The sequence below is a fragment of the Bradyrhizobium sp. P3_C3 genome, assembly GCF_056402655.1.
The window spans coordinates 57,672-169,948 of record NZ_JBFUGY010000014.1; the positions used below are offsets into that span (position 1 = coordinate 57,672).

Sequence of the window (112,277 nt, forward strand, 5' to 3'; positions counted from 1 at the left end):
CGCCATTGCTGGCGCGCTTTGCCCGAAACCACCCGGAGATCCGGGTCGAGATCGAGACCGGCCTGACCGCGACGATGCCGGCCCGGCTCGGCGAGGCCTATGACCTCGTCATCGCCATGCATCCGGAAGGACGCGGCGATGGCGAGCTGCTGCGGCGCGAGCAGGCGGTCTGGGCTGCGGCCAGGACGTATCGGGCCGAAGCACAGGACACGCTGCCCGTCGCGCTCTTCCCGCCGGGCTGCCTGTTCCGGCAATGGGCCGCGGAGGCCCTCGATGCCGCCGGCCGGCCCTGGCGCCTGGCCTTCGTCAGTCGCACCCTTGCGGCGGTGGAAGCGATCGCGGCGGAGGGCCTTGCGATCACGGTTGTGAAGGCCGGCACCCTGCCGCCTCGCCTGCGCGCCCTGTCGAACGGCCTGCCGCCGCTGCCCGCCGCGGACATCCGCCTTCACCGCGCGCGCAACCTGTCGCAGCCGGCGGCGCTGCTGGCGGATCATTTACGGCTTGGGATTTCGGAACCCGCGTCCCATATCCTGACCTGACGCGTTGCCCCATCACCGGATCGGCCGGGTTGGCTGCAAGGCCACGAGGCACAAACGGGACGGACGAGCCGTGAACATTTCCCTCTATGAGCTTTCTGTATGGGTGCTACCGCTGCTGCTCGCGATCACCTTCCACGAGGCCGCGCACGCTTTCGTCGCGTACCGTCTCGGTGACAACACGGCCTGGCAGCTCGGCCGCGTCAGCTTCAACCCGATCAAGCATATCGACCCGTTCGGCACCCTGATCCTGCCGGCGATGCTGCTGTTCGCGCACTCGCCGTTCCTGTTCGGCTATGCCAAGCCGGTTCCCGTCAATTTCCGCAAGCTCAACCATCCCAGGCTCGACATGGTCTGGGTGGCCCTTGCCGGGCCCGCCACCAACATCCTGCTGGCGCTCGCGGCGGCTCTTGCCCTCCATGCCGTGCCCTTTGCACCGGCAGGCTCGGCCCAGTGGATTTTCGACAACCTCAAGAACGCGCTGGTCATCAACGCGGTGCTGGCGGTGTTCAACATGATGCCGATCCCGCCGCTCGACGGCGGGCGCGTCGCGGTCGGGCTGTTGCCTCGGGCCCTCGCCATGCCGCTGGCCCGGCTCGAGCCATTCGGGATGCTGATCCTGATTGGTCTTCTGATCCTGCTGCCGCTCGCGGGCTCCCAGTTCGGTCTAAATCTTGATGTTATTTCAGGAATACTGCGAACGTTGACCGGTTATGTGATTCAGGCTGTTCTCTTCCTGACCGGCAACGCGTAGTTCAACAGAACACCCGAACATAAGCCGAAGGGCTCGAGGCCGACTTGGTCAAAGCTGCCGATATGCTGATCGCGCGACGCGCGGACACCCGCGCCCGCGCCGATTTTGCCACCTGGAAGATGATGGCCAAGCTCAACGGGGCCTCCGCGCTGCCTGCCGAGGCGCAGGAGTTCCTGGCCAGCTACAAGAACCTGCTGGCGCGGATGAGCGAGGGCGAGGCCACCGAGGCCACGATCGGCGCGATCTACAAGGCCTACTATGCCGAGATGGGCGGCGCGGGAACTCCGCCCGACGTCCGCACCCGTCCGCCCGAGCCGGCGGCGGACAATGTTACCGCTTTCCGCCGACCTCCCCCGAAACCGACGAAGACGGCCTCCTTCACGGCGGCGTTTAGCGGAGCCCAGAAACGGCCGCTCCCGGTGGCGCTGATCTTCGTCTGCCTGGTCGTGGTCTATGTCGGGATCCGGCTCTACTGGCGCTGAGCCGATTTCTTCTTTTTCTTCTCGTCCGGCGGCGTGAAGATGATGTCGACGGTCCGCTCGAACCGGTCTTCGGTCAGTCCGGCCGGGGGCTGCGGGATGGGATCGGACTTGCGGACAATCGAGAGCGCGGCCGCATCGTAGGCCACATCCCCCGATGACTCCACGACGTCGACGGACAGCACATTGCCCCTGCGGTTGATCGCGAAGCTGACCTTCACCTTCTGATTATTGGGCTGCTTGCCCTCCGGGTTGACCTTGTGGGCCGTGAGGTGCGCGCTGATCTTGCGATTCCAGTCGGTCGTAATCCTGAGGATGTCCTTGCCGAGGCCAAGCACCGGCGCCAGGGCCTTCTCGGCCTCGCGCGCGTCCTCGTCGAGTGTCTGCCGCGCCGTTGCAACCGACTGCGGCGAAGCCTCGGCAGCGGGTGTCTCGACCGCCGCGATCTTGGGATCCTCGTCCTGCGGCTTCTTCGAGATGTTTTCGGTGACGACCCGATCGGGATCGTCGACCTGTTGCGACTGGTCCTTTGGAAGCTCGGTTTCCTTGGTCTCGGCCTTTTGCTCGGGAAGCGCCTGCTGCTCCTGCATCGCTTCGCTGTCCGGTCCCGGCGGAAGGTCGGTCTCGGGCGCCTTGGGCGAGGCCATCTCGACGGCGAACTCCGCGCCGGACGCGCCCAGGCCATCGTCGTCGTCATCGGTCCGCAGATGGGCCAGGGCGAGCGCGGCACCGCCCAGATGGAGCGCGAGCGCCGCCACCGCTGCCAAAATCCAGAGCTTCCGGGATGGTCTGGCTTCGTCCGACATCGTGCGCCTCTAAGGCTGACCGGCGCCTGCCGCGGGCGCTCCGGGAGCGCCTTCCAGCGCGACCAGCTTCACCCGGGAATAGCCACCTGAGCGCAAGAGCTCCATGACGCTCATCAATTCGCCATACGGCACCGAACGATCGGCGCGCAGGAAGACATACTTGTCCTTGCTCATGTCGGACAGGCCGTCGAGGGTCCCGATCAACTCGGCGCGGTGGACCGGGTTTTCGCCGATCGCAAGCGTCAGGTCGGGCTTGATGCTGAGATAGGTCGGCTTGTCCGGCTTCTTCTGCGGGGTCGCGCTCGAGGTCGGCAGATCGATCGGCAGGTCGACCGTGGAGAGCGGAGCTGCGACCATGAAGATGATCAGCAGCACCAGGATGACGTCGATGAACGGCGTGACGTTGATGTCATGCGTCTCGCCGAAATCGTCGTCGTCATCATTGTCTGCGAGCGAAACGCCCATGGTTCACTCCGCCGCGCGCGAATGCGCGCTGCCGTGGCTGCGGTCGAGATCGCGCGAGAGCAGCCGCGCCGCCGCGCCCGAGGCACGGCTGACGAGCTCGAGATAGCTTTTCGTCATGCGCGAGAAGTGGTTGTAGATGATGACGGCGGGAATGGCGGCGACGAGGCCGATCGCCGTGGCGAGCAGCGCCTCGGCGATGCCGGGCGCGACGACGGCGAGGTTCGTGGTCTGCGACTTCGAGATGCCGATGAAGCTGTTCATGATGCCCCAGACCGTGCCGAACAGGCCGACGAAGGGCGACGTGGAGCCGATGGTCGCGAGCACACCCATGCCGACGCGGATGCGCCGCGCCTCCGCGCGCACGATTTCGGAAAAGCTCGAGGCTGCGCGCTCCTTGATGCCGGCATCGCTGGACAGGCCGGCCGACATCCGCGCCTCACGCAGCGCCGCCGCCAGGAAGGACGGCAGAATGCCCTGCTTGGCGCCGAGCGCCATTTGCGCTTCCGCGAGCGAGCGCGCCTCCGAGATCTTCTTCAGTGCCGAACGAAGCTTGCCGGACGCGACCGACAGCTCGATCGACTTGGCGATCAGGACGGTCCAGGTCATCAGCGATGCGAAGGCAAGCCCGATCATCACCGCCTTCACGATGACGTCCGCCGACATGAACATCACCCAGGGGGACAGCTCCTTCATGGCCGGCGCGATAGCGGCCGCGTCGGGCTTCGCCGCGGGCGCCGCCACCGCCGGAACGGCAGCTGGAGCCGGGCTGGCCGCGGCCGGCTGAGCCGTCGCCTGTGCCAGTGCCGCCGGCTGGGTCTGTGTCTGGGCAGAAACAGGGGATACGAGCCAGGCGGCCGCCAGCATCAAGGCGGCGGCAAGGCTTGCTTGGAAGGACATGATCTTCATACTTCGGCCCAGTAGCGAATGAGGTTGTGATAGATACCCGTCAATTTGACCGTTTCGGGATCGTCACGCCCGAGCCGTTCCACCAGCGCCTGAATCGCGGTGTCGAGGTCAAAGATCATGCTCCGGGCTTGATCGTCCCGTATCATGCTCTGAAGCCAGAAGAAAGACGCAACCCGCGTCCCCCTCGTCACCGGCGTGACGAGATGGAGGCTGGTCGAGGGATAGAGCACGCAGTCCCCGGCTTGCAACTTCACTTCGTGCGAACCGTAGGTGTCCTCGATCACAAGTTCGCCACCGTCATACTCTTCCGGCTCGGCCAGGAACAGCGTGACAGACAGGTCTGTGCGGATGCGAAGGCCGGTCAGGCGGTCGCCGCGGATCGCATTGTCGACATGCAGCCCGAAATGATGGCCGCTGTTCGCCGCATAGCGGTTGAACAGCGGCGGGAAGATCTGCAGTGGGATCGCCGCTGCCAGGAAACGCGGGTTCGACGTCAACGCCGAGATGATGCGGTTGCCGAGCTTGCGCGCGACCTCGCTGTCAGGCGGCAACTGCTCATTGCGCTTGACCATTGCTGACTGCGCGCCCGCGGTGGAACGGCCGTCTTCCCATTCGCTGGCGTCCATGATGCGGCGGAATTCCGCCACATCATCCTTGCTCAGGACGCCGTCTATGCATGTCAGCATGGCACCTCGTCGTTACTCCATCAGTAGCGCGCCGAGATCACCAGATAGGCGGCGCGTCCCGGTGCTTCCAGCACGAAGGGCGCGGCGCTCTGGTACAGCGCGTCATAGTAGCGTTTGTCGAAGATGTTGTTCACGAACAGCTTCAACTGCCAGTTCTTGTTGATCTTGGCTTCCGCGAACACATCGAAGCGCCAGTAGCTCGGAAGCGACGTGCCTGCGTTGGCCGCAAGCAACGAGCCACCGTAGATCTTCGAGCGGTAGACGGCCTGCCCGCCCAGTTCCCAGATATCGTTGAACTGGTACTTCGACAGCATGCTGAACGACTGATGGGCAACGTTGGCCAGAGGAAGCCCGACATTGGTGGTGTAGAGAAGCGGCGCGGGCATGTTCGCGGGCTTCACGTTGGACGCCGTAACCTCCGACTGCATCAGGACGAGGCCGCCGAACACACTCCATTTGTCGGTGATCTTGCCGCTCACGCCGAGATCGATGCCGCGAATACGATAAGCGGAACCTGCGGTGATACACGATATGTTGCCGGTCGTGCCGGCGGGATAGACGCATCCCAACGCGGACGCCGTGGCCACACTATTGACGTTCTGTGCCTCGCGCGCATTGTCCTTGGTGGTCTGAAACAGCGCAGCCGTCAGGAGCAGGTGGCGGTCGAACAGCTCCCACTTGGTGCCGAGTTCGATGGCCGTGTTCTTCTCCGGCCCGAAGATCTGATTGTTGCCGCCGGCCAGAGCGGGATTGACGCCGCCATACGCGGTGCTGGTGCCGTCGAACTCGGCGCCCACCGGGTTCGCTGAGGTCGCGTAGGCCACGTACACGCTGCCGTTTGGCGCCGGCTTCAAGGTCAAACCGAGATTGAAGTTGGGAATCAGGAAGTTTGCCGATTGCTGCTTGAGAGCGTTGCCCGCCCCGTATGCAGACGTATCGAGGTTGTAGTTGTCGTAGCGGAAGCCGCCATTGAGGATCAGGAGGTCACGATAGTTCGCACTGTCCATGACGTAGCCGCTGACAGTGTCGATGCCGATCTTGGCCGGCAGACCGGCCAGTGCGAGCGCCTTCCCGGGCAAGAACGTGTCCTGAGGGAAGAAGACGCTGACACCTGTCGGCGAGCCGCCTGGAGTGATCGGAACTCCGTTCCCTTCCGAGGTGAGCCCGAGATACTTGTCGATCGACGACCGCTCGCGATCGACTTCGATCCCGGCCAGCGCGGTGTGCTTGAAGCCGGCCCAGTCCTGGAACTTGTAGGTCGCTTCCGTCTGGTTGGCGAGCACGTCAGTGATCTGGAGACGGCTCTGCGGATTCATCGTGAGCGTCGAATTCGAAAGCGGGTTGGCGATCACCGGCTGCTCAGGCAGCGTTCCGACATAGTTCTGGGTCGAACGAGATACGCGGAACTTGTTGCTGACCATCAAGTCGGGCGTGATCTGCACTTCCGCGTTCAACGAACCGATGTCCTGGCCGGTCCGGTAGAAGTCGCGGTTGATCTGGCCATACCAGTTGTTGCGGTTGGAGCCGAAGTCCGGGAACGGCCCACCGGCGGTCGTCGCCGTGCTCGGCCGGTAGTAGGGCACGCCGAAGTCCGGCACGCCGGTCAACTCGGTGTGGATGTAACCCCCGGTCACCTTGATCGTGTCGGTCGGCTTCCAGGTCGTGGCGACGAACGCGCCGTTGCGATTATCCTTGACGAAATCGCGACCGGCGACATCGGCGTCCTGGAACAGACCGCCGGCACGAACGGCCAGCGTCGGGTTGATCACCTGGTTGACGTCGAGCACCACACGCTTGGTCTGGTCGGTGCCAAACGTCGTGTCCATGTTGTAGAAACTGTTCTGCGTCGTCGCCTGCTTGGTGACGATGTTGATCGCACCACCGGCGACACCGCGGCCCGCGAAAGTTGAGCCCGGACCACGCAGAATTTCGACCTGCTCGGTGAAGAAGTTTTCACGGACGCTGACGCCCGCGTCGCGCACGCCGTCGATGAAGATGTCGTTGCGGGCATCGAAGCCGCGAATGAAGAAGCGGTCACCGAAGGCATTGCCGCCCTCACCCGTTCCGAGCGTCACGCCTGCCGTGCTCAGGATCGCCTGCTTCAGCGTCGTGGCGTTCTTGTCCGCGAGCACATCCTTTGTAAGCACGGTGATCGATTTTGGCGTGTTGAGGATTGGCTCAGGGAATTTACCTGACGCTTGCACTCGGGTGGCCATATAAGGCGCGGCGGGATTTGCGTACGGATCACGATCGGCAGGACCAGGGCTCGGATTGGCGACAGGCGCTTGTGCGGCCTGCTGCCGCTGCGCCGCGCGCCGCAGCGCGTTGCGCGCGCGAATCTGATCGGCGGTGGGCTTCGAAGCGGTCGGACGCGGACGCTGCTGAGGCGCATCGACGTTCACGGGGGGCAGATTGGTCTGCTGCGCCTGTGCGCCGGTCGAGACCGTCGCGACCGCGATCAGACTGGCGACCGTGGACACAGTCTTGCCGGTCGCAGTGTCGAAATTGTTGCCGAAGGATTTCCGATCCGCAACCGAACGCAACGATCGCGGTGTCTTCATCATGCCCATCACACGCCCCACAGTGCTTATGCTTCCATTGGTCGCGTTGCGACAACGCGACGCATTGGTGCTATCGGGCGTGTTCATGGGGGTCAACGCGATCTCGGCCACACTCCGTTTGAATCCGACCATTTCAAAGCAATTCTAAACTCGGTTGAGTACGCCGCAGTTTTAAACGGTTCTAAACTTGAACCATTCTAATCTGGACATTGATCGCTGCGATCTCGTCGTGCCGCATCAACCTTCGAACTGATGCGCTTCATCGATGCAGAGACGCGAACGATGGGGCGGTGCTATCGGTCGGAGAAAAGCAGGTCAATGCGATTGATCTGCCAGCACATTTGGATTCATCCAGATCGGACTCGGTGCAGATTTCAATCTGGAAACATGGACGCATGCGAGAGCTGCGCAGGCGCGAGCAGCGGCGCCGCTCTCAATCGCTGCTCGGCGGCTTCATCAGCGAGAACAATTCGTCGACGGTTTTCTGCGCGACGGCGCGCACGCGATCGGAGTTGTCCATGCCGGCGATGTTGACGCCGCTAACGACGGCTTTGATCTCGTCGCGGAAGTCGGTCAGAAATCGCAAGGGATCGCGCTGCTCGTTGGCGACGCGCGCGATCAGTCCCGTGATCAGAATCTGGCACGCGATCAGCTTGCCGTTCAGTTCGTCCATCCTGCGCTCCCGTTGTGGCGGGGCCGATATGACCGATGCCGGATTTCCTGACAACCGAAACGCCGTGCAGGCGAATTAGAACCGTTCTCACGGGAGTTGTTTCCGGCTCACTTCGCAGCGCTGCCGGGGCGCCCTTGCGGACAGCTCTGCAGGCCGCCCACACCGGTTCCGGGCATTGCCCAAGATTTGCGCGCGGATCGTTCGCGCCGGGAAAATGCAGCACTGCACACCGTAGTGTCACGGAGCTGCCTAGACAGTGCAAAGCTTTCCAATTGTTTAGGATTCCGAACCGATAGTGCTGTTTACACTGGAACTTGGCGTGTATTATACAAGCGCGCTGGAACCCTATGATTGCTCCACAATTCGTAGTTTTGGGCGTAAGAGCCAACGAGCCGACATGAAAAAAACACGGCCGATCCTCTGGATTCTGATCATCGCGGCCGTGGCCTCCGCGGGTTACTATGGCTGGCAGAAATTCGGCTCGCCCGAGGCCGGAAAAACCCAGACGGCTCAGAAGGGTCCGGCGCGTCCCCCCGCCATCCCAGTCAGCGTTTCGCCGGTCCAGAAGGCCGACTTTCCGGTTTACCTGACCGGCCTCGGCACGGTTCAGGGCTTCAACACCGTACAGGTCCGGAGCCGGGTTGACGGCCAGATCGACAAGATCGCCTTCAGCGAAGGCCAGATGGTCAAGCAGGACGAGCTTCTGGTCTCTATCGATCCCCGGCCCTATCAAGCCACGCTCGACCAGGCCAAGGCCAAGAAGGCGCAGGACGAGGCGAATCTCGCCAACGCCAACCTCGAGCTCCAGCGCGCCATGAAGCTTGGCGAGTTCGCAACCGCGCAGCGGGTCGACACCCAGCGTTCCACCGTCGCGCAGCTGACCGCCCAGATCGCCGCCGACGAAGCCGCCATCTCCAACGCGCAGACCCAGCTCGACTACACCCAGATCAAGGCGCCGTTCACCGGCGTGGCCGGGCTGCGCCTGGTCGACGTCGGCAACATCGTCAACGCCTCCACGCAGACGGGAATCGTAACGATCTCGCAGGTCGAGCCGATCTCGGTGATCTTCACCGCGCCGGAAGATCAGCTGCCCTATATCAGCGAAGGCCAGAAGGCCGGTGCGCTCAAGGTGATCGCGTTCACCACCGACGGGAAAAAGACGCTGGCCGAGGGCAAGCTCGCGGTCATCAACAACCAGGTCGACACGACCAGCGGGACTATTCGGCTCAAGGCGGTGTTCGACAACAAGGAACACACGCTTTGGCCGGGCCAGTCGGTTTCGACGCGCCTTCTGGTACGCACCCTGAAGGACGCGACCGTGGTTCCGGATGACGCGGTTCAGCATTCGACCAACGGCCTCTACGCCTATACCGTCAATCAGGACAACAAGGCGGAAGTGCACAAGATCAAGGTCAGCTACGCCATCGACGGCCGTTCGGTCGTCGACGAAGGCTTGAGCCCGGGTCAACAGGTGATCACCGGCGGCCAGTTCAAGGTCCAGCCCGGAAGCCTCGTCTCGACGGCCGTAGCAAGCTCGGATCCGAGCCAGAACAAGGTACGACAGGAATGACCGAGGGCGGGATTTCGGCACCTTTCATCCGTTATCCCATCGGCACCTCGCTGCTGATGGCCGGCATCCTCTTCGTCGGTCTCGTCGCCTATCCGCTGCTGCCGGTCGCGCCGCTGCCGCAGGTGGACTTCCCGACCATCCAGATCACGGCCAATTTGCCGGGCGGCAGCCCCGAGACGATGGCCTCGTCGGTGGCCCAGCCGCTCGAGCGGCAATTCGCCCAGATCCCCGGCATCGCCCAGATGACCTCGACGAGTTATCTCGGCACCGCCTCGATCACCATCCAGTTCGACCTCAACCGCAGCATCGACGGCGCCGCCAACGACGTGCAGGGCGCCATCAACGCCGCAAGCGGCCAGCTGCCGAAGAATCTGCCCTCGCCGCCGACCTACCGCAAGGTCAACCCGGCCGACGCGCCGATCCTGCTGCTCTCGGCGACATCCGATACACTGCCGCTGACCACCGTCAGCGATGCCGTCGACGCCCAGCTTGCCCAGCAGATCAGCCAGCTCTCGGGCGTCGCGCAGGTCTTCATCGGCGGCCAGCAGAAGCCCTCCATCCGCATTCAGATCGACCCGGCGAAACTCGTCGCCAAGGGCCTGTCGCTGGAGGACGTGCGCAGCCAGATCGCGATCACCACGGTCGACAGCCCCAAGGGCAATATCGACGGGCCGAAGCGCGCCTACACGATCTACGCCAACGACCAGCTCACCCAGTCCAAGGACTGGAACGACGTCGTCATCGCCTATCGCAATGGCGGTCCGCTTCGAATCCGCGACATCGGACAGGCGGTGAGCGGCGCCGAGGACGCCAAGCAGGCAGCCTGGGCCAACGGCAAGCGTGGCGTGTTCCTGGTGGTGTTCAAGCAGCCGGGCGCCAACGTCATCGAGACCGTCGACCGGATCAAGGCCACCCTGCCCMGCCTCGTCGCGGCGATTCCGCCCGCGATCAAGATCGAGTTGATCAGCGACCGCACCACGACCATCCGCGCCGCGGTCGAGGACGTCCAGTTCACGCTGCTGCTAACCATTGCCCTCGTGGTCATGGTCATCTTCGTCTTCCTGCGCAGCTTCTGGGCGACGGTCATTCCCACCATCACGGTTCCGCTGGCGCTACTGGGCGCGTGCGCCCTGATGTGGGTGGTTGGCTATTCGCTCGACAATCTGTCGCTGATGGCGCTCACCATCGCGGTCGGATTCGTCGTCGACGACGCCATCGTGATGCTCGAGAACATCACGCGCTACATCGAGGAAGGCGAATCGCCGATGGCGGCCGCCTTCAAGGGCTCCAAGGAAATCGGCTTCACCATCGTCTCGATCAGCATCTCGCTGGTCGCGGTGCTGATCCCGCTGCTGCTGATGGGCGGCATCATAGGACGCCTGTTCCGCGAGTTCGCCGTCGTGCTGGCGATGACCATCTTCGTCTCGATGTTCGTGTCGCTGACGCTGACGCCGATGATGGCCTCGCGCTTCCTGCGCGCCCATGGCGAGGTGACCCACGGCAAGTTCTACCAGTGGAGCGAACGCGCCTTCGACGGCATGCTGCGCGGCTACGAGTACGTTCTCGATCATGCCCTGGCCTGGCGGCGCACCACGCTCCTGATCTTCTTCGCCACCCTCGGCCTGTCGATCTACCTGTTCATCCTGATCCCGAAGGGCTTCTTCCCGCAGCAGGACGTCGGCCTGATCACCGCGACCTCGGAAGCGTCCCAGGACATCTCCTTCGCCGAGATGCAGCGCCGCCAGGTCGAGCTCGGCAAGATCGTGATGGACGATCCCGACGTCGCCACGATCGCGATGAACATCGGCGGCAGCGGCCGCGCCGGCAACAACGGCAATTTGTTCATCACGCTGAAGCCGCGTAACGAGCGCAACGCGTCGGCCCAGGAGATCATTGCCCGGCTGCGCCCCAAGCTCGAGAAGGTGTCGGGCGCCCGCCTCTACATGCAGGCGGCCCAGGACGTCCGGCTCGGCGGCCGGCCGACGCGCACGCAGTTTGAATTCACGCTGCAGGATGCCGATCTCACCGAGCTCAACGACTGGGCGCCGAAAATCCTCGCCAAGATGCAGACGCTGCCGCAACTGCGCGACGTCGCGACCGACCAGCAGACGCAGGGCACGACGGTCCAGCTCAAGATCAACCGCGACACCGCATCGCGCTACGGCATCCAGCCGCAGCTGATCGACGACACGCTGTACGACGCCTTCGGACAGCGGCAGGTCACGCAGTATTTCACCCAGCTCAACACCTACAAGGTGATCCTCGAGATCCTGCCGGAGATGCAGGGCAGTCTCGACAGCCTGAACAAGCTCTATCTGAAATCGCCGCTGACCGGCGACCAGGTGCCGCTGTCGACCTTTGCGACCTGGACCACCGATCCGGTCCGCCCGCTCTCGATCAGCCACCAGGGCCAATTCCCGGCGATCACGATCAGCTTCAACCTCGCCCAGGGCGTCGCGCTCGGCCAGGCCACCGAGGCCGTGCAGAAGGCGATGGCCGATCTCGGCGCACCACCGACCCTGAATTCGAGCTTCCAGGGCACCGCGCAGGCGTTCCAGCAGTCGCTCGGCACCGTGCCGCTGCTGATCCTCGCAGCCCTCGTCGTGGTCTATCTGATCCTCGGCATCCTGTACGAGAGCTACATCCATCCGATCACGATTCTGTCGACCCTGCCCTCGGCCGGCGTCGGCGCGCTCCTGATCCTGATGGCGGCCGGCTTCGACTTCAGCCTCATTGCATTGATCGGAATCATCCTCCTGATCGGCATCGTGAAGAAGAACGGCATCATGATGGTCGACTTCGCCATCGCGGCCGAGCGCGACGAACACAAGACGCCGGAGGAATCGATCCGTCAGGCCGCGCTGCTGCGCTTCCGGCCGATCATGATGACGACGATGGCCGCCCTGCTCGGCGGCGTGCCGCTGATGCTCGGCCACGGCACCGGCGCCGAGATCCGCCAGCCGCTCGGCTACGCCATGGTCGGCGGCCTGATCGTCAGCCAGGCGCTGACGCTGTTCACCACCCCGGTGGTCTATCTCTATCTCGACGAGCTCAACAACTGGTTCTCGGGCTGGGGCCGTTCGGGTGACGGCAAAGGTCACGAGGCGCCCGAGCACAGCACCGTCAAGCAGGCCGCCGAGTAAGCTTGCACCGCGGCTTCCGCGACGCTACAGCGAGGCCCTCGGTTCACGCCAACGCGGTTTCGCCATGTCCATGCAATCCAGACTTGTCGCCCTCGCCGCCGCCCTTCTGCTCTCGACAGGCGGCGCGTATGCCCAGCAGAGCGCCAAAAAGAACGCCGCTTCCCCTGCACCGGCCGCACAGCCCGCGCCAGCTCCGACCCAGCCGCCGGCTGACGGTGCGCAGCAAGCCGGATGGGTCGTGCGCTGCACCAGCGTCAGCCGCGATGCGCCGCTCGAATGCGCGATGGAGCAGAACGCGGTGCTGACCAAGACTGGCCAGACCATCGTCCTGATCAACATCCGCATCGCGCCCGACACCCGCACGCCGGTGGCGCTGCTGCAATTGCCGCTCGGCCTCAACCTGCCCGTCGGGGCCAAGCTCCAGGTCGACGAGGGCAAGACATTCGACCTCCAGATCCAGACCTGCGAGAACCGCGGCTGCTACGCCTCGACGCCGATCGCGGCGGACCTGCTCGCCGCCTTACGGTCGGGGAAGCAGCTGAAGGTCTCCTTCCAGAACATGGCCAAGGAGGCGATCGCGATCCCGATGCCGCTGGGCGATTTCACGGCGGCCTACGACAAGATCAAGTAAGGCCCACACTGTCATCGCCCGCCTTGTGCGCAATTGCGCACTGGGGCGGGCGATCCAGTACTCCGAGACGGTTATGGCTCAATCGATAGGCCGCGGCGTACTGGATGCCCCGCCTGCGCGGGGCATGACACCGGTTCTCGCCGCCCAACCTCCCGTCCCTACTGCCGCGCCATCTGCGCGTTGCCGACGGCATCGCCGTCGAGCTTCTGATCGTCGTGCATGGTGACGGTGACGCGCAGCAGCCGCCCCTCGAACTCGAACGGCGCCTCGTAATGCGACACGGGGCTGCCACGGTCGCGGCCGATGTCGAGGCCGGACCACGAGATCAGCGTGTGGAAGCCGAGCTGGGTCTGGAGCGACCCCGCCGGCTCGCCGTCGATCAGCAGCGTGTATTCGGTGACGCCGGTGCGCGAACCCTTGGCCGGCGGCTCCTTGCGCACGAGCCGCTCGACATGCACGCCGAGCCGCCGCGTGCCTGACGGCACCTTGCGGTCCGAGCGCACGATCTGGTGGCTGCCGCCGATGTTGAGGTCGTGCACGAGATGGCCATCCCTGACGTAGAGGCTGTAGCCCGACGTCGCGTCGCCATGCGAGATCAGCACGCCGTTTGCACCTGCCTCGTCGATCTCGACATGCGCCTCGATCGTGTAGCTGCGGCTGCGCACGTCCGGCGCGACATCGGTCGGCACGTGCCCCATGCCGGCGTGGAAGACGAAATGGTGGCGCGCACCATGGAAGCGCGCGGCGTTCTCGGCGAAGCGCGGCCCGAAGCGGTCGTCGAGCGGCAGCACCTTGTGCTTCTCGGCCTCCGCCCACCACGTCGCGATCATTGCTGCCAGACGCTCCGGCTCCTTTGCGGCGAGATCGTCGGTCTCGGAGAAATCCTCGTCGAGATGAAACAGCTCCCATTTGTCGTTCTCGAACGGCGTGCCCGAGGGATGGAAAGCGACCGCCTTCCAGCCGCCCTGCCAGAGGCCGCGATGGCCGAACATCTCGAAATATTGCGGTGAGCTTTTTGCGGACGCGGACGCATCCGTGATCGAGCGCGCAAAGCTCTCGCCTTCCAGCGGCATCTGCGGGCAGCCCGCGATTTCGTTCGGCGCCTCGATGCCGATCAGCTCGAGCAGCGTCGGCGTGAGGTCGCAGGCGTGGACGAACTGGTGCCGCAGCTCGCCTTTGCCCGCGATCGTCTTCGGCCAGTTGATGACGAAGGGATCGCGGATGCCGCCGCCATGGGTGTTCTGCTTGTAGCGCCGCAGCGGCGTGTTCGACGCCATTGCCCAGCCATGCGGGAAATTGCTGTGGGTGTCGGGCCCGCCGATATCGTCGAGACGCGCGAGCTTCTCCGCGATCGGCTCCGGCTTGAAGTTGAACGGCCCCATCGCATTGACGAAGCCGAGCGGCCCGCCCTCCTGGCTCGCGCCGTTGTCGGACATCACGATGATCACGGTGTTGTCGCGAATGCCGGCCGTTTCCAGGAACGAGACAAGCCGTGCAAGATGCCGATCGGAATGATCGAGCATGCCGGCGAAAGCCGCCTGCAGGCGGGTGAAGACGCGGCGCTCATCCGCCGAGTGCTCCTCCCACGGCTTCACGCCATCGTTGCGCGCCGGCATCCGGGTTCCCTCAGGCACCAGCCCCATCGCCTTCTGGCGTGCCAGACGCCGTTCGCGCTCGACGTCCCAACCGTGCGCGAATTCGGCGTCGTAGCTCCTGATGATATCGCCCGGCGCCTGATGCGGCGCGTGGCAGGCGCCAAGCGCGACCCAGGTCAGCCAGGGAACGTCAGGACGGTCGGCGACATGGTCGCCGATGAAGCGGATCGACTGGTCGATCAGATCCTCGGTCAGATGATAGCCGTCCGCATACGTGCCCGGTGGATCGATATGCGTGTTGTCGGAGACGAGCTCCGGCGCGTACTGGTCGGTCTCGGCGTCGAGGAAGCCGTAGAAGCGGTCGAAGCCACGGCCGAGCGGCCAGCCGTCGAACGGGCCGGTGGCGCCGCTTTCGGGCAGCGGCGTGACGTGCCATTTGCCGACCATGTAGTTGCAATAGCCATGTAGGCGCAGCATCTCGGCCAGAGTCCCCGCCTCACGCGCGATCTTGCCGCGGTCGCCGGGATAACCGGAATCGAAATTGGCAAGGCAGCCGACGCCGACCGAGTGATGATTGCGTCCTGTCAGCAGCGCGGCGCGCGTCGTCGAGCACATCGCCGTGGTATGAAAGCCGGAGTAGCGCAGCCCCTCCGCGGCGAGCCGGTCGATGGTCGGCGTCTTGATTGTCGAGCCATAGCAGCCGAAATCGGAGAAGCCGACGTCGTCGAACAGTACAACCAGGATGTTCGGCGCGCCCTCAGGCGGCCTTGGCGCCTCCGGCCACCAGGGTCTCGACTCCGCGACTGTCTTTCCGACGGTGCCGCGGAACGGCGTGCCGCTGTTTGCGCTCATCTGCTCCTCCCGATGTTGCCCGGCGGCTGCGGTTGACCCGCAGCTCGGCCACGTCTAAATTATAATCCGAACTATGGTTATGATCTTTGCTGGATGCAAGCGCGGATGCGGCCAAGCTCGGACGAACCCGATTTCGACCTGCCCGGCGTTGCCCCGTCGCGGCAGAAGCGCAGCCGCGAGACGACGCTGGCGCTGCTGCGCGCCGGCGCCGACATGCTGCGCACGCGCAGCCTGGCCGAGCTGTCGATCGAGGCGCTCTGCACCGAGGTCGGCGCCACCGTCGGCGCCTTCTACAGCCGCTTCGAGAGCAAGGAGGCCTATTTCAACGCACTGATGGCGCTGGCTGCGCGCGACGGCGAACAGCGGCTGGGCGAAATGAGACGCCCATCGCCGGATGCGGACCTCGACAAGCTCTGCCACATCATCGTCAGCGGGATCATCGCCTGGATGCGCAACCACGAGGGCGTGCTGCGCGCCGCGCTTCAGCACGACGACACGCGCCCGGACAAATGGACGCCGTTCAAGGCCCTCGCGAAGGCAACGACGGAACGCGCGACCCCTCTCCTGCTCCCGGCCATGGGCAAGGGGCGTAAGGCCGCCAAGACCCGCACGATCGCCTTCGGCTTTCAGGTCATACTGGGCTCGCTGGTGAACGCGATCCTCAACGATCCCGGGCCGCTGTCACTTCGGTCGAAGGAGATGGAGACGCGGCTGGCCGATTGCCTGTTGCTGTTGCTTCAGGCGGAGATCAATCAGTCGACGCCGAGATAGGCCTTCTGCACCTGCGGATCCTCCGCGAGCGCCGCAGCCCTGCCGGACAGCACGCTCTTGCCGACCTGGAGCACGGTCGCGAAGTCCGAGACTTCCAGAGCGAGCTCGATCGACTGCTCGGCGAGCAGGATGGTCAGGCCCTCGCGATGCAGGCGGCCGAAAGTTTCGTACATGGACTCGACCACCGCCGGCGCGAGGCCGAGCGACGGTTCGTCCAGCATCAGCAGCTTCGGGTCGCTCATCAGCGCGCGGCCGACCGCGAGCATCTGCCGCTCGCCGCCGGACATGGTGCCGGCGCGCTGGTTGCGGCGCTCCTTCAGGCGCGGGAAGATCTCGTAGACGCGCTCAAGCAAATTGGCCTGGCGCGACTTGTCGTGCAGCGGCGTCGCGCCGAGCATGAGGTTGTTCTCGACGCTCTGCTGCACGAACAGCCGCCAGCCTTCCGGCGACAGCGCAAGCCCCTTGCGCACGATCGCAAAGGCCTTCTGGCCGGCGATGTCCTCGCCGCGAAAGCTGATCGATCCGGAATGCACGGGAATGAGACCCGCGATTGCGTTCAGCGTCGTGGTCTTGCCGCCTCCATTGGAGCCGAGCAGCGCGACGACGCTGCCCTCCGGCACCTCCAGCGAGACATCGGAGACGCCGATGAGGTCGCCATAGCGCACCTCGAGGTGCTCGATCCGCAGAAGCGCGCCGCTCATAGGTCCCGCCCGCCCATCAGCTCGACCGGCGTATGGCCGGCCGCGGCCTTGGCCGCGCGTTTGCCGAGATAGGCTTCGATCACCGCCGGGTTCGAAGTGACCTCGCGGGGCGAGCCGCGGGCGATCTCCTTGCCCTGGTGAAACACCATCACGCGGCTCGCGAGCGACATGATCACTTCCATGATGTGCTCGACGATGACAAGCGTGATGCCGGAACGGTGGATGTCGCGGGCGAGATCGATGGCGAGCCTCACCTCGTGGGCGTTGAGCCCCGCCATGGCCTCGTCGAGCAGCAGCACCTTCGGCTCGGTCGCCAATGCGCGGGCGATCTCCAGCCGCTTGCGGCCGGGCGTGCCGAGCGAGCGCGCCGGCGCGTCCGCAAGCCTGCTCATGCCGACGCGCTCCAGCACCGCGCGCGCCCTGGTCTCGGCCTCGTGGCGATGCGAGGTGCGCAGGAAGGCGCCGATCATGACGTTCTCGAGCACCGTCATGCCTTCAAAGGTCTGCGGCACCTGGAAGGTGCGGGCAAGCCCGAGCCCGGCGCGCTGTTCCGGCGCGAAGTCGGTGATGTCGGTCCCCTCGAACAGCACGCGGCCCGAGGTGGTCTTGAGATCGCCGGTGAGGCAATTGAAGAAGGTGGACTTGCCGGCGCCGTTCGGGCCGATCAGGCCGAGAATATCGCCCTGCTCCAGCGTGACGGACGCATCGTCCACCGCCTTGAAGCTGCCGAACGCCTTTGTGATCCCGCGCGCCTCAAGGAGCATGGCCGGCTCCCTTATCTGCGCCGGGCTTGCGTCGTCCCATGAACAGGCTGAGCAGGCCGCCGGGCTGGAAGCGCGCGACCAGCACGATGATCGCGCCATACAGGACGAAGGTGAGGCCGGCCCCCTTGCCGCCAAGCCAGCTGTTGGAGATCTCCTCCAGCGGCACGAGGATCGCGGCTCCCACCAGCGGACCGAACAGCAACCCCGCGCCGCCCAGCGCCGCCATGATCAGGATCTTGACCGAGATCAGGATGCCGAGCCCGGACTCGGGATCGACGAAGCCGAACATCATCGCATAGAGTGCGCCGGCAACGCTCGTCAGCGCCGCGCTCAGCATGTAGGCGTAGAGCTTGGTTCGGCTCGCAGGTGCGCCGAGCGAGCGCGCAGCGCGCTCGGAATCCTTGATCGCGCGCAGATAGAATCCCATGCGGCTGTTGGTCATCCACCAGGTGACGAGCAACGTGATCACGAGGACGACCAGGAAGAGGTAGTAGTACGGCAACGACGACAGGAACGAGAGATCGAAGATGTTGCGCGGGACCGTTGGACCGGACAGACCCACGGCCGCACCGAGCCAGTCGGTGTTGGTGACGATCAGCCGCATGGTCTCGGCGACCGCAATGGTCGCCATGCTGAAATAGTGACCCGACAGCCGCAGCGTCGGCACGCCGATGATCGCGGCAAGCCCCACCGCCAGCACGATGCCGCCGGGGATGCCGAACAGTGGCGACAGCCCGAACTTGGCGTAAGACCCCATCGCGGCATAGGCGCCGCAGCCGAAGAACACGACATGGCCGACCGAGACCTGGCCGGCATAGCCGCCGACGATGTTCCAGGCCGACGCGGCGATGGCATAGAGCAGCACCAGTGCGCCCAGGCGCTGCTGGAACGGCGAGGACAGCAGCAACGGATAGGCAATCGCCAGTGCTGCGACGATCGAGAGCCAGATCAAGCGCCGCATTGCAGCTTTCTCATCAGAGCTTGCCCATCAGGCCTTGCGGCCGGAACCAGAGGAAGAACAGGAACAGGACATAGACGACGATGTCCTTGTAGACCGCACCGATCAGATAGCCGGAGAGCGACTCGATCACGCCGATCAACAGGCCCGCGACGAGCGCGCCAGGCACGCTGCCGAAACCGCCGAGGGACACCGTGACGAAGGCGACGATACCGAGCGTCTCGCCGACCGTCGGCACGATATAGAAGAAGTTCGCGATCAGCGCGCCGGCAAGGCCGGTGGCGCCGGCCGCGATGGCCCAGGCGATCGCCTGCATGGTATCGGGCCTGATGCCCATGAGCTGGGCCGCGGTCTGATCCTCCGCCACCGCCAGCATTTTTGAACCAAGCGATGTGCGCGTCAGGAGCAGGTGGAGACCCAATGTCACCAGCAGCGCGACGACACCGGCAAGCAGCCGCGAGGCTTCGATGCGCAGGCCCGCAAACGCATAGGTGCCGCCGACGATATTCGACGGCATCGACAGGAAGTTGGCGCCGAACCACCAGAACACGGAATAGCGCAGCAGCAGCGCGAGCCCGAACGTGCCGAGGATCTGCGCCAGCATCGGCCCCTTCATGATGTCGCGGATCAGGGCGAAATAGACGACGACGCCGACGGTCGCGAGCACCAGTGTCGCCAGCGGCGCGCCGAGGATGGGCCCTCCCCCCATCAGCGTGTAGACGACATAGGCGACGTACATGCCAAGCATGACGAAGTCGCCATGCGCGAAATTGACGATGTTCATCATGCCCCACACCAGCGTGAGGCCCGAGGAAAACAGGGCGTAGACGGCGCCAAGCAGAAGCCCGCCGACAATCACCTGCACGAGTACAAAGGACATGAGCTGCGTTGCTCTGATCAAAACATTCTGGGAAAGGCGGGACGCGCGGTCCCGCCTTCAGGCAATCTTACCAGCCCCTGTAGGGCAGTACCGGCGCCTTCTCGGCATTGGCCTTCGGCCATACCGCGACGTAGTTCTCGCCATCCTGGAGCTGGATGATGGCGCCGGACGCGAGGACATTCTGGCCCTTGTCGTCGAACTTCACGCCCTTGTAGCCGATCATGAGTTGCTCGGGCTTCAGGTCCGTCGCCTTCAGCGCGGCCTGGATCTTTGCAGGCTCGGTCGAGCCGGCGCGGTCGATGGCATCGGCCAGCACGAAGAAGCCCTGCATCTGCCGGGCGACCGTGTCGTCCATCTCCTCGCCGCTCTTCTTCTTGTACATGTCGGCGATGATCGCCGACGCCGAGCCCGGCGGTCCCACGACCCAGGACGAGCGGTTGAACACGCCTTGCGAGCTCTTGCCGACCGCCTTGGTGAAGGATGGATCGGAGTAGCCGGCATCGTCGGCCAGCAGCACGGCCGGCTTGTAGTCGAGCGACTGCATGGTCTTGGCGAACAGGATCGCATCCGACGTGTAGCTGATCATGATGACGACGTCGGGCTTCTTGTCCTTGAGCTGGAGCACCTGGCCCTGCAAGTCGGTCGCATTGACGGGATAGGCGACGTCGAACGCGATCGGCTGGCCTTTTTCCTTGAAGGCGCCGGCGATCGTGTTGGCGACCGAGGTGCCGTATTCGGTGTTGTCATGGACCACCGCGACGCTGTCGGTCTTGGCGCCCTGCGCCTTGATGTCAGCGAGGAAGTCGACATAGATCTTGGCGAAATCGGTCGCGATCGGCGTGGTGCGGAAGAACCATTTGAAGCCGCGCTCGGTGAGATTGGCGGCGACCGATTCCGAGTTCAGGAAGGGAACGCCGTATTTCTCGGCGATCGCGCTCGAAGTCAGCGTGACGCCGGACTGGTAGGAGCCGAACACGGCCGCCACCTTCTCTTCCGTGATCAGGCGGAGCGCCTGATTCTGGCCCGTCGCCGGGTTGCCCTGGTTGTCGGCGAACACGGCCTCGATCTTGGCGCCGCCGAGGCCGGCAAGGCCGGCGTTCTTCGCCAGCGGCAGATTGCCAAGCTCAGGATGGGCGTTGTTGATGATGTCCATGGCGACTTCGAGCGCCGCCTTGGCGTGCGCACCGATCGAGGCGGTGCCGCCGGACATCGGCATGATGACGCCGATCTTGATGACCTTGTCCTGGGCCTGCGCGCTGGAGCCGAGCACAAGGAACATCACGGCTGCGCAAAACAGCCTGGTGACGTGCTTGAAATTCATCAAATCAGACCTCCCAAAGGGTTTCCCCGACCAAGCTATTTTGGAAGCTGCAGGCTAAGCGCCCGCTTCCGTTTGTTTATGCCTGGTGGATCTAGGATGGCATGCCAGCCGGACACCGGCAAGGTGAAACGGACTTGCAGCAATGCTGCATGGGAGGCAGCGAACGCGGTAACCCGAACGGCGGACGTCATTGCCATCTGCAGGGGTGGGTTAACACTGCGACTGCGCCAAGCGCGGTCCGCTGGCGTAACCCGGCCCCGTGTGTTTCCGCGAACGCAGAGGCGGTGGGTGACGCTGCCGCCAACCCACCCTGCGAAACGCCGTCAGCCGACGACGTCGCTCGCCCGCAGCAACGTCGTGAAGCCACCATAGATCATGCGCTTGCCGTCGAAGGGCATGTCGGCGCCCTTGAGCCGCTCGTCGGCCATCACCTTCTTGTTGACGGCATCGCGGGTCTCCCGGTCACGGTAGACGATCCAGGAGAACACCACGACCTCATCCTCCTTCGCGATCACTGCGCGCGGAAACGAGGTCAACTCGCCATAGGGCACGTCGTCGCCGATGCACTCGACGTAATCGAGAGCGCCGTGCTCCATCCACACCGCGCAGGCCTTTCGCGCCAGCGCCTTGTAAGCCTCGATCTTGTCCTTCGGCACGGCCAGCACGAAACCATCGACATAGGGCATCACGGATCTCCTTGGGTTGCCTGCCCCAAGGACGAAGCGGCGCTCGGCGATCCGACACGTCATCGCACTTGCAAGGTGAGGCAAACTGTCGCGAGGATTTCGTGCGCTACTTCACACTTGAAGCTCGCGGCGCCGTGACATCATCCCGGACGTTTGCGCTCACACATCGGCTACTTCAGATTGCCGCCGAGCAGAAGGCAGCTTTCATGAGCACCCGCCTGTCATTGCTTTGCGTCCACGGCGTCGGTCACGCGGAGATCGACGCCGAGTTTCGAAAGTCCTGGTCCGAGGCGATCATACGCGCCGTCCAGTCCGTCGATCAGAGCCTCAACCCGGCCATCGACTTCCTCTCGTATGACGACCTGTTCGACAAGAGCCCGCCCAACCTCGTCACCTACGGCATCGCGCTGGCGAAACTGCTGGCGAGCGCGACCGTCCACGGGATCGGTGATCTGCTCGCGGGCACACGCAGCCTCGATGATGTACCAACCCTGATCAGATGGACCGCGGGCATGGTCGCCCAGTGGTCGGTGGATGAGCAGTTGCAGGCCGCGCTGCGCGGCGCGGTCCTCGACAAGCTGAAGAGCGGCAACTACGACGTTGTCCTGGCTCACAGCCTCGGCTCGCTGATCTGCTACGACACGTTCGTGCGCAACCCCGCTGCGATCAGGGACAAGGTCTTCGTCACGTTCGGCTCGCAGATCGGCAATCCCGCGGTGCGCGACATCTTTGCAGGCCGCATTCAGGACCTTCCCTGCCGGAAATGGTACCATCTGTTCAACCGGGAAGATCGCGTTCTCACCTATCCGCTCGAGATCGCCGCAGACAATTTTCAGCAGGTGCTGACACCGTTCGATGTCCCCAACGATCTCCTGAATCACAACGCGACATGGTACCTGTCGCGCCCCGAGACCGTCGCCACCGTCTGGCACGACGTGGTCCCGGTCCCGGCGTCACGCTCCATCGTCAGCGCCGCGCGGGGAATTGCCCGCATCGACACGCGGCCGACCCGCCGCGCCCTGCTGATCGGCATCAACGACTATCCCAAACCCGCGGACAGGCTCGAAGGATGCGTCAACGACGTATTCCTCATGAGCTCGGTGCTACAGGAAAGCGCCTTCAAGCCGGACGAAATACGCGTCGTGCTCAATGAGCGGGCGACGGCGCAGGGCATCATGGAAAGGCTTCACTGGCTGCTCGATGGCGTCCGCGACGGCGACGAGCGCATGCTGTTCTACTCGGGCCATGGCGCCCAGATTCCCAGGTACAGCCCGAGCGGCGCACCGGATAGCGTCGATGAGTGCCTGGTTCCCTATGATTTCGACTGGACGCCCGAGCACGCGATTCTCGACCGCCAGTTCAGCCAGCTCTACTCACAGCTTCCATACGATTGCTATTTCGTCGCCATGCTCGACTGCTGCCATTCCGGCGGCATGACACGTGACGGCGGTCCACGCATCCGCGGCCTGACGCCGCCCGACGATATCCGCCACCGGGCGCTGCGATGGGAGGCACGCGAAGGCATGTGGGTGCCGCGTGAGTTCCCTCCCCTGAACGAGAGTCTGAGCAAGAGCAAGAACGGCGCCGACTATCTCGGCGACAACGGCGCCACGCAACGGCTCGGGCGCAGCATGGCGCTCCGCACCCAGCCCGACAAGGAATACAACAGGACGCGGGCCGAGCTCGGGCATCACGGTCCTTATCTGCCGATCCTCCTCGAGGCCTGCCAGGAGCAGGAGCTGTCCTATGAATATCGTGACGGCGTCACGTCGTATGGCGCCTACACGTTCTGCATGGCGAAGGTGCTGCGCGAACAACGAGACCGCGGCGCCAATCCGTCGTTCCAGGAGCTGAGCGAGCTCGTCACGGCCAAACTCCGTCGCCTCAAATACAACCAGACGCCCAATCTCGTCGGCGCCAAGACGCGCGTCAGTGCGAAAATTCCATGGGGCGCGGCAGATGCAGGTCGCGGCCAGCGGCGGACGCCGAAGAAGCGTGCCGCCAAGACAGGCCGGAAGAAGCGCCGCTGATCATTTGGCCTTGCATCGCCGCGCGGCACATCGCGGACGCGATGAGGCCGCACCGACGAAAGGAGAGGCCTGCCGACGGCACGTCAGGCTCACGACGCGGGCCCGATTCAGAGCAGGTTATGATCTGGGTAAATCGCCCGGAACTGGCTGGGGAACCTGGATTCGAACCAAGACAAACAGAGTCAGAGACGGACAGCACCATGATGCGAGCTCCCAATTTTGCTGTCATCGGGCTTTCCGGTTGATCTCGGGCGCGCAGCAGCTACCTGCGAGGATATGGTGGTAGTTCAGCTTAAACGACCTTAAACGTGCTGCGTCGATCGCGGGCTCTGATCTCGCGAGCCTTTCGGAACATCTCCGCAACTAAGTCATAGGCATGCTTTCCGTAACTGCCGGCCGCCGCGACGATGACGTCGCCGCAGACCAGGGCATGGTTCGGCGTGCACCAAGGGCTACCGGCGCTGGTGCCGGAATTGGCGTCACTGCAACCGGTCGCCGCCATGAAGTAGGTGTGCAGCGGCGTAAAGGTCGTCGAGACGGTGACCGTGTATGGCGTTGTGACGGCTAGGGAAATCGCCCCCCAGGCAGCCGAAATAATATAATGGCTGCGGCCATTAAATGTGATAATCTCGGGACCATTTTAATAGTCAGGAAATTTAAATATGACAGCCGCCCGAGATTTCCCGCGTACTGCGGCAATCGCCAAACACGTCCTGCCATCTCTGTCCTCAGTTTTCTGCTCGGTGCGCGCCCAACGGGCGTCATCTCTTGTGGAAACCGCAGGCGCCATCCTTCAAGGCAAGGGCGCCGGATCGGGATGGGACATGCGCGCCGAGGTGAGATCTCACCGGCGATTTCTGTTTGCCGGCGCAACGGTGTTCGACGTCGGCGCCAATCTCGGCGAATGGTCCTTCACGGTGTCCAGGTATCTGGACGGCAGGGCCAAGATATTCATGTTCGAACCGCAGCCGGCGTGCCGGTTGCGCCTGGAGCCCATGATCGAAATGGGCGCCGTGCTGACGCAGGCGGCGGTCGGTGAGACCGACGGCGAAGCCATACTGTTCACACCTGATCCCAATGGCACCGGCGGCAATGCCTCGCTGCATAGGCGCCGCGACACCTATTTCAGCCAAGGTAAGTTCGCGACCATGAAGGTCAACGTCGTCACCATCGACCGCTTCATGGAGATGCAATGTCTCACCAAGATCGATTTTTTGAAGATGGATATCGAAGGCAACGAGCTCGCGGCCTTGCGAGGCGCCAAAAAGGCGATGCAGCAGAAAGCCATCCGCGCGCTGTCCTTTGAATTCGGTTCCGCCAACATCAACAGCCGAACGTATTTTCACGACTTCTGGGATCTTCTCACCGGCTACGGCTACAAAATCTATCGTGTGTTGCCGAGCGGCAAGCTGCTCCAGATTGAGCACTACCAAGAGGACCTGGAGTATTTCCAGGGCGCCACCAACTATGTCGCCGAGAGCGTGATCGAATAAGACCCCGCCGGGATGTCTTTCGCCGCAACGAGATTGCACGGCACCATGCCGCCGTTGGTGACGGCGAACTTGGCGGCGTCGGTCCCGCCGATGACCACGGGGATTGTCTGTGCCCCGGTAACGGTGATGGCGCCGATGACGCCACCCTTGTTCTGAGCCCCAAGGTTGGACAGCGACGTCTTTGACAACAGCACCGCCGTCACACCGGCTTGAGGCAGCGAATCCGAGTTGACCCACAGCGTCGAGGTGCCGCCGCCGCCAGGCGTGACGAAGCCGCCAGTTGAGTGCAGCATCTGCCTGTTGTGATCGGTGACGGTGACGCGCGCTGAAGTTCAACCAGGCGCAAAAGCCAGCGCCGAGCGCTAAAATCATCCCGATGACGAACCACAGAATGGCTGACAGATAGGGAGGCACTCCTGTGGCAGAAGCCCTATGAAGGTTTCGAAAGACGGAACGACAACTGAACGGAAGGGGGATCCAATCGTCGAAGGTGACAGCCTCCTTGTCCAAGGCGGAATGACCATCGTTGCCCCCGCCTGGCGGATTACGGATCTGCTCGATTCCGAATCGTTCGAGATTGTCCGGAGAGATCGTGAAACTCGGGCCTAGGACCTTATAATGTCGCGTCTCTTGTCGCGCCGAGCCGCCTTAAGTGCACTTGAGCCTTTGAATTTGCACACGATTTTGGCGCGACAGGCGCGACAAGAAAGCCGCCCAAAATCGACCAGCAGAATCACAATTAACTCAGCAATTTCAACGATTTAAGGGATGGCTGGGGAACCTGGATTCGAACCAAGACAAACAGAGTCAGAGTCTGTTGTGCTACCGTTACACCATTCCCCACCGGAATAGTCGAACAAATTCAATAGCTTACTGACTTGTTCGACTGCGGCCGGAAGCGCGTTTGGCGCAAATCACGGCTCAGGCGTGGCAGCGTTCTACCCGCTCGGCCTTGGGCTGGCAAGCGCTGCGGTGCACGGGCCTGTGAACCGGCGGCGCGACTGCGCCAGTGACCAAGACCCGCCGGCGCAGTCATCGCCTGATTCAGTTCGCTGATGCCCGCGGCCGAAAATCCCCCGTCTGCTGCTTCATCCGCTCCCCGCTAGTTCGAGCCGCAGACTCGAACCACGATCTCGGCCTTGCCATTCGCGATCATCACCTGGCCGTATTCGTCCTGCGGCGGGCTTTCCTCGTAGCGGAGCGGGATCGTGGTAATCGCTTCCTGCGCTTCGCCGCCGGGCTGCTGCGTCTTAACGTCGAGGATCAGGATCTTCGGATTGATCCCCTGCGGCGAGCGCCTGGTCAGCCGGGCCTGCCAGCCATCGGTCGGTACCCTCACGTCGCCGACCATGACCAGCCTGGGCGGCGCGCCCGGCGCTCGGTCGATCCAGGCCTTGAAGGTGTTTCTCAGCAGGACAGTCATGACACGTCTCTCCTTTGCCAAGCTGCGAATTGTCCGCCCCTCGTCCCGACGCGCGGCGCCGGCCTTTCGCCTGTGAAATCGGCGCAACCGGACGGACCGACATCAGGCCCCAACAAACCACCCGATCACCGGCTCCTCCTCCGCCAGGCCTTCAAGTCCCGGCTGCCGCCTTGGCGCGGATCGCGTTAGCGACGGCCGGAGCCTCACCGCCAAGCGCCTTCACGGCCGGCAAGTTTTCCGGCCCGCCGACGGCTTTGGAGGCTTCCGCAACCTTGTTGATGTCGGGGACGCTCTTCTTCACGAACGCGTCGATGAAGTCGGCGCCGGCGTACCCGGCCGCCAGGACGCTCAGGAGAAATAGCCGGCCGATTTCCTTCGGCTCGACCATAAGCCCCGCGGAGATCCCCGCCACGCAGCCGATCACTATCGATACCAGAAACGCCGACCCGTCGAACACGTCCTTGAAGCCCGCGCTCAGGCCTCGCGCCTGATCGTGCACCTTCTTCGCCCCGCCGATGGCGCGAACGCATTGGCCGACCATCCCCAGCAAGCCACAGAGCAGCAAGTAGTAGATCCATTCGGCGCTCGTCGCGAGTATCATGCTCCTCTCCCGCGGTTGTCTCTTGCGACTGTGCACGGGCCGATCGGTTTCCGGCCGACCGTGCTTTGGCGGCGGAGGAAGGATAGGCTTGCAAGGCGAAGCTGATCGTGAAAGGCGCGTGAATTCGGCGGTCGAGAGGCGTCTCAACGGGTCAAGCGGATCTGTGCTTCTCCCCCGAGCGCCGATGCAGCCGCTCTCCCCGCCCGCGAACGACGATTCACGTTCAAATCACGTTGCCAAACTAGGATCACCGTCGACTTTGGGACGTCTACGATCGGCCGGCGCGGTCCACCGATACAGAGCCGGCCGAGACCGCTCCGTTCGCCGCCAGTTTCGACGACCTGAAGGAAGCCGATCTGACCTTTTTTCGAACGGCCGGCAATGCCGCCGGCGGAAAGCCAAGGGAGACCGCAATGAAATTCGAGATGTTCGACGTCGAAAACTATGACAAGTGGGGCGACCTCGTGAAAAAATGGGCTCGCGATCGATCGTCGCGCCCGACCACCGTCGCCGAATTCCAGGACCAGCTCCTGAAGGCCGACGTCATGGCGAAATATCCCCAGAAATTCACCGAGCTTGTCTTCATCGAGACGTCCTACGATGACGGCAAGCTGCTGATCAAGCTGCCGCCGGCCGAGCTACTCAATGAGGCCGAAAAGGAGGTGCAAGGCACCTCCCCTTACCCAATGCCGCCGTTCTACGCGAGCGACATGAACGACAGCAGCCTGAAGAACGATACCCCCAGCAGCAGGCTGCAGTTCCATTCGAAGCGTGTCGGCGAGTACACGATCAAGTTCTGCGGATGAGCAGGCACCCGCTCACCATGCGTGATGCCTGAAGCCAACGACCGGGACGCCTGCGCCGCCTATGCCATCGCGCAGGCGCTCCCAATCCTCGCGACGGGCAATTGGATGCGCATGGAGCAGCCAGAGCGCGATCTCCTGGTCGGCGGGCGGCTTGCCGAACCATATCGCGCGGATTCCATCGAGGAATTTCCTCGCCTCGAGGCGCGCCTCTTCCGTCCTGCCGAAATGAAACAGTGCGGCCGCCTTCCAGCCCGGGAGCGTCTTCGCCACGTTGTTGGCGCGATCGATCCCCTCGATCGCCTCCAGGTAATTGCCTCGCATGAACTGAAGAACGGCGCGATAGGGCCAGTGCAGTGGCGGCGGCGACCAGAACACCTTGAGAGCTTCTGCCACGAGTTCGTTGCCGCGCTCGAAATTGCCGCAAAACCCCTGGCAGGACGCTGCCGACAGCAAGGTCCAGGGATCGTTGCCGTTGAGCTCGCATGCCAGATCGATGTGGGCACTGGCTTCCGAATATTGCATCAGCATCGCCTGCGACCAGCCGAGGCAGAGCTGGGCCCTGGAATCGACGGGGTCGAGCTGCACCGCCGTTCTCGCAAGCTCGAGCGTGGACCTCGCCTTCGTCAAATCGCGGAACAGGCCCGGAAAGACGAGATGCTCGGTATTGTTCATTTGAACCAGCGCGCTGTAGCTCGGCGAGAAGTTCGGAGCGACGGCGATCGCCTCGGTCAGGAGCGCGGTCGAAGCGCGCCAATGTTCAGCGCTGAAGCTTCCGAAGCTTGCCTGTGCGCGAAGCCAGCGGTCGTAGATGTCCAGGGACACGTCCGGCGCGACAGCCACGCGCGTCAGCCGCTCGGTCGACAGATAGACGTTCACAGAGAGCGCCGTACGTTGCACGATCCTTTGTTGCACCTGGAACCAGTTCTCGAGCTTCAACTCGAACGTGTCGCTCCAGATATAGACGCCGGTGTTCGTCTCTCGCAGCGTCAGCACCATGCTGATCGTGTCACCCGCCTGATAGGCGGTCGCCGCCACGCTGTAGCGGGACGCTGCCGCACGCTCTCCCGGCGCCACGGGTTGTTGCGCAGTGCCGTCTCCGACATACCACTCGCGGAATTTGGTCAGGCAGGCGATGAGGTGATGTCGAAAGCCCGTCACGAGGTGGACGCGATCCGCGCTTACGCCATTCATGCTGAACGGATCGACCAGGATCGCGATCTTGGCCGTCGCCCGGGACGAGGCCGGCGATTGTCTCGGCGCTTCATCGGCAGCCGGAACCTGCGCGCCGTTGCGCTGCGTCTGATCGCCCGCAACGGATGCGGCCTCACCCTCGAATTGGCCGTTCTTGATGTCGGCGATCAATTGCTGGGTCTTGGTCGAAGGCTCCATCCCGTATTCATCGTCGAGAATGTTCCACAAGGTCTTGTAAGCACGGAGCGCGCCGGACAGGTCGCCTTCTTCCGCGCGCGTTTGCATCGCGTAGCGGCACGCCTCCTCGTGGGTCGGGTCGAGACTCAGGATGGCCTCGGCCAGCGCGCGCCGGTTCGCCACGGCAAGTCCGACGTTCCTGAGGCCGGCCTCGAGTGCACGCGAGATGCGATCATGGAAGGTCTGCCGCTTGGCGAGAAGCCAGACGCGGAACGACGGGTCGATATCGTCGAGGCCCGCGAGAAGAGTTTCCATGACACCTGGCGCGCTCATCAGCAGCGGATGCGCCTGTTGCGCTTCGGCCTCTCGCAAGGTGTCCAGGAGATCGACGCGCAGCCGATCGCGGTCCATTTCGACGAGCATTTTCTCGATCTGAAACCCGTCATATCCGGCCTCCAGGAACGTTTCCCGCAACTCATGGAGGACCTGACGAAGCGACGCACGCGCCTTGTATTCGTCGGACTCGCTCCACAGCAGCCCGACCAGACGCTCACGTGTTTCCTGGTGGCGATCCGTCAATGCCAGGTAGCCGAGAACCGCCCGCGACTTTCGGCTCTTGACCCGAATTTCCCGCCCCGCGAATGCGACGGACAGACCGCCCAAAACGGAAATCGACAGGTTTTCGCTCGGCTTGGGAATTCCACCTTCCCTTGCAATGGACTTCGAGAGAGGTGCTCGAGCGCTCACTTTGGATCCGCTCCGATAAACCGCTTTTGGGAATAACAGCAACTATAACAAACTAATTCCACGTGTATAGGCATCGCCTCCTCCGGTCCTGCGCCGAGCGGACACCAGACGTTCGGTCGCGACTTCGGACGGCTCCATCTGGAGCGCCGGCGCGACGATCCGAACGACGGCAATCCCGAACATGGGACGGGTCAGATCGACGGCAAACGTCTCGACGCCTCTGGCTGACAGTCTCTCGACCAATGCAGCGAGCTGCCGCGCGGGCGTGTCCGGGCTGAACTCCGCGGCTGCGTGGCGGGGCGCGATCGGATGCAGCAACGCGCAACTCGCGGCATCGATCAGCGTGCTGCGAGCGACGTGGCGATGATCATGTTCGTTCAGCCGCTCGTCGCCTCCTTCCCGGCGCTTCTGCTCGACGACGGCATAGGCCAATTCCATCTGGCACATCTCCGTCAGCGCCGAGCGGACTGCATTTTCGACACTCAAGCGTGCAGCCAGTCCGCACGCGAAGCCGCTGCCATCGGCGCAGCAGGAGATCGCGACGATGCAAGGCACCTCCATGTCGGTGGTGATCTCGAGCAGCCAGGTTCGCCTCGTCGTGACGCCGCCGCGCGCTTGCGCAACCCAGGCTGCGGCCGTTGCCGCGGCGTGCCCCTCCAGCGCAACCTGCCGCCCGCGAAGGCCGCCGCGCCACCACAGGCTCGCCGCATCCCTCTCGACCAGCTCCAGCATCCCGTGCAACGCAGCCGTCTCGAACGAGGTGCCGGCCGCGCAGCCCGAGCTCAGGCTGAATGGCGGCGTGAGCGCGCTTCGCTCGGGCGTGCGGCGCAGGCACAGGTCCGCCGGAAACGGCACCGACCGGCCGCTCGATAGTTGCGTTGCTTCGATCCAATCGACGTTGTTGCGCGCCGACAGGCGCATGAACTCGGAGAGGACCGACCGGGATGCGGGATCGAAGGCGGCAAGTCCATCTGCGATCGGGCCCTGCTGAGGCCGATCCAGCACGGTTTCGAACTGGGAGAGGTATTCGACCCCTTCTCCGATGCATGATTCGAAAGCCTGACGAAGCGAGAGACCGGCGCCGGATGCACTCGAGCGAGCCTGATGCGAGATGGTGGAATCGACGCCGGTCGCACTGATCTCCGCGCCGAAGAACGTGACTCCCGGAGCATCACGGGAGACCAGCTGGAAGACGTCGGAAAATCTGGCCGCCGCTTCGAGCAGCGCAATGCGATTGCGCGTCTCCGACGGCTCCGCCCCACCCGACGGGAGGTATTCGAGTTTCTCGAGGATGGATTCCAGGTCGCGATCGCGGCCGTGCGCTGGCGGGCCCGCCAGATATGCGGCCAGCCGCTCGAACAGATTGGTTGCCTTCGACGCTTCCATCGGTCGGTTCCGCTACCCGACAGGGTACAGCTTCGATCGACAGCATGCCATCAAGGCCCCTGCGGCAGGTCAAGAAATTCGTGCGATGACACCACAACCGTGCGAATTCACGCTGGCTTCACGCCCCCACATGATGATCGGCCCTCGACCGTAACGGGTTAGATGGCCGGTATGTGGAAAAATGGCTTTGTCGTTGCTATGGCAGCGGAATTTTCGTTCGCGGCCTATCATCGGCCGATTTCGATCCGACGCAAGGTCCGGCGATGGATCATCGTGTCCCGCTGCGGTCCGAACTCGGAGTTCATCACCATCGCGAGCGCACCGGGCAAGGTTGAACCGGAGGCCGAAGCTCCGATCGGCCTCGCGCCGATCAACACGGCCGTTGGAATTCTCCTGTCGGAAACCGCGGAGGACATCACGTTCCTGATGCTTCGGCAGCAGCCGACCCACTTTCCGATCGCAGGAACATTCTTCCCGACCGACGGCTACAGCCGGATTTTCGAGTCACAAGGCAGGTTTCGCCTGCGGAGCGAAGGACGACACGCGCACTGTGCGCGAGGCCTCGACAGCCACGTCCGCAGCGACGTGCCGGATCCCCTGCCGAACGCGCAACGTGCAATGGGCTGGCATGTCGAGGCTGTCAGGCACAACTGGGTTGGCGAATTCTTCGAATGAGGGCCGAGCCCCGCGCTCAACGGGGCTCGTGAGGAAGCTGAGCCGACAGCGACCCGTCCGCCAGATAAGCGACCGTCGCCTACTCCAGCTTGATATTCGCCGCTTCGATCACCTTCTTCCACCGCTCGGTCTCGGAGGCGATGTAGGCCTTGAAAGGTTCGGAATCGACCGCAACCGCGGCGGCGCCGAGCTCGGCCATCTTCTGCACCGTCTCGGGCTGCTGCATGAAGGCGCGGATCTCGCCCGACAGCTTTTCGACGATGGGCTTCGGCGTGGCCGCGGGAACGAAGAAACCGTGCCAGGCCACCGCTTCGAAGCCCGGCAGGAATTCGGCGACGGCCGGGACTTCCGGATCGAAGGCGGCGCGCTTGGGCGTTGCAGTGGCGAGCATCGCGAGCTGGCCGGTCTTCACCTGCGGCAGCAGCAGCGGCACGTTGTCGAAGGCAAGATCGATCTGGCCGCTCAACAGATCCGTCAACATCTGGCTGGAGCCCTTGTAGGGCACATGCACCATCTTGGTGCCGGTCATCTGTTGAAACAGTTCGGCGGCGAGATGCTGCGAGGTGCCGACGCCGGCCGAGCCGAACGAGACCTTGTCCGGGTTCGCCTTCAGATAGGCGATCAGCTCCAGCACGGTGCGCGCCTTGATCTTGTTCGGATTCACCACGAGCACATTCGGCACGACGCTGATCTGGGCGACCGCCACCAGGTCCCTGTCCGGCTGGTAGCTGAGCTTGGGCCCGTAGAGCGTGGGGTTGATCGCGAGCGCGGAGGTGCTGGCAAGACCGAGCGTGATGCCGTCAGGCGCCGATTTCGCCAGCCGCGTCACGCCGAGGATCGAGCCGGCGCCGCCGACATTCTCGACCACGAACGGCTTGCCGAGCTTCACTTGCAGATGGTTCGACACCATGCGCGGGAAGATGTCGGCGGTGCCGCCGGCGGCGAAGGGGACGATCACCGTCACCTGCTTGGCCGGATAGCCGTCCTGTGCCTTTGCCGGCGACGTCGCCAGCAGCACGGCTGCGGCAAGAACAAGCCACATCGATCTCATCGAAGTTTCCTCTACTGTTACTGTTTTGTTGATTGGGTGCCGCGCGCGGCGGAGGTGACTAGAACGCGACCTCGTACAAGTTCAGGATCGCATCCCGGCCGAGGTCTCGCGGATTGTTGTCGAGCAGGCGGCGAATGGCATGGGCCTCGTCGGCCATCACGCCGAGATCGTCCCTGGGCACGCCGAGCGCGGACAGACGCATCTCGATGCCGAGATTCTTGCAGAAATCGTAAGTGGCGTCGAATGCAAGCTTCGCATCGTTCTGCGCCGGCAGGCCGAGCGCCGCCAGCACCGCGACCGTCTTCGCCTCGACTGCCGGCATGTTGAAGGCCAGCGTATGCGGGAAGATCACGGCACAGGCGAGCCCATGCGCGACATGATGGCGCGTGCCGAGCGGATAAGCGACGGCATGCCCCGCGGTGGTGTTCACCGGTCCAAGGCAATAGCCGCCATAGAGCGAGGCCAGGGAGAGACCCGCGCGTGCCTCGCGATCGCCGCCGTCGGCGACCGCCCGCTTGAGATATTGCCCGACCAGCCGCGCGCCCTCGAGCGCATAAAGGTCGATCATCGGATGCGCCTTGCGGCTGGTGTAGGCCTCGACGCAATGCGCCAGCGCATCGACGCCGGTGGCCGCAGTGACCTCCTTCGGAACGGTCATTGTGAGATCAGGATCGACGATGGCGATATCGGCGAGCATGAAGCGGCTCTGCACCGCCTGCTTGTTCTGGCTGACGGGATCGGTGACGAGCGCGCGGGTGCCGGCCTCGCTGCCGGTGCCCGACGTGGTCGGGATCTGCATCAGCGGCACGCTGCGGCCGGCGACTTTTTCCGGCCCAACGATATCGGCAAAGGCCACGTCGCTGGTGCAGAGCACCGCGACCAGCTTGGCGAGATCCATCGCGCTGCCGCCGCCGAAGCCGACGACGAGATCAGGCGCGACCTCTTTCGCCATCGCCACCGCCTTCTCCAGATTAGGCAGGTCCGGTTCAGGCTTGACGTCGCCAAACACTTTCACTGCCCCCGGCAGCGCCAGCGCATCGACGCGGCGCGCATTGAACGGATCGGAAATCACCAGCGGCCGCCTGGCGCCGATCCGCTCGGCGAAGCGCGCAGCAGCCGTGATGGTGCCGTTGCCGAATTCCAGGATGGTGGGACGTTGGATTTCGATGGGCGTGAAAGCGTTGGTCATCGTGCGCTAGATCTCATGACTTGGAGGCGGAGACGCCAGCGGAGAGCCGCTCGGCATAGTCGATGGCCTCGATCAGGCTGTGCTCGTTGGCAATGCCCTTGCCGGCAATGTCGAAGGCGGTGCCATGATCGACGGAGGTGCGGATGATCGGCAGGCCCAGCGTGATGTTGACGCCGGAGAGCTCCTGCCAGCGGCCGGTCGCGGGATCGACCTGGAAGCCCAGCAGCTTGACGGGGATGTGCCCCTGGTCGTGATACATCGCGACCGCAGCATCGTACTGGCCGGCGCGCAGCTTGACGAAGATGGTGTCGCCGGGCACCGGGCCGACGACGTCGAGGCCATCGGCGACGGCCTTGGCAATCGTCGGTGCCGAAACGTCGATATCCTGCCGGCCGAACAGACCGCCCTCGCCCGCATGCGGATTGAGCGCGGCGATCGCAATCTTCGGCTTGTCGATACCGAGCCGCAGCAAGGCCTCGTTGGTGAGATCGATCACCATGCGCAGACGCTCCGGCGTCAGGCGCTTCGGCACGTCTTCCAGCGCCACGTGGGTCGAGACATGGCTGACGCGCATGTTGCCGTGGGCGAGCAGCATCACCGATCCGCGCACACCGGTGAGGTGCGCCAGCATCTCGGTATGTCCAGGGAAATGATAGCCGGCCTTGTTGAGTGCTTCCTTGTTGAGCGGCGCGGTGACAATCGCGGAGGTCCGCCCGGCCTGCGTCAGTCGCACGCCCTGCTCGATCGCCTTGTAGGCAAAGCGGCCGCCGTCGGCGCTCAAGACGCCGGGCTTGATCGGGGTGCCCTCGACATCCGCCTGGAGGAAACAGAGGTTCGGCCAGTCAGCATCGTCAGCACTCACCTCCGGAATCGCAACGGCAGCGCCGAGCGCGGCCCTGGCACCATCGAGCGCGGCGCCGCTGCCGATGATCAGGATGCGCAGATCGCCTGTCGCGATCCGGTCCTTCAGCCCGACGCAGGCCTTGACGATGATCTCCGGGCCGATCCCGGCCGGATCGCCCATGGTAATGGCAAGATGACGAGAGGTCATGTCGGGCTCCCCGTATTGAGCAAATGATTGTCCCGGAGCAGATCGCGCCACAGCTCACTGGTGCCGAACGCGCCGGATTTCGAGATGACATCCACGCCGGCCCAGCGGCCGCCTTGCAGAATCGAGCGTGGTAGCCCCGGCACGATACGCCCCGTCACCTGGAGCGCATGCGCGCCGAGCGCAACGCATACGGCCTTCAAGGTCTCGCCGCCAGCAACGATCAAGGTTCCGGGCGGATCGAGAGCCGAAATCAGCGTTGTCAGCTCGCGCGCGATCCGCTGGGCGGCCTCGGCGCGCGAAAGGCCATCCGCGAGCGCGAATTTCACCAGCGCCACGCCATCGTCAGCCAGCTTGCGTTGAACGCCTGCGCCCCCCTCACCTTCGGCCAACGCGATGGTGGCTTCGCCACATGCTGCGAGCTGGGAGGCAGTGGCGGCCTGGTCGGAACCGAACAGCCCCAGCACCGGCCGCTTCAGCCGGCTCGCGGCATCGGCGCGATGGCCGCGGGCGAGCGCGCCGGCCAGCCCGCCGCTTCCGCACCACAGCACGGGCCCCGGCATCTGCCGCGCCATTTCGACGACGCGATCGAGGTCGATGTCGTTCTCGGCATCGAACACCTGAACGCCACCTTGCGCGAGCGTGTCAGGGCCGCCCTGCCGCGCCTCGATACCTTCCAGTTTCAATTGGTCCAGCAGGTTGTCGCCGACGCGATGCCAGTCACCCTGTACAGTGCGCGCGAATTGCTGGCCGCCGACGGTGCGGCGTCCCTGATAGTCGAAGGCCGGTGCGACCACGCATGACGCCCAATCGCCGCCGCGCAGGCAGGCGCCGAGCTCGGCCGCCCAGGCACCGCGGAGCAGGCTGTCGACCTTCTTGTAGGCGATCGTCCCACCCTGAAGCTGCGGCGCCAGCCGTCCGACGATCTCGACGCTGTCGGCTTTCGACCGCTCGCGGGTGCCGCTGTCGATCGCGAGGCTTTGCGCGCCTGGAGTCGTGGGCGAATCCGCCCAGGTGACGTCGAACGGTCCGCACAGGCCGACGAACTCCGCCGCGGTGTCGAGTGCGCCGGTGAGATCGTCGGCAAGCAGGCGCACGACCGTCATCGTCATGCTGCTCCCGCGCCAAAGATCTTGCCGGGGTTCATCAGGCCCTTCGGATCGAGCAAGCGCTTGATGCCGCGCATCAGCTCGATATCGAGCGGATCGGCGACACGGGCCAGCCGGACGCGATTGGTGATTCCGATGCCGTGCTCGGCACTGATCGCCCCGCCCTGCGCTGCGGTCTCGTCGTCGACGATCTCATTGATTTGCGCCACCAGGGCGGCCGTCGTCGCCGGCTCCTGGCAATGCGCACGGTCGATCAGGGCGATCACGTGGATGTTGCCGTCGCCGATATGGCCATGCATCACCACGCGGGCATGCGGCACAGCGGCCATGATCCGCGCCTCGACATTGGTGACGAAGTCCGCCTGGCGCTCCAGCGGCACAACGCTGTCGTGCGAGACGACATAGCCGCTGCGCTTGTTGCCTTCGGACACGCTATGCCTGACGGCCCAGATTGCCTTCGCCTGCGCGAGGTTGGAGGCCAGGATGACGTCTTCGGCGATGCCGGCCTCCATCGCATCCGCCAGCGCCGTGGCGAGCGGCTCGTCGAGATCGACGCCCGCGAGCGTGTCGGTCAGCTCAACGATCAGGTACCACGGCGTCGTCAGCTCGAACGGGATGGTGACATGCGGCACGGTCTCCGCGATCGCCACGATCTGCGAGCGCGACATGATTTCGAGGCTGCCGAGCCGGTCGCCGACCATACCGCGCAGGCGCTGCATGATCTCGAGTGCCTGCGCGACACTCAGCAATTTCACCAGCGCCAGCGCCGAGCTGCGCGGCGGCGAGAACAGTTTCAGCACCGCCGCGGTGACGATGCCGAGCGTGCCTTCCGCGCCGATGAAGAGCTGCTTGAGCGCGTAACCCGTGTTGTCCTTGCGCAGCGCGCGCAGGCCGTTGAAGATACGCCCGTCGGGCAACACGGCTTCGAGCCCGAGCACGAGATCGCGCGTCGGGCCGTAGCGCAGCACGGCCGTGCCGCCGGCATTGGTCGAGATGTTGCCGCCGATCTGGCAGGAACCCTCGGCACCCAGGCTCAAGGGAAAGTAGCGATCGACGCTACGCGCCGCATTCTGGACCTCGGCGAGAATGCAGCCGGCCTCCACCGTGATCGTGTTGGCGAGCGGACTGACGTCGCGCACGGCTCGCATGCGGTCGAGCCGGACCACGACATTGCCCGCGTGATCGTCCGGCGTCGCCGCTCCGCACATGCCGGTGTTGCCGCCTTGCGGCACGATCGCAAGGCGCCTGTCGGCGCAGTATTTGACGACGGAGGCGACCTCGGCGGTCGAACCGGGCTTCACCACCGCGACCGCGCGGCCGCGATAGCGCCCGCGCCAGTCCACCACATAAGGCTCCTGGTCGGCTCCGGACGCGATGACGTGCTTGTCGCCGACGATCGCGGCGAGCCCGGCCAATGCATCCCGGAATGAGTCGGACATCAGGTCGCCTCGTCGTCCGTACCGAGCTTAGGCGGAGGCTGCGAATGCCGCAGCATTCGCAAGCAACTCTCTCAACTGGTCCGGCGGCAAGGACTCCAGCGGCGGCCGCAGCCGCTGCCAACCGGCATGCTTGGTGCGATCAGCCGCAAGCGCCTTCAGCGAGGCCATCTGCGGAAATTGCGAGACCAGCTCGCGCGCCTTCACGATGCGCGCCTGCGCCGCCTTGAGCGCCGGATCGTCGTCGCTGTCGCCAAAGTGCTTGAAGACATAGGCAAGACTGCGCGCGACGACATTGGAGGTCGCGGTGATGCAGCCCGCGCCCCCCTTGCGCAACAGCGGCAGCATCAACGGATCGGCGCCGCCGAGGACCGCGAAGCCCGGAAACCGTTCGACCATCGCCGTCATGTTGGCGAAGTCGCCGGACGAATCCTTGATGCCCGTGAACGTGGCCGGATAGGCCTTGCGCAGCCGCTCGATCAGTGCATGCGAGATCGGTTGCGCCGACATCTGCGGGTAGTGATAGAGGACGACTTTCAGACGCGCATCACCGATACGCTGAACCACCTCGCTGTAGGAGGCGAAGATGCCGTCATCGGTGACGTTCTTGTAGTAGAACGGCGGCAGCATCACCACGGTGTCGACGCCGACCGAGAGTGCGTGGCGCGTCAGCGCGATGGTGTCGCTGAGCGCGGCAACGCCGGTGCCGGGCAAAAGCCGCCGCGGCGCGATGCCGGCAGCCACCACCGCCTCGAGCAGCGCGGTGCGTTCGGCCACCGAAAAGGAGTTCGCCTCACCCGTCGTGCCCAGCATCGCGATGCCATCGCAGCCTTCGTCGAGCAGATAGCGACAATGGTCCACAAAGCGCGCATGATCGGGAGCAAGCTCGGCGTCGAGCGGCGTCAACGCGGCGGAGAACACGCCATGAGGGTGCAGCGATGATGTCGACAAAACTTCCTCCGATCGTCAGAACGATGTTGTTCGGAATGCGAACATTTGTTATTTGCTGGTGCAGTCGTAAAATCAGCTCGGCCCGACGTCAAGGGCATGGCTGTCATGGCGGGGCATTCGAGCATGACCAAGGCTGCAGGGAAGGCCGCGAAGCGCGTATCGGAAACTAGCGCCAAAAATCCCAAGAATTATGTCGCCTCCGTCGGCAAGGCCTTTGCCGTGCTCAAGAGTTTCACCAGCGAAACCTTCGAGCTGACCCTGAGTGAGATTGCCGCACGGGCTGATCTCGATCGCGGGACGGCGTTCCGCCTGATTCGGACCCTGACCGAACTCGGCTATCTCCAGGCCATTCCGCAAAGCCGCCGGTTCCGTCTCGGCGTCGCCTGTCTCGACCTCGGCTACACCGTGCTGTCGCGCGGCTCGTTGCGGCCGATCGTCGAGCCGCTGCTGCGCGACCTCGTCCCTGATGTCGGCGATGCGGCATCGCTCGGCATTCTCGATGGCGGCGACGTGGTCTATCTCGCGCGCGTCGGTGCCGGCCTCGACCGTCACAAGATGGACCGCCGGCCGGGCACGCGGATCCCCGCCTACAGCGCCGCGCTCGGCCATGTCATGCTGGCGCATTTGCCACGCGACCAGCAGATCGAGCGGCTCGAGTTGCGTCCTCGCGTCAAACTGTCGGAGCGAACGCTGACCGATCTCGACGCACTGCTCGCCCGGCTCGATCAGGTGAAGAAAAAAGGCCATGCCGTCTCCGACGGCGAGAATGCCTATGGCCTGCGCACGCTGGCAACGCCGATCTTCGACGCTCAGGGTTTTGTGATCGGCGGCTTGAGCGTCACGGTCGATGCGATGCGCATGGACATGGCGGCCTTCCGCGACCAGGCACTGCCGCGGCTGGTGCAGGCGACGGCCCAAGTCCAGGATCTCGCGATCAAGTCGGGATTGACGAGCTGAGTGCGGTGATGGCGATTAGACCACGATGTGATCGAAGTCGGCGGCGATCCGCGTATTCGGAAACACCTTTGTCGCCTCCGCCAAGATCTCTTCATCCTCGTATCGTCCCGACATGTGGACCAGCACGAGCCGCTTGACGTTGCTGGCGGCGGCAAACGAAGCGGCTTCGGTTGCCGTGAGATGGCCGTAGTCCCCCGCGGTCGCGGCGTCACGATCGAGGAACGTCGCCTCGATCACCAGCATGTCGGCGTCGGCGACATGTCGGGATAGACCATCGGTGGTTTCAGTGTCGCCGACCACGACGAGCTTCCTGCCGCCGCCCGGCGGGCCCAGGACGTCCTCCGGATCGATGGTTCGACCGGCGATCACGACCGGCCGTCCGGCGGCCAGTTCTCCGCGCATCGGCCCGTCCGGGACACTGAGCGACGCAAGCCGCTCGGGCAGAAGGTGGCGGCGCGCGGGGCTTTGGAAAGAGAAGCCAAAGCTGTCGGTGTCGCGGTGGCGAACCGGAAAGCAGTCGATGGTGAAGTCGCCGGCATCGATGACCTGCCCCTCGCTCAGCGGCGCGAACGCCACGGGGATCGGCGCCCTGCCCGCGCCCCACAAGCCCGCGAGCATGCGAACGACGATGTCGAGCGTGCCCGGGCCCGCATGAACAGTCATCACGTCGGAGGTCTGCCGCAACCCCAGCGTCGAGAAGAGACCGGGGATGCCGAGCACGTGATCGAGATGCCCGTGCGTCAGCAGGATGCGGTCGAGCCGGCGAAAGCCGGCGCCGCTGCGCAGCAACTGGCGCTGCGTGCCCTCGCCGCAATCAACCAGGATACGCTTGCCCGCGGCCTCCACCAGGAGGGCCGGATGGTTGCGCTCCACTGAGGGAACGCTTGCGGAGGTGCCGAGAAATGTCAGGGCGAACATGGTCGTCAGCGTCCAGAGAGCGACCTCTCCCCGGCAGCACCTCAACGGTCCGCACGGTGGATGGCCTCACCGTCCCCAATGCCATGCGAGCAGCAGCGCGTACAAGCCCATCGAGCCAGCATAGAGCGCGGCAAGCAATGCATATCCCGCGATCTGGCGGCCGAGCGCTGCCTTCGGCTTGATCCACCAGTCGAGCGCCCTGAAGGCGGCCGGCACGAGAAACCAGCCGAGCAGCTGGGTACTCACGAGATTGCCGACGAACAGCGACAGCCAGACCGGCACGCCGTGGCTGTCGATCAGCGGCGCGCTGACGAAATAGCCCCAGAGATAGACCACGGGATAGAGCACCAGCAGGACGATGAGGTTGCTCTTCCAGATTAAGCCAGGCCCTTGCTCCGGAGCCTGCGTCTTGCCGGCCGGGAACCAGAAATTGAAGCCGTAGCTCGCCCGCTTCACGTTCATGCCGGCGTTGAAGCGCGCGCCCTCCTCAAGCAGCGTCTGCCGCAAGGGCGAGTCCAGCCATGCATTGAGGTTGGCATCGCTGTCGAACGACAGGATGACGATCCACTCGTCGTGCAGGCCCGGGATAGGCCGCTCGATCTTGTGGCGCAGGAACCCCCTGAACTCGGCCTCCGCGGCCTGGATGCGCTGTTGCCATTTGAGGAACGCATCCTCGAGTCCATCCGGGACCTTGAAGGAGATCACGGCGGAGACCGCGCTGTCGCGCTGAACGCCGGTGTCGGGAAGGATATGGACATCCTCCGAACCGACGAAGAAGCGCTGCACGTCCGCGATCAGCTTCGCCCGCACATCGCTCTGAAGCCAGGCGCGGGCAGCGGCCGGATTCGCGAAACGCAGGATGGTCACCCAGTCCACATGCGCCGGCGGCTGCGGCGGCACAACCTCCTGGCCGAGGAAGCCGGGCCACGCCTTCAGCGCCTCGCCAACCTCGCCGTTCCACCGCGCGAACGCGGCAAAGCCGTCGTCGGCAATCCGGCGCTGGATGACGAGGGCGACCGGTTGGCCGGCCGTATCCGGAGATGCGCTCATCGCGACCGTTCGCTTCAGCTCTGCTTGTAGAGACGCTTGCCCATCACCCAGGTCTCGTCGACGCACCGGTCGTCGCCGACCATCATGACGGCGAACAGCATGTTCGCGGCGTCGTCGACCGTGCGCGGACCAGCACCGTCGGCGATCAGCGACTGGTGCCAGGGTTGCGCCAGCTGGCCACCGTTCGGATCGAGCGCGACGAAATCGGCTTCCTTGCCGGCTTCGAAATTGCCGAGCTTGTCGTCGATATAGAGGCCTTCGGCACCGCCGAGCGTGACCGACCAGAAACCGCGATAGGGCGAGAGCTTGTTGCGCTCGGCTTCCGCAAGGTCCTTGCGCGCCGGATCGATGCTGCCGTCGAGCATCGTGTTGTTGCACATGCCGACCTTGTAGGCGTCGTCGAGCACGGAGATCATCGAGAAGCGGTTGCCACCGCCGACGTCGGTGCCGAACGACATCTTCACCCGATGCTCGGGATCGGTGGCGCGGCCGAGACGGAACAGGCCGCTGCCGAGGAACAGGTTCGAGCACGGGCAGAACACCACCGCGGCGCCCTTCTTGGACATGCGGCGGAACTCGTTGTTCGAGAGATAGACACCGTGGCCGCCGGAGAACTTTGGCCCGACCAGGTCGAACTTCTCGTAGACGCCGAGATAGTCCTGGCAGTCCGGATGTTCGACCAGCACGCCACTGCACTCGGCCGGGTTCTCGGAGATGTGGGTGTTGACCCAGCAGTCCGGATGCTCGTGCTTGAGGCGCTGACATGCCTTGAGCAGCTCCGGCGAAGCGCCGAAGGCGAAGCGCGGCGTGATGGCGTAGAGGTTGCGGCCCTTGTTGTGGTACTGCGCGATCAGCCGCTTGCTGTCGCGATAGAAGTTTTCGGGCGTGTCGATGAACTCGGCCGGCGCGTTGCGGTCGATCCCGGTGAGGCCCGCGATCACGCGCATGTTGCGGCGGGCCGCCTCCTCGAACAGCTCTTCGGTCGCGACCGGCGAGGAGCTGGTGAAGGCCTGGCAGGTGGTGGTGCCGGCGGCGAGCAGTGCGTCGAGAAAACGCTTCACGCCGTCGCGCGCGTAGTTCCGATCCTTGTACTTGATCTCCTCGGGGTAGATCGACTTCTGGAGCCACGGCAGCAGCTGCTCGCCATAGGCGCCGAGCACGCGGGTCTGCGGCAGATGGATGTGGCCGTCGATGAAGCCAGGGACGATGATGCGATCCTTGATATGGGTGATCTCGACACCCGAATGCGCGGCGGCAATCTTGTCATGGGGACCGAACGCCTTGATGACGCCATCCGTGACGACCATCAGGCCGTCCCGATGGAAACGCGCGGCAGCCTGCTCGTTGCCGATGTGCTTCCAGGGATCGTCGACGAAGTCGAAGAACGTGCCGCGAATACCGACGGTGGTCATGAATGGGTTCCTTCCTTAGGTCTGTATGGCGTGGCGCGCCGAAGGCAGCGAGATCGCAAGCAGCGTCCCTGCGACGGCGCAGAGGCCGAGATAGAGCCAGCCGATCGGCGCCTGCGTCGCTTCGGGCAACACCGCCGCGATCGCCATGGCGCCGCTGACCGCGAGATAGCAGAGCGCGCTGATGAGGCCGCCGATCAGGCCGTGGTCGCGCTCGAACAGGCCGAGCGCCATGCCGTACATCATCGGGCACAGCACGCCACAACCGCCGAGCACCAGCGCGCCGCCGATCGTGATCGACATAAAGTCGAGACCAAGCGTCATGCCGGTCGCGGTGAGGACCGCGGCACCCGCGACAAACAGCGCGAAGGCGCCAAAGCCCATCACGCGGGCCGGCATGAAGCGCGCGAAATGCGCGCAGCCGAGCTCGCCGGCGAGATTCACGCCGCCAAGTCCGAGCGCGACGAGGCCGTAGATGGCCGCGGAATAACCGAGGCCGGTCTGGTAGAAGAACGGCGCGACGACGCCGAACGCCAGTTGCGCGCTCGCCGCGGCGGCGAACACCAGCACGAAGGCCAGGAAACCCGGACGGACGAGCGCTTCGCGGAGAATGCTCGCCGTGCGGCGCGGATCGAACGGTGCACGTCGCTCTGCCGGCAGCGTCTCGGGCAGAAGCAGCACGACGATCGCAGCGACGATGGCCGCGGCGACGGCGATGATGACGAAGACCCCGCGCCAGGACGTCAGCTCGACGATGAAGCCGCCGGCCGCCGGTGCGAGCACGGGTGCAAGCCCCCAGGCGGCACCAAGCAGTCCAGAGATCGCCGTGAGCTCGCGGCCGCGAAAGCAGTCGGCCGCAACCGCATAGGCGACGACGAGGCAGGTGCAGCCGCCAACGCCCTGCAGGAAGCGCAGCGCGAGCAGCAGCGATGCGCTGGTGGCGAGCGCACAGGCGATGCTCATCGCGATGAGAACCGACAGCCCCGCGAGCAGAACGTTACGGCGGCCGAGCGTGTCTGAGGCAACGCCGACGGGCACCAGCGCCAGACTCATGCCGAGCATGTAGGCGGTGACGGTGTTCTGCATCGATGCAGAATCGGTTGCGAGGTCCACCACCATCTGCGGCAGGCCCGGCGTATAGGCATCGAGCGGAATCTGGCTGAACGGCACCACGCATAGCAGGATCGGCACGATCCCGCCCTTCGCGCGACCAGCGTCCGAAGCAACTGCAGTCATGGCTCACGCCCCCTCGATGCCCGCGGGTCCCGTCTTTTCGCGCGCGCAATGGGAGGCGACGATGCAGGTTGCGGATATTGACGCGCGGAGCGTGCCAGAACTGTGTATAAAAACTCTTAGGAGGCCCGCTTCAATGCGGGCGGCTCATGCCCTGGTCCTCGCTGCCTGGGGCTGCTCCAATAAAAAATGCGAAAACAACCCCATGCACAGTACAAATCATTGAAGAATTTCGCTCCGGCATGGCGCGAGCCTAGCCCCTAGGGACGTTTGACCCGTCGGGCAAAACAGGCGCAGGACAGCACCATCCCCGCTTGTGAATTCGCCGTCGCACAGAAGCCATTAACCGTTCGGAAGGCATCGCCGTTTCGAGCGCAGGGTCGGCATCGGCAAGGCGCAGATCAAAGCAGGAAGCCCTTGAGAGCTGCGAGAAACTGCCGCGGCGACTGAAGCTGCGGCACGTGCGCGCAGCCTGGAATGACCTTGAGTTCGGCGCGCGGCAAACCGGCGGCCAGTTCGCGCGACATTGGCGGAGGCGTCGCTTCGTCGTGCTCACCAACCAGAACGAGGGCAGGAACTTTCACCGCGGCAAGTTCGGCGCGGAGATCGAGGCTTGCCAACGCGTCGCATGCGCTGCGAAACACATCGGGATCCGTCTGCAGAAAAGCTTCACGACGATCCCGCATCAGTTCGGGATGCCGCTCCTGAAACTCGGGCGCAAACAGACGCCGCATCGCAACGTCAGTGATCGCCTCGAGGCCCTTCTCCCGCGAGACCCTCGCCATGTTGCGAAACGCCTCGCGGCCGGGCTCCGAGAACGCCGCGCCGCAATCGGCGAGGACGAGCTTGCTGGCGATCTCCGGGTGCCGGATCGCCATCTGCAAGGCGACGAAGCCGCCATAGCCATTGCCGAGCACGATCGCCGGCGCACCGCCCGCAGCCTCCTTCACGGCCTCCGCCATCCTGTCTGCGACAACGACGAGGCCGCCCTCGACCGCGCGTGAACGGCCGAACCCCGGCAACTCCGGCACGATGGTGCGAAACGATCCCTCAAGCTCGGGCACGATCGCATCGAAGCTCGCACGGTCCGACAACAGCGAGTGGAAGAGAAACAGCGCCGGCCCATCGCCCGATTGCGCGGCGTTGACGGTCCCGTTGGCAAGAAGCCTGTCCATATCCGGTCTTTCCTTAACTTCGTCGGCGGGATCACACCCGTTTGCGTGCCGTGGAGGCCCCCGATTGATAAATCAACTGTCAGGGAATTCAAGCATTTGGCTCTTGACGTAAAATATCAGGATTGCCAAATTTAAGCCAACGAGGTCCCTAGAATCATGCTTTTGCGCGAAAACATCTACGATCTTCTGAGGTCTGATATTTTAGCGTGCCGCTTCGCTCCGGGCGATGAAATGCGGGAACAGGATCTGGCCGAACGCTATTCGGTGAGCCGCCAACCGGTTCGGGATGCGCTTTTGAGGCTGCAGCGCGAGCATTTGGTGACGGTGCAGCCGCGCCAGGGCTACCGGGTCACGCCGATCTCGCTGTCGGACGCCCGCGACCTCCTGCGCTTCCGTCTTGCGCTGGAGCCGGCCTGCGTCGCTGAAGCGATCGAGAGCGCTCCCGACAGCGTCCTGAAATCGCTCGATGAATTTCGCCGCTTCTCCGGCAACCACGAAGACTTCATCGCCTACAATCGCGGCTTCCACTCCGCGCTGGCTCACGCGTCCGGCAATCGCCGCATGGCGACGGCGCTGTGCGACCTGATCGGCCAGGCCGACCGGCTGGTCCGCGTCAGTGTGTCCAATCTGAAGGGTCACGATCCGGCAAAGCTCGTCGCCGAGCACGTCGCCTTGATCGACGCCATGCAGAGCCGCGAAACGCGAACCGCCGCGCGCATCATCAAGGCCCATATCGGGGCGACCGAAAAACGCGTTCTGCCGGCGCTCAAGCGCAACGCCGTCATCGTCGAGGAGAGATCATCATGAACATTCCATCGAAACCTGCGTCGATCGACGTCGAAATCCATGGCAATTTCATCGACGGACGTGAAGTCGAAGCCGGCAACGGCGTGATGCTCGACGTCCGCAATCCCGCGACCGGCGACGTCATCGCCCGCATTCCCAATTCGACCGCCGAGGACATCGACCGCGCGATGAAGAGCGCCCGCGCGGCGTTCGAAGGCAAGGCCTGGGGCGGCATGGACACGCGCGCGCGTGCCAGGCTGGTCAACAAGCTCGCCGATGCTTTCGAGGCCAATCTCGACAGCCTGTACCGGCTGGAAACCCTCAACAACGGCCGGCCGGTCAACGAGACCCGCGCCCAGCTCTCCCGCCTGCCCGATTTCTTCCGCTACTTTGCCGGTGTTGCGCTGGCGCGCCGCGACTCCGTCATCCCCGTCGAAGGCGCCTATCTGAACTATACGCTCCGCACCCCGATCGGCATCGTCGCCAATTGCACGCCGTTCAATCATCCCTTGATGATCCTGTGCAAGTCGCTGGCCGTGGTGCTGGCGACCGGATGTGTCACCGTGGTCAAGCCCTCCGAATACACGCCGCTGACGACACTGAAGCTCGCGCAGATCTTCACCGAAGCCGGCCTTCCGCCCGGCGTCTTCAACATCGTTCTCGGCCTCGGCCAGAACGCCGGCAAGATGCTGGCCGAGCATGGCGACATCAACAAGCTGGTCCTGACCGGCGGCACCGAGGCAGGCCGCATCGCCGGCAGCGCGGCCGCAAAAGTGTTCGCGCATCAAACCATGGAGCTCGGCGGCAAGACGCCGGTGATGGTGTTCGACGATTTCGACGTCGACCGCGCCGTCAACTACGCCGCGTTCGGCGCTTTCATCGGCGCCGGCCAAACCTGCGTCTGCGCCTCGCGCCACATCGTCCAGGCTTCGATCTATGACGAATTCGTCGAGAAGCTGCAGGCCAAGACCCGCACGATCCGCGTCGGCGATCCCTTCGATGCGAACACCCAAATGGGCCCCGTAATCTCCGCCCGGCAGCGCGACCGCGTTCTCACCTACGTAGGCTACGGCCACGAGGATGGCGCGCGTCTGGTCACCGGCGGTGTTGCCGCGAAGGTGCCGGGTCACGACAACGGCTATTTCGTCGAGCCGACGGTGTTCGCCGACGTCACATCCGACATGCGCATCTTCCAGGAGGAAGTGTTCGGTCCCTTCACCTCGGTGACGCCGTTCAAGGACGAAGCCGATGCGCTGCGGCTTGCCAACAACTCGCCGTTCGGCCTCGCCGCAGCCATCCGCACCCGCGACGTCGCGCGCGCGCATCGTGTCGCCGCCTCCGTCAAGGCCGGCATCGTCTGGATCAACGATCACCACCGTCTCGACCCGGCTTCGCCCTGGGGTGGCGTCGACGATTCCGGCATCGGCCGCGAATGCGGCACCGAGAGCTTCAACGACCACTTCAACACCAAGAGCGTGATGGTCGCGACCCACGAGCAGCCGTTCGACTGGTATCGCGACACGGCCAACCAACAGCGCCTGAACTAGCAAAAAACGACGAGCGGCCGACCGCCCATAGAAGGCGGGCCGCATCGACCAGAACAACAGTCAGGGGAGAGCGTATATGTCGACATTGGTGAACGCAGGCAGCCGTCTGGATCGGCTACCGATCGGGCCATTCCACCGCCGCATCATGCTGCTGATCGGCATCGGAATGTTTTTCGACGGTTTCGACATCTATATCGCCGGGACCGTGCTCAGCGTCACGCTGAAGACAGGCTTTTCAACCCTCGCGCAGAATGCGGTTTTCATCTCCGCGACCTTCGTCGGCATGATGCTGGGATCATTCGGCACCGGCTTCCTCGGCGACCGCTACGGACGCCGCTTCACCTATCAATTCAATTTGCTCCTTTTCGGCGTTGCCTCCCTGGCCGCGGCGTTCTCACCGAACATGGCCTTCCTGATCGCCTGCCGCTTCGTGATGGGCGTTGGGCTCGGGGCGGAGAACGTCGTCGGCTATTCGACGATGACGGAATTCGTGCCCGCGCGCACCCGTGGCAAATGGCTCGGCTTCACGACCGTGTGCGTCGTCACCGGTCTGCCCGTGGCGCTATTGATCGCGTCCGTGGTGGTGCCGCAATTCGGCTGGCGCTCCATGTTCGTGCTCGGCGGCGTCGGCGCGCTCGTGGTGTGGTACATGCGCAAGTCGCTGCCGGAATCGCCGCGCTGGCTGGAAGCGGTGGGACGCACCGCCGAGGCGGAAGCGCTGATGCAAGCCATCGAGAAGGAAGCTGCGCAGGGTCAGCCTCTGCCTCCTCCCGCGGCCACGACACCGGTCCCGGCATCTGCCGATCTCGGTACGCTGTTCACCGCGCCCCTGCTCTCGCGGATGATCGTCGGCGCCGTCTGCCTGATCACCATCAACACCCTGCTCTATGGCTTCGTGACCTGGCTGCCCGTGTTCTTCGTCAAGCAGGGCCTCTCGATCGCGACCTCGTTCGGCTATTCGCTGCTGATGGCGCTCGGCGCGCCCGTCGGCTCGGCCATCGGCGCGCTGACCGCCGACCGCTGGGGCCGCAAGCCCACCATCATCGGTGCATCCCTGATCACGGTGGCACTTGGAATCCTCTACCCCATGATCTCCGATCCAATCCTGCTGCCGGCCGTGGGCTTCGCGCTGACGGTGCCGATCTACGTCCTGGTCGCCCTCCTGTTCGGCATCTACATCCCCGAGCTGTTTCCGACCGAGGTCCGCCTGCGCGCCTCCGGCATCGTCAACACGCTGGGGCGCGGCGCCACCATCGTCACGCCGTTCCTTGTCGTGTCGCTGTTCGAGACGCGCGGCGTGGCCGGCGTGATGGCGCTGATGATCGGACTGCTGGTGGTGCAGATCATCACGGTCTGGGCGCTGGGCATCGAGCCGCGGCATCGCAGCCTCGAGGAGCTCAAGGCGGAGGAATCCGCGTCGCCGGTGCTGAAGGAGGCGTCCTGAGGTTCTCCACCGCGTCATGGCCGGGCTTGTCCCGGCCATCCACGCCTTGCGACGCCGCACTGAGAACGTGGATGCCCGGGACAAGCCCGGGCATGACGACCAGATGCGATAGCGTCGTAGCCCGGATGAAGCGATAGCGTAATCCGGGTCATGCATCCGCGTCGGGACATCTCCCGGATTGCGCTGCGCTCCATCCGGGCTACAAGGTCTCAGCCGGGATACAATGGAGCTCGTGATGACCGCAGATGCCGCTGACCTGGACTACGGCTCGATCAGCACACTTCTGAGCGCGCTGCACGCCCGCAAAGTATCCGCGTCGGAGTTGCTCGCGCATACGATCGCGCGCATCGAGGCGCTGGACGGGCGCATCAACGCGATCATCGTTCGCGATTTTGATCGCGCGAGAGAGGCCGCACGCGCCGCCGATGCCGCGCTTGGCCGCAGCGAGCGGCTGCCGCTGCTCGGCATTCCCGTGACCCTCAAGGAACCGTTCAACGTCGCCGGCCTGCCGACGACATGGGGCTTCCCACATTTCAAGAACTTCCAACCGGCGGAAGACGCCCTTGTGGTCTCGCGGTTGAAGGCGGCAGGCGCCATCATCATCGGCAAGACCAATATCCCGATCGGCTTGCGGGACTTCCAAAGTTACAACGACATCCACGGGACGACGAACAACCCGTGGGACCTCGGCCGGTCACCCGGCGGCTCCTCGGGCGGATCGGGCGCGGCGCTGGCGGCTGGTTTCGGTCCGCTCTCGATCGGCTCGGACATCGGCGGCTCGATCCGGGTGCCCGCGCATTTCTGCGGTGTGTTCGGACACAAGCCGAGCCTCGGCCTGGTGCCGCTGCGCGGCTACAGCCTGCCGCCGGCACTACCCGTCCCCGGCCAGGGCGATCTGGCTGTCGTCGGGCCGATGGCGCGCACCGCCTCCGAGCTTGCGCTGTCGCTCGACGTGATTGCCGGCCCCGACGAGACGCGCGACGGGATCGGCTATCGCCTTGCGCTACCGGCCCCGCGGCACAACGATCTCAAGGATTTCAGGATCCTCGTGATCGATACCCATCCGCTGATGCCGACGGGCGATGCCGTGCGTTCAGCCATTGGGCGGCTGGCCGACCGGCTCGACAAATCTGGCGCGCGGGTCGCGCGCGCAAGCACGTCACTGCCCGATCTCGCCGACTCCGCGCGGCTCTACATGAAGCTGTTGAACGCAGCGCGAAGCCCGCGCCTGACACCGGCCGCTCTCGCGGAGGCGCAAGGAGTTGCCGCAGCACTCTCGGCCGACGACCGTAGCCTGCAAGCCGAGCGCGCCCGCGGCTGGGGCATGATCCATCGCGAATGGCTGGCGACCGACGCGGCGCGCTTGCAGTTGCAGCAGCGGTGGCAGCAGTTCTTCCGCGAGTTCGACGCCGTGATCTACCCGGCCGCCGCCGTGCCGGCCTTTCCGCATGACCAGTCCGAGCCGTTCGACGCGCGGCAACTAGACATCGACGGAAAGCTGCACCCTTACGCCGATGCGTGCTTCATCTGGGCGGACCCCGCCTCGACCTGCGGACTGCCGGCGACCGCCGTACCGATCGAGCGAACGGCGTCGGGCCTGCCGGTCGGGGTTCAGATCATCGGACCTTATCTCGAGGACCGCACGACGATTGCGCTCGCCGGGTTGATTGAGCGCGAGTTCGGTGGCTTCGTCGCGCCGCCGGCGCTCTCGACACAATAGCGCGAGATGACGGGGGCAGACGGGTCACACGGCCGTCACTTGATCGGCTAGACTCGTTCGAGCATCAGCACCGTAGGAAGATGAATGCGCAACAACAACACAGCAGTTGCCGCCCTCTTGGCCGCATCGAGCATGTTTGCGATGCCTTCACCGTCAATCGCCTCTCCAATTTGCTGGATAGACCGCGTCACCAAAGCCGAGGGCGGCGTCAACGTCTACTTCATGCAAAAGGCCGCGCTCCGCATCATGGTTTACGGCGCCGCCAATGGAGGGTCCTACACCTCTTCAAATGGCATTCTTCGCGACGCCAGCGGTCATTCTCGAGACCACCTATTCGTCAAGGAAGGCGCCAAGTTCTATGCGTCCCAGGTAGTCGAGGATTCTTGTTCCTATGAAGTCAGCGTGGGCGAGGCCGTGCGAATGGTGACCGCCAAATCGGCATTCGCTTTACCGGGGGAAAAACCAGCGTATACCGCGCAGATCATTCGAACGGATGGCACTGTCTCCCGGGCTTGGCTGCTTCCCGAATCCGAATGATGCTGCGCCGGTGCTGGATTCGCCCGCTGTCGCACAGTCACTTCTCAGGTGAGCTTGGTCGCTCTCTACTCCCGCGCCGACTGCGCCTCGACCGCCTGCACGGCAACGCTCGCGACCTGACGCAACGCTTCGCGGTCGGAGCCTGAGGACGCCATCACGCCCATGCCGACCGAGACGGCCGAGACGTAGCGCGCGAGCGCGGCGGGATCGGAGGTCGGCTTGAGATCGCCCTCTGCCTTGGCACGAACAAAGCGGTCGCGGAGCTGGTCTTCGTTCTCGGCGCGGCGGGCGGCGAGCTCGAAGGGGACGTTCTCGGAGCCGCTGCCGCAGGCGATGCCGCCCTGCACGAGCAGGCAGCCGGGCGGATTGGCGGGATCTGTCTGCTTCTCGGCGATGCCCATCAGCATCTGCTCGGCGACGTCGCGGGCGGTGGGGGCAGCGACCACCTCGTCCATCCAGACGCCCCGCAATTTGGTGTAACGGTCGAGCGCGGCCTTGAGCAGGCCTTCCTTGTTGCCGAAGCAGGCGTAAAGGCTCGGGGGATTGATGCCCATGGCCTCGGTGAGTTGGGCGATGGTGGCGCCCTCGTAGCCGTGGCGCCAAAACACTTCCATCGCCTGGTCCAACGCCGTTTCGGCATCGAATTCGCGGGGGCGTCCCATGCCCATGTGCCTGTCTCCTCGGAATTCACGTTCTGCCTGAAGCTTAACGCCGAATCCTATCTATTTGTTCTAGCTTTATTTTCTCTGCCGTCTTCCAATTCTTGCGGTATGCCGCTACAATTTTCTTAGTGAATGGTACATAAGTATCTTGCACTGCGACATCCAGCTCCACATCTGTAGTGAACACTACATATCTGGAGCGCGCAAATGCATCCCTCGCAAAACTCCCCCCGCACCGGCCGTTTCCGCCGCCTCCTCGGCGGCGTTGCCATCGTGGGCGCCCTCGCCGTGGCCGGCTCGATCGCGACCGGCCATTACTTACGTGCCGCGCAGGCGACCGCAGCGGCTGCAGCAGCTGAGCAGGCCGTCCCTGTCACGGTCGCGCTGATCGAACCGAAGCAGACCGTGCTGTGGGACGATTTCTCCGGCCGGCTCGAGGCCATCAACCGTGTCGAGCTTCGTCCCCGCGTCGCGGGTGCGATCCTTGCGACCAACTTCACCGAAGGCGCGCTGGTGAAGGCCGGCGATGTGCTGTTCAAGATCGATCCGGCGCCTTATGCCGCGGAGGTCGACAAGGCCAACGCCCAGCTCGAGGCCGCCAAGGCGCGCGTCGTGTTCACCCAGAGCGAGCTCGAGCGCGGCGCGCAGCTGGTCGGCAATGCCGTGGTCACCCGGCGTGACTACGACCAGCGCGACAACGCCAATCGCGAAGCCATCGCCAACGTGAAGGCGGCCGAAGCGACGCTCCAGACCGCAAAGCTCAATCTCGACTACACCGAGGTGCGTGCGCCCGTGGACGGCCGCGTCGGCAAGTTCGAGATCACCGTCGGCAATCTCGTCGCCGCCGGCACCGCCTCCCCGGTGCTGACCTCGCTGGTGTCGGTCAATCCGATCTACGCCTCGTTCGATGCGGATGAAGAGGTCGTGCTGCGCGCGCTGAACTCGATCGCGGATGCCTCCGGCAAGCGCGGCAATCTCGACCAGATCCCGGTGGAAATGACGACATCCGGCGGTCTCTCGGCGAGAGGTCATATCCAGCTGATCGACAACCAGGTCAACGGCCAGAGCGGCACCATCCGGGTCCGCGCGGTGTTTCGGAACGAGGACGGACGTCTCATCCCCGGCCAGTTCGCACGCGTACGCATGGGCCAGCCGAAGCAGCAGACGCTGGTGATGATCGACGAGCGCGCGATCGGCACCGATCAGGACAAGAAGTTCGTGATGGGGGTCGGCGACGACAGCCGCGCGGTCTATCGGCCGATCACGCTCGGCGGCTCGGTCGACGGCCTTCGCATCGTGACGGCGGGGCTGAAGCCCGGTGATCGCATCATCGTCAATGGCCTGCAACGCGTGCGTCCCGGTGCGCTCCTCAAGACGGAGGTCGCGGCGATGGGTGCGCGTGGACCGCAGCAGGCCTCCAACCACAGCAACCAGGACGTGGTGCAACGCTAGTTACATCATTCCGGACCGCGTGCCCGGAATAACGACGTCATAGAGCTACCAAGACATCGCATCTCGATTCCGGGTTCGCGGGTATTTCCCGCGTCCCGGTAACGGGAGAGCTGTCTCTCTTGCAGGGGCAAGGCCATGAATCTCTCAAAGTTCTTTATCGACCGTCCGATCTTCGCCGGCGTGCTGTCCGTCCTGATCTTCCTCGCAGGCCTGATCTCGCTGTTCGCGATGCCGATCTCCGAATATCCGGACGTGGTGCCGCCCTCGGTGCTGGTGCGCGCGACCTATCCCGGTGCCAACCCCAAGGTGATCGCCGAGACGGTGGCAACCCCGATCGAGGAGCAGATCAACGGCGTCGAAGGCATGCTCTACATGTCAAGCCAGGCGACCACTGACGGCGCGATGACGCTGACGGTGACGTTCCGGCTCGGCACCGACCCCGACAAGGCGACGCAGCTGGTGCAGAACCGCGTGCAGCAGGCCGAGCCGCGCCTGCCGGCTGTGGTGCGCCAGCTCGGCATCATCACCAAGAAATCGTCCCCCGACCTCACTATGGTCGTGCATCTGCTGTCGCCGAACAACCGCTACGACATGACGTATTTGCGCAACTATGCCGTGCTCAACGTCAAGGACCGGCTGGCGCGCATCGACGGTGTCGGCGACGTCCAGCTCTACGGTGCCGGCGATTATTCGATGCGGGTCTGGGTCGATCCGCAAAAGGCGGCCGAGCACGGCCTGACCGCGAGCGACATTGTCAAGTCGATCCAGGCCCAGAACGTCGAGGCCGCCGCCGGCGTGGTCGGCTCTTCCCCCAACGTCAGGGGTATCGACCTGCAGATGTCCGTCAATGCCGAAGGCCGGCTCGCCAACGAGGAGCAGTTCGGCGACATCGTGGTCAAGACCGGCACGCGCGGTGAAGTGGTGCGGCTACGCGACGTCGCGCGCATCGAGCTTGGCGCGTCCGAATACGGCCTGCGCTCGCTGCTCGACAACAAGCAGGCGGTGGCGATCCCGATCTTCCAGGCGCCGGGCTCCAACGCGCTGGAGATTTCCGACCACGTCCGCGCCACCATGGCCGAGATCAAGAAGAACATGCCGGAGGGCGTGTCCTACCAGATCGTCTACGATCCCACCCAGTTCGTGCGCTCCTCGATCGAGGCCGTCATTCACACCCTGCTGGAGGCGATCGCGCTGGTGGTGCTGGTCGTGATCCTTTTCCTGCAGACCTGGCGCGCTTCAATCATTCCACTGCTGGCAGTGCCGGTGTCCATCGTCGGCACCTTTGCGGTGATGCATCTGTTCGGCTTCTCCATCAACGCGCTCAGCCTGTTCGGCCTCGTGCTCGCGATCGGCATCGTCGTCGACGACGCCATCGTCGTGGTCGAGAACGTCGAACGCAATATCGAGGGTGGACTGTCGCCGCGCGACGCGACCTACCAGGCGATGCGCGAGGTCTCCGGCCCGATCATCGCGATCGCAATGGTGCTGATCGCGGTGTTCGTGCCGCTCGCCTTCATCTCCGGCCTGACCGGGCAGTTCTACAAGCAGTTCGCGCTGACCATCGCGATCTCGACCGTGATCTCCGCCGTCAACTCGCTGACGCTCTCGCCGGCCCTGTCGGCGCTGCTGCTCAAGGGACACAACGAGCCGAAGGACCGGCTGACGATCATCATGGAAAAGGGCCTTGGCTGGTTCTTCCGCGGCTTCAACAAGGCGTTTACGCGGTCCTCGGAGAACTACAGCGGCACCGTCACCAAGGTGATCTCGGGCAAGGCCGCGGTGATGGGCCTCTATGTGGTCCTGGTCGGCGTCACCGCCTTCCTGTTCCAGCAAGTGCCGAGTGGCTTCGTGCCGGGCCAGGACAAGCAGTATCTGGTCGGCTTCTCGCGGCTGCCCGACGGCGCAGCGCTCGACCGCACCGAAGAGGTCATCCGCAAGATGAGCGACATCGCGCTGACCCAGCCCGGTGTCGAGAGCTCGGTCGCGTTTCCGGGTCTGTCGATCGCCGGCTTCACCAACTCCTCCAATGCCGGCATCGTGTTCTCGACGCTGAAACCGTTCGACGAGCGCAAGGGTCCGGCCCTGAGCGGGAACGCGATCGCGGCGGACCTCAACAAGAAATATTCCGGCATCCAGGAAGCCTTCATCGCCATGTTCCCGCCGCCGCCGGTCAACGGCCTCGGCACCATCGGCGGCTTCAAGCTGCAGATCGAGGACCGCGCCGGTCTCGGCTATGAGGCGCTGAACGAGGCGACGAAGGCGTTCATGGCGGCGATGCAGAAGGCGCCAGAGATCGCCGGCGTGTTCTCGAGCTTCCAGGTCAACGTGCCCCAGCTCTTCGCAGACATCGACCGCACCAAGGCGCTCCAGCTCGGCGTGCCCGTGACCGAAGTGTTCAACACGCTGCAGATCTACCTCGGTTCCTACTACGTCAACGACTTCAACAAGTTTGGTCGCACCTACTCCGTCTATGTCCAGGCCGACGCGCCGTTCCGCGCCCGCGCCGACGACATCAGGCAGTTGAAGGTGCGCTCGTCCTCCGGCGACATGGTGCCGCTGTCAGCGCTGCTGACGATCCGCCAGAGCGCCGGACCTGAGCGTGCGATCCGCTACAACGGCTTTTTGTCATCCGACATCAACGCGGCCGCTGCGCCCGGCTTTTCATCGGGGCAGGCACAGGAGGTCGCGACGCGGATCGCGGCGGAGACATTGCCGCCGGGCTTTGCCTTCGAGTGGACCGACCTGACCTATCAGGAGTTCATCGCCGGCAATTCCGGCCTCTGGGTGTTTCCGCTGGCGATCCTGCTGGTATTCCTGGTGCTGGCCGCGCTCTACGAGAGCCTGACCCTGCCGCTCTCGATCATCATGATCGTGCCGATGGGGCTGCTGGCTGCGATGTTCGGTGTCTGGATCTCGAAGGGCGACAACAACGTCTTCACCCAGATCGGATTGATCGTGCTGGTCGGCCTCTCCGCCAAGAACGCCATCCTGATCGTCGAATTCGCGCGTGAGCTCGAATTCGCGGGACGCACGCCGATCCGGGCCGCGATCGAGGCGAGCCGCTTGCGGCTGCGTCCGATCCTGATGACGTCGATGGCGTTCATCATGGGCGTGTTGCCCCTGGTGCTCTCCACCGGCGCCGGCTCGGAGATGCGGCGTGCGATGGGCGTCGCGGTGTTCTCCGGCATGATCGGCGTCACCGTGTTCGGCCTGTTCCTGACGCCCGTGTTCTATGTGCTGCTGCGGACCGTCACCGGCAACAAACCGCTGGTGCATCACAGCAGCGATACCAGCGCGGCGCCGGTCCAGGATCTCAAGCACGAAGGCGCAGGCCACTAGATCAGGGAGATCCCCGAGAGCAACAACAGAACGAGCACGGTCTTGCGAAAGACCGTCTCGTTGACCCGGTGAAAGGCGATCACACCGAGCGCTGAGCCTGCGAACAGCGCCGGCAGGCTGATCGCGAGGTCGACGAACACCTTCGACGATAGATCCTGGTGTCCGACCAGCAGCGCGATCGCGAAGACCTGCATCGCGGCGATGAACGGCTGCACCAGGCCGCGCTGCTCGCTCTTGGGCATGCCGCGCATGTCGCACCAGATCGTGGGGATCGCGCCAGGCATCGCGGTCAGGCCGCCGACCAGCCCTCCCCCGAACCCGATTAGTGCAACCCAGGGCCGGCCGACCGCCTCACCGGCCGTCACAAGCGTCGGCCGCAGCAGCATGTAGGCCGCATAGAGCGCCACGATGATGCCGAAGCCGCGGCGGAGCAGATGCGTGTCCGTGGATTGCAACAGCGACACCGCGATGGGAACGCCGATCAATCCGCCGACGATCAGCAGCAGACTGCCCTCCCACCGGATGCTGCGCCGAAGCGCCCACAGATTGGTGGCCTGCACGCCGATGCTGCACGCCATCATCAGCGGCACGGCCTCCAGCGGCTGAAACACGCGGAGCAGAATCGCGCCCGCCACGGCCGAGAACGCGAAGCCCGAGAGCCCCGAGACGAAGGCGCCGGCGAACACGGCGACGCTCACGAGAAGGCTGGTCGTGATATCAGGCACGATGCGTTCTCCGGCTCAGTCGTAGGGTGTCTGCGTCGCCGGGACATCGGCAGTCCCGGTGCAGAGCTCCGCATCGTGCGAATTCAGGAGAGGCCGAGAGACCGGCTGCGCGTGCGAACGCTCCAGCATCGCCAGCCCGACCAGTTGAAGCGTGACGAGCGCCGCCGTCAGCGCGGCGGCGACAATGTTGACGTTACGCGCGTTCGAACGTGGTACGGCCGGCCGCGCGCGCGCGCGGATCAACTCTGTTGGCATTTTCAAAAGTATCCTCTTCATTGCAGACGGGAATAATTTCATTCAAACGCGACGTTTCATGCGACTGCTCCAGCAAATGGCTGTAGCGCCGCAATGCGCGCTTCGCGTCGATCTCGCGCTGCGCGCGGAATGCCGCGCCGATGCGCGCGACGATGTCGCGGAACTTGCCGGCCGGAGCTGGTGACGCCTTTCGCATGACAATTTCCTCTCAACTTGCGCGAGAGATTGATGAGGTTCACTTCCGCTTACTGTGAGTTGCTTCACACGAAGATCGAACGCGTCGAGCAAGAAAACGTGTGAGTTCTCGTAGAAGAGAGCGCGGAGAATCGCGTCATTCGATCGAACGACCCGCGATAACTTTCTAATGATGCTGCTGTTTGAACCTATCGCGAGCCGGAGCGACTCGCCTGCGCCTTCGGAAAGCGCGTCAGTGCAGAACCGGATTGGAGAATCCAGCCGCGAGCTTGACGAGGTCCGCCTGACGCGAGACGCCGGTCTTCGCGAACACCCGATGCAGATGCGTCTTCACCGTCGTCTCCGCGATGCCGAGCGCCACGGCCGTCTCCGGCACGCCGCCGACCTCGACGATCGATTGCATGACCCTCAGCTCCGCAGGGGTCAACTCGAACGCGCGGTCGATGAGGCCGGCACATGAGCGGCCGTCGAGTTCCGCCTTCCAGATCAACAAGACGCCGACCGCCGACGTGCGCTCCGCCGCGCCTTCACGCAACAACGACGGCAGCGCGATGACGTGCGCGACGTAGTAGGAGCCGTCATGCGACATCAGCGGAATCTTTCGCCCGGCCGCCGCGGCGACGGCAACCTCGCCTGCGTCACGGAAGATATCGCGCAGCGCCGAATTTGCCGCGGAAGATCGTGCCACCAGCCGGCCCGCGACAGACCGCAGGACATCATCGGCGGCGAGCAACGTGTCCGCGGCAGGATTGCTGTGGACGATGTTGCAGGCGGTATCGAGCAGGATGACGCCGGCATTCAGCCGATCCACGACATCGGCGAGCGCAATCGCCCGCTGCTGCTTCCGCTCGATCGCCCGGTTGATCAGCAGCGCCCGGCTCGCATGCGGAACCAGGAATTGCATTCGCGCCCGCTGCTCCGCATCGAGCATCCCCTTGCCGGGGATCACGGTGATCAGCATCGGACACGGCGACTTCGACTGTTCCAGAACCACGCTGGCGACATCGACGCAGCCCTGGGGCCGCAGCCATTCCTGATAGAACCGCCCGCGGCGATATTCGTCGAAATTCACGAGATCGGGGATGTTACGAACCTCGCCATAGCGAGGCAGCCGTGCCAGCGGATCGTACTGGGCGTAGGTCTCGGCATAGAGCTGGATGTAGTGCGGATCGACACCGCAGTAATAATGCGTCGCGCCGGACTTGCTGACCGGATCCTTCGAAATCAGCCCGCAAGCCTGGCTGCCGATGAACGCATTGAGCTTGACGACAACATTGCTCCACAACTCAGGGTGGAGACCCGCGTCATATATATTCTCGATCAACTCGGACTGTTTGGGAGGTCGGGACATCAGAACAGCCAATGGTGACCTGGAGATAGCGAAATGTTCGTCATGCCCGGCGGCACTAGTGAGTCTATCGTGGGAGCAAAAGGTTCAACCCCGACAGCGATTGACCGATCAGTTGACGAGCGGATTGGAGAATCCGGCCGCGAGCTTGACGAGATCGGCCTGACGCGAAACGCCGGTCTTGGCGAACACCCGATGCAAATGCGTCTTCGCCGTGGTTTCTGCGATACCGAGCGCTGCCGCCGTTTCCGGGACGCCACCGACCTCGACGATCGACAGGAACACGCGCAGCTCGGCCGGCGTGAGGTCGAAGGTCCGTGCGATCAGCTCGCCATAGGACTGCCCGCCAAGCGACACCTTGCGCAGGAGCAGCGCACCGGCGGCATCGACCACCTGCTCGCTGCCATTTCGCAGCACGGACGACAGCGGCAGAATATGCGCGACATAACGCTCGCCGCTCGGCGAAAGCAGCGGGATCGCATGGCCCCGTGTGGCAAGCAGGGCAATTTCGCTGCGGGTCGCAAGCGCCTCGCGCAGCGTCTGATTGGCCTCCGCGCTGCTGGTTACGAGCTGCCCGGCAACGGACCGAACCACGTCGGCGGCGGCAAACAAGGCGTGGCCGGCCGAATTCGCATGCACCACCCGGCAAAAGGCATCGAGCAGGAAGATGCCGGACGCCAGATTGTCCAGAACATCCGCCAGCGCCGTCGCCAGCGTCAGTTGCGAGGTGATGGCGCGATTGATCAGCAGCGCGCGGCTGGCGTGCGGTACGATCAGCGAGAGCCGACGCTTCATCGCCGGGTCCACCATGCGCCGGCCCGACAGCACCGTCAWCATCACCGGGCAGCTCGCATGCGATGTCTCAAGCACGACATTGGCCGCGTCGCTGCAACCCTGTGGCTGCATCCACTCCTGGTAAAAGCGCCCTTTCCGGTATTCATCGAAATTGACGAGATCGGGGATGCTGACGATCTCGCCATGCGGCGGCAGCACCGTCAGCGGATCGAACTTCGAATGGGTCTCTGAATAGAGCCGGATATAGTGCGGGTCGGCGCCGCAATAATAATGGGTGACGCCGAATTTGCTGATCGAATCCTTGGAAAACAGCCCGCAGGCCTGCCCGCCGACGAAATCGCGAACGCCGGCGACGACGTGGTTCCACAGCGAAGGATCGAGCCCCGCGTCATAGATGGACTCGACCAGTTCGGGCAGCTTCGGTGGTCGATGCATGGCTATAAATGGCCTGAGTGATCAATATCACCAAGAATACCATAACCACAGCATGCGACGTCCTCCGATCGGAGGAGGCGCCGGCCGGGCGGATGGGGCCCGGCCGGCGGGCATCGCATTCGAGCCGCCAGGGCTGATGCCGGCTCAGAACGCGACGCGAACGCCACCCTTCGCTGTGCCGGTGCGGCTCCGGTCGGACATCATCATGCCCTCGACCGCGCCGAACACGGACACGTTGCGGCTGGCGCGGTAGTCGAAGCCGAAGCCGGCCACCGCAGCATTGTTGAGCACTTGGCGCCGCGACCTGTTGTCGGCGTTGCCGCCCTGGAAGGTGAAGCCGGGACCGTCATGCCTGTTCCCAGCCGACCTTCTCGACATTTTCTGACCAGACTGCGGCGCGATAGACCTCTCGTCCGCCGGCATCCCTGACGCGGATCCAGGCGTCGCGATCGCGCAGATCGTCACGCCAGACGAACAGATGTCTCGCCATCTCGTCGGCCACAACAAACGTGGCCCTGGCCTGCTCGAAGACCATGCCGCCCGGATCGATCTTCACGACATTGTCGACCAGGAGATCAAAGAAGAAGCGGCGCATTCACAACTCCAATTGCCGGCGCCGTCCGAAACACAGCGTCATCGTTCTACTCCGCGCGCCAGAAGACGTAGTCAGCCGAATGCGGCGCACTGCGATAGGCACCCGCCTGGTCGCACGAGCCGCGCACCGCGCGGTCACGGCGCTTCGCCGCTCCTGACGCCGCTGGGCGTCGCGCCATAGGCCCGGCGGAAACAACGATTGAAATAAGAGAGATCGCCGAAGCCCACGTCGTAGGCGATCGAGCTCACCGGCCGCCCGGCGAAGTCAGGCTCGCGCAGCATGCGATGCGCGCGTTTGAGGCGCTGCCCGGTCAGGAAGGACGAGAACGTCTTGCCGTCGGCTTCGAACAGCCGCTGGAGATAACGTGTGGTCACGCCGAATTCCTGCGCCACGGTCGCGACCGCGAGGTCCTGATGCCAGCAATTGTTGACGATGAAGGACTTCACCTTCCGCAGCCGCGCGGCCCTGACGCCTCGGCGCCCGGCCAGCTCGTGAACCTCATCCGTCGCGCCGAGAACACGCGCCATCAGATCATGGAGATGTGCAACAGCGAGCTGGCGCAATGCGGGCACCGCGAACGCGCGCTCGCGCACCAGAGAGGTCGCGTAGTCGACCAGCAGGCGAAGTCCGGCGGCGCGCTCCGGAATGATTCGCATCACGGTGTCGTCGATGTCCACGATCATGGGCGCCAGCACCCGCCGCGGTACGCGCAGCGACAGACAATTTCCAAGCGAGAGGCGTTCGTAGATCGTCGCGTCCTCCGCGCTCGTCAGAACCGCGTCACCGGGATGAAGCCTCAGATCTCGTCCTCGCGCAGATACTTCGACGATGCCGGATCGGTTGATCATCAGGCCAAGGCTGTCGTTGCCGTCGACGACCAGTTGTTTGGTACGGATGACCCGAGCTCCGACCAGCCCGCCGATCACCAGCTGGACGTCCGGCAAGCCATGGGATGTGAGGCTCGCGGCGAACGGCTTTTCGTCCGTCGGCTCGACCTCCGCCTTGAGCACGCCGCGGCAATAGAATTCGCGCAGCAGCGGCACACGCTCGTCTTCGGGAATGTGGTCCGTCGAAACATTGAGAATGGAAAATTCGTCCTTGCCGCTCACTGCAATTTCTCCAACCGACAGGCAGGCTCGCTCACGCGCTGTCGTCTCCCGCGTCCGGTGCCGGCGCGCATTGTTCCGTGGCGCACGCTGCCCTTCTCATTCAAGAGGCGCCATATACGAAAGTATCAAATGACGCGCGTCGTACGTTCGGAGGACCTGATGATCCTGCTCATCACAATGGATTGAGATTGCATCGCCGCGCGGCTCGCGCCGTCAAATGAATCACATGGTGTCGTCGTCGCGGCTCGTTCGCTGTACAAACGGCGCGGTGAAGCCGGCGGCGATCTTCACGAGATCTGCCTGCCTGCCGGCACCGGTCTTCTCGAACAGGCGACCGAGATGCGTCTTCACCGTGGTCTCGGCAATGCCGAGCTTTGCCGCGATATCGGGAACGCCGCCGACCTCGACAATGGCCATCAGCACGCGCAATTCGGACCGCGTCAGCCTGAAGGCCGCAGCAATGGCGTCGGGCACGAGCGATGGCACCATCGCGGCCTTCTGTACGAGGAGCACCGTGGCCGCGACGTCTCGCGGCAGGCTGCACTCCCGCTTCAACGGAAGGACATGAACGAGATAGTGCTGACCGTCCGCCGACGTCGCGAGCTCGATGCGGCGGCGACCGGCCGGCTGAGCTTCGCTATCCGCAACAACTTCGAACAGGCCGCGGAATAACTTGTCGGTCTGGGTGTTACGCGCCACGATCCGGTCGCCGACCATCGCGAGCAGGTTTGCATCGACGAACAGCTGCCGGCACGCCGCGTTGGCGTGGACGACCCGGCCATCCGCATCGAGCAGGCAGATCGCCGTGCTCAGGCCGTCGAGCACATCGGCAAGGTCGTCCACGGTATGCGAGCGCGCCCTGATCTGCCGGCCCATGATCCTGGAACGCTGGATGTGGGGTGCGAGCAGCCGCATGCGTTCGCGCATCGCCTCGTCGACGGTTCCGCGGGATCGATGGCGTAACACCTGCAAGACCGTGGTACGCGCGTCCGATCTCTCGAGCGCGACGGTCGCGAGGTCGATCGCGCCCTGCGGCTCGACCCACTCGCGATAGAAGCTCGTGGCCACGAAGTCCGCGTGCGGCATGATATCGGTCACGCCGATGGCGTGCCCGGCCGCAAAAGCGAGATGACGATCGAGCAGAGGATCCTGCTCGACATATCTGTCGCGGTAGAGCTGGCGGAAGCGGGATTCGGTGCCAAAATGCTGGTGAATCTCGATCGAGAGCCTTGCCGCATCGCGGGACAGGATGGTCGCGGCACACCCGCCGACGAAATGGGAAACCTGTTCCAGCGCGCCGCTGCGCAGCGCAGGATCGACCGCCGCATCGTAGATCTCGCCGACGAGAGACGAGAACCGGTTTGCCTGGAGGATCGTCATCGGAAGGACGATGCGATCGGCGTGCGGCCCCGGTGACGAAGGGAGCTTGCGCATTGGAAATTGGCAGAGCCGACGGAGCGGTCGATCGTCGCCTTCGGCGTGGAAAAAGCAGTGCAGCGAGATGCTAGAATATCGAACATCGTCCTTGCGTAACGTCAACCGCAGGGTGCGGCTTGGACGTTTTCGCCAAAGACTAGGATAAAAGCGAACAGCGCGCGGGCTGTGTGCTGTGAGTCACGCGCCCTCGCGCTGCTTGCTTGCTCGATCGCCCGCGCTGTGCGCGGCGCAGCACTTTATTTCCGGTTCTCCTCGCAGAACTTCAGCGCGGCCAGCGCCTCGCCGGCGCGCGGGATCTGCATCTCGATGCTGTCCTCGTCATCGTCCTCGAAATCGAGCGAGAGACGCCTGGCCTTCGACAGCCGGTCCATGATCGTCTGGTCGTATTCGAAGATGCCGCGCACGGTGGTCTTGTCCATGACCTCCCACTTCGCCTTCTTCATGATGTCGGCGTCATCGGTACCGACGTCGGCCCGGAGGATCTCGCCGACCTTGTCCCACTCCCAGCCGTCATAGATCATCACGATCACGATGGCTTTCTCGGAATAGGTGATCACGATGACGTAGTTGCGGTTCTCGTCTTCCTTGTCCTTGTAGCCGCGGCTCGCATTGCAATGCGTGTCCTGCGCGCGCTTCTCGATGGTCCAGTCACCGACCCTGGATTGCTGCGCAAACGCTGGCCCTGGGCTCGAGACGGCTGCGCCCAGGGCGCCCGCGCTCAGCAAAGCGGCAAGAAGGAATCGTCTCATGTCAGCCTCCAGCGTTCCCCACGCGGAGATGACCACCTCGGCCTGCGGCCCGCAAGGGCTCGAGGAGGCTGATCCGGGCCAATGCTGAACGTCGCCGGTCCTACACCCGCCTGGGGATGATGGCGATCGGGGTGAAGGTGTAAACCTCCTCGCCGTTCTGGTTGAACATGGTCCATTTCACCAGCGCGATGCCCTGCGGCTTCGACTTCGACGGCGTCAGGCTCATGACCTCGCCAACCAGATGCAGGCGGTCATTGGGCCGTACCGGCATGGTCCAGCGCAGACCGTCGACGCCCGCGCCGATCAGCGGATGCGGGCCGAACGGGCGGGCCTGGATCGCGAGGTTCATGGCGATCGCGGCGGTGTGCCATCCTGATGCAGCCAGGCCGTTGAACAAGGTCTGCTTGGCGGCCTCGTGGTCGAGATGCATCGGCTGCGGATCGAACTCGGCTGCAAAGCGCTTGATGTCGGCTTCGGTGACTTGCACCTCGGGGGATTTGAACCGCATTCCGATGGTGAGATCGTCGAACCACTCGACCTGCGCCATGATTTTGCCTCGCAATATGACTTGCCGCCAGCCGGAAAGGCGCGGCTGAAGGACTGAGCAGAGCGGGATGTAGCGGGTCTGCGGTGCACAAACCAGCCCCGGGTTCCCCGCGAAACCCGTTTCCCAAAACGACGAAACACGCCTGAAACAGATTGCCGGTTATCTGGTTGTCAAAATCATACAGGGACGGCCACCATGCAATTCTTCCTCGACCTCATCCTGGATTATGCCTGCTGCCAAAATCTCGTCTCCCAGCCGCTACGGGAGGATGAGCTATGATCGAGCTGATCTCAGCCGTGCTCGCGCTTTGCAGCGTCGCTGTCTTCGCGGCACATGCTTTGGATGCCTACCGCACCACGCACTCCTGATCTGTACGCCCTCCGGCCGCTAGAACGGGCGCCGGTAAAAGTGCTCCGAGTGCGTGGCCGGCGGAAACCGGTTGGCGAGCGCGATTGCCGCGTTCTCGTCAGTCTCGAGCGCGACCTTCTGCGCCAGCATCACGTCGCCGGGCACGAGAAAGCCTGACGGGACGAAGCACCATCCCATCGCCGCACGCCCCTCATCGTCGATCTCATGGACATTGGCGGCCGTGCCGTAGTGGATGCGGTACCTTTTGCCGGTATCGCAGCCGATGACATCGAAATACCGATGCTGCTCGAATTGCGCGCGCTGCGCCGGCGACAGCCATTCGGCCAAAAGCCGGCGGCCGCGGGCATCCGGCGTGTTCTCGCCGAAGAAGCGCCGATAGAGCTCGCGCAGCGCATGCAGACGCGCACGCGCCGGCGCACGGAGCCAAATTGCCGCGATCATGAGCAGCTCAGATCAACCGCCGACCAGGCGGGGATAGAACAGCGTTTCGTGCGCGGTCGGATCGAATGACTTGATGCGGGTAACTTCACCGGGTCCGGTACGATAGGCGGCGGTGAAGCCCGCTCCGGTCAGCTCACGAAAGCGCCGTTCGGCTCGCGCCAGCGCTTCGGCATTGTCAGGATCAAACTCGTGGCGCGTGTCGCCCGTCTGGTCCATCACGATCTGGGTAGCCATATTGAGTCTCCTCATGCCAGCCCTGCCCCCGATCAAAGCAAACCTCGTGCCGTCAGTTCCTCAACGCAAGAACTTTCTCGTGCGCGGCCGAGCCTTCATGCGGCCTCAACGCAACGCGGCCGCCCCGCCTCCCTCGTCGATCTGCCGTCCCATCAGGGCGATTGCCTTCTGATAGACGCCGGCAGCATTCCAAGCCTCGATAGCGGCAAAATTCGGTTCGCCCGGCTGGTAACCGGCTCCTGCGCGCCAGCCATGAGCTTTCAGGAAATTCGCCGTCGAGTTCAGCGCATTGGCGGCAACCTCGAGATTGCCGGTGCCATAGGCCAGGATGTTCTTGGGCATGAACTGGGTCTGGCCGACCTCGCCGTGCATGGAGCCGCGGGTCGCCCCCGACAGCGTGCCGCGGTCGATCAGCTTGAGGGCGGCATAGAGCTGGTCGGTGAAGAATTCGGGACGGCGGCAGTCATAGGCAAGGGTCGCGATCGACGACAGCATGTTCTGGTTGCCACGCTGGCTGCCGAAACCGGTCTCCATGCCCCAGATCGCGATCAGCGGCCCGGGCGGGACGCCGTAGCGCTGCTGGATCGTGGCGAACAAGGCGGCCTGCGACTGCTTGAGCTGCCGCCCCTTGGCGACGATGGTGGTGGCGCCGCGCTTGGCGAGGAACTGGTCGAGCGTCAGCGAGAAGCTGCGCTGGCCGCGGTCGGCCGCAATCGTGGCACCGGCGTAATTGGTCTGCATCAGCGCCGAGAGCGCGGTCTGGCCGACGCCCTTGCCCTGCGCCTCCGCGCTGAACTCGCGCTTCCAGGCCTCAAAGCCCGCCGGCGAGCTGCCGCATTGCGCGGCCTCGGCCATGGATATCAGGGACATGGGCGCCAGCGAGAGAAGCAGCGCTGCAGCGCCGATCATGGCCGTCGCAACGGTCCTGCCCTTGGTCATTCCCTGGTCCTCTCACATAAACGTGCGCGACTGGCTCGCGCGAGCCCATGATCCTACGTCGGCCCTGATCGCTCAAGCCCCATCCGGCGCAACCTGTGCCTTGACACCGGGGCAGCCGCCTACCCTTCGCCGTCGCGGCCGAGCAGGAAATCCACCATGATGCCCTGGTGCTGCTCGTACATGTCCGTACCGGTCCCGGTCACGCAGCCGATCCTGCGGGCGGCAGCGACGAAGGGCGAGACTTCGGGCTTTGTGATGACGCAGCCGCAATAGGCCGTCGGCGCAAGCCGCGCGACATCGACCGGCAGCGGATCGCCCTCCTTCATCCCGGCGGGTGTCGCATTGGCGACGAAATCGAAGCCCGCGGGATCCCCGGTGCCGACCTGCACGGGCGTTCTGCCGAGCCCGTTGAGCCGGCCGATCAGTGCGTCGCGGCGCTCGGGCTCGCTGTCGTGAATCGCGAGATCGCTCACGCCGGCCTCGACCAGCGCAAGCGCGATCGCCGATCCTGCGCCGCCGGCGCCGACGAGCAGCGCCCGCATGCCCCGGGGATCGATCCCCTTCGCCCGCGCCGCACCGACGAAGCCGAGGCCGTCCACCATGTCGCCATGCCATGAGCGGTCGGCGCGTCGGCGCATCAGGTTCGCGGTACGCAGGAAATGTGCGCGCTCGGTCGCACTGGCGCAGGCCTGATAGCAGGCAAATTTGTGCGGGATAGTCACGACGATGCCGTCGAGGTTCTTCAGCCGCGTTGCCACCGAGAGGAAATCCGGCAAATCCGCTGGCGCGACCTGAACCGGAACGAGAATGCCGTCATGGCCGCGCGCAGCGAAGGCGGCTGTCACGCCTGCCGGCGAGCGCACCTGCGCGATGGGATCGCCGACAATGGCGTAGAGCCGCGTCGCGCCTGATAGACCCGGGATCATGCCGTTGAATCCGGAACCTGAGAGCCGCCCGCCTCGGTCCCCTCAGTCAATTCCAGGCCATCCAGATTGCCTTCCTTGCGCCATTTGTTGAGCAGCCGCAGGAACGCCACCGGCCCGCGCCAGTACTGGCTGTTTCGTGCCGCGATCGGATCGAACACGCCCTCGTTGTTGTAATAGCCCGGCGTGCATTCGGCCAAATAGGTCTGGCGGCCGAGCGCGGCTTTGACGACCTCCTCGACCCAGGCGTTCTCGGCAGCGAGCGTCGGCTCCAGCGTCCGCGCTTTGCGCTTRCGCGCCTCCGCAATGACATAGGCGATGTGCTGCGACTGCTCGTCGATGATATGCGGAAAATTGGCGCTCTGACCGGCCTGCACCGTGACGATCAGGAAGCAATTCGGGAAGCCGCGGCTGTAAAAGCCATGCAGCGTCTTGACGCCATCGCGCCATCGCTCGGACAGGCTCACGCCGTCACGGCCGTAAACCTCGAAGCCCATGCGGCGGGCGTAATCGGTGCCGACCTCGAAGCCGCTGGCATAGATCAGGCAGTCGAGCTCATAGGCCTTGCCGTCAACCACGACGGCGTTCTCGGTGATCCTCTCGACGCCCTGCCCTTTGGTGTCGACCAGATGCACGTTGGGACGATTGAAGGTGTCGAGATATTCGTCGTGGAAGCATGGCCGCTTGCAGAACGCCTTGTACCAGGGCTTGAGAGCCGCCGCGGCGGCTTCGTCCTTCACGACGGTATCGACGCGCGCGCGGATCTCTTCCATCTTGCGGTAGTCGGCCTGCTCGATGACCTTCAGCGCCTCTTCGAGCGAGGTCACCGGCTGCGGCTGACGGCGCGGCGCAAGCAGGATCTCGCCAAGCAGGCCGGTCCAGCCGTCCTGCACCAGGTCCCGTTCGAACGGCTCGCCGGAGATGACCGCAGTGAAATTGTCCATCCGCTCGCGCTGCCAGCCGGGCTCGAGGCTCTGCGCCCAGCTTGCGTCCGTCGGACGGTCGTCGCGCACGCCGATCGCCGATGGCGTGCGCTGGAAGACATAGAGCTCTTTCGCCGATCGGCCGAGATGCGGCACGCATTGCACGGCGGTGGCGCCAGTCCCGATGATGCCGACGCGCTTGTCGGCGAGACCGGTGAGACCGCCTTCGGCCGCGCCGCCGGTGTAGCCATAGTCCCAGCGGCTGGTGTGGAAGCTGTGTCCCCTAAAGGTCTCGATGCCGGGAATGCCAGGCAGCTTCGGACGGCTCAGCGGGCCACCGGCCAGGATGACGTAGCGTGCACCGATACGATCGCCACGATCGGTCTCGACCAGCCAGCGTCCCTCCTGCTCCTGCCATTCCATCCGCGAGATGATCGTCTGAAACAGCGCGCGCTCGTAGAGGCCGAAGTGACGGCCGATGCGGCGGGAGTGTTCGTAGATCTCAGGCGCCCGCGCATATTTGCGCACCGGCATGTAACCGGTCTCTTCCAGCAGCGGCAGATAGATGTAGCTCTCGGTATCGCAGGCCGCACCGGGATAACGATTCCAGTACCAAGTGCCGCCGAAATCGGCGGCCTTTTCCACGATACGAAAATCCTCGATGCCGGCCTCGCGCAGACGCGCGCCACAGAGCAGGCCGCCGAAGCCGCCGCCGACGATGAGAACTTCAGTCTCCTCGCTGACAGCTGCGCGCGCAAATCCGGGATCGGCCCAGGGATCGTCGAGATAGCGGCCGAAATCGCCTGCGACCTCGACATATTGCGCCTTGCCCTCGGCGCGCAAACGCCGGTCGCGCTCGTCGCGATAGCGCGCGCGGAGTGCGGAAATATCGACCGTAGATTCGCCGGCTGCACCGGTCTTGTGTCTTTCCGCTGACATCGATTTCCTCCACGGCGGACGCTGCTTCGGATCAGTTAGCCCCGAAAAAGTGACGCATGCAATCGCGTCCCTCGCTTTTTGCGTGAACGTCCCGTGACGTTCCGCTAACCTMACGCGCAAATCACAACATATGCCACGCAACGACGTGGCTGCGGAGGAGACCATGCAGGGATTGATGATGGATATGCCGCTCCTGATCAGCGGCCTGATCCAGTATGCCGCGGACTATCACGGCGAAGCCGAGATCGTCGCGCGCGAGATCGAGGGCGACATCCATCGCTACACCTACGCCGACGCCCATCCGCGCATCAAGCGCATGGCGCTGGCGCTGAAGCGGCTCGGCATGAAGCAAGGCGACCGCGTCGGCACCCTGGCCTGGAATACGCACCGGCATTTCGAGATGTTCTATGCCGCGCCGGGCATGGGCTACGTGCTGCACACCATCAATCCGCGGCTGTTCCCCGAGCAGCTCGTCTACATCATCAACCACGCCGAGGACCGGCTGCTGTTCATCGACCGCGCCACGCTGCCGCTGGTCGAGGCGATCGCGCCGCAGCTGAAGACGATCGAGGCCTATGTCGTGATGTCCTCGCGCGAGCGGATGCCGGAGACCAAGCTTGCGAACGTGCATTGCTATGAGGATCTCCTCGCCAGCGAGAACGACGCCGGTTTCGCCTGGCCGGAGTTCGACGAAAAATCCGCATCGACCATCTGTTACACGTCGGGCACGACGGGCAACCCCAAGGGCGTGATCTACTCGCACCGCGCCGCCATCCTGCAGACCATGACCTGCTGCAATTTCGACTTCCTGCCGGGACATCTCGAAGGCGTGCGCGAAGTCATGATGCCGATGGCACCGCTCTTCCACGGCAACGGCTGGAACATGCCATTCACCGCGCCTTACACGGGATCGAAGCTGGTGCTACCCGGCCGCAACTATGAGCCCGACAAACTCTATGAACTGCTCGAAGGCGAGAAGGTGACGCTGTCGGCGGGCGTGCCGAGCTTCTGGCTGATCCTGCTCGATTGGCTGGGTCGCACCGGCAATAAATTCTCGACGCTGCGCGCGACGCTGTCGTCCGGCTCGGCGCCGCCGCGCGCGATGGTCGAGAAGCTCAAGCGCGACTATGACATCGACTACGTCCAGGCCTGGGGCATGACCGAGGCCCTGGGCTGCTCGATGCCGGGCTTGCGGCCCGGCTCCGAGCATCTCGGCGACAAGGAGAAATTCGACCGGCGCCAGGTGTCGGGCCGCGCCTGCTTCGGCACAGCCTTGCGCATCGTCGACGACGGCGGCAACGAGCTGCCGCGCGACGGCAAGACCGTCGGCCATCTGCGCGCGCGTGGGCCATGGGTCGCCTCGGGCTATATGAAGCTCGACGAAGGCCTCGACCGTGATGGCTGGCTGATCACCGGCGACATGGCGGTGATCGACAGCCAAGGCCACGTCACGCTGACCGATCGCTCCAAGGATGTGATCAAGTCCGGCGGCGAATGGATCTCCTCGATCCAGCTCGAGGACGTCGCCTTGTCCCACCCCGACGTGCTGCAAGCCGCGGTGGTCGCGATCAACCACGAGAAATGGCAGGAGCGTCCGCTGCTCCTCGTCGTCCGCAAGAAGGGCGCGACCGTCGACGGCAAGACCTTGCTCGACCACATGCGCCCGAAGATCGCGAGCTGGTGGATGCCGGATGCGGTCGAATTCCTGGACGAATTTCCGATGACCGGCACCGGCAAGGTGCTCAAATCCGCGCTGCGCGAGAAGTTCAGGGAGTACCGCGTCGCCTGAAGTAGGCGCACCCTGCGTGCGCGGTCTTCATCTTTTGGTAGATTCGACGGCGATATATCGAGGTGTCGCTAACTCCAGGGATAGAGGACAGCATGGCGTTTTCCGGATTGGGCCTGCATCTCGGCAATCTGTCGCGCCTGTCGAATGCGCAGACGCGCTCGATCAGCCCCGAGAATTTCACCGGCGAGAAGGGCAAGGGCGGCATGTCCGTCGACGGCCCCGCCGCACGCCAGGCCCGCGATCTCGGCCAGGGCTGGAAGATCTCGCCCTATGTGGTCATCGAGCCCGGCGCGACCTTTACGCTCGGCGACATCCAGGGCCAGGGCGCGATCCAGCAGATCTGGATGACGCTGGCGCGCGGGCGGCTTCGTCACTCGATCCTGCGCGTCTACTGGGACGACCAAATGCTGCCAAGCGTGGAATGCCCGGCCGGCGATTTCTTCGCCTGCGGATGGGAGGAGTTCGCGCAGGTGTCCTCGCTCGCGGTCTGCGTCAATCCCGGCCGCGCGTTCAACTGCTACTGGGAAATGCCGTTCCGCACGCGCGCGCGCTTCACGCTGGAGAACCGCAGCGAGGAGCAGCTCACCGTCTACTACCAGATCAACTACACGCTCACTGAGGTGCCCGAGGACTGCGCCTATTTCCATGCGCAGTTCCGGCATACCAATCCGCTGCCGTACAAGGAGGTCTACACCATCCTCGATGGCGTCAGCGGTGCGGGCCATTATGTCGGCACCTATATGGCCTGGGGCGTCAACAACAACGGCTGGTGGGGCGAAGGCGAGATCAAGTTCTTCATCGACGGCGACGGTGCATTCCCGACCATCTGCGGCACCGGCACCGAGGATTATTTCTGCGGCGCCTATAATTTCGATCCCTATGTCGCGCATGCCGGCCAGGGGCAATCACGCTACCAGGAATTCACCACGCCCTATGCCGGCCTGCCGCAGGTGATCCGTCCCGATGGCGTCTACAAGTCACAGCAACGCTTCGGCCTGTACCGCTGGCACATCCCCGATCCCGTGCGCTTCCGCTCCGATCTGCGCGTGACGATCCAGGCACTGGGCTGGCTGCCGGGCGTCAAGGAGGCGAAGTATCTTCCATTGCAGGACGACATCGCCTCGGTCGCGTTCTGGTACCAGACGCTGCCGACCCCGCCCTTCCCGACATTGCCCGGCCCGGATTATCTCGAAATCGGCTAGCCGCCCTTCCCTGCGCTCACAGCATTTGCACCGCCCGGACGTCGTGAAGATCGTCCGGGCGGCGCCTTCGTGTTCGGCGCCGGCTACCAGGAATACTGGAGCCCCACGCGTCCAAGGGCGCGCACGTCGCTCCACGACTGCGCCGGAAGCGCCACGCCTAACTCCGTCGCGGTCCGGTTGGACGTGGACGTCAAGCTGCCGCGATCGAGACCGAACGCGATGCCCATGGTCAGTGACAGGTTTCCCTGGATCCTGATCATTCCGACCACACCGGCGGCATGCTGCCCGTCGAAGACGGCCCAGTGCGTCGAGATCGCATAGTTGGTCCCGTCGGGCAGGAACGGATTGACGAGCGAAGTCGCCATGGCCGTTCCCGTCGCTGCACGGGTAATCTGGCGTGCGAGATCGAACTGGCTCTGCACCGTCTGCCCCGCGTTCACGCAGGTGTCAGTACCCGGTATGTAGAAGAAGTTGGCACCGTAGACCGAGCAGATCTTTTCGTACTCGACCGCAGCATGGCCGGGCATCGGGATCGCCAGAACCAGAGCGGCAGTCGCAAGGATAGCGCGCAGGTGACGTCGGAAGACGTCTCGTGCCGCGTTGATTTGCTTCCACATGTTTGTCTCCAATCAGTGACGTTGGCGCGGCTCAGTAACGAGCAACGATGGCATCGCCGTTGAAGCGGTAGTTCACGCCGAGCTTCACGAGATGAAGGTCATGGTCGACGTTCTGGGTGCTGATCCGTGTGCTCAGCGCGATCGCGGCCGGACCGAAATACAGGTAGTCGTACTCCAGTCGCGCCGAGAGATTGCTCGTCAGCGCGTATTCAAGGCCGACGCCGCCGGTCAAGCCGGTCCGCTGGTGGTTCACGTCGAGCGGAGCAACCGTGCCGACATAGGCCTGGTAGGCGACATTTGCCCAGGCAACGCCGCCTTTGGCGTAAGCCAGTACGTTATCAAACGCGTAGCCGATGCGACCGGTGCCCGTCGCCATCGCCTGGTACGACACTGAAAGCCCGGACAAGATGGGGTTCGCGGGATCGAACGGACGATTGCCCTTGATCGACGCCCAGGAAAGATCGAGCTCGGCACCGACCACGATGTTGTCGAACTGCCAGTTGGCGCCAACCTGCGCACCTGCGAGCGCGCCCTTTGTGTCCATCGTGAAGCGATCTTGCGCGAATGCGAAGCTCGGGTCGACGAGCCGGCTGCTGCCCATGCCATAACCGCCATGAGCACCAATGTAGAAGCCGTTCCAGAGCGGCACCGGAGCGACGACCGGAGCCTTCACGGTCATGTCGGCCGCGTTCGCGGATGTGGCGGTGAGCGGCATGGCCGCGAGAAGCGGCGTGACGGCAGCAACGCAGGAGAGGAAGCGGCGCGCCGATCGCGAGAGAGAGATTGTCATGGGATGGTCTTTCAAATGTCAGAATGAATTTTAGGAGCGAGCGTCGCGTGCATCACCAGGCGTACATGAACCCCGCGCGGCCGAGGCCACGGACGTCACTCCACGATTGCGCCGGGATCGCCGTGCCGAATTCCGTCTGCGTGCGGTTGGTGAGGGACGTGAGGCTTCCCTTGTCGAGGCCGAGCGAGAAGCCGCCCGAGAACACGAAATTGCCGGAGACCCGCACGAGCCCTGAGAAGCCCGCTGCGTGCTGGCCGTCATAGGTCGCCCAGTGGGTCGAGACCGCGTAATTGGTGCCGGTCGGAAGCCACGGCGCGACGAGCGACGCGGCCATCGCGGTGCCGGTCGAAGCGCGGGTCTGCGCACGCGCGAGATCGAACTGGTTCGTCGCGATCTGGTTGGCGTTGGTGCAGGTGTCGGTGCCCGGAATGTAGAAGAAGCCGGCGCCGTACAAGGAGCAGACCTTGACGTACTCGACTGGAGCGGCGGCGTGGCTTGGTGCGGCGATCATGGCGCCGAGGCCGGCGGTGACGACTGCGGCGATCTTGGACATGGTGGACATGACGTTGTCTCCGAGGATTTCTGTTGAATGTTGTTTCGATGTGCCGGGGAATTAACGCGGGAGGCCACCGTCGCCGTTGAAGCGGATGTTGATGCCGGCCTTCACCACCTGGACGAAATGCTTGATCTCGGACGTCGTGTCCGCGCTCACCCAGTGGAGCGTTTCGGTGGGGAGAAAGATCGCGTTGTATTCGACCTTGGCGGAGACGTTGCGCAGGAAGGCCACTTCCAGGCCGACGCCGCCGACGGCACCGAACAGCTCGCGGTTGTAGTTGGTGATCTCCGGGGTGAACCGCGACGAGAGCTCCATGCGGGCATAGGCGGCACCGCCCTTGGCATAGGCGAGCCATTGGCCCGATGCGTAGCCGACACGGCCCGTCGCGGTCGCAAGGGCGGTGTAGCCGACCCCGTTGGTGGTGCTCGACGTGAGAAGGGGCGAGGTGCTGGTGTTGCCCTTCACGAAGGACCAGGAGCCGTCGACCTCGGCACCAAGGACATAGTTGCCCAGCTGCCAATTGTAGCCGAGCTGCCCGCCCGCGAGCGGTCCGTTGTAGTAGGCAAAGAACGGATTGTTGGCGGGGCTGTTGAGGGGATCGCGAAACTCCGACTTCCCCCATCCCCAGCCGCCATGGACACCGGCGTAGAATCCAGACCAGGAGACGACGGGTGCAGGCAGCGGACCGCCGGCGAAAGCAGGTGAAGTGATAATCGCGCTCACCGCTGCAACGGCGGCGGCGAGTCTGATGCGGTGAGTGACGGAACGTCCTGATTGCGTGTGCATGTCGATGTCCATTTCCTTTTCGAATTAAAGATTGCTTCTCGTATAGTTCTCTATTTTAGATTGTGCCTTGAGATGCAACGTTTGGATCAAGCCCTTGCTTGCTTTTGAACGAACGAAACCGGCGACCGCGCAGCTTGCGGATCGACGGGACGAACTACCGGTTGTTGGAAGAACCCGCGCGCAGTCTAGGACAATGCGCTCCGCGTCCTATCGACTGGCGAACTAGGGGCGCGCGATCCGTAAGGATGTGCTTCCGTAGTCCCCTTGTGTTGTCATGACTGCTGCCCCCACTTTTGATTGAGGCCGATCTTAGGCACGACCTTTCGGATTGCCAGTCGCGTCAAAGTCACAGTTGCCGATTGTTTCCCACGCGCTTCTCATTCGGTGCACAAACGCAAGACAACGCATGAATGGGCGTTAATATCGCTACGCAACAGGTGAGCTCTGACGCGATTTGCGCGGAGCCGCGCCGATGAAAATGCGATGAGGCAAGCGCCGCTATCGCCGACTCGATTCTGATGCAGGCCGGCCCCGCGTGCAGGCGCTGCTTGATCTACAGGAGGTCCAGATGCTCTACCCGATGTCGCCCAAAGTCGTCGAACTCAAGCGCAAGCTCGAAAGTTTCATGGACCGGCACATCTATCCGAACGAGGAGCGCTTCTATCGCGAAGCGGAAGAGCTCGGACCGTGGAAGGTCTATCCCGTCGTCGAGGAGCTGAAGCCGCTGGCGCGCGCCGAAGGTCTCTGGAATTTGTTCCTGCCGGAGTCCGGCCACGGCGCGGGTCTCACCAATCTCGAATATGCCCCGCTCTGCGAGGTGATGGGGCGCACGCATCTGGCGCCCGAAGTGTTCAACTGCTCGGCGCCCGACACAGGCAACATGGAGGTGCTGGAGCGCTATGGCACGGAGAAGGACAAGGAGCGCTGGCTGAAGCCGCTGCTCGCTGGCGAAATCCGCTCCTGCTTCGCCATGACCGAGCCCGCGGTCGCATCATCCGATGCGACGAACATCGAAAGCTCGATCGTGCGCGACGGCGACCATTACGTCATCAACGGGCGGAAATGGTACACGACCAACGCGACCGACCCGCGCTGCAAGATCTGCATCTTCATGGGCAAGACCGATCCGGACAATCCCGACCGCCACAAGCAGCAATCCATGATCCTGGTGCCGATGGACACGCCGGGCATCGAGGTCAAGCGTCCGCTGCCCGTGTTCGGCTTCTACGGCGTGCCCGACCGCGCTTCCGAGGTCGTCTTTACCAATGTGCGCGTGCCCAAGGAGAACATGCTGCTGGGCGAAGGCCGTGGCTTCGAGATCGCACAAGGCCGCCTCGGCCCCGGCCGCATCCATCACTGCATGCGGCTGATTGGCCTTGCCGAGCGCACGTTGGAAAAGATGTGCCGCCGCGTGCGCAGCCGCGTGGCCTTCGGCAAACCGGTCTCGGAGCAGACCGTGACGCAGGAGCGAATCGCGGAAGCCCGCATCATGATCGAGCAGGCCCGGCTGCTGACGCTCAACGCCGCCTATGCGATGGACACGGTCGGCAACAAGGTCGCGAAGGCGGAGATCGCGATGATCAAGGTCGCCGTGCCCAACATGGCCTGCCAGATCATCGACTGGGCCATCCAGGCCCATGGCGGCGGCGGCACCTCGAACGATTTTGGCTTGACCCAAGCCTACGCGACCGCGCGCCTGCTGCGGCTTGCCGATGGGCCGGATGAGGTGCACCGAAACCAGATCGCTCGGTTCGAGCTGAAGAAATACACGAATGCCTGAGCAGACGCTGGTTCGTCAGTCCCGAACGGAACGCCTGAACGTCGAAGTCTAATCGATGCTTGGCGGCTCCTGGATGGGTGCAGACACATTTTGCTTCGAAATCGCTTCGAGCATCGCTCCGAAAATGATGATCGGCAGATAGAACGCAAGCATGATCGTATTCCTCCTGCTGTGACAACCTTGGCCTGCAGGACCAGGTTCCTCAAATTGACACTCGCCCGCCTCGGAACAATTTCGTCGCTTACCTAGCTACCGACGAAACCGAGTCGCAGGCAGTATCATGAACGCATCGCGTCAATCGCATGGGCGATCAGAACGACTACGCTCGCGGCAATGAGAAACACAAACAACCAGCTCATGTCCGCCTCCGATCCCGGAAGTGAACGCGGTCATCCATGCACAGTCAAAAACCATCGGTCTGGAACCGCTATTCAACGGCTGGCTGATGCTTCGCAGCAACATTTGCGTCCGCTCGCGGCTCTATCGGCAGAATGCCAAAAGGAGCAACGCGCCGACGACGCAGGCTGCCAGGACTAAAAACCAAACGCCCATACGGTCCCCCGACTCACACAAGCGCGTCAGGATTAGCCCTGCGATTTGGCTTGGAAACGCCTGTTGGCGGTTTTCCCCAAGCCAGGCGCGATCCATGGGCTCGTTGCGTTAGTCCAATACCTCTACCGTCGCGGAGCGGCCGGCGACGAGCGACATGGTGTCGGGGACATTGTCCAGCGCGATGCGCACGGGGACGCGCTGGGCGAGCCGCACCCAGCTGAAGGTCGGGTTGACATTGGCAAGCAGGTTCGCGCCCTCAGCGCGGTCGCGGTCCTCGATGCCGGCGGCGATGCTCTCGACATGGCCCGACAGCGTGACCGTTTCGCCCATCAGGCGGACCCGCACCTTGTCGCCGGTGCGGATGCGCGCGAGCTTGGTCTCTTCGAAATAACCCTCCACGTGCAACGTATCCGTGTCGACCAGCGCCATCACGCCCTTGCCGGCCGTGACGTAAGCGCCGGGACGCAGATCCATGTTGGTGATGACACCGTTCACGGAGGCGTGGACCTCGCTGCGATCGAGGTTGAGCTGGGCGACCGCGCGGTCGGCGACGGCCTGATCGAACGCCGCCTTGGCCTGGAGCTGGGTGGCCAACACCTGCTCCTGCTTCTGCTGCGACACCGCGTCGGTGGTCAGCGCGCTGTAGCGCTTCAAATCGGAATTGGCCTGGTCGAGCGTGGCCTGATGACCCGCCACCGATGCATCGGCTTGCCGCAAGGCCAGCGCGAAACGTTCGCGATCAATCCGGAACAGCACATCGCCGCGATGGACTTTCTGGTTGTCCTTGACCAGCACCTCCGTAACGAACCCGGAGACGTCAGGCGCGACCTGCACCACGTCGGCACGGACGCGGCCGTCGCGGGTCCAAGGCTGCTCCATGTAATAGACCCAAAGTTCACGGCCGACCGCGAGCGCGGCGACGACGGCGAGAACGGTCAGCGCAAGGCGGCCAAACCAGGCGAAATTCCCCTTCATGGCAAAAACTCCGAGAGATAGACGACGCCGCCGAGAAGACAGACGAAAATCGCGAAATCGAACAGCGCACGGTGCCAGACCAGCCGGTAGAGGTCGAAGCGCTGCATGAGCCGGCGCAGGATCGCGCTCAGGACATAGGCGACGATGATCCACAGCAGTAACGCCGGCACGAGCACGCCATAGATGTCGATCACGTATCTCATGCGGCAACACTCGCGCCTGTACGCGGCCGGTAGGCCGGTGCGTCCGGGAACAGGCCGCGGCGGATGCCGACGAGGCCGATCAGAGCGTCTTCGCGCGCGCGGTCATTGGAATCCGTCACCGCCTTGGCCAGCGCCCGATCGACGCTGGTCAACAGCTCGGTCGGCATTCCTCCACCGGCATGGCTGCGGCAAGCGATCGCGAGCTGATCAAGCATGTCGTCGATGACGGCAATGGTGGTTGCGGCAAGCCCATAGCGGGCGCGGCGCAGGTCGATGATATTGATCCCGATTCGAAGCTGCACGAGGCTGTCGGCATCGTGGCGATCGCTCTCGGAGAGGAAGGCGATGCGCTGCACCAGCAGCCCGAGCCGATGCAGCATGAGGCCCGCAAACTCCGCCCGATCATGCTTGCCACGGCGCTCGGCAGCGACCGCGAGCGTCTTCCAGCTCGACAGCACCAGGCGATGGGCGACCCACTCCGCGCCCACGCCGCGCGCGATCCGCGTCACGAGCTCGGCGATCACGACGCCGACGAAGAAGGCGACCGCGGAATTGGCATAGGATGCGAAATCCGCGCTGTAGGTCGATTGCAGCGCCAACAGCGTTGCGGTGTTGGCCGCGAGGGCCATGCCTGTTCCCGCCGTTGCCGGCCGTCCGATCAGGAAGCCGTAGAGCAGGAAGGTCGGCGCCAGCGCGACGATCAGAACCTCGATATGAGAGATCGCGGGCACCAGCGCGAACAGATAGATCGCGACGACCACGATGGCGACCAGCGACCACAGGCCGAAACTGCGGATGAAACGTGCGGGCTCGTCCTGCGCGGCAAAGAAGGAGCACGCGACCGCCGCCATCATCGGCGCCGACGCCCCGTCGGGCCAGCCGGTCCCGATCCAGAACGCGCAGCAGATCAGGATGGCCGTGGCCGCGCCTGCTGCCGACCACAAGGCAAGGCCACGGTCGCGATGACGCACCGGCGCGGCGCCGGCCTCGGAACGGAAGGCCAGGTCGAGCGTCGAAACATTGCGGCTCTCGGCGATGGCCTCGCTGAGCACGCGGCAGTCGCGCGAGAGGTCGACCAGCTCGCGCAGCCGCAACAGCAGGCTCGTGGTGATGATCCGCTCCCATGAGGCGCTGTCATCGAGCACCGCCTGTCGCTCTGCAATCATGGCGCGGATCGGCTGGGCCGGTTGCCGCGCGCCGACATCGCTCGCAATCCATTGCGCAAGATCCTCCAGCAGCCGCTTCAGCTCGGGCTGCCGGCGCAACGCCTCCTTCCCCAGCGCTGCCAGCCGATCCTCCAGCGAGGCGATCACCGGCAACAGCATCAGCATGCGCAGCCGGATCTCGCCGAGGCCAGTCACCACATTGCGATCGGTCAGCCGGTCATACGCGAGATGAGTGGAAAGCGTGTCGATCTCGACGATGTCGGTCGCAAGCTTGAGTCGCCTGCCGCGGCGCGTTTCACTCGTTCCCTGACGAAGCAGCACCGCCTGGCTCACGCGCTGCGCATCCGACAGCCAGGCGTCGACGCGATTGGCAACGGCTGGCGCGACGCTGCGGGGAAAGACGATGGTGGAGACGAGGCTCGCGCAGATGATGCCGAGGGAAATCTCCTCCACCCGCGCAATGGCGGTATCGAAGATGGCGCCGGGCTCGGAGACGGAGGGAAACCCGATCAACGCGACCGTGTATCCCGCCAGCATGAAGACATAGCTGCGCGGCGTGCCATCCAGCAGCGACAGATAGAGGCAGAGCCCGACCCAGAGCGCGATCGCGAGGCAAAGCAATTCCGGCGCATCGATCAGGTTCGGCACCAGCGCCACCGTCATGGTGGCGCCGACCAGCGTGCCCATGACGCGGAAGAACGCCTTTGAGCTGGTCGCGCCCGCCAGCGGCTGCGAGGTGATGTAGACCGTCGCCATCGCCCAATAGGGCCGCGGCAGGTCCATGGCGAAGGCAATGACGAGCGCCAGCATCGACGCTGCAAACGTCTTCAACGCAAAAATGACGTCCGCGTGGCGGACCAGGAACGGCTCGTCTGCGCGCATGCTATTTCGTCTCTGGACCGGTCTTGGTGTCCTGCAGGCGACTGGCCCGCTGCTCGATGCGCTGAAGAGTTTCGAAGGTTATCGCAAGTTCGTCCGCGCCGATATCCTTGAGCAGGCTCGCCCGGACCCGGCGCAGCACCCGGTTGGTCTCTTCGACCTTGACCTCGCCCGCTTTGGTCAGATGTAGCGTTTTGGCACGGCGGTCGCTCGGATCCTCGCGACGTTCAACCAGCCCCTCGGCCTCGAGCAGATCGATCAACCGGACCAGCGACGGCCCCTCGATGCCGAGTTCGTCGGCAAGCACGCCCTGGCGCACGTTCTCGCCCTGCCGCGACAGCACCAGCAGCGGAATCGCGGTCGCATAGGACAGGCCGTGATCGGACAGCGCCTGATCCGACTCGCGGCGCCAGATGCGGGCCAGTCGCGCGATCAGACGGCCGATCTCGCCGTGGATATGAGCCTGCGAGGGAGCCATGCAAATTAGATAGGACGCGAACTATTAGCCTGCAACTATATAATCCGGCGTGTCGCAATCGATCACGCAAATGCGAACGAGGACAGCGCTGGATGGGACCGGGTTCCGCGACCGAGGCAAGGGAGACGATAGCGGGCGAGAGCACGCTGACGCTGGTCCCGACCTTCGTGGTCGTCGCTGTGGACGCCACGGGCATGGGAATCATCCTGCCGCTGCTGCCGTTCTATTCGCAGCGGCTCGGCGCGACGCCGTTCCTGCTTGGCGCGCTGATCTCGGCTTATGCCGTCTGTCAGCTCGTTGCCGGCCCCGTGGTCGGCATGCTCTCGGATCGCTACGGCCGGCGGAAGGTTCTGGTCGTCAGCCAGATCGGGACTTTCATCGGCTTCATCCTGCTCGCATTGGCGGGCAACCTGACGCTGGTGTTCCTGGCACGCATCATCGACGGCCTGACATCAGGCAACATCTCGGTCGCTCACGCCTATGCCGCCGAGCACAGCGCGCCGGCAACACGCAAGCAGGCCCTCGGCATGACCAGCGGTGCGATCGGAACCGGGCTGCTGCTCGGCCCTGCTCTCTCGAGCTTCCTCGTGCACTACGGCCAGACCGCGCCGGTGTGGGCCGCGGCCGCGCTCTCGCTGATCAGCATCGTTGCGACGATCGCCCTGCTCCCGCCGGATCACCCGGCGTCCGAGCCGCTCTACCAGCATCGCGTACCAGAGCCGACGCTGACCCGCAGCCTGCTCGGCCTGCGCTATGCCTGGCGGCTGCTCGGCCTGCTCATCGTGTTCTTCTTCGTCAACTCGATGTTCCTGTCGCAGATCGGCCTGTTCCTGTCGGCGCGGTTCTCCTGGGACGGACATCCCTTCGGCGCGCGCGAGCTGGGCTGGATGTTCGCCTATGCCGGCTTCATCAACATGGTGGTTCAGGGACTGCTCATCACGCGTGTGAGCATCATCGCGTCAGACCGCAGCATCGTGATGGCCGCGTTCGCTTGCATGGGTCTCGGATTTGCCGGACTTGCGGCCCGCGACAATGTCGGCCTGCTCGCGATCAACCTGACACTGATCATCGTCGGCACCATGTTCGCGCGCAGCACGCTGACGGCCGAGCTGTCGCGCTCGACCGCAATCAACCGGCAGGGCATGATCATGGGCCTCAACCAGTCCCTGATGTCGGGTGCGAATATCAGCGCACCGCTCCTGAGCGGCGCGCTGATCGGTCATCGGCTGTTCGCGACCTGGGCGCTCGCCATGGCCGCGATTGCGGTGATCGGCGCGGCGCTGGCGGGCCAATTGCTGGACACGCCGCGGGCGCGCTAGCGCCCTCGCCTCAGTTCACCACGTAGACGTCAGGATCGGCGCTCGAGCTCGGCTTCCTGAAGGCGTTGCGCAAGGCCGCCGACATCGGGACATTGTAGTTGAGGCCGTTCGGCGGGGTCGGCGATTCCAGCCAGCGCTTGTAGAGCACCTCGATCTCCGGGCTCGCGTAAAGCTCCGCGGTCGCGCGATCGGCCAGCGCCTTGAACGGCGCATCCTCCCGCCGCAGCATGATCCCGAAGGGCTCGGCCTTCGAGAACGTCTCTTCGCTGATCATGAACAGCGCCGGCTCCTTCGAGCGCGCAATCGCGACCGCAAGCTGGACGTCGTCGAGCGCGTAAGCCTGAGCGCGGTCGGTTTCCAGCAGCAGGAACGCTTCGGCCTGATCCACGGCCGGCATTATTCTGATGCCGAGATTTCGCTCGGTGTTGACCTTGGCGAGCTGATTCAGGTTGACCGAGCCTGCCACCGCCGTGACGGCCTTGCCCTTGAGATCGTCGATGGTGTTGATCTTCGCGGCCTTCTTGGCCGCAAACCGCGTCGCGCTGAGGAAATGCGTGTTGGTGAAGGCGACCTGCTTCTGGCGGTCGGCGTTGTTTGTTGTCGCCGAGCAGTGCAGATCGAGGGTGCCGTTGACCATCAGCGGAATCCGGTTCGACGACGTCACGGCGAGCGTGTCGACGCCGATGTCGGGCATGCTGAGCTGCTTCTTCACGGCATCCACGATCTTGAGGCAGATATCCATCGCAAAGCCGATCGGCTTCTGGTTGCCGTCGAGATAGCTGAAGGGGACCGAGGCCTCCTGATAGCCCAGCGTGATCTTCTTCGTCTCCTTGACCTTCTGGAGCGTGCCCGACAGGTCCTCGGCTGAAGCTGCGCCCGCAAGACATGTGACGGCCAGGATAATTGTGGGAAGACGCATCGCAGGGCTCCTCAAGGGGGTCATGGGCTGCGCCGCGGCGCAACTCCAGGGTTCATAGCCCACAGCCCGGATGATCGCCAGACGAGGTTCCGTCTATCAGCTATTGCGGTTTTGTATGTACCACTGCGGGAGAAAATACCGTACAGCGCCGTCAGGGTTGAGCGCGCCGCAGCGCAGGCGTCTCTGGTCTGACAACCAGTCAGCACAAGTTTTCGGAGTTGGCGCGCAATACCTTGCCTCTCGCGAGGCTGCCTCTCTCCTGCGATTTGATCCCGCATCGATTGCCGTGCGCTGCCTCGCCAAAAAGGACCGGTTGCCGTAAGCGCGGCCGGGACAACAAGGGATGGACGGCCGGGTGGCAAGTTCCGGGGAAACGCGTCGCGGCGCGAACGAGGTGCTGCGCGTCGAAGGGCTGACCGTGCAGTATGGCGCGCTCGTCGCCCTGCGCGACGTGAGCTGGTCAGTCCATAACGACGAGATCCTCGGCATCATCGGCCCGAACGGCGCGGGAAAAAGCAGCTGCTTCGCCGCCGTCACCAATGCCGTCACCCATCGCGGCCGCACATTCCTCGACAAGGCCGACGTCTCGGCGCTCCGGACGTTCGACCTCGCCGGCCGCGGCCTGCGCCGCACCTTTCAGCAGAACTCGTTCTTCGGCGAACTGACCGTCCTGCAGAACGCGGTCTCGGCCATCTTCCGCGATTTCTCGACCGATCTCGCCACATCCCTGTTCGCGCCCTGGCGCGAGGCCACCACGCGCCGCGCAGCCGAACTGGCGGCCGCACAACTGCTCGACTTCTTCGGCATCGCCCGGCAGTACCACGACCAGCTTCCCGGCGATATTCCCTACGGCGTGCAGCGCCTGCTCTCGGTCGCACTCGCCTATGGCGCCGGCGCAAAGGTGCTCCTGCTCGATGAACCCGCGGCCGGCCTCAGCGGCGGCGACATGAAGAAGCTCGCCGACGTCCTGATTGGCCTGCGCAAGCGTAACCTCGCCCTCGTCGTCATCGAGCACCACATGGACCTCATCATGTCGATTGCCGATCGCATCGTCATGATCGACCAGGGTGCGATGCTGGCGACGGGAACGCCTGTTGACATCCAGCGCGATCCCCGCGTGCGCGAAGCCTATCTGGGACGCGACGAATGAGCGGCGTACTCCAGAGCGACGGTCTCTCGGTCCGCTACGCAGGCAATGTCGCGGTGTCAGGCGTTAATATCGGCGTGCCCGCGGGGCGAATGGTCGGCCTCGTCGGCGCCAACGGCGCCGGCAAGACCACGCTGGTCAATGCGCTCGCCGGCTGGTCCCGTGGCAGCGCCGTGGTCACCGGCAGCGTCCAGCTCGAAGGACGCAGCATCGAGAAACTCGCCGCGCACGAGCGGGTGGCGCGCGGCCTTACGCTGGTGCCGGAAGGCAAGAACATCTTTGCGGAGCTGAACGTCGACGAGAACCTGGCACTGGTGCGGCCGCCCGCGGACACGATCGGCCGGCATCTCTTCACCATCCCCGAGGTTTTCGAGTTCTTCCCGCGCCTCGCCGAGCGGCGCTCGCACAAGGGCGCGGCGCTCTCCGGCGGCGAGCGGCAGATGCTCGCGGTCGGGCGCGCCTTGCTCGCCGGCCCGCGCGTGCTGATGCTGGACGAGCCTTCTGCGGGCCTCGCGCCCCGGCTGATCACCGACCTGCTCTCCCGCATCCGCCTGCTGGTCGATCGCGGCCTGCCGGTGCTGCTGGTCGAGCAGAACGTCAAGGCGGCGCTGAAGGTGGTCGACCACCTCTACCTGCTCGAACGAGGCAAGATCGTCGGCGAAGGTCCTGCCGACGTCATGGCCGCGGACCATCGCATCATCGAGGCCTATCTCGGCACCATCGCCGATGGAACGCCGGCATGAATATCGCGCAGCAGGTCATCAACGGCATCGTGCTTGGCTCCGGTTATGCCTGCATCGCGCTGGGCTGGACCATTTTGCTCGGCGTCGCGCGGCTGGTGAATTTCGCCCATGGCCAACTCTACATGCTCGGCGCCTTCGTCACCTGGTATGCCATCACCAAACTGGGCCTGCCCTACCCGCTCGCCATTCTGGTGGCGATCATCGTGCTCGGCGTCATCGGCCTCCTGATGCAGAGCGCGATGATGCGCCTGGTCATGACGCAAAACCTCACCAGCCTGATGATCGTGACGCTCGGCCTCGGCTACGTCCTGCAGGGCGGCAGTGCGCTGATCTTCGGCGGCAATCCGCAGACGCTGCCCGGAACATTGGCGCGCGCCAAGATCGACATCGGTCCGCTCTGGTTCACCTGGCAGGACGTGCTGGTGCTGGTCGTCACCCTTCTCCTCTATGGCGCGGTCTGGCTGTTTACCCAACGCACCCGCTTCGGCTCGGTCATCCGTGCCGTCGCCGAAGACCCGAAGCTCGCGGAGCTGTTCGGAATCAACGCAAAATTCGTCTATCTCGGCGTCTTCGTGTTCGAGTGTTCCGCGGTCGCGCTGGGGGCGGCGCTGGTGGCGCCCCGCTCGCCGATCCTGACCAGCATGGGCTTCAACGAGGTCATCATGACCTTTGTCGTGGTCGTGCTCGGCGGCATCGGCTCGATCGGCGGCGCGCTCGCAGCCGGGCTCGGGCTCGGCCTGTTCACCGCCTTCTTCGGCGCGTTCGTCGCGCCGGCCTATACGACGGCGGCGGCCTTTGCGCTGTTGCTGGCGCTGCTCGTGATCCGTCCCGCGGGGCTTGCAACCAAATGACCGCGATCGAATCCCCGCAACCCGCCTCGATCCCGTTCCTGCGCCTCGCCGCAGTCGCGGCCTTCGTCGTGATCGGCTTCCTCCTGCCGCGCCTGCTCGGCGGTACCTCAGTCGCATATTCCACGCTGACCACGATCGCGATCTTCGCGGTGATGTGCTACGGCGCCGACATCGTGCTGTCCTATCTCGGCGAGGTCAGCCTCGGCCACACCGTGTTCTGGGCGATCGGCGGCTATGCGGCCGCGAACCTCTCGGTCAAATACGGCCTGAACGGCTGGGCGACGGCGGCCGCGACGATCGCGCTGTGCCTCGCGGCCGCGGCCTTCCTCGGCGCCGTCACTTTGCGGACTCGCGAGTTCGTGTTCTCCCTCGTGACCTATGCGGCCGCCGTGGTCGCCTACGAGATCGCGTTCAACTGGGACGCCGTCGGTGGGTCCGACGGCATCGTCGGCATTCCGTCGCTGAAGCTCCCATTGCTCGTGACCAACTTCTCCGGCGCGATGCAGGAAGATCTCTGGCCGATCGCCTTCGCGCTGCTGCTGCTCACTCTCGCCTTCATCGCGCGCTTCCGCCGCTCGCGGCTGGGTACCACCGCGCTGATGGTACAGATGAACCCCGCGCTGGCCGCAAGCCTCGGCGTCGATCCGCGCCGGATCAGGCTCTCCGTGTTCGTGATCTCGGCACCGATCACCGGGCTTGCCGGCTGGCTTTACGCCTATCAGCGCGCCTATGTCGGCCCCGACATGTTCGAGTCCTACTTCCTCGTCATGATGCTCACCGCGATCGTGCTGGTCGGGCGCCGTATCCTGCTCGGCCCCTTGATCGGCACCGCCCTCCTGATTGTCCAGCAGAACTTGCTGTCGCTCGGCGGCGACTGGAACAAGATCGTGTTGGGATCGGTGCTGGCGCTCGTCCTGATCTTCTGGCCCGCCGGGCTCGTGGGCCTCTACCGCCGTATCACCAAGAAGACGTAGAACGCATTGGGAGGAAGCGCATGCACAAGACGAAACTGGCTCTCGCGCTATTATTGGGTCTCGCATCTGTGCCTGCCGTGGCACAGGACATCAAGGTCGGCACCATCTTTCCACTCAGCGGCGGCGCCGGCCCTGATGGCCAGACCGTGACCAACGCCGTCAAGCTGATGGTCCAACAGATCAACGACAAGGGCGGCCTGCTCGGCCGCAAGCTGACGGTGATCTCCAAGGACGACGAGAGCACGCCCGCGGTCGGCGTCAGCCGCGCCAACGAGATGGCTGCCGAGAAGGCGGACATCGTCATCGAAGGCTGGAACTCACCGGTCACGTTGGCGATGCAGCCGATTCTCGCCCGCGGCAACATTCTCGACTTCACCGCGGTCTCGAAGTCGGATCTGATCCTCAGCGGCGAGACGAACCCWTACGCGATGCGCATCAACAGCTCGAACGGCTTCGATGCGGAAGTCATCGCAAAATACGTCGCCCAGACGATGAAGGCGAAGAAAATCGCGTTCCTCACCCAGAACGACGTCTATGGCAACGGCTTTCAGACCGCCGTCGAGGCCGAATTCAAGAAGATGAACTTTTCGGGCGAAGTCATCATGACCGAAAAGTTCGCGTTCAAGGACACCGATTTCCGCGTCCAGCTGACCAATATCAAGGGGGCCAATCCAGACGCCGTCATCGTCACTAGTTCGTCGAATTCCTCAGGCCTTCCCGCGCTGGTCGATCAGTATCGCCAGGCCGGCATAAAATCCACCTTCGTCGGCGCCGTCGGCATCATGCTGAGCACCGTGTACAAGGTCGCCGGCGACGCCAACAACGGCGTGATATCGGCCGACATCTTTTTCCCCGATCTGCCGCCGTTCACGACGCAGCCGGAGAGCGTAGCGTTCGTCGCCGCCTACAAGAAGGCCTACGGCGTTGATCCGGACAAGAGCGCCGCGCTCGGCGCCGCCGCCGTGCAGGTGTGGGCGCAGGCGGTCGAACAGACCAAGTCGCTCGATCGCAAGACCGTGGCAGAGGCGATCCGCGGCAAGCCCGTCAAGGGCACCGTGTTCGGCGACGTCCAGTTCCTGCCGAACGGCCAGATGCAGCCTCGCTATGTCGTTTTCGAGGTGGTCGACGGCAAGAGCGCCAAGCTCAAGGCATTGCAGTAACGACGGCATTCGAGCCTTTGGGAGCGCCCGCCTGGTCGTCAGGCGGGCGTTCTTTGATCGTGTCCCATTTATTCGCAGGTGAGCTGCTGCTCGAACCAGCCGGAAACCCGCTCCGACAGCGGCGGCCACATGCGCTGAAAACTTCCGAGCTTGCCGACATTGGCGCGGTACATCGCCCGCAACTCCTGCTCGATGGCCGGCAGGTCAACGCCCATGCAGGCCCCGTCCTTCGCGATCGTCTTGCCGGCGACGACGACCTCCTTCACCAGCGACGCATTGCCCCGCGCGAACAGAAGCGCCATGGGGTCGACGGGCATGATCTGATCTCGATCCAGCCGGTCGAGGTCGATCACGACGAAATCGGCGGGATTGCCTGCGACGAGCGCGCCGCTCCCAGGCGCGCCGGTGGCACGGCGCCCATTGCGGACAGCAAGCGCGAACAGCTCGGCCGGCGTCCAGGTCGCCTTGAAGCCGAGGCCGCCATGGGCCATCTGCACCAGCCGCATCTCGCGCAGGATGTCGTCGTCCTCGTCCAGCGCCAACCCGTCGACGCCGACCGCGATGGCGCAGCCACATTTGTGTGCGGCGGCGATCGGGGCGAGCCCCGAGCGCAGATGCATGTTCGAGCTGAAATTGGTGACGATGCGCGCGCCGGAGGCCGCGATCATCTCCAGCTCATCGGGACGGGCGTGGATGCAGTGCGCCAGCGTCAGCCGCTCCGAGAGGAAGCCGATATCGCGCAGCCAACGCACCATGTCCGGAAAGTTTTGGTCGGCCCAGGCGCGCTGATAGACGGTCTCCAGCAGATGCATGTGAATGCGGCGGCCCGTCTGCGCCGAGTTCTCGGCGACCGCCTCCAGCAGCGGCTTCGAACACCATTGCACGCCGGCGGGTCCAAGCTGCACGTCGACCATCGGACCGGAGATGGCGGCGGCAATCGCATCGGTCAGCTCGATATAGGCCTTCGGAGACATCGGCGCGCGGACAAAGAGGTCTTCGACGGTCTTGCGGTCGTCACTGGGGAGGCCGGAGAGAATCGGCTCGGCATCGCCATAAACGATCGGATTCCGGTCCCGCACCGCGAGGGCAAATGCCACGCGGATGCCGACATCGGATGCCGCCCTCGCAATCGCCTTGGCTTCATCGAGCAACGGCATCGTCCCGCTTGGGCGGGTGTAGTGCACCATCATCGCCGCGCAACCAGCCCTGGCGGAACGTGCCAGCGCGGAGGCCGCGGTCAGATAGGGGTCGATGGGCGAACCGAGCGCGGTGCGCAGGATCCAGCTTTCGAGGGGCATGCCGACCGCCCCGAAAGACGAGGCGGTCGCGCGCGCATGGTCATGGGCGTTGACGAAGGCAGGAATGACGAAGGAGCGAGGCCCGCCAGCAGGCCCCGCTCCTTCAAGAATGTCGGTGATGATACCGTTATCGTGCCGCAGCACGACATTGTCGGTCACACCGAGATCAGGGCCACGGAACAGGCTGGTTGCCGCAATCTCCGTGGCCATGACCGTCTCTCCAAAGATCTGTGAAGATCAGTTGGCAGTATACACCAGCTCCCGCTCCGCACGCGGCGGCAGGAACTCGCGCGAGAACACCTCTGCGGGCGTCGGCGCGCGGGCGAGCTGATAGCCCTCGACCACGATGCCGATGGCGCGCGTCATGCGGTCATCCTTGATGTCGCCGATGCCAATCTCTTTCATCTCCGGCGAGACGATGAGCTTGTCGAAGGAATATTGCAGCCGGCGCTTCTCGACGGCGACGTCGATCAGATTGTCGTAATTCAGCGCGGCCTTCATGCCGGCGTTCTGATCCTTGGCCACCGCAATCGCGCCCTTGTTGATGGCGCGCACGAGGCCGGCCACCGCCTTCGGATTGGACGCGATCAGCTTTTTCGAGACCATCACGCCGTTGGAATAGAGATCGAGGCCGTACTCACTGAACGAGAACCATTTGAAATCCTTGTCCGGGTCCTGGCGGTTCAGCACCAGGTTGAAATAGCTGGTGATGTTGAACACGAGCGCCGCGTCGATATCGCCCTTGATCAGCATCGGCTCCTGCAGGTTCGGGGCCATATTGGAGATCTTGATCTTCTCGCCGTCGAGCCCGTTCTTGCGAGTGAACACCGGCAACAGCCGCGTCGTCGGCGTGCCCTGCGCGCCGCCCAGCGTGTGGCCCTCGAAATCCTTGATGGTGTTGATGCCGCTGGTCTTCTTGGCGACGATTGCAAACGGCGGCTGGTTCCACATCATGTAGACCATGACCGGCGCCTCCTGCGGCTTGGTCGAGGCGTTCTGGATGATGGCGTTGACGTCGCCGAAGCCGGCGTCATAGGCCCCCGACATCACGCGCGTGACAGTGGCGCCGGAGCCCTCGCCCTGGTCGATGACGACGTTGAGGCCTTCCTCTTTAAAATAGCCGTTGTCCTTGGCGTAGAAGAACGCGGCATCGCTGCCTTGCGTCTTCCAGCCCAGCGTGAACTTGATCGTGGTTTCCTCGGCCGTGGCAGCGCCCGCGGACAGGGCCAATCCCAACAGCGCGACAGTTACTTTTCTCAACATCGAGACCTCCTCAAGCTTCGTTGCGTGACGGTTCAGAAATTCAGGTGGCGATCACGTCGTTCTTGCGCGTGGCCCAGCCGGTGACACGCCCTTCGATCAGCGAGAACACGGCATAGAGCGCGACACCAAGGCCGGCGAGCACAAACAGGCCGGCGAACACCAGCGGCACATTGAAATTGGAGGACGCCGTCATCATGACGTTGCCGATGCCGCGGTTGGAGGCGACCGTCTCCGACAGCACGGCGCCGACGAAGGCGTAGGAGATCGCGACCTTCAGCGAGGCGAAGAAGAACGGCATGGTCCTGGGCAGACCGACGTTCCAGAGGATGTCGAACTTGCTGGCGCCGAGCGCCTTCAATACGTCTTCGAGCTCGGGCTCGGTGGTCGCGAGGCCCGTGGCGATATTGACGACGATCGGGAAGAAGCAGATTGACAGCGCGGTCAGCACCGCCGGCACCGTGCCGGAGCCGAACCACAGCACGAAGATCGGCACCACCGCGACCTTGGGGATCGAGGAGAAGCCGATCAGCAGCGGATAGCAGGTGTCATAGGCCGTCTTGGACACGCCGATGATGGCGCCGAGGGCGACCCCAAGCGCAACGCCGAGGACGAAGCCGAACATGGTGGTCGCGAGCGTCTGCACGATGTGCGGCCACAGCACCGGGAAGCGCTGGAACAGCGTGACAAAAACCTGCGACGGCCGCGGCAGCACCAGGTCCGACATGCCGGTCATCAGGCAGAACAGCTCCCAGGCGACGAAGAACAGCACGATCAGTCCCGCCGACCACGCCTTCTGCCTGATATCGATTCCGAACATCAGCCTGTCCCCTGTTGGGCTGCACTGCGCGCATCCTCGATGAAGGCGCGCAGCTTCTGGTTCAGCGCGACGAAATCCGGCTCGAAGGTCATTGCGACGGTGCGCGGCCGCGCGAACTCCACACGGCTGTCGTCGAGGATGCGGCCGGGACGCGCGCTCATCACGCAGATGCGGCTGGCGAGGAAACCGGCTTCACGCAAATCGTGCGTGACGAGCAGGACTGTCGGCTTGTGCGTCATCCAGAGGTTCTGGAGGATCGCCCACAGCTCCTCGCGGGTAAACTGGTCGAGCGCGCCGAAGGGCTCATCCAGCAGCAGCATCCGCGGCTCATGGATCAGCGCACGGCAGAGATTKGCGCGTTGGAGCATGCCGCCGGATAGCTGCCAGGGATAGCGACTGCCAAATCCTCTAAGACCGACCTGCTCCAGCAGCGTATTGGCCTTGTCGCGAAACTCGGTCTTTCGCAGCTTGCGGAAATTGGAGCGGAACGGCTCGACGATCTTCAGCGGCAACATGATGTTCCGCTCGATCGTCATCCACGGCAGCATGGTCGGGTTCTGAAAGGCCATGCCGACCCGCAGCGCCCGCRCCGCGACCTCGCGGCCGCCGACGATGACGACGCCGCTGGTCGGCTGCACCAGGCCGCTGACGAGACGCAAAATGGTCGATTTGCCGCATCCGGACGGGCCGACCAGTGCGACAAACTCGCCGTCGGCGATCCGCAACGTCGTCTTCGACAGAGCGGGCACGGCGTGGTCGCCGCGCCCGAAGGTCACGGAGGCCTCGGACAGCTCGATGGCAACAGGGCCGGAGCCTTCGGGAACGGGCCGGCCGTCAAATTGGGCGTTGGGTTGCATGCGCATAACAGCCAAAGTGCATGCAAGCTGGGTGCCAATCGATCGCCCCCGCACAATCAATGATTTGGCCAAACGACGCACCAAACGGCCGGATTCGATTTAGGCAATCCGGACGCCAAACTGCATGCAATTGGAGCGCTGGATTGGAGTAAGCCTGTGCTAAAGAGAGGTTTCGACCCTCCCCGCAAGGATTCGCCGATGGCGGCGCGCACCACCAGCAAGACCTCTGAATCATCGGACAAGGTCAGCGTGATCTGCCGCGCGCTCAGGCGCGCGATCATCGAGCAGGCGCTGGAGCCCGGCGCAAAGCTGCCCGAGGATGCGCTGGGCGAACGTTTCGGCGTCAGCCGCACCATCGCGCGCCACGCCCTGGGGCAGCTTGCTGCCGAGGGCCTGGTCGAGCTCCGTCGCAACCGGATTGCGGTGGTGGCGACGCCGAGCTGGCAGGAGGCGCGCGACGCATTTGATATCCGCATCCAGCTCGAGGGCCTTGTCGTCCGCCAGCTCGCGGGCAAGCTGAGCAAGAGCCAGATCGCCGAGCTGAATGCCCATGTCGACGCCGAGGACCGCGCGCGCGACGGCACGGACGCGGTTTCGATCCGGCTCGCCACCGAATTCCACATCCTGCTCGCGCACATGACGAACAGCCCGATCCTGGTGCGCTACGTCAGCGAGGTCGCCTATCGCTGCTGCCTGACGCTGTCGCTCTACAGCCGACCGCACTCAACCGAATGCGCGATCAACGAACACCGCGCCATCATCGCATCGCTCGCCAAGGGCGACGAAGCCAAGGTGATGCAATTGATGCATCATCATCTGGATTCCGTGGCCAATCGCGCATTGGTGGCTCCCACCCCGCAACGTGGCCGCGACCTGCTCGATATTCTCGCGCCCTATGCGGATGAAGTGACGAGCGACCGCGTCGTCAAGTTGCCGAAAGTGGCGCGAAGAGGTTAGGCTTCGATCCCGCGCTGGGCCAGAATGCGCTCGGCGCTGTCGTTCCAGACGTCCATCTTCACGATCTGCCCACCCCGCACGACGAAGCGATCGACATAGCGATTGCCCTCGAACGGCGTGCCGTCCATCCACTCGCCATAGAGCGTGCCGACGCTGTAGACGACCGTCTCGTCCGCGCCGGGGCAGACGTCGAACCGGTCCATCCTCTTCTTGACCCAGCGATAGCGCTTCGCATTGAAGCCGGTCGGGCCGCGCGGATGATCGAACTCGCGCCCGCCGGTAAACGTGATCACCGTGCCCGGCTTCATATAGGCCGCGGCGGCATCGGGATCGGGTATCATCGAGGCGGTGAGATAGGCCTCCACGATCTCAGCGTCGGTCATCGGGCGTTCGGCTTTTGCGGGGACAGACATGGTGGGCTCTCCGAGGTGCCGGCATTCTACAATTCACGCCCCAAAGTGCATGCACATTTTTTGAACAATTTGGTGGCATAATTGCACACAATCTGGAGCTGCCCGCTTCCCCAGCTTCCGCTAGGCTACCACAGCTGAATCCGACGCCATGACCGCCCAACCCGCCTTCGACCTGATCTTCCGCAACACGCTGTTGCGATCATCCGCCGCACCCGTCGATATCGGCGTGAGAGGCGGCCGCTTCGCCGCGATCGAGCCGCAGCTTGCCTGCGAGACTGTCGAGGTCGATGTCGGCGGGCGCCTCGCCCTGCCCGGGTTCGTCGACACCCACATCCATCTCGACAAGGCCTGCCTGCTCGGCCGCTGCGGGCACAATCACGGCAGCGTCTCGGACGCGATCCGCGCCGTGGCGGGGATGAAAAAGGACTTCACGGTCGAGGACGTCTATGCGCGCGGCGCAAAAGTGCTCGAACGCGCCATCGTGCACGGCACGACGCGCATGCGGCCCCATGTCGAGATCGACCCCCGCATTGCCTTGCGCGGCTTCGAGGCGGTCAAGGCGCTGAAGCGCGACTATGCCTGGGCCATCGACCTGTCGCTCTGTGTCTTCCCGCAGGAGGGCCTGACCAACGACCCCGGCAGCGAAGAGCTGCTGGTGCAGGCGCTGCGCGACGGTGGCGAAGCGATCGGCGGCTGTCCCTACATGGACACCGACCCGAACGCGCATCTCGAGCGCATCTTCGATCTCGCGCAGGAATTCGACGTCGACATCGATCTCCATCTCGATTTCGATCTCGACCCCTCCTGGTGGCACCTCGACGAGGTCTGCCGGCAGACCGAGCGGCGCAACTACCAGGGGCGCGTGGCGATCGGTCATGCCACAAAACTCTCGGCGCTGCCGCCGGAGCGGATGAAGGCGGCCACCGCGCAACTGGCGAAATCAGGCGTTGCCGTCACCGTGCTGCCGGCAACCGATCTCTATCTGATGGGCCGCGAAGCCACCCACAACGTGCCGCGCGGGCTGACGCTTGCCCACAAGCTCGCCGGCGACGGCGTACTGTGCTCGGTCGCCACCAACAACGTGCTCAACCCGTTCACGCCGTTCGGCGACGCGTCGCTGCTGCGGATGGCAAACTTCTATGCCAACGTCGCGCACGCCTCGGTCAGCGACTTCGATACCTGCCTCGATCTCGTGACCGAACTGCCGGCGCGGCTGATGAACCTTGGCGATTACGGCATCAAGGTCGGCAACCCCGCCGATCTCGTCGTGCTCGATACCCAGGACAGCCGCTTCGCCATCGCCGAGCTGCCGGACATCGTGATGGGCTTCAAGGCTGGCCGGCAGACGTTTGAGCGGCAGCGGCCCACTTTGTTCGGGCCGGGCTGACCGACTTTCCGCGCCTTGCGCCCGACCCGCGGCTTGCGCGATGATCTTCGCAATCGACCAACGGAGCAACCGGATGGCCTTCGACACGATCTTCCTGAACGCGCGCTTCGACGGCGGAGCCCGGCATCACATCGCCGTCGCGGACGGCCGCATCGCCGCGATCACGTCCGTCGATGAGCCTCCCGCCGCAAACGAGACCATCGACCTCGGCAACGTCCTCGTCGTTCCCGGCTTCGTCGAAGGCCACATCCATCTCGACACCAGCTTCTATGGCGACGCCTGGCGCCCGCACAAGCCATGCACCAACGGGTTCGACGTGCATGAGCGCGTCGCCTTCCAGGCCCAGAACATGGCCGTATCAGCGCCGATGGATGTGCGCGCACGCAACCAGCTCGACCTCTGCATCGGCCACGGCACCACGCAGATGCGCAGCCACGTCATGGTCGACGGCTCGGTCGGCCTGAAATCGCTCGAGACGATTTTGCGCGTGCGCGAGGAATACAAGGGCCTGATCGACATCCAGCTCGTCGCCTTCCCCCAGAGCGGCATCCTGATGAGCCCGGGCACGCCGCAATTGCTGGACGAGGCCATCGGGCTCGGCGCCGACCTCGTCGGCGGGCTCGATCCCGCGAGCTTCGATCGCGATATCGAGAAGCATCTCGACGTCGTGTTCGGCGTGGCCGGCAAGCACGGCGTCGACGTCGACATCCATCTGCATGACATGGGCACGCTGGGCGCGTTCGAAATCGAGCAGATCGCAGCGCGCACCCGCGCGCTCGGTATGGAGGGACGCGTTGCCGTCAGCCATGCCTACGGGCTCGGCGACATCCCCATGGATCAGCTCAAGAAGATCGCCGACACCCTCGCCCGCTCGGGCGTCGCGATCATGACCAATGCGCCGGGCGCCCGGCCCTTCCCGCCGATCCTGGCCCTGCGCAATGCCGGCGTCACCGTGTTCAGCGGCAACGACAACATCCGCGATTCCTGGTGGCCCTATGGCGACGGCGACATGCTGCGCCGGGCCACGACGCTCGGCTATCGCTCGGGCTTCAATATCGACGAAGAACTGCGCGTCGCGTTCGATGTCGTCACCGTATCAGGCGCAAAAGCGCTGCGGCTCGAAGGCTATGGCCTGCGCGTCGGCGCCAAGGCCGATTTCGTGACACTGAATGCCGAGCATATTCCTGAAGCCGTTGTCGGCGTGCCGCAAGGGCGCTCCGTGTACAAGGAAGGCAAGCTCGTCGCATGCGACGGTAAGATTGTCGGGAAGCGCCGCTAATGATCGGATCTTTTCCGTTCGATTATACCGCCAGCTTTCCTCACTCTCCAATCCGGTAGAATCCCTGACCGTAAATACGCGCATTGCACGACGGGCCAAGGAGATCATACTAAGACCCGCACTGACATCTGCGTTCTCTTGGGGAAGTATGAAATGTTCAGCGCATTCAGCAGCATCGATTACCATTCCATTCGGGCCAACACGCCCGCCGAGATGGCCATCAAGCGACTGACCGGCATCGGCGAAGTCTTGTCGGGCATCGACATATCGGCAATCCACACGCAGGACGACATGGCCCGCGCGCTGTTGACGCTCGATACGGCCGACAAATGCATTCGCACGATTCTCACCGAGTTCCGCACCGAGCGCACCACGGAAGTCGTCCGCGAAGCCACGAGCCTGATCAGCCTGATCGAGCTCGCGCGCGACGAACTCTCGGACTACGCGGCGGCAGCAGAGTCTTGAGCTGAATGCGCGCTGGATCTCAGCGCTTGATCTTCGCCAGAATGCGATCCGCCTCGGTGCGCCAATCGGCGCTGCGGGCAAATTCCTTCGTCCCCTTGATGCCGAACAGGCCCTCGTCAGCGAGATCGGCGACCCACGCCTGGCGCTCGGCGGTGCCCTGCGCCGACCAAGGTGTCAGCCCCGCCTCGCGCACGGTCTCCGCGACTTCACGCACCTCCTCGGCACGGCGACGGCCGTGCTCGATCACGCGCTGGAAGCAATAGGCGCCCTGCTTCTCCCAGTCGATCGCGGGAAAGGTTTCAGCGAGCGAGGCCAGCACCGCATCCTCGACGCCATAGGCGCGCGCGGTGGTGAAGCTCTCGATGACCATGGCCTCCAGGCCCTTGATCATGATGCTGCGGCACATCTTCACCGCGGAGGACACACCGAGCTTGTCGCTCGCGACCTTGACCGCAAAGCCGATCGCGTTCAGCAGTGGCTCCAGCTCCCTCGCGCCGGGGCCGCCGAGCAGCAGCGGCACCTTGATGCGATAAGGCGGCACCGAGGTCATCACCGCGCCCTCGACATAGCGTCCGGCAGCGCCGTCGATCAACGCAGCGGCGCGCTGCTTGGCGCCGGGAGACGCCGAATTGAAATCGAGGAACCAGGTGCCCTGGTTGATTGCGCCAGCGCAGGCTTTTGCAACGGGCACGGCCTGGCTCGCCGTGACCGCGGAGATGATGAAATCGGATTTCGCGGTCAGCTCGGCGTGAGACACCGCCAGCGTCACGCCGAACCTCGCCGCATGCTCCTTCAGCGGAGCGCCGTGCTCGCCTCCGAGCTTGATGTCGTAAGCGGCTACCTTGATATCCTGCTGACGCAAATCCTCGGCCAGGATCCTGCCGACCTCGCCGTAGCCGACGAGCCCGATCTGCCAGCGCCTGGGATCACCTGCCATCAATTCAATCCTCGCGTCGTCTCGTCGAACAGTTCCTCGACCGCATAGCGGCGCGGGATCAGCGCCTGCTGGAATGCGTAGTCGACGATCAGCTCCAACGGTTTTCTGTTCGCTTCGATCCCGAACGGAACGAGGTCGGGCGTCGCCGCGGGTCCCACCTGCGCCTTGTTCCGCTTCAGGAGATCATAGATGCCTGTGACCAGGTCGGGGCGCGATCTCGCAAGCTGCTCGGTCACGACCACGAGATGATTGACCGGGACGACGCCACGACGGGTGTACCATTTGGCAGCCTCTGCGGCAGGATCGGAGAATAGCGGCTTCAACGTAGGATGATCAGAGGTCTCGCCGAGGACGGCGTCGAGCTCGCCATCGATCAGCATCTGCAAGATCTTCTTGTCCTTCGGCGCACGCTCGGTGCTGTCGACATATTCGGCAACGTGCGGATCCTCGAAGGTGATCCAGCGGATCTTGTCGAGATTGACACCGTAGTCGTTGGCGAGAATGCCCCTGATCCATGCGCCCGTCGTCGTCGTGAACGAGCGGATGCCGACGCGCTTGCCTTCGAGATCGGATGGCCCGAGCGCTCCCCTTGCAGGGTTGTAGAGCGCGTAGGAATGCTGAAAGCGGCCGAGCATGGTGGCAGGCAGTAGCACCAGCGGCTTGCCATGCGCCTTCGCCATCAGATAGGTGACGATGGCCATCTCGCAGACGTCGAAAGCCTGCTCGCGCACCATCGGCTTGAACGCCGTGTTGGTCGGCGTGTACGCGATGAAATCGAGGTCGAACAGGTCGGAGCGGAGCTCGCCGCTCTTCACCGCCTGCACGTGAGGGTGACTGCCGAGCACGGCCTTCAACTTGAGACGATCCATCCGCCCGCTCCGCTTCTCTGGTCCCGCTCAGACGTCCTCGGGAGTGTCGACATAGACGAGGCCGGCTTTCGCCAGCGCCTCGCGCATGCTGTACATGTCGAGGCCGAGCTCACCCGAGGCCAGCCGCTTGCGCTTGCCGCCCTCGTCCGCGTTGCGCTTCTTCGCCTTTTCGGCGACTTCAGAGGCATAGCGCTTGGGCACCACGACGACGCCGTCGTCATCGGCCACGATGATGTCGCCGGGATCGACGTTGACGCCGGCACARACCACGGGAATGTTGACCGAGCCGAGCGTCGCCTTGACCGTGCCCTTGGCCGAGACGGCGCGCGACCACACCGGAAACTTCATCTCGTGCAGCGCTTTGACGTCGCGGCAGCCGGCGTCGATGATCAGCCCCTGCACGCCGCGCGCCTGAAGCGACGTCGCGAGCAGCTCGCCGAACATGCCGTCGGTGTTATCAGTGGTGCAGCCGACGACGAGGATGTCGCCCTTCCTGCACTGCTCGACGGCGACATGGATCATCCAGTTGTCGCCCGGCTGCGCGAGCACGGTCACCGCCGGACCAGCAATCGCTGCGCCCGGCCACACGGGCCGCAAATACGGCTTCATCAGGCCGATACGGCCGTAAGCCTCGTGCACCGTCGAGACGCCGTACTCCGCCATGCCAGCGGGATCGGCACGCTTGATATTGCGAACGACGACGGGCTTCATGCCAATTCCTCCGCAACCGTCGGGAACAGCCGCTGATAGGCCTCGCCGTAGGTCATGGGCACGCCGGTGTTGCGGCTGCCCTGGATGCCGCGGTTGAGCGCAACGCGCTCGTAATAGCCCCAGAGATGTTTTTGCGCGGCGAGGATCTGGAACGCCTCGTACTTCTCCTTCCAGACCTCGTCGATCTTGAGGAGCAGGTCCGGCTTGTAGTTGCACTGCTCGGGCTGGTGCGGCTCGAACAGGAACACCGGGGGCGCCGAATATTTGTACTGCGCGCCGGGCTTGTGGCCCATCGCCTGCGCGACCACGCGGGTCTCCTGCGCGAAATGCGCCGCGTTCGGGTGGTCGAAATTATAGGGGTCTTCCAGCGCGTGCGTCAGCACGAAGCTCGGATTGAGCTCGCGGTAGATGTCGACCATGCGATCGAAATGCGCTTCCGTCAGCTTCAGCGGATAGTCGCCGCAGTCGAAGAACTCGATCTCGGCGCCGAGCAGCTTCGCCGCCCGCTCCGCCTCGTCCTTGCGGCCGGCCTTGACTGATTCCAGCGTCGCGCCTTTTTCCTTCCAGGCGAACTGGCTCTCGCCGCGCTCGCCGAAGGACATGCAAACGATCTTCATGCGATAACCCTTCTTCGCATGCAGCGCGATGGCACCGCCGGCGCGCCAGACGAAATCGCCGGGATGGGCGGTGATCACGAGACCTGTCTTCATGGGACTACTCCCCTCTTTCCTTGATAAGCAACGTATCGATCGCGAGCACCGTCATTCGTCGAACCCGAACAGGCGCGCGGGATTGTCGACCAGGATCTTCTGCTGGAATTCCGGCTCCGGCGCGAACAGCGGGATCAGGTCGACGAGGTCGCCGTCATTCGGCATCACCTTGACGTTCGGATGCGGCCAGTCGGTGCCCCAGATGACACGGTCGGGTGCGGTCTCGACGACCTTGCGCGCGAACGGCACCGCGTCCGTGAACGGTGGCCCGGCCGAGGACACCCGCTCCGAGCCGCAGATCTTGACCCAGCATTTTTCGTCGCGCTGCATCAGTTCGATCAGGATTTTGAACGGCAGCTGGTCCGGCCCTTCCGACGCCTTCACCCGACCCATGTGGTCGATGGTGTAGCTCAGCGGCAGCTTTGCCAGCATGTCGGCATATTCGGGCAGGTCGATCGCGTCGAAATGCAGATCGATGTGCCAGCCGAGCGGCGCGACCATCGCGATGACGCGGTTGAACACGTTTCTGTCGGGGACGCCACCGAGATGGCGCACGAAATTGAACCGACAGCCGCGGAAGCCGCCGTCGTGCAGCACCTGGAGCCCACGCTCGGTGATGGTGTCGTCAATGTTGGCAACCGCGCGATAGGCGCCATTGCTCTGTGCGATCGCATCGAGCGCGACCGTATTGTCGGTCCCGTGCACGCTGGCATTGACGATGACGGCCCGCTCGACGCCGAGCTTGACATGCAGCGCGCGAAAATCCTCCAGCGGCGCATCCGGCGGCGTGTAGGAACGGTCAGGCGCGTAAGGGTATTTCGCGCCGGGCCCGAAGATGTGGCAATGCGCATCGCAGGACAGCTTTGGCAGCTCGAACTTCGGCGTGCGCGTGTTCGGATCGGGCGGCGGAATGGTCGGCGTGTACATCATCGTCATCACTTGAACCGCCGAGCGAGATCGCTTCTTTCAAGCCTTGCTGCTGACGACCGGCCGCCGCCGTACCGGCGCGGCCTGATCGAGCGCTGGCGCCTGGAACGCGGCGACGGTGGCCTGCACCAATTGCTCGATGGCGCTGGCGGCATCGCTGCCGTCGGCCTCGCCGCGCGACAGGCGCGAGACGCGATCCGGCGTCACCAGCGAGTAATAGAGTGCGCCGAGCAGGAAGTGGCTGCGCCAGACGATGTCGGTGCGCGGAATATGCGGCAGGCTCTCGTGGACTGCGTCGATGAAGGCATGGCTGGTGTCGTCAAAGGTCTGCGCGATGATTTTTCGCACGACCTCGTTGCCTTCGGCGGACATCACGGCGCGCAGCCGCGTGAAGCGCGCCCCGCCCCCGGCGAGATCGCTGCCCGAGGTGAAGGCCGGCACCACATAGGCGCGCACGATCGCCTCCAGCCGGTCCTGGAGGTCGCGCACGCGCTTGGCTGCGGCGAGCAGCTCGGAACGGCGCAAATTCATCGGCCCGCAATGGCGCTGGTAGATCTCCAGCAGCAGACCGTCCTTGGTCTTGAAATGATAGGTCACACTGCCGGGATTGGCGCCGGCGGCCTGCGCGATGTCGCGCACCGAAACGGCATTGAAGCCGTTGGTGGCGAACAGCTCTTCGGCCGCGGCGAGGATCGCCTCGCGCATGTTCGGCTTGCGGGCCGTTTCCTTGCTGGTGGGCTTGCGTACCATGTGATTTGTACTATCGTACAAAAGATCAGGTCTCGTCAACAAGAACCATGGGCGACGTCCGGACGGCTCGGAACACCGAGGCAGGATGCGAAAGCCCGCAAGGAGTGCTGGAAAATGCTGGGTTTAAACAAGACAATCGGCGGTTTGATGCTCGGTGCCGGTCTGCTGCTGGGCGGCACCGCGCAGGCCGCCGACAATTACCCGAGCAAGCCGGTCCATATCCTTGTGCCCTATGCGGCGGGCGGCGCCGTCGACGTGCTTGCGCGTACGCTCGGCCAGGCGCTGGCGAAGACCTGGGGCCAGCAGCCGGTGATCGACAACCGTCCAGGCGCCGGCGGCATCGTCGCCTCGCAGGCGCTGACGCAGGCCGCCCCCGACGGCTACACGCTGATCCTGGTCGCGAGCGGCCATCCGCTCAACCAGTTCATCTATCCGAGCGTGCCCTACGACACGTTCAGGGATTTCACGGCGATCACCGAGGTCGCCTCCTCGCCGCTTGCGATCGTCGTCGCCAAGGACAGCCCTTACAAGACGCTCGGCGACCTCCTCGCCGCCGCAAAGAAGGAGCCCGACAAGCTCTCCTACGGCATGTCCGGCAACGGCACCTCCGCGCATCTCGCCGGCGAGCTGCTCAAATACATGTCCGGCAGCAAGATCGTCGCGATCCCCTACAAAGGCGGCGCACCGGCGCTGACCGCCGTGATCGCTGGCGAGATCCCCCTCAGCATCAATCCGCTGGCGGAAGCGATCGGCCAGCTCGAAGGCGGCCCGGTGCGCGCGCTCGCGGTGACCTCGGCCGAGCGCTCCAAGGCGCTGCCGAATGTTCCGACCGTCGCGGAATCAGGCGTCCCCGGCTACGACGTCTCGGTCTGGTGGGGCGTTCTTGGGCCTGCCAAGATGCCGTCGGAGATCTTGGCGAAGCTCGATACCGATCTGAAGGCGGCGCTGCAGGACCCGAACGTGCTGTCGACGCTGGGCAAGATCGGCGCGGCGCCGGTCGGCTCCTCCGCCAAGGACTTTGACGCCTACATGCACGCCGAGGCGACCAAATGGGAGCCGGTGCTGAAGGCCGCCGACATCCGCGCGCAGTGAGGCTCGTCACATGAGGACCTCTTCCCGGCGATTTGCGCGCACCGCCCTGCTCGCATTTGCAATGACCGGCCTGCTCGGCGCGCCCGCGCGCGCCGATGGCGAAGCAAAACTGCTGGCGCCGAGCGGCAGCTTGCGTGTCGGCATCTATCCGGGCAGCCCGACCTCGATGGTGACGGATGCCGCCGGCAAGCCGCATGGCCTCGCCTACGATCTCGGCGGCGAACTGGCCAAAAGGCTCGGCGTTGGCATCGACTATGTCAGGTTTCAGCGCGTCGCCGACATCGTCACTGCGATCCACGACGGCCAGGTCGACTTCACCGTGACCAACGCCACGCCGGCCCGCGCCAACGAGGTCAGCTTCAGCCAGCCCGTGCTGGCGATCGAGCTCGGCTATCTCGTCCCGGCGAACTCGCCGATCGGCAGGATCGAGGACATCGACAGGCCGGGCGTGAAGATCGGCGTCACCAAAGGGTCGACCTCAGAGCGGACATTGCCGGCGAAGTTTGGGAATGCGACCATCGTTCCCGCCGAAAGCGTCAAGGTCGCCATCGCCATGTTCGGCCGCGGCGAGATCGACCTTTACGCCACCAACAAGCCGACGCTGTTCGAGATGTCCGACCAGATGCCGGGCGCGAGAATCCTCGACGGCAATTGGGGCGCCGAGCATATGGCCATTGCGATCCCCAAGGGGCGTGAGGATGCCCTTCCCCTGCTCAACCGCTTCGTGACGGACGAGCAGTCGTCCGGCGCGCTGGACACGATCCAGCAGCAAGCGGGCCTGCGCGGCGCAACCAAGGCGACGCGCGAGTAGCTCGCGGACTGGGTGTCCTCCCGCCCTGCCCAATACCGTATTCCCTCGATGCAACCGTCGCCGAACTGCGCTAACTTGCGTCGATCATGACTCGCCGAACCGGCAGCGCCGATCTTCCTCTCCACACCGGGCGGGTTCCGCCATGGCTTGCGAGCCGCATGTCGTCGCTGGGCGCAATCGTCACGCAGGCGATCGTGCATCATTATGGACGCGACGCCTTCCTGCAGCGGCTGTCGCATCCGTTCTGGTTCCAGTCGTTTGGCGCCGTGATGGGGATGGACTGGCACTCCTCCGGCATAACCACCTCCGTGATCGGCGCCCTGAAGCGCGGGCTAGGCCCGCTCCAGGACGAGCTCGGCATCTATGTCTGCGGCGGCCGCGGCCAGCATTCGCGCAAGACGCCTGACGAGCTGTTGCAGCTGGGCGATCGCGTCGGCTTCGACGGCGCGAGCCTCACGCGGGCCAGTCGCCTGGTCGCAAAGGTCGACAGTGCCGCGGTCCAGGACGGTTTTGACCTTTATCTGCACGGCTTCTTCGTCACTGCTGACGCCAAATGGACGGTGGTGCAACAGGGCATGAACGGCGACAAGCGGCAGGCCCGCCGATATCACTGGCATTCGGAAGCATTGACGAGTTTTGTCGACACGCCGCATAGCGCGATCGACGGCCCGCAGCAGGGCGAGATCGTCAATCTCACCGATCACCGCGCCGATGTCTCGCGCGCCGCGCAGCTCGAACTGTTGAGCGGTCTCGGCCCCGATCGCATCCTCACAGAATTCGAACGCCTCGTCGGGACGGCGCCCGAGCCGGCGCAGGCGATGCTCCCGCATCTGATCATGCCCGCGCATCATGATGTCAGGCCCAAGGACGTGTTCGCGCGCCGCCTGCACGGCACGCTGGCCGCCGCGGCCGAACGCGGCCCGGTCGATTTTCCGGAATTGCTGCTGACGCCCGGCGTCGGCGCGCGCACCGTGCGCTCGCTGGCGATGGTCGCCGAGGTCGTGCATGGCGCGCCCTATCGCTTCAACGATCCCGCGCGCTTCTCGCTCGCCCATGGCGGCAAGGACCGGCATCCCTACCCCGTCCCGATCAAGGTCTATGACGAGACCATCCGCGTGCTGAAGGGCGCGATCCAGAACGCAAAACTCGGGCGCGAGGAGGAGATGCACGCGATCAAGCGCCTTGACGACCAGGCGCGGCGGCTGGAGCGGACTGCCAGCGGTCCGTCGGTCGAGGCCTACATCGCCGGAGAGCGTGAAGCCTCGCCCGATCTCGACGGCCGATCCGTGTTCGGCTGGGAGCGCGATGTCGTGGCGTCACGGAAATCGACGGGCTGACTGTCCACCGCGACGACCGGCAACTCCGCGATGGCACGCATGCCCGGCCGCTTGCGCCAGTGAATCTGCGCGGGATCGACGGCGAGACCGAGCTTCGGCCATCGCGCAAACAGCGCCTCCAGCGCACAGGCCGCCTCGATCCGTGCGAGCTGATGGCCGAGACAGAAGTGAATTCCCGTTCCGAACGAGATGTGGCGGTTCGGCTTGCGCGTGAGGTCGGGCCGCTCGGGCTGGTCATGCACCGCCGGATCCATGTTCGCCGCCGCGAGCATGACCATGACGCGATCGCCCTTTTTCAGCGGCACGCCCGCAAGCTCGATATCCCGCCGCACATAGCGCGGCTTGGAAAACTGCACCGGTGACACGAAGCGCAAAAACTCCTCGACAGCGAGCCCGACACGGCTTCGGTCTTGCTCCAGCCAATCGCGCAAGCCCGGATTTCTGAGGAGCTCGTAGACCGAGCCGCTGATCAGATGCGTCGTGGTCTCCGATCCTGCCGCGAGCAGCAGAAACACCATCGACACCATTTCGTCCGGCGTGATCTGGCCGCCCTCACGCTCGACCTGAACCAGCTCGGCAATCAGGCCCTCGCCGCCCTGCACGCGGGCGACCTGCAACTGCCGTTCGAGATAGGCGCGCATCTTGCGAAACGCGAGCAGCAGGCGGAAGAAGCTGACGACATTCGTCAGCGACGACATCTTGTTGGCCCAGGCAATGAATCGTGGACGATCGGCCGCAGGCAGGCCCAGCAATTCGCAGATCACCGACACCGGCAGGATGCGGGCGTAACGCTGGACGAGGTCGGCGGGGCTGCCATCGGCAAACAGGTCGTTCGCCAGGCCGTCGGCGATGGCGCGAATGCGTGGCTCCATCGCCACGATCGCGCGGCGGCGAAAAGCCTCGTCCACGATGCTGCGCAGCCTCGTGTGATCAGGCTCGTCCATCGTCAGCATGTTGTTGGCGATGGTGGTGACCAGCTTTGGCATCCACCAGCGCAGGCCGGCGACTTTGCCGTCCCCCTTGCGCAGCGTGAAGGTGGTGCCGTCCTTCAGGACCTGCGCCGTGGCGTCATGGGTCGTGGGGACCCAGACATCGCCGACCAGAGGAAATCGCGTCGCGATCACGGGGCCGGACGCGCGCAGCGCCGCGATCGCCTTGGGCGGATCGCGGAAGAAGGCCTCGCTGGTGAAATCGAGGCGCGGTGTCATGGGATCACCGTATTGGTTGGTGGCGCCTCAACCAGATGGTGTGTACGCGGCGACGCGCAAGGGGCCGGAACCGCGCGAAAGGAAGAGAGCCTATCCGCGCCCCGGCGAGCGTTGGCCGGTCTTGCGCTGCTGATTGGTGTAGGCGTCCCAATGGCTCCAGCTACCGTTGGCGAGGCTTTGCAGATCGGTGCCGAGGGGGCGGCGCGTGCGCTTGTCGTGATCGGCGATCACGCGCTCGGACTGCGCGATCTTGCGCTTGAGTTCCGCGATCGCCTTCTGGGTCTGCCCGTCCCGCTTCGAAGACGCGATCTCGCCCATCGTGAAGCGCGCGGTCTCGAGCGCCTTCAACTCGGCGCGGTTCTTCTTCAACTGGACCCGGTGCCAGGCGATGTTGCTGTCGCTGTCCGCAACCATGTGGGAACTCCGCTGATTCGTTCCCACAGTGTATCGCGCGCGGAATCGGCGCCGCAACGCCCGCCGAACGGCGAAAATACGGTCTTATTGCGCGAAAAATCCGCGATCAGCGCTCGGCAAAGGCCTTTTCGACCACGAATTGGGCCGGCTCGCCGTGATTGCCCTCAATGAGGCCGCGCTCRCCCAGGAGCACGCGGGTGTCAGCGACCAATGCCGGGCTGCCGCAGATCATGACCCGGTCATGGGCGGCTTCCAGCGGCGGCAGGCCGATATCGGCGAACAGCTTGCCGGACGTGATGAGGTCGGTGATGCGGCCGCGGTTGCGGAAGGGATCGCGGGTCACGGTCGGATAGTAGATCAGCTGATCGCGGATGTACTCGCCGATCAGTTCGTCCTTCGGCAGCGTCTCGGTGATCATCTCGCCATAGGCGAGCTCCTTCACGTGCCGGCAGCCGTGCAGCAGCACGACCTTCTCGAACCGCTCATAGGTCTCGGGGGCCTTGATCACGCTCAGGAACGGCGCGAGGCCGGTGCCGGTGCCGATGAGGTAGAGGTTGCGGCCCTCTTCGAGATTGTCGATCACCAGCGTGCCGGTGGCCTTGCGGCTGACGATGATCTCGTCGCCTTCTTTCAGATGCTGGAGGCGCGAGGTCAGCGGACCGTCCGGCACCTTGATCGAGAAGAACTCCAGCGTGTCCTCGTAATTGGCGCTGGCGACGCTGTAGGCCCGCAGCAGCGGCTTCTCGCCGACCTTGAGCCCGATCATGGTGAATTCGCCGTTGCGGAAACGGAAGGTCGGGCTGCGGGTGGTCTTGAAAGAGAACAGCGTGTCGGTCCAGTGGTGGACGCTCAAAACGCTTTCCTGATTGAAATTGCTCATCTCACCTTCCCTGTCGCTTCCAATGCGGTTCCGAGGCGGGCAGCTATGCGTCGTTTGTACACGATCATTCGTGTACTAATGAATAATCCTGCTTGCTCCCGGGGTCAAGGCTGCCCAAGATCGCGAGCGTTGCAGTTAGGAACAAGGAGCCCCTTCCATGGCGCATGACGCACCCCAGGCCACCGGACCCTCGAAGCTCGTGATCCGGAATATCGGCCTGATCCTGTCCGGCGCCCTGGAAAAGCCGATCCTGGACGGTGACACCATCGTCGCCGAGAACGGCAAGATCACTGCGATCGGCCGCTTCAAGGACCTCAACACCGAAGGCGCGACCACCATCGTCGAGGCCAACGGCACCACGGTCGCGCCCGGCCTGATCGACAGCCATGTCCACCCTGTGGCGGGCGACTGGACGCCGCGCCAGAACCAGATCGGCTGGATCGACAGCAATTTGCATGGCGGCGTCACCACGATGATCTCAGCCGGCGAGGTACACATGCCCGGCCGCCCGCGCGACGTCGTCGGGCTGAAGGCGATGGCGATCTTCGCACAGCGCGCATTCTGGAATCTGCGCCCGGGCGGCGTGAAGGTTCACGCCGGCGCACCGGTGATCGAATGCGAGATGGTCGAGGAGGATTTCAAGGAGTTGGCCGCCGCCGGCGTCAAGCTGCTCGGCGAGGTCGGCCTCGGCGGCGTCAAGGACGGCCCGACGGCGCGCAAGATGGTCGGCTGGGCCCGCAAATACGGCATCCAGAGCACGATCCACACCGGCGGCCCTTCGATCCCCGGCTCCGGCCTGATCGACAAGGACGTGGTGCTGGAGGCCGACACCGACGTGGTCGGCCACATCAATGGCGGCCACACCGCGCTGCCCGACGACCAGATCCGCTGCATCTGCGAGGGCTGCAAGCGCGGCCTCGAGATCGTTCACAACGGCAATGAGCGCTCGGCCCTTTTCACGCTGCGCATCGCACGCGAGATGGGCGACCTGCACCGCGTCATCCTCGGCACCGACGCTCCGGCCGGCTCCGGCGTGCAGCCGCTCGGCATTCTGCGCATCGTCTCGATGCTGTCCTCGCTCGGTGACCTCCCGGCCGAGATCGCGTTCTGCCTTGCCACCGGCAACACCGCGCGAATGCGTCAGCTCGATTGCGGCCTGATCGAGGTCGGCCGCTCGGCCGATTTCGTCATCATGGACAAGGCGCAGCACTCGCCCGGCAAGACCATCCTGGAGAGCGTGCAGCTCGGCGACCTCCCCGGCATCGGCATGACCATCATCGACGGCATCGTGCGCACCCAGCGCAGCCGCAACACCCCGCCGGCCGGCCGGGTGCCGGAAGTGGTGGCGAAGTGACGCAGCCGGAGCAGCTCGCCGCTTCGCGTCGCGCCTCCAAGGCATTGAACAAGTCTGCTGCCTGCTGCGTCTAACGCAGGCAGCCCTCGGCGGCGGCAGTTCATTGCTGGACCATCGAGGGAGACATGAAAAGTTCGCTGCGGATTGCCGCCGGCATCGCCGGTGCGGCGGCAGGCTTCATCGCCACGATCGGGCTGCTCGAGCTGACCGGCTTCGGCAATCGTGCAGACCCAATCACGACGGGGCTGGTCGCCCTGTTCGCCATCGCCCCCATCGGCGCAGTGATCGGCCTGGTGCTCGCCACCAAGCTGGCGACACGCAAGGACCACAATAGCGGCGGCCTCGCACGCAACAGCCTGAAGTCACTCGGCGTCGTCGTCTTGCTCTGCCTCGCCGCCGGTGTCACTTACGCCGTCTACGCGTATGCGACCGCCACGCCCTGGCTCAATCCGAACGCCAGCAATCCACTGCTCGTGTTCGAGGTTCGCTTTCCGGCCGGCGTCGTGGTGCCGACGTCACCGCAGGGCATCGCAATCGAATTGCAGACCGACCTCAACACCATGCCGGGCGAAGTGACCCCCCCGGCCTTCTATCGTGATGGTGAGCAGCCTGTCATCGCAGGCGAAGTCGAGCTTGCCTTTAGAACCTCGCACCGGCAGCTCACCGTCTACATCCAGGGCCAGCCGAGCCGGATCTATCCGATCGACTTGACGGCCCGGGCGCCGCATACGCCGGAGTTCGGCACGTGGCGGCGGCTCGCCGATGGCAGCGAAATCCGCTACCGCGCCAAATGGCCGGGGAGGACGTAAGGGATCAGCGCTTCTTTGCGATCTCACAGCGCACGTAGGTCTGGCGCTTGGCCTGGCCGACCGGGCCATTCTCGATCACCAGCCGGCCATCCGCCGCAACGGAGACTCGGGGATTGGAGCGAAACTTTTCGCCCTCGCCTGCGCAGGCAAGCCGCATCTTCCAGCTTTGCTTGCCGTCTGCGGTGATCTCGCTGGCGCGGCAGCGCGTCTCGTACCAATAGAGGCGGTTGCCGCCTTCGATGCTCATCCGGCTGGCGCTGTCCTGATCGCGGCAATCCTTCTTGGTCGACGCCCATAAGCCCTCGTAGGGCTGTGCGGCAAAGGCGGCAGTGCAGCTGCTCGCCAACGCGGCAGTAAGACTCAGAACCATCGCAAATCGCGTGACTGCTCGCATGACGAAAACCTCGATAGACCCTTCATCGACGTTAGTCGCCAGTTCCCGCCCCTTGTTCAACTGCCGTAGGGTGGGCAAAGGCGCGAAGCGCCGTGCCCACCATCTTTGCGACTTGAGGAAGAACGGTGGGCACGCTTCGCTTTGCCCACCCTACGAGACCTTCACTACGGCACCTTCTTCACCGCAGCTTGTTCAACAGCGCCATCAGCATCTCGCGCTCCCTGGCGTCGAGCGGCGCAAGCGTTTCCCTGGTTATCGCGAGCGCACTCGGCGCGACCTTCTCCGCAAGCTGCTGACCGGCGCGCGTCAGGCTGACCAGAAGCCGCCGTCCGTCCTCGGGATCCTGGCTGGTCTCGGTCAGGCCTCGTGCGGTCAGGCGGTCGATCACGCCCTTGATGGTCGCGACATCCATCGCCGTCAGCCGCCCGAGCTGGTTCTGCGAGCATGGCCCGGTCTCGGCCAGCTTCGATAATGCCGCCCACTGCGTGGGCGTGAGATTGGTGCCGATGTCGCGCGAAAAGATCGAGCTGTGGCGCTGCCAGACCTGACGCAGGATGAAGCCGACCTGCTCGTCGAGCACGTAAGACGATTTTGCCGGTTTGACGCTTTTCTTCGCCGCAACGCTTCTCGCCATCCGCTCCCCGCCCCTTACAACGACAGATGCGCGTCGCGGACATCCGGACGCGCGTCGAGCTCGGCCATGGTACCGCCGAAGCAGATACGGCCGCGCTCGATGATATAGGCGCGATCGGAGATCAGCCGCGCAAAGTGCAAATTCTGCTCGGACACGACGATGCTGACGCCTTCCTTCTTCATGGTCAGGATGGCATCGACCATCTGCTCCACGATCTTCGGCGACAGGCCTTCCGAGGGCTCGTCGAGCAGCACCAGCGACGGATTGCCCATCAGCGTGCGCGCGATGGTGAGCATCTGCTGCTCGCCACCGCTCATGCGGCCGCCCGGTCGGTTCTTCATCTCACCCAAATTTGGAAACAGCGCGAACAGTTTTTCGCGGGTCCAGTGCGGGGCGTTCGGACGCTTCGGCTGCCGGCCGACTTCGAGATTCTCCTCCACCGTCAAATCAGTGAAGATGCGCCGCTCCTCGGGCACGTAACCAAGCCCGTCGCGCACGATCTCATGCGTCGGGCGCGCCGAGACATCCTTGCCCTCGAACATGATGCGCCCCGAGCGCTGGGCAACGAGCCCGACGATCG

General features: G+C 64.3%; 109 protein-coding genes and 1 tRNA gene (2 of these 110 cut by a window edge). 37 read left to right on the top strand and 73 right to left on the bottom strand.

Annotation, left to right across the window (positions count from 1 at the left end):
- The 3 genes from AC1DW2_RS18200 to AC1DW2_RS18210 all read left to right on the top strand — a co-directional run.
- A protein-coding gene (locus AC1DW2_RS18200) for a LysR family transcriptional regulator (protein ID WP_477006814.1) crosses the window boundary here: on the top strand, positions 1 to 539 show its 3' portion. 328 nt of this gene lie to the left of the window's left edge; only the last 539 of its 867 coding nucleotides appear in the window; its start codon lies off the left edge, out of view; the stop codon is at positions 537 to 539.
- A gap of 70 nt (positions 540 to 609) precedes the next feature.
- Positions 610 to 1,290: a site-2 protease family protein gene (locus AC1DW2_RS18205; RefSeq protein WP_354117476.1), complete on the top strand. Its 681-nt coding sequence runs from the start codon at positions 610 to 612 to the stop codon at positions 1,288 to 1,290.
- Between the two features lie 62 nt (positions 1,291 to 1,352).
- A complete protein-coding gene (locus AC1DW2_RS18210; RefSeq protein ID WP_477006898.1) occupies positions 1,353 to 1,772 on the top strand; it encodes a hypothetical protein in 420 nt (139 codons plus the stop codon).
- On the opposite strand, the gene AC1DW2_RS18215 is transcribed toward AC1DW2_RS18210, so the two are convergent.
- From AC1DW2_RS18215 to AC1DW2_RS18240, 6 genes are all read right to left on the bottom strand, one after another.
- Positions 1,760 to 2,575: an energy transducer TonB family protein gene (locus AC1DW2_RS18215; protein WP_071914947.1), complete on the bottom strand. Its 816-nt coding sequence runs from the start codon at positions 2,573 to 2,575 to the stop codon at positions 1,760 to 1,762. The two genes, AC1DW2_RS18210 and AC1DW2_RS18215, sit on opposite strands and share 13 nt — an antisense overlap.
- A 9-nt stretch (positions 2,576 to 2,584) precedes the next feature.
- A complete protein-coding gene (gene exbD / locus AC1DW2_RS18220; protein WP_014495997.1) occupies positions 2,585 to 3,040 on the bottom strand; it encodes a TonB system transport protein ExbD in 456 nt (151 codons plus the stop codon).
- A 3-nt stretch (positions 3,041 to 3,043) separates the two neighbouring features.
- Complete coding sequence (gene exbB, locus AC1DW2_RS18225; RefSeq protein ID WP_477006815.1) at positions 3,044 to 3,946, bottom strand: tonB-system energizer ExbB; 903 nt, start codon at positions 3,944 to 3,946, stop codon at positions 3,044 to 3,046.
- The gene (locus AC1DW2_RS18230) at positions 3,943 to 4,632 is read right to left on the bottom strand and encodes a Fe2+-dependent dioxygenase (protein ID WP_028146578.1); all 690 of its coding nucleotides are present in this window, start codon (positions 4,630 to 4,632) and stop codon (positions 3,943 to 3,945) included. Before AC1DW2_RS18230 ends, exbB begins: the two co-directional genes overlap by 4 nt.
- Before the next feature lie 20 nt (positions 4,633 to 4,652).
- Positions 4,653 to 7,202 (bottom strand): TonB-dependent receptor, encoded by a 2,550-nt coding sequence (locus AC1DW2_RS18235; protein WP_477006816.1) that lies wholly within the window; start codon positions 7,200 to 7,202, stop codon positions 4,653 to 4,655.
- Between the two features lie 424 nt (positions 7,203 to 7,626).
- On the bottom strand, positions 7,627 to 7,866 hold the full coding sequence (locus AC1DW2_RS18240; protein ID WP_071914955.1) for a hypothetical protein: 240 nt from the start codon (positions 7,864 to 7,866) through the stop codon (positions 7,627 to 7,629).
- 397 nt (positions 7,867 to 8,263) lie between these two features.
- Between AC1DW2_RS18240 and AC1DW2_RS18245 the strand changes: the two genes are divergently transcribed.
- From AC1DW2_RS18245 to AC1DW2_RS18255, 3 genes are all read left to right on the top strand, one after another.
- Complete coding sequence (locus AC1DW2_RS18245) at positions 8,264 to 9,436, top strand: efflux RND transporter periplasmic adaptor subunit (protein WP_071914957.1); 1,173 nt, start codon at positions 8,264 to 8,266, stop codon at positions 9,434 to 9,436.
- On the top strand, positions 9,433 to 12,579 hold the full coding sequence (locus tag AC1DW2_RS18250; protein ID WP_477006817.1) for a multidrug efflux RND transporter permease subunit: 3,147 nt from the start codon (positions 9,433 to 9,435) through the stop codon (positions 12,577 to 12,579). The genes AC1DW2_RS18245 and AC1DW2_RS18250 overlap by 4 nt, the downstream gene beginning before the upstream one ends.
- 64 nt (positions 12,580 to 12,643) lie before the next feature.
- Entirely contained in the window at positions 12,644 to 13,210 is a 567-nt protein-coding gene (locus AC1DW2_RS18255) for an invasion associated locus B family protein (protein WP_477006818.1), read from the top strand.
- A gap of 158 nt (positions 13,211 to 13,368) precedes the next feature.
- Here AC1DW2_RS18255 and AC1DW2_RS18260 read toward each other — a convergent pair whose 3' ends face one another.
- Positions 13,369 to 15,657 carry a sulfatase-like hydrolase/transferase gene (locus AC1DW2_RS18260; RefSeq protein WP_477006819.1) on the bottom strand — a complete coding sequence of 763 codons (2,289 nt, stop codon included), beginning with the start codon at positions 15,655 to 15,657 and terminating at the stop codon, positions 13,369 to 13,371.
- A gap of 105 nt (positions 15,658 to 15,762) precedes the next feature.
- Between AC1DW2_RS18260 and AC1DW2_RS18265 the strand changes: the two genes are divergently transcribed.
- Positions 15,763 to 16,428 (top strand): TetR/AcrR family transcriptional regulator, encoded by a 666-nt coding sequence (locus AC1DW2_RS18265; RefSeq protein ID WP_477006820.1) that lies wholly within the window; start codon positions 15,763 to 15,765, stop codon positions 16,426 to 16,428.
- Here AC1DW2_RS18265 and AC1DW2_RS18270 read toward each other — a convergent pair.
- From AC1DW2_RS18270 to AC1DW2_RS18295, 6 genes are all read right to left on the bottom strand, one after another.
- On the bottom strand, positions 16,410 to 17,129 hold the full coding sequence (locus AC1DW2_RS18270) for an ABC transporter ATP-binding protein (protein ID WP_477006821.1): 720 nt from the start codon (positions 17,127 to 17,129) through the stop codon (positions 16,410 to 16,412). The two genes, AC1DW2_RS18265 and AC1DW2_RS18270, sit on opposite strands and share 19 nt — an antisense overlap.
- Entirely contained in the window at positions 17,126 to 17,893 is a 768-nt protein-coding gene (locus AC1DW2_RS18275) for an ABC transporter ATP-binding protein (RefSeq protein ID WP_477006822.1), read from the bottom strand. Before AC1DW2_RS18275 ends, AC1DW2_RS18270 begins: the two co-directional genes overlap by 4 nt.
- Entirely contained in the window at positions 17,883 to 18,854 is a 972-nt protein-coding gene (locus AC1DW2_RS18280; RefSeq protein WP_477006823.1) for a branched-chain amino acid ABC transporter permease, read from the bottom strand. The genes AC1DW2_RS18275 and AC1DW2_RS18280 overlap by 11 nt, the downstream gene beginning before the upstream one ends.
- 13 nt (positions 18,855 to 18,867) lie before the next feature.
- Positions 18,868 to 19,731: a branched-chain amino acid ABC transporter permease gene (locus AC1DW2_RS18285; protein WP_439036261.1), complete on the bottom strand. Its 864-nt coding sequence runs from the start codon at positions 19,729 to 19,731 to the stop codon at positions 18,868 to 18,870.
- 67 nt (positions 19,732 to 19,798) lie between these two features.
- Positions 19,799 to 21,052: an ABC transporter substrate-binding protein gene (locus tag AC1DW2_RS18290; RefSeq protein WP_477006824.1), complete on the bottom strand. Its 1,254-nt coding sequence runs from the start codon at positions 21,050 to 21,052 to the stop codon at positions 19,799 to 19,801.
- 323 nt (positions 21,053 to 21,375) lie between these two features.
- Complete coding sequence (locus AC1DW2_RS18295; protein WP_208086236.1) at positions 21,376 to 21,738, bottom strand: DUF1428 domain-containing protein; 363 nt, start codon at positions 21,736 to 21,738, stop codon at positions 21,376 to 21,378.
- 206 nt (positions 21,739 to 21,944) lie between these two features.
- Here AC1DW2_RS18295 and AC1DW2_RS18300 point away from each other — a divergent pair, with 206 nt between their 5' ends.
- Entirely contained in the window at positions 21,945 to 23,768 is a 1,824-nt protein-coding gene (locus AC1DW2_RS18300; protein ID WP_477006825.1) for a caspase family protein, read from the top strand.
- Positions 23,769 to 24,592: 824 nt separating this feature from the next.
- A complete protein-coding gene (locus tag AC1DW2_RS18305; RefSeq protein ID WP_477006826.1) occupies positions 24,593 to 25,261 on the top strand; it encodes an FkbM family methyltransferase in 669 nt (222 codons plus the stop codon).
- Here AC1DW2_RS18305 and AC1DW2_RS18310 read toward each other — a convergent pair.
- The 4 genes from AC1DW2_RS18310 to AC1DW2_RS18325 form a co-directional block, all read right to left on the bottom strand.
- The gene (locus tag AC1DW2_RS18310; protein WP_477006827.1) at positions 25,234 to 25,554 is read right to left on the bottom strand and encodes a hypothetical protein; all 321 of its coding nucleotides are present in this window, start codon (positions 25,552 to 25,554) and stop codon (positions 25,234 to 25,236) included. The two genes, AC1DW2_RS18305 and AC1DW2_RS18310, sit on opposite strands and share 28 nt — an antisense overlap.
- A gap of 476 nt (positions 25,555 to 26,030) precedes the next feature.
- Positions 26,031 to 26,104, bottom strand: a tRNA-Gln gene (locus AC1DW2_RS18315).
- Between the two features lie 259 nt (positions 26,105 to 26,363).
- Positions 26,364 to 26,684 (bottom strand): hypothetical protein, encoded by a 321-nt coding sequence (locus AC1DW2_RS18320; RefSeq protein WP_477006828.1) that lies wholly within the window; start codon positions 26,682 to 26,684, stop codon positions 26,364 to 26,366.
- A gap of 151 nt (positions 26,685 to 26,835) precedes the next feature.
- Positions 26,836 to 27,285, bottom strand: coding sequence for a hypothetical protein (locus AC1DW2_RS18325; RefSeq protein WP_477006829.1), 450 nt, complete (start codon positions 27,283 to 27,285; stop codon positions 26,836 to 26,838).
- Positions 27,286 to 27,698: 413 nt separating this feature from the next.
- On the opposite strand from AC1DW2_RS18325, the gene AC1DW2_RS18330 reads away from it, so the two are divergent.
- Entirely contained in the window at positions 27,699 to 28,091 is a 393-nt protein-coding gene (locus AC1DW2_RS18330; RefSeq protein ID WP_477006830.1) for a hypothetical protein, read from the top strand.
- 12 nt (positions 28,092 to 28,103) lie between these two features.
- Here the strand turns inward: AC1DW2_RS18330 and AC1DW2_RS18335 are convergent, their stop codons facing one another.
- Positions 28,104 to 30,038: a BTAD domain-containing putative transcriptional regulator gene (locus AC1DW2_RS18335; protein WP_477006831.1), complete on the bottom strand. Its 1,935-nt coding sequence runs from the start codon at positions 30,036 to 30,038 to the stop codon at positions 28,104 to 28,106.
- Positions 30,039 to 30,248: 210 nt separating this feature from the next.
- Positions 30,249 to 31,592: a YcaO-like family protein gene (locus tag AC1DW2_RS18340; protein ID WP_477006832.1), complete on the bottom strand. Its 1,344-nt coding sequence runs from the start codon at positions 31,590 to 31,592 to the stop codon at positions 30,249 to 30,251.
- Between the two features lie 273 nt (positions 31,593 to 31,865).
- Between AC1DW2_RS18340 and AC1DW2_RS18345 the strand changes: the two genes are divergently transcribed.
- Positions 31,866 to 32,267 (top strand): hypothetical protein, encoded by a 402-nt coding sequence (locus tag AC1DW2_RS18345; RefSeq protein WP_477006833.1) that lies wholly within the window; start codon positions 31,866 to 31,868, stop codon positions 32,265 to 32,267.
- A gap of 79 nt (positions 32,268 to 32,346) precedes the next feature.
- On the opposite strand, the gene AC1DW2_RS18350 is transcribed toward AC1DW2_RS18345, so the two are convergent.
- From AC1DW2_RS18350 to AC1DW2_RS18375, 6 genes are read right to left on the bottom strand one after another with little or no spacing between them, the layout of a single operon-like run.
- Positions 32,347 to 33,318: a Bug family tripartite tricarboxylate transporter substrate binding protein gene (locus AC1DW2_RS18350; RefSeq protein ID WP_477006834.1), complete on the bottom strand. Its 972-nt coding sequence runs from the start codon at positions 33,316 to 33,318 to the stop codon at positions 32,347 to 32,349.
- Between the two features lie 58 nt (positions 33,319 to 33,376).
- Entirely contained in the window at positions 33,377 to 34,507 is a 1,131-nt protein-coding gene (locus tag AC1DW2_RS18355; protein ID WP_477006835.1) for an iron-containing alcohol dehydrogenase, read from the bottom strand.
- A 13-nt stretch (positions 34,508 to 34,520) separates the two neighbouring features.
- Positions 34,521 to 35,558 (bottom strand): 4-hydroxythreonine-4-phosphate dehydrogenase PdxA, encoded by a 1,038-nt coding sequence (pdxA, locus tag AC1DW2_RS18360; RefSeq protein WP_231144609.1) that lies wholly within the window; start codon positions 35,556 to 35,558, stop codon positions 34,521 to 34,523.
- Positions 35,555 to 36,661, bottom strand: coding sequence for a four-carbon acid sugar kinase family protein (locus AC1DW2_RS18365; protein WP_477006899.1), 1,107 nt, complete (start codon positions 36,659 to 36,661; stop codon positions 35,555 to 35,557). The genes pdxA and AC1DW2_RS18365 overlap by 4 nt, the downstream gene beginning before the upstream one ends.
- 2 nt (positions 36,662 to 36,663) lie before the next feature.
- Positions 36,664 to 38,103 carry an FAD-binding oxidoreductase gene (locus AC1DW2_RS18370; protein WP_477006836.1) on the bottom strand — a complete coding sequence of 480 codons (1,440 nt, stop codon included), beginning with the start codon at positions 38,101 to 38,103 and terminating at the stop codon, positions 36,664 to 36,666.
- A 27-nt stretch (positions 38,104 to 38,130) separates the two neighbouring features.
- A complete protein-coding gene (locus AC1DW2_RS18375) occupies positions 38,131 to 39,051 on the bottom strand; it encodes a dihydrodipicolinate synthase family protein (RefSeq protein ID WP_063983889.1) in 921 nt (306 codons plus the stop codon).
- A 123-nt stretch (positions 39,052 to 39,174) separates the two neighbouring features.
- On the opposite strand from AC1DW2_RS18375, the gene AC1DW2_RS18380 reads away from it, so the two are divergent.
- Positions 39,175 to 40,008 carry an IclR family transcriptional regulator gene (locus AC1DW2_RS18380; protein ID WP_477006837.1) on the top strand — a complete coding sequence of 278 codons (834 nt, stop codon included), beginning with the start codon at positions 39,175 to 39,177 and terminating at the stop codon, positions 40,006 to 40,008.
- Between the two features lie 15 nt (positions 40,009 to 40,023).
- Here the strand turns inward: AC1DW2_RS18380 and rnz are convergent, their stop codons facing one another.
- The 5 genes from rnz to AC1DW2_RS18405 all read right to left on the bottom strand — a co-directional run bounded on the left by rnz (position 40,024) and on the right by AC1DW2_RS18405 (position 45,793).
- Complete coding sequence (rnz, locus tag AC1DW2_RS18385; protein ID WP_477006838.1) at positions 40,024 to 40,926, bottom strand: ribonuclease Z; 903 nt, start codon at positions 40,924 to 40,926, stop codon at positions 40,024 to 40,026.
- Positions 40,927 to 40,992: 66 nt separating this feature from the next.
- Positions 40,993 to 41,976 carry an antibiotic biosynthesis monooxygenase gene (locus AC1DW2_RS18390; protein WP_477006839.1) on the bottom strand — a complete coding sequence of 328 codons (984 nt, stop codon included), beginning with the start codon at positions 41,974 to 41,976 and terminating at the stop codon, positions 40,993 to 40,995.
- 14 nt (positions 41,977 to 41,990) lie between these two features.
- Entirely contained in the window at positions 41,991 to 43,388 is a 1,398-nt protein-coding gene (gene guaD / locus AC1DW2_RS18395; protein WP_477006840.1) for a guanine deaminase, read from the bottom strand.
- 15 nt (positions 43,389 to 43,403) lie between these two features.
- Positions 43,404 to 44,621: a multidrug effflux MFS transporter gene (locus AC1DW2_RS18400; protein ID WP_477006841.1), complete on the bottom strand. Its 1,218-nt coding sequence runs from the start codon at positions 44,619 to 44,621 to the stop codon at positions 43,404 to 43,406.
- 398 nt (positions 44,622 to 45,019) lie between these two features.
- Complete coding sequence (locus tag AC1DW2_RS18405) at positions 45,020 to 45,793, bottom strand: alpha/beta fold hydrolase (RefSeq protein WP_477006842.1); 774 nt, start codon at positions 45,791 to 45,793, stop codon at positions 45,020 to 45,022.
- Between the two features lie 156 nt (positions 45,794 to 45,949).
- Here AC1DW2_RS18405 and AC1DW2_RS18410 point away from each other — a divergent pair, with 156 nt between their 5' ends.
- From AC1DW2_RS18410 to AC1DW2_RS18430, 5 genes are all read left to right on the top strand, one after another.
- Positions 45,950 to 46,600 carry a GntR family transcriptional regulator gene (locus AC1DW2_RS18410; RefSeq protein WP_028146609.1) on the top strand — a complete coding sequence of 217 codons (651 nt, stop codon included), beginning with the start codon at positions 45,950 to 45,952 and terminating at the stop codon, positions 46,598 to 46,600.
- Entirely contained in the window at positions 46,597 to 48,126 is a 1,530-nt protein-coding gene (locus tag AC1DW2_RS18415; RefSeq protein WP_477006843.1) for an aldehyde dehydrogenase, read from the top strand. The genes AC1DW2_RS18410 and AC1DW2_RS18415 overlap by 4 nt, the downstream gene beginning before the upstream one ends.
- A gap of 76 nt (positions 48,127 to 48,202) precedes the next feature.
- Positions 48,203 to 49,570 (top strand): MFS transporter, encoded by a 1,368-nt coding sequence (locus AC1DW2_RS18420; RefSeq protein ID WP_477006844.1) that lies wholly within the window; start codon positions 48,203 to 48,205, stop codon positions 49,568 to 49,570.
- Positions 49,571 to 49,805: 235 nt separating this feature from the next.
- Positions 49,806 to 51,290: an amidase gene (locus AC1DW2_RS18425; RefSeq protein ID WP_477006845.1), complete on the top strand. Its 1,485-nt coding sequence runs from the start codon at positions 49,806 to 49,808 to the stop codon at positions 51,288 to 51,290.
- An 84-nt stretch (positions 51,291 to 51,374) separates the two neighbouring features.
- Positions 51,375 to 51,827, top strand: coding sequence for a hypothetical protein (locus AC1DW2_RS18430; RefSeq protein WP_477006846.1), 453 nt, complete (start codon positions 51,375 to 51,377; stop codon positions 51,825 to 51,827).
- A 65-nt stretch (positions 51,828 to 51,892) separates the two neighbouring features.
- Here AC1DW2_RS18430 and AC1DW2_RS18435 read toward each other — a convergent pair whose 3' ends face one another.
- Positions 51,893 to 52,495, bottom strand: a complete 603-nt coding sequence (locus AC1DW2_RS18435) for a TetR/AcrR family transcriptional regulator (RefSeq protein WP_477006847.1) — start codon at positions 52,493 to 52,495, stop codon at positions 51,893 to 51,895.
- Between the two features lie 201 nt (positions 52,496 to 52,696).
- Between AC1DW2_RS18435 and AC1DW2_RS18440 the strand changes: the two genes are divergently transcribed.
- Positions 52,697 to 53,941: an efflux RND transporter periplasmic adaptor subunit gene (locus AC1DW2_RS18440; RefSeq protein ID WP_477006848.1), complete on the top strand. Its 1,245-nt coding sequence runs from the start codon at positions 52,697 to 52,699 to the stop codon at positions 53,939 to 53,941.
- Between the two features lie 135 nt (positions 53,942 to 54,076).
- Entirely contained in the window at positions 54,077 to 57,280 is a 3,204-nt protein-coding gene (locus AC1DW2_RS18445) for an efflux RND transporter permease subunit (RefSeq protein ID WP_477006849.1), read from the top strand.
- On the opposite strand, the gene AC1DW2_RS18450 is transcribed toward AC1DW2_RS18445, so the two are convergent.
- The 16 genes from AC1DW2_RS18450 to AC1DW2_RS18525 all read right to left on the bottom strand — a co-directional run bounded on the left by AC1DW2_RS18450 (position 57,277) and on the right by AC1DW2_RS18525 (position 70,238).
- Entirely contained in the window at positions 57,277 to 58,005 is a 729-nt protein-coding gene (locus tag AC1DW2_RS18450) for a sulfite exporter TauE/SafE family protein (protein ID WP_063983902.1), read from the bottom strand. The two genes, AC1DW2_RS18445 and AC1DW2_RS18450, sit on opposite strands and share 4 nt — an antisense overlap.
- A gap of 15 nt (positions 58,006 to 58,020) precedes the next feature.
- A complete protein-coding gene (locus AC1DW2_RS18455) occupies positions 58,021 to 58,260 on the bottom strand; it encodes a hypothetical protein (RefSeq protein ID WP_135214386.1) in 240 nt (79 codons plus the stop codon).
- Positions 58,199 to 58,456 carry a hypothetical protein gene (locus AC1DW2_RS18460; protein WP_477006850.1) on the bottom strand — a complete coding sequence of 86 codons (258 nt, stop codon included), beginning with the start codon at positions 58,454 to 58,456 and terminating at the stop codon, positions 58,199 to 58,201. Before AC1DW2_RS18460 ends, AC1DW2_RS18455 begins: the two co-directional genes overlap by 62 nt.
- 231 nt (positions 58,457 to 58,687) lie before the next feature.
- Positions 58,688 to 59,806, bottom strand: a complete 1,119-nt coding sequence (locus tag AC1DW2_RS18465) for a helix-turn-helix transcriptional regulator (RefSeq protein WP_477006851.1) — start codon at positions 59,804 to 59,806, stop codon at positions 58,688 to 58,690.
- A gap of 108 nt (positions 59,807 to 59,914) precedes the next feature.
- Positions 59,915 to 61,033, bottom strand: coding sequence for a helix-turn-helix transcriptional regulator (locus tag AC1DW2_RS18470; protein WP_477006852.1), 1,119 nt, complete (start codon positions 61,031 to 61,033; stop codon positions 59,915 to 59,917).
- Between the two features lie 144 nt (positions 61,034 to 61,177).
- Positions 61,178 to 61,411 (bottom strand): hypothetical protein, encoded by a 234-nt coding sequence (locus tag AC1DW2_RS18475; RefSeq protein ID WP_477006853.1) that lies wholly within the window; start codon positions 61,409 to 61,411, stop codon positions 61,178 to 61,180.
- Entirely contained in the window at positions 61,380 to 61,628 is a 249-nt protein-coding gene (locus AC1DW2_RS18480; protein ID WP_477006854.1) for a DUF6894 family protein, read from the bottom strand. Before AC1DW2_RS18480 ends, AC1DW2_RS18475 begins: the two co-directional genes overlap by 32 nt.
- A gap of 134 nt (positions 61,629 to 61,762) precedes the next feature.
- Positions 61,763 to 62,737 carry a helix-turn-helix transcriptional regulator gene (locus AC1DW2_RS18485; protein ID WP_477006855.1) on the bottom strand — a complete coding sequence of 325 codons (975 nt, stop codon included), beginning with the start codon at positions 62,735 to 62,737 and terminating at the stop codon, positions 61,763 to 61,765.
- A gap of 222 nt (positions 62,738 to 62,959) precedes the next feature.
- Positions 62,960 to 64,117, bottom strand: coding sequence for a helix-turn-helix transcriptional regulator (locus tag AC1DW2_RS18490; RefSeq protein ID WP_135214431.1), 1,158 nt, complete (start codon positions 64,115 to 64,117; stop codon positions 62,960 to 62,962).
- 293 nt (positions 64,118 to 64,410) lie between these two features.
- On the bottom strand, positions 64,411 to 64,923 hold the full coding sequence (locus AC1DW2_RS18495) for a hypothetical protein (RefSeq protein ID WP_135214391.1): 513 nt from the start codon (positions 64,921 to 64,923) through the stop codon (positions 64,411 to 64,413).
- A gap of 100 nt (positions 64,924 to 65,023) precedes the next feature.
- Positions 65,024 to 65,470 (bottom strand): MaoC family dehydratase, encoded by a 447-nt coding sequence (locus tag AC1DW2_RS18500; protein ID WP_135214392.1) that lies wholly within the window; start codon positions 65,468 to 65,470, stop codon positions 65,024 to 65,026.
- Positions 65,471 to 65,857: 387 nt separating this feature from the next.
- Complete coding sequence (locus AC1DW2_RS18505) at positions 65,858 to 66,280, bottom strand: hypothetical protein (protein WP_063983909.1); 423 nt, start codon at positions 66,278 to 66,280, stop codon at positions 65,858 to 65,860.
- Between the two features lie 12 nt (positions 66,281 to 66,292).
- Entirely contained in the window at positions 66,293 to 66,514 is a 222-nt protein-coding gene (locus AC1DW2_RS18510; RefSeq protein ID WP_028146622.1) for a hypothetical protein, read from the bottom strand.
- A gap of 105 nt (positions 66,515 to 66,619) precedes the next feature.
- The gene (locus AC1DW2_RS18515; protein ID WP_477006856.1) at positions 66,620 to 67,453 is read right to left on the bottom strand and encodes a lytic murein transglycosylase; all 834 of its coding nucleotides are present in this window, start codon (positions 67,451 to 67,453) and stop codon (positions 66,620 to 66,622) included.
- A gap of 119 nt (positions 67,454 to 67,572) precedes the next feature.
- Positions 67,573 to 68,379 (bottom strand): shikimate dehydrogenase family protein, encoded by an 807-nt coding sequence (locus tag AC1DW2_RS18520; RefSeq protein ID WP_477006857.1) that lies wholly within the window; start codon positions 68,377 to 68,379, stop codon positions 67,573 to 67,575.
- Positions 68,376 to 70,238 (bottom strand): flavin-containing monooxygenase, encoded by a 1,863-nt coding sequence (locus tag AC1DW2_RS18525; RefSeq protein ID WP_477006858.1) that lies wholly within the window; start codon positions 70,236 to 70,238, stop codon positions 68,376 to 68,378. Before AC1DW2_RS18525 ends, AC1DW2_RS18520 begins: the two co-directional genes overlap by 4 nt.
- 163 nt (positions 70,239 to 70,401) lie before the next feature.
- Here AC1DW2_RS18525 and AC1DW2_RS18530 point away from each other — a divergent pair, with 163 nt between their 5' ends.
- Together AC1DW2_RS18530 and AC1DW2_RS18535 are read left to right on the top strand one after the other, a co-directional pair.
- On the top strand, positions 70,402 to 72,027 hold the full coding sequence (locus AC1DW2_RS18530) for a long-chain fatty acid--CoA ligase (protein WP_477006859.1): 1,626 nt from the start codon (positions 70,402 to 70,404) through the stop codon (positions 72,025 to 72,027).
- Positions 72,028 to 72,119: 92 nt separating this feature from the next.
- On the top strand, positions 72,120 to 73,229 hold the full coding sequence (locus tag AC1DW2_RS18535; protein ID WP_477006860.1) for a glycoside hydrolase family 172 protein: 1,110 nt from the start codon (positions 72,120 to 72,122) through the stop codon (positions 73,227 to 73,229).
- An 83-nt stretch (positions 73,230 to 73,312) separates the two neighbouring features.
- Here the strand turns inward: AC1DW2_RS18535 and AC1DW2_RS18540 are convergent, their stop codons facing one another.
- From AC1DW2_RS18540 to AC1DW2_RS18555, 4 genes are read right to left on the bottom strand one after another with little or no spacing between them, the layout of a single operon-like run.
- Positions 73,313 to 73,846 (bottom strand): porin, encoded by a 534-nt coding sequence (locus AC1DW2_RS18540; protein ID WP_477006861.1) that lies wholly within the window; start codon positions 73,844 to 73,846, stop codon positions 73,313 to 73,315.
- Between the two features lie 31 nt (positions 73,847 to 73,877).
- A complete protein-coding gene (locus AC1DW2_RS18545) occupies positions 73,878 to 74,636 on the bottom strand; it encodes an outer membrane protein (RefSeq protein WP_071915031.1) in 759 nt (252 codons plus the stop codon).
- A 52-nt stretch (positions 74,637 to 74,688) separates the two neighbouring features.
- Positions 74,689 to 75,198: a porin gene (locus tag AC1DW2_RS18550; RefSeq protein WP_063983916.1), complete on the bottom strand. Its 510-nt coding sequence runs from the start codon at positions 75,196 to 75,198 to the stop codon at positions 74,689 to 74,691.
- 51 nt (positions 75,199 to 75,249) lie between these two features.
- Complete coding sequence (locus AC1DW2_RS18555) at positions 75,250 to 75,978, bottom strand: outer membrane protein (protein ID WP_477006862.1); 729 nt, start codon at positions 75,976 to 75,978, stop codon at positions 75,250 to 75,252.
- Between the two features lie 568 nt (positions 75,979 to 76,546).
- Between AC1DW2_RS18555 and AC1DW2_RS18560 the strand changes: the two genes are divergently transcribed.
- A complete protein-coding gene (locus AC1DW2_RS18560; RefSeq protein WP_477006863.1) occupies positions 76,547 to 77,758 on the top strand; it encodes an acyl-CoA dehydrogenase family protein in 1,212 nt (403 codons plus the stop codon).
- Positions 77,759 to 78,418: 660 nt separating this feature from the next.
- Here AC1DW2_RS18560 and AC1DW2_RS18565 read toward each other — a convergent pair.
- The 4 genes from AC1DW2_RS18565 to AC1DW2_RS18580 are packed head-to-tail and all read right to left on the bottom strand — an operon-like array spanning position 78,419 to position 82,011.
- Complete coding sequence (locus AC1DW2_RS18565; protein WP_166352395.1) at positions 78,419 to 79,285, bottom strand: efflux RND transporter periplasmic adaptor subunit; 867 nt, start codon at positions 79,283 to 79,285, stop codon at positions 78,419 to 78,421.
- On the bottom strand, positions 79,282 to 79,488 hold the full coding sequence (locus AC1DW2_RS18570) for a DUF1656 domain-containing protein (RefSeq protein WP_028146630.1): 207 nt from the start codon (positions 79,486 to 79,488) through the stop codon (positions 79,282 to 79,284). The genes AC1DW2_RS18565 and AC1DW2_RS18570 overlap by 4 nt, the downstream gene beginning before the upstream one ends.
- Entirely contained in the window at positions 79,485 to 81,536 is a 2,052-nt protein-coding gene (locus tag AC1DW2_RS18575) for an FUSC family protein (protein WP_477006864.1), read from the bottom strand. Before AC1DW2_RS18575 ends, AC1DW2_RS18570 begins: the two co-directional genes overlap by 4 nt.
- Position 81,537: 1 nt before the next feature.
- On the bottom strand, positions 81,538 to 82,011 hold the full coding sequence (locus AC1DW2_RS18580) for a MarR family winged helix-turn-helix transcriptional regulator (protein ID WP_063983920.1): 474 nt from the start codon (positions 82,009 to 82,011) through the stop codon (positions 81,538 to 81,540).
- A gap of 92 nt (positions 82,012 to 82,103) precedes the next feature.
- On the opposite strand from AC1DW2_RS18580, the gene AC1DW2_RS18585 reads away from it, so the two are divergent.
- Positions 82,104 to 83,330 carry an MFS transporter gene (locus tag AC1DW2_RS18585; RefSeq protein ID WP_477006865.1) on the top strand — a complete coding sequence of 409 codons (1,227 nt, stop codon included), beginning with the start codon at positions 82,104 to 82,106 and terminating at the stop codon, positions 83,328 to 83,330.
- A gap of 10 nt (positions 83,331 to 83,340) precedes the next feature.
- Here AC1DW2_RS18585 and AC1DW2_RS18590 read toward each other — a convergent pair whose 3' ends face one another.
- Positions 83,341 to 84,249, bottom strand: a complete 909-nt coding sequence (locus AC1DW2_RS18590) for an amino acid ABC transporter substrate-binding protein (RefSeq protein WP_477006866.1) — start codon at positions 84,247 to 84,249, stop codon at positions 83,341 to 83,343.
- Between the two features lie 355 nt (positions 84,250 to 84,604).
- Here AC1DW2_RS18590 and AC1DW2_RS18595 point away from each other — a divergent pair, with 355 nt between their 5' ends.
- The 5 genes from AC1DW2_RS18595 to AC1DW2_RS18615 are packed head-to-tail and all read left to right on the top strand — an operon-like array spanning position 84,605 to position 89,124.
- On the top strand, positions 84,605 to 85,399 hold the full coding sequence (locus AC1DW2_RS18595; RefSeq protein ID WP_477006867.1) for an ABC transporter ATP-binding protein: 795 nt from the start codon (positions 84,605 to 84,607) through the stop codon (positions 85,397 to 85,399).
- On the top strand, positions 85,396 to 86,139 hold the full coding sequence (locus AC1DW2_RS18600; protein ID WP_477006868.1) for an ABC transporter ATP-binding protein: 744 nt from the start codon (positions 85,396 to 85,398) through the stop codon (positions 86,137 to 86,139). The genes AC1DW2_RS18595 and AC1DW2_RS18600 overlap by 4 nt, the downstream gene beginning before the upstream one ends.
- The gene (locus AC1DW2_RS18605; RefSeq protein WP_477006869.1) at positions 86,136 to 86,990 is read left to right on the top strand and encodes a branched-chain amino acid ABC transporter permease; all 855 of its coding nucleotides are present in this window, start codon (positions 86,136 to 86,138) and stop codon (positions 86,988 to 86,990) included. Before AC1DW2_RS18600 ends, AC1DW2_RS18605 begins: the two co-directional genes overlap by 4 nt.
- Positions 86,987 to 87,964 (top strand): branched-chain amino acid ABC transporter permease, encoded by a 978-nt coding sequence (locus tag AC1DW2_RS18610; protein WP_166094753.1) that lies wholly within the window; start codon positions 86,987 to 86,989, stop codon positions 87,962 to 87,964. The genes AC1DW2_RS18605 and AC1DW2_RS18610 overlap by 4 nt, the downstream gene beginning before the upstream one ends.
- A 20-nt stretch (positions 87,965 to 87,984) precedes the next feature.
- Positions 87,985 to 89,124 carry an ABC transporter substrate-binding protein gene (locus tag AC1DW2_RS18615; RefSeq protein WP_477006870.1) on the top strand — a complete coding sequence of 380 codons (1,140 nt, stop codon included), beginning with the start codon at positions 87,985 to 87,987 and terminating at the stop codon, positions 89,122 to 89,124.
- 68 nt (positions 89,125 to 89,192) lie between these two features.
- On the opposite strand, the gene AC1DW2_RS18620 is transcribed toward AC1DW2_RS18615, so the two are convergent.
- Genes AC1DW2_RS18620 through AC1DW2_RS18635 form a run of 4 tightly spaced genes read right to left on the bottom strand, consistent with a single transcriptional unit; the run spans position 89,193 to position 93,359 of the window.
- Positions 89,193 to 90,632, bottom strand: a complete 1,440-nt coding sequence (locus AC1DW2_RS18620) for an amidohydrolase family protein (protein WP_477006871.1) — start codon at positions 90,630 to 90,632, stop codon at positions 89,193 to 89,195.
- A gap of 27 nt (positions 90,633 to 90,659) precedes the next feature.
- Positions 90,660 to 91,685, bottom strand: coding sequence for an ABC transporter substrate-binding protein (locus AC1DW2_RS18625; RefSeq protein WP_477006872.1), 1,026 nt, complete (start codon positions 91,683 to 91,685; stop codon positions 90,660 to 90,662).
- Positions 91,686 to 91,725: 40 nt separating this feature from the next.
- Positions 91,726 to 92,502: an ABC transporter permease gene (locus AC1DW2_RS18630; RefSeq protein ID WP_028146641.1), complete on the bottom strand. Its 777-nt coding sequence runs from the start codon at positions 92,500 to 92,502 to the stop codon at positions 91,726 to 91,728.
- Positions 92,502 to 93,359, bottom strand: a complete 858-nt coding sequence (locus AC1DW2_RS18635) for an ABC transporter ATP-binding protein (RefSeq protein ID WP_477006873.1) — start codon at positions 93,357 to 93,359, stop codon at positions 92,502 to 92,504. Before AC1DW2_RS18635 ends, AC1DW2_RS18630 begins: the two co-directional genes overlap by 1 nt.
- 198 nt (positions 93,360 to 93,557) lie before the next feature.
- On the opposite strand from AC1DW2_RS18635, the gene AC1DW2_RS18640 reads away from it, so the two are divergent.
- Positions 93,558 to 94,316, top strand: coding sequence for a GntR family transcriptional regulator (locus AC1DW2_RS18640; RefSeq protein ID WP_477006874.1), 759 nt, complete (start codon positions 93,558 to 93,560; stop codon positions 94,314 to 94,316).
- Here the strand turns inward: AC1DW2_RS18640 and AC1DW2_RS18645 are convergent.
- The gene (locus AC1DW2_RS18645) at positions 94,313 to 94,729 is read right to left on the bottom strand and encodes a nuclear transport factor 2-like protein (protein ID WP_477006875.1); all 417 of its coding nucleotides are present in this window, start codon (positions 94,727 to 94,729) and stop codon (positions 94,313 to 94,315) included. The two genes, AC1DW2_RS18640 and AC1DW2_RS18645, sit on opposite strands and share 4 nt — an antisense overlap.
- 148 nt (positions 94,730 to 94,877) lie before the next feature.
- Between AC1DW2_RS18645 and AC1DW2_RS18650 the strand changes: the two genes are divergently transcribed.
- The 3 genes from AC1DW2_RS18650 to AC1DW2_RS18660 all read left to right on the top strand — a co-directional run bounded on the left by AC1DW2_RS18650 (position 94,878) and on the right by AC1DW2_RS18660 (position 97,860).
- Positions 94,878 to 96,116 carry an amidohydrolase family protein gene (locus tag AC1DW2_RS18650; RefSeq protein ID WP_477006876.1) on the top strand — a complete coding sequence of 413 codons (1,239 nt, stop codon included), beginning with the start codon at positions 94,878 to 94,880 and terminating at the stop codon, positions 96,114 to 96,116.
- A 73-nt stretch (positions 96,117 to 96,189) separates the two neighbouring features.
- On the top strand, positions 96,190 to 97,395 hold the full coding sequence (locus tag AC1DW2_RS18655) for an amidohydrolase family protein (RefSeq protein ID WP_477006877.1): 1,206 nt from the start codon (positions 96,190 to 96,192) through the stop codon (positions 97,393 to 97,395).
- 153 nt (positions 97,396 to 97,548) lie between these two features.
- Entirely contained in the window at positions 97,549 to 97,860 is a 312-nt protein-coding gene (locus tag AC1DW2_RS18660) for a hypothetical protein (RefSeq protein WP_071915057.1), read from the top strand.
- Positions 97,861 to 97,879: 19 nt separating this feature from the next.
- On the opposite strand, the gene AC1DW2_RS18665 is transcribed toward AC1DW2_RS18660, so the two are convergent.
- From AC1DW2_RS18665 to AC1DW2_RS18690, 6 genes are read right to left on the bottom strand one after another with little or no spacing between them, the layout of a single operon-like run.
- Positions 97,880 to 98,797, bottom strand: coding sequence for a DUF1932 domain-containing protein (locus tag AC1DW2_RS18665; RefSeq protein WP_477006878.1), 918 nt, complete (start codon positions 98,795 to 98,797; stop codon positions 97,880 to 97,882).
- Positions 98,797 to 99,666 carry a substrate-binding domain-containing protein gene (locus AC1DW2_RS18670; protein ID WP_477006879.1) on the bottom strand — a complete coding sequence of 290 codons (870 nt, stop codon included), beginning with the start codon at positions 99,664 to 99,666 and terminating at the stop codon, positions 98,797 to 98,799. Before AC1DW2_RS18670 ends, AC1DW2_RS18665 begins: the two co-directional genes overlap by 1 nt.
- 27 nt (positions 99,667 to 99,693) lie before the next feature.
- Complete coding sequence (locus AC1DW2_RS18675; protein ID WP_477006880.1) at positions 99,694 to 100,377, bottom strand: 4-carboxy-4-hydroxy-2-oxoadipate aldolase/oxaloacetate decarboxylase; 684 nt, start codon at positions 100,375 to 100,377, stop codon at positions 99,694 to 99,696.
- A complete protein-coding gene (locus tag AC1DW2_RS18680) occupies positions 100,374 to 101,087 on the bottom strand; it encodes a PIG-L deacetylase family protein (RefSeq protein WP_027517331.1) in 714 nt (237 codons plus the stop codon). Before AC1DW2_RS18680 ends, AC1DW2_RS18675 begins: the two co-directional genes overlap by 4 nt.
- Before the next feature lie 51 nt (positions 101,088 to 101,138).
- Entirely contained in the window at positions 101,139 to 102,023 is an 885-nt protein-coding gene (locus AC1DW2_RS18685; protein ID WP_477006900.1) for an amidohydrolase family protein, read from the bottom strand.
- Positions 102,024 to 102,053: 30 nt separating this feature from the next.
- On the bottom strand, positions 102,054 to 102,764 hold the full coding sequence (locus tag AC1DW2_RS18690) for a TetR/AcrR family transcriptional regulator (protein WP_063983940.1): 711 nt from the start codon (positions 102,762 to 102,764) through the stop codon (positions 102,054 to 102,056).
- 114 nt (positions 102,765 to 102,878) lie between these two features.
- On the opposite strand from AC1DW2_RS18690, the gene AC1DW2_RS18695 reads away from it, so the two are divergent.
- The 3 genes from AC1DW2_RS18695 (at position 102,879) to AC1DW2_RS18705 (ending at position 106,004) form a co-directional block, all read left to right on the top strand.
- Entirely contained in the window at positions 102,879 to 103,856 is a 978-nt protein-coding gene (locus AC1DW2_RS18695) for a tripartite tricarboxylate transporter substrate binding protein (protein WP_477006881.1), read from the top strand.
- 10 nt (positions 103,857 to 103,866) lie between these two features.
- Positions 103,867 to 104,667, top strand: a complete 801-nt coding sequence (locus AC1DW2_RS18700; protein ID WP_477006882.1) for an ABC transporter substrate-binding protein — start codon at positions 103,867 to 103,869, stop codon at positions 104,665 to 104,667.
- Positions 104,668 to 104,753: 86 nt separating this feature from the next.
- Entirely contained in the window at positions 104,754 to 106,004 is a 1,251-nt protein-coding gene (locus AC1DW2_RS18705; protein ID WP_477006883.1) for a DUF763 domain-containing protein, read from the top strand.
- Here AC1DW2_RS18705 and AC1DW2_RS18710 read toward each other — a convergent pair.
- The 3 genes from AC1DW2_RS18710 to AC1DW2_RS18720 all read right to left on the bottom strand — a co-directional run bounded on the left by AC1DW2_RS18710 (position 105,905) and on the right by AC1DW2_RS18720 (position 108,506).
- Complete coding sequence (locus tag AC1DW2_RS18710; RefSeq protein ID WP_477006884.1) at positions 105,905 to 107,212, bottom strand: cytochrome P450 family protein; 1,308 nt, start codon at positions 107,210 to 107,212, stop codon at positions 105,905 to 105,907. The two genes, AC1DW2_RS18705 and AC1DW2_RS18710, sit on opposite strands and share 100 nt — an antisense overlap.
- Positions 107,213 to 107,302: 90 nt before the next feature.
- Positions 107,303 to 107,626, bottom strand: a complete 324-nt coding sequence (locus tag AC1DW2_RS18715; protein ID WP_477006885.1) for a hypothetical protein — start codon at positions 107,624 to 107,626, stop codon at positions 107,303 to 107,305.
- A gap of 106 nt (positions 107,627 to 107,732) precedes the next feature.
- Complete coding sequence (locus tag AC1DW2_RS18720) at positions 107,733 to 108,506, bottom strand: ferredoxin--NADP reductase (RefSeq protein ID WP_477006886.1); 774 nt, start codon at positions 108,504 to 108,506, stop codon at positions 107,733 to 107,735.
- Positions 108,507 to 108,663: 157 nt separating this feature from the next.
- On the opposite strand from AC1DW2_RS18720, the gene AC1DW2_RS18725 reads away from it, so the two are divergent.
- Both AC1DW2_RS18725 and AC1DW2_RS18730 read left to right on the top strand, forming a co-directional pair.
- On the top strand, positions 108,664 to 109,860 hold the full coding sequence (locus AC1DW2_RS18725) for an amidohydrolase family protein (protein ID WP_477006887.1): 1,197 nt from the start codon (positions 108,664 to 108,666) through the stop codon (positions 109,858 to 109,860).
- Between the two features lie 125 nt (positions 109,861 to 109,985).
- Entirely contained in the window at positions 109,986 to 110,669 is a 684-nt protein-coding gene (locus AC1DW2_RS18730) for a hypothetical protein (RefSeq protein ID WP_477006888.1), read from the top strand.
- A 4-nt stretch (positions 110,670 to 110,673) separates the two neighbouring features.
- On the opposite strand, the gene AC1DW2_RS18735 is transcribed toward AC1DW2_RS18730, so the two are convergent.
- The 3 genes from AC1DW2_RS18735 to AC1DW2_RS18745 all read right to left on the bottom strand — a co-directional run.
- Entirely contained in the window at positions 110,674 to 111,063 is a 390-nt protein-coding gene (locus AC1DW2_RS18735; protein ID WP_477006889.1) for a hypothetical protein, read from the bottom strand.
- A gap of 178 nt (positions 111,064 to 111,241) precedes the next feature.
- A complete protein-coding gene (locus AC1DW2_RS18740; RefSeq protein ID WP_063983949.1) occupies positions 111,242 to 111,697 on the bottom strand; it encodes a MarR family winged helix-turn-helix transcriptional regulator in 456 nt (151 codons plus the stop codon).
- Between the two features lie 14 nt (positions 111,698 to 111,711).
- Positions 111,712 to 112,277 carry the 3' portion of an ABC transporter ATP-binding protein gene (locus AC1DW2_RS18745; protein ID WP_085404805.1) on the bottom strand. The gene runs 139 nt beyond the window's last position, so 566 of the gene's 705 nt are visible here — the last part of the coding sequence; its start codon lies beyond the right edge, outside the window — the gene reads right to left on this strand; it ends in the stop codon at positions 111,712 to 111,714.

Bases quoted from the DNA above. Each gene is read 5' to 3' on its own strand.
- AC1DW2_RS18210 (WP_477006898.1), top strand. From the start codon at position 1,353: ATGCTGATCGCGCGACGCGCGGACACCCGCGCCCGCGCCGATTTTGCC.
- AC1DW2_RS18215 (WP_071914947.1), bottom strand. From the start codon at position 2,575: ATGTCGGACGAAGCCAGACCATCCCGGAAGCTCTGGATTTTGGCAGCG.
- exbD (WP_014495997.1), bottom strand. From the start codon at position 3,040: ATGGGCGTTTCGCTCGCAGACAATGATGACGACGACGATTTCGGCGAG.
- exbB (WP_477006815.1), bottom strand. From the start codon at position 3,946: ATGAAGATCATGTCCTTCCAAGCAAGCCTTGCCGCCGCCTTGATGCTG.
- AC1DW2_RS18230 (WP_028146578.1), bottom strand. From the start codon at position 4,632: ATGCTGACATGCATAGACGGCGTCCTGAGCAAGGATGATGTGGCGGAA.
- AC1DW2_RS18235 (WP_477006816.1), bottom strand. From the start codon at position 7,202: ATGGGCATGATGAAGACACCGCGATCGTTGCGTTCGGTTGCGGATCGG.
- AC1DW2_RS18240 (WP_071914955.1), bottom strand. From the start codon at position 7,866: ATGGACGAACTGAACGGCAAGCTGATCGCGTGCCAGATTCTGATCACG.
- AC1DW2_RS18245 (WP_071914957.1), top strand. From the start codon at position 8,264: ATGAAAAAAACACGGCCGATCCTCTGGATTCTGATCATCGCGGCCGTG.
- AC1DW2_RS18255 (WP_477006818.1), top strand. From the start codon at position 12,644: ATGTCCATGCAATCCAGACTTGTCGCCCTCGCCGCCGCCCTTCTGCTC.
- AC1DW2_RS18260 (WP_477006819.1), bottom strand. From the start codon at position 15,657: ATGAGCGCAAACAGCGGCACGCCGTTCCGCGGCACCGTCGGAAAGACA.
- AC1DW2_RS18265 (WP_477006820.1), top strand. From the start codon at position 15,763: ATGCGGCCAAGCTCGGACGAACCCGATTTCGACCTGCCCGGCGTTGCC.
- AC1DW2_RS18270 (WP_477006821.1), bottom strand. From the start codon at position 17,129: ATGAGCGGCGCGCTTCTGCGGATCGAGCACCTCGAGGTGCGCTATGGC.
- AC1DW2_RS18275 (WP_477006822.1), bottom strand. From the start codon at position 17,893: ATGCTCCTTGAGGCGCGCGGGATCACAAAGGCGTTCGGCAGCTTCAAG.
- AC1DW2_RS18280 (WP_477006823.1), bottom strand. From the start codon at position 18,854: ATGCGGCGCTTGATCTGGCTCTCGATCGTCGCAGCACTGGCGATTGCC.
- AC1DW2_RS18285 (WP_439036261.1), bottom strand. From the start codon at position 19,731: ATGTCCTTTGTACTCGTGCAGGTGATTGTCGGCGGGCTTCTGCTTGGC.
- AC1DW2_RS18290 (WP_477006824.1), bottom strand. From the start codon at position 21,052: ATGAATTTCAAGCACGTCACCAGGCTGTTTTGCGCAGCCGTGATGTTC.
- AC1DW2_RS18295 (WP_208086236.1), bottom strand. From the start codon at position 21,738: ATGCCCTATGTCGATGGTTTCGTGCTGGCCGTGCCGAAGGACAAGATC.
- AC1DW2_RS18300 (WP_477006825.1), top strand. From the start codon at position 21,945: ATGAGCACCCGCCTGTCATTGCTTTGCGTCCACGGCGTCGGTCACGCG.
- AC1DW2_RS18305 (WP_477006826.1), top strand. From the start codon at position 24,593: ATGCGCGCCGAGGTGAGATCTCACCGGCGATTTCTGTTTGCCGGCGCA.
- AC1DW2_RS18310 (WP_477006827.1), bottom strand. From the start codon at position 25,554: ATGCTGCACTCAACTGGCGGCTTCGTCACGCCTGGCGGCGGCGGCACC.
- AC1DW2_RS18320 (WP_477006828.1), bottom strand. From the start codon at position 26,684: ATGACTGTCCTGCTGAGAAACACCTTCAAGGCCTGGATCGACCGAGCG.
- AC1DW2_RS18325 (WP_477006829.1), bottom strand. From the start codon at position 27,285: ATGATACTCGCGACGAGCGCCGAATGGATCTACTACTTGCTGCTCTGT.
- AC1DW2_RS18330 (WP_477006830.1), top strand. From the start codon at position 27,699: ATGAAATTCGAGATGTTCGACGTCGAAAACTATGACAAGTGGGGCGAC.
- AC1DW2_RS18340 (WP_477006832.1), bottom strand. From the start codon at position 31,592: ATGGAAGCGTCGAAGGCAACCAATCTGTTCGAGCGGCTGGCCGCATAT.
- AC1DW2_RS18350 (WP_477006834.1), bottom strand. From the start codon at position 33,318: ATGAGATCGATGTGGCTTGTTCTTGCCGCAGCCGTGCTGCTGGCGACG.
- AC1DW2_RS18355 (WP_477006835.1), bottom strand. From the start codon at position 34,507: ATGACCAACGCTTTCACGCCCATCGAAATCCAACGTCCCACCATCCTG.
- pdxA (WP_231144609.1), bottom strand. From the start codon at position 35,558: ATGACCTCTCGTCATCTTGCCATTACCATGGGCGATCCGGCCGGGATC.
- AC1DW2_RS18365 (WP_477006899.1), bottom strand. From the start codon at position 36,661: ATGACGGTCGTGCGCCTGCTTGCCGACGATCTCACCGGCGCACTCGAC.
- AC1DW2_RS18370 (WP_477006836.1), bottom strand. From the start codon at position 38,103: ATGTCCGACTCATTCCGGGATGCATTGGCCGGGCTCGCCGCGATCGTC.
- AC1DW2_RS18380 (WP_477006837.1), top strand. From the start codon at position 39,175: ATGACCAAGGCTGCAGGGAAGGCCGCGAAGCGCGTATCGGAAACTAGC.
- rnz (WP_477006838.1), bottom strand. From the start codon at position 40,926: ATGTTCGCCCTGACATTTCTCGGCACCTCCGCAAGCGTTCCCTCAGTG.
- AC1DW2_RS18390 (WP_477006839.1), bottom strand. From the start codon at position 41,976: ATGAGCGCATCTCCGGATACGGCCGGCCAACCGGTCGCCCTCGTCATC.
- guaD (WP_477006840.1), bottom strand. From the start codon at position 43,388: ATGACCACCGTCGGTATTCGCGGCACGTTCTTCGACTTCGTCGACGAT.
- AC1DW2_RS18400 (WP_477006841.1), bottom strand. From the start codon at position 44,621: ATGACTGCAGTTGCTTCGGACGCTGGTCGCGCGAAGGGCGGGATCGTG.
- AC1DW2_RS18405 (WP_477006842.1), bottom strand. From the start codon at position 45,793: ATGGACAGGCTTCTTGCCAACGGGACCGTCAACGCCGCGCAATCGGGC.
- AC1DW2_RS18410 (WP_028146609.1), top strand. From the start codon at position 45,950: ATGCTTTTGCGCGAAAACATCTACGATCTTCTGAGGTCTGATATTTTA.
- AC1DW2_RS18415 (WP_477006843.1), top strand. From the start codon at position 46,597: ATGAACATTCCATCGAAACCTGCGTCGATCGACGTCGAAATCCATGGC.
- AC1DW2_RS18420 (WP_477006844.1), top strand. From the start codon at position 48,203: ATGTCGACATTGGTGAACGCAGGCAGCCGTCTGGATCGGCTACCGATC.
- AC1DW2_RS18425 (WP_477006845.1), top strand. From the start codon at position 49,806: ATGACCGCAGATGCCGCTGACCTGGACTACGGCTCGATCAGCACACTT.
- AC1DW2_RS18430 (WP_477006846.1), top strand. From the start codon at position 51,375: ATGCGCAACAACAACACAGCAGTTGCCGCCCTCTTGGCCGCATCGAGC.
- AC1DW2_RS18435 (WP_477006847.1), bottom strand. From the start codon at position 52,495: ATGGGCATGGGACGCCCCCGCGAATTCGATGCCGAAACGGCGTTGGAC.
- AC1DW2_RS18440 (WP_477006848.1), top strand. From the start codon at position 52,697: ATGCATCCCTCGCAAAACTCCCCCCGCACCGGCCGTTTCCGCCGCCTC.
- AC1DW2_RS18445 (WP_477006849.1), top strand. From the start codon at position 54,077: ATGAATCTCTCAAAGTTCTTTATCGACCGTCCGATCTTCGCCGGCGTG.
- AC1DW2_RS18455 (WP_135214386.1), bottom strand. From the start codon at position 58,260: ATGCCAACAGAGTTGATCCGCGCGCGCGCGCGGCCGGCCGTACCACGT.
- AC1DW2_RS18460 (WP_477006850.1), bottom strand. From the start codon at position 58,456: ATGCGAAAGGCGTCACCAGCTCCGGCCGGCAAGTTCCGCGACATCGTC.
- AC1DW2_RS18465 (WP_477006851.1), bottom strand. From the start codon at position 59,806: ATGTCCCGACCTCCCAAACAGTCCGAGTTGATCGAGAATATATATGAC.
- AC1DW2_RS18475 (WP_477006853.1), bottom strand. From the start codon at position 61,411: ATGTCGAGAAGGTCGGCTGGGAACAGGCATGACGGTCCCGGCTTCACC.
- AC1DW2_RS18480 (WP_477006854.1), bottom strand. From the start codon at position 61,628: ATGCGCCGCTTCTTCTTTGATCTCCTGGTCGACAATGTCGTGAAGATC.
- AC1DW2_RS18490 (WP_135214431.1), bottom strand. From the start codon at position 64,117: ATGACGATCCTCCAGGCAAACCGGTTCTCGTCTCTCGTCGGCGAGATC.
- AC1DW2_RS18495 (WP_135214391.1), bottom strand. From the start codon at position 64,923: ATGAGACGATTCCTTCTTGCCGCTTTGCTGAGCGCGGGCGCCCTGGGC.
- AC1DW2_RS18500 (WP_135214392.1), bottom strand. From the start codon at position 65,470: ATGGCGCAGGTCGAGTGGTTCGACGATCTCACCATCGGAATGCGGTTC.
- AC1DW2_RS18505 (WP_063983909.1), bottom strand. From the start codon at position 66,280: ATGATCGCGGCAATTTGGCTCCGTGCGCCGGCGCGTGCGCGTCTGCAT.
- AC1DW2_RS18510 (WP_028146622.1), bottom strand. From the start codon at position 66,514: ATGGCTACCCAGATCGTGATGGACCAGACGGGCGACACGCGCCACGAG.
- AC1DW2_RS18515 (WP_477006856.1), bottom strand. From the start codon at position 67,453: ATGACCAAGGGCAGGACCGTTGCGACGGCCATGATCGGCGCTGCAGCG.
- AC1DW2_RS18520 (WP_477006857.1), bottom strand. From the start codon at position 68,379: ATGATCCCGGGTCTATCAGGCGCGACGCGGCTCTACGCCATTGTCGGC.
- AC1DW2_RS18530 (WP_477006859.1), top strand. From the start codon at position 70,402: ATGCAGGGATTGATGATGGATATGCCGCTCCTGATCAGCGGCCTGATC.
- AC1DW2_RS18535 (WP_477006860.1), top strand. From the start codon at position 72,120: ATGGCGTTTTCCGGATTGGGCCTGCATCTCGGCAATCTGTCGCGCCTG.
- AC1DW2_RS18540 (WP_477006861.1), bottom strand. From the start codon at position 73,846: ATGTGGAAGCAAATCAACGCGGCACGAGACGTCTTCCGACGTCACCTG.
- AC1DW2_RS18545 (WP_071915031.1), bottom strand. From the start codon at position 74,636: ATGACAATCTCTCTCTCGCGATCGGCGCGCCGCTTCCTCTCCTGCGTT.
- AC1DW2_RS18550 (WP_063983916.1), bottom strand. From the start codon at position 75,198: ATGTCCACCATGTCCAAGATCGCCGCAGTCGTCACCGCCGGCCTCGGC.
- AC1DW2_RS18555 (WP_477006862.1), bottom strand. From the start codon at position 75,978: ATGCACACGCAATCAGGACGTTCCGTCACTCACCGCATCAGACTCGCC.
- AC1DW2_RS18560 (WP_477006863.1), top strand. From the start codon at position 76,547: ATGCTCTACCCGATGTCGCCCAAAGTCGTCGAACTCAAGCGCAAGCTC.
- AC1DW2_RS18565 (WP_166352395.1), bottom strand. From the start codon at position 79,285: ATGAAGGGGAATTTCGCCTGGTTTGGCCGCCTTGCGCTGACCGTTCTC.
- AC1DW2_RS18570 (WP_028146630.1), bottom strand. From the start codon at position 79,488: ATGAGATACGTGATCGACATCTATGGCGTGCTCGTGCCGGCGTTACTG.
- AC1DW2_RS18575 (WP_477006864.1), bottom strand. From the start codon at position 81,536: ATGCGCGCAGACGAGCCGTTCCTGGTCCGCCACGCGGACGTCATTTTT.
- AC1DW2_RS18580 (WP_063983920.1), bottom strand. From the start codon at position 82,011: ATGGCTCCCTCGCAGGCTCATATCCACGGCGAGATCGGCCGTCTGATC.
- AC1DW2_RS18585 (WP_477006865.1), top strand. From the start codon at position 82,104: ATGGGACCGGGTTCCGCGACCGAGGCAAGGGAGACGATAGCGGGCGAG.
- AC1DW2_RS18590 (WP_477006866.1), bottom strand. From the start codon at position 84,249: ATGCGTCTTCCCACAATTATCCTGGCCGTCACATGTCTTGCGGGCGCA.
- AC1DW2_RS18600 (WP_477006868.1), top strand. From the start codon at position 85,396: ATGAGCGGCGTACTCCAGAGCGACGGTCTCTCGGTCCGCTACGCAGGC.
- AC1DW2_RS18605 (WP_477006869.1), top strand. From the start codon at position 86,136: ATGAATATCGCGCAGCAGGTCATCAACGGCATCGTGCTTGGCTCCGGT.
- AC1DW2_RS18610 (WP_166094753.1), top strand. From the start codon at position 86,987: ATGACCGCGATCGAATCCCCGCAACCCGCCTCGATCCCGTTCCTGCGC.
- AC1DW2_RS18620 (WP_477006871.1), bottom strand. From the start codon at position 90,632: ATGGCCACGGAGATTGCGGCAACCAGCCTGTTCCGTGGCCCTGATCTC.
- AC1DW2_RS18625 (WP_477006872.1), bottom strand. From the start codon at position 91,685: ATGTTGAGAAAAGTAACTGTCGCGCTGTTGGGATTGGCCCTGTCCGCG.
- AC1DW2_RS18630 (WP_028146641.1), bottom strand. From the start codon at position 92,502: ATGTTCGGAATCGATATCAGGCAGAAGGCGTGGTCGGCGGGACTGATC.
- AC1DW2_RS18640 (WP_477006874.1), top strand. From the start codon at position 93,558: ATGGCGGCGCGCACCACCAGCAAGACCTCTGAATCATCGGACAAGGTC.
- AC1DW2_RS18645 (WP_477006875.1), bottom strand. From the start codon at position 94,729: ATGTCTGTCCCCGCAAAAGCCGAACGCCCGATGACCGACGCTGAGATC.
- AC1DW2_RS18650 (WP_477006876.1), top strand. From the start codon at position 94,878: ATGACCGCCCAACCCGCCTTCGACCTGATCTTCCGCAACACGCTGTTG.
- AC1DW2_RS18655 (WP_477006877.1), top strand. From the start codon at position 96,190: ATGGCCTTCGACACGATCTTCCTGAACGCGCGCTTCGACGGCGGAGCC.
- AC1DW2_RS18660 (WP_071915057.1), top strand. From the start codon at position 97,549: ATGTTCAGCGCATTCAGCAGCATCGATTACCATTCCATTCGGGCCAAC.
- AC1DW2_RS18665 (WP_477006878.1), bottom strand. From the start codon at position 98,797: ATGGCAGGTGATCCCAGGCGCTGGCAGATCGGGCTCGTCGGCTACGGC.
- AC1DW2_RS18670 (WP_477006879.1), bottom strand. From the start codon at position 99,666: ATGGATCGTCTCAAGTTGAAGGCCGTGCTCGGCAGTCACCCTCACGTG.
- AC1DW2_RS18680 (WP_027517331.1), bottom strand. From the start codon at position 101,087: ATGAAGACAGGTCTCGTGATCACCGCCCATCCCGGCGATTTCGTCTGG.
- AC1DW2_RS18685 (WP_477006900.1), bottom strand. From the start codon at position 102,023: ATGACGATGATGTACACGCCGACCATTCCGCCGCCCGATCCGAACACG.
- AC1DW2_RS18690 (WP_063983940.1), bottom strand. From the start codon at position 102,764: ATGGTACGCAAGCCCACCAGCAAGGAAACGGCCCGCAAGCCGAACATG.
- AC1DW2_RS18695 (WP_477006881.1), top strand. From the start codon at position 102,879: ATGCTGGGTTTAAACAAGACAATCGGCGGTTTGATGCTCGGTGCCGGT.
- AC1DW2_RS18700 (WP_477006882.1), top strand. From the start codon at position 103,867: ATGAGGACCTCTTCCCGGCGATTTGCGCGCACCGCCCTGCTCGCATTT.
- AC1DW2_RS18705 (WP_477006883.1), top strand. From the start codon at position 104,754: ATGACTCGCCGAACCGGCAGCGCCGATCTTCCTCTCCACACCGGGCGG.
- AC1DW2_RS18710 (WP_477006884.1), bottom strand. From the start codon at position 107,212: ATGACACCGCGCCTCGATTTCACCAGCGAGGCCTTCTTCCGCGATCCG.
- AC1DW2_RS18715 (WP_477006885.1), bottom strand. From the start codon at position 107,626: ATGGTTGCGGACAGCGACAGCAACATCGCCTGGCACCGGGTCCAGTTG.
- AC1DW2_RS18725 (WP_477006887.1), top strand. From the start codon at position 108,664: ATGGCGCATGACGCACCCCAGGCCACCGGACCCTCGAAGCTCGTGATC.
- AC1DW2_RS18730 (WP_477006888.1), top strand. From the start codon at position 109,986: ATGAAAAGTTCGCTGCGGATTGCCGCCGGCATCGCCGGTGCGGCGGCA.
- AC1DW2_RS18735 (WP_477006889.1), bottom strand. From the start codon at position 111,063: ATGCGAGCAGTCACGCGATTTGCGATGGTTCTGAGTCTTACTGCCGCG.
- AC1DW2_RS18740 (WP_063983949.1), bottom strand. From the start codon at position 111,697: ATGGCGAGAAGCGTTGCGGCGAAGAAAAGCGTCAAACCGGCAAAATCG.